The 113459-nt window shown below is 69.2% G+C and carries 104 protein-coding genes and 3 tRNA genes (1 of these 107 running past the window's edge); 62 read left to right on the top strand and 45 right to left on the bottom strand.

All coding sequences use genetic code 11. The features are described 5' to 3' along the window. The 3 genes from rpsR to rpsF form a co-directional block, all read right to left on the bottom strand. Nucleotides 1-58 carry the start of a 30S ribosomal protein S18 gene (gene rpsR, locus ACFYWS_RS34350; protein ID WP_003949403.1) on the bottom strand. It extends 179 nt beyond the left edge of the window, so only the first 58 of its 237 coding nucleotides appear in the window; the start codon lies at nucleotides 56-58; the stop codon falls past the left edge of the window. A 63-nt stretch (nucleotides 59-121) separates the two neighbouring features. Then, nucleotides 122-715: a single-stranded DNA-binding protein gene (locus ACFYWS_RS34345; RefSeq protein WP_389282955.1), complete on the bottom strand. Its 594-nt coding sequence runs from the start codon at nucleotides 713-715 to the stop codon at nucleotides 122-124. Nucleotides 716-790: 75 nt separating this feature from the next. Continuing rightward, the gene (gene rpsF, locus ACFYWS_RS34340; RefSeq protein WP_326018524.1) at nucleotides 791-1081 is read right to left on the bottom strand and encodes a 30S ribosomal protein S6; all 291 of its coding nucleotides are present in this window, start codon (nucleotides 1079-1081) and stop codon (nucleotides 791-793) included. Between the two features lie 287 nt (nucleotides 1082-1368). Here rpsF and ACFYWS_RS34335 point away from each other — a divergent pair, with 287 nt between their 5' ends. The 3 genes from ACFYWS_RS34335 (at nucleotide 1369) to ACFYWS_RS34325 (ending at nucleotide 4049) form a co-directional block, all read left to right on the top strand. Beyond that, a complete protein-coding gene (locus ACFYWS_RS34335) occupies nucleotides 1369-1689 on the top strand; it encodes a hypothetical protein (RefSeq protein WP_389282953.1) in 321 nt (106 codons plus the stop codon). Nucleotides 1690-1839: 150 nt separating this feature from the next. Next, entirely contained in the window at nucleotides 1840-2961 is a 1122-nt protein-coding gene (femX, locus tag ACFYWS_RS34330; RefSeq protein ID WP_326018521.1) for a peptidoglycan bridge formation glycyltransferase FemX, read from the top strand. Nucleotides 2962-3017: 56 nt separating this feature from the next. Then, entirely contained in the window at nucleotides 3018-4049 is a 1032-nt protein-coding gene (locus tag ACFYWS_RS34325; RefSeq protein WP_389282951.1) for an alanine racemase, read from the top strand. Nucleotides 4050-4165: 116 nt separating this feature from the next. On the opposite strand, the gene ACFYWS_RS34320 is transcribed toward ACFYWS_RS34325, so the two are convergent. Continuing rightward, complete coding sequence (locus ACFYWS_RS34320) at nucleotides 4166-5689, bottom strand: glycosyltransferase family 87 protein (protein WP_389282949.1); 1524 nt, start codon at nucleotides 5687-5689, stop codon at nucleotides 4166-4168. 129 nt (nucleotides 5690-5818) lie between these two features. After that, nucleotides 5819-8128: a transglycosylase domain-containing protein gene (locus ACFYWS_RS34315; protein WP_389282947.1), complete on the bottom strand. Its 2310-nt coding sequence runs from the start codon at nucleotides 8126-8128 to the stop codon at nucleotides 5819-5821. Between the two features lie 93 nt (nucleotides 8129-8221). On the opposite strand from ACFYWS_RS34315, the gene ACFYWS_RS34310 reads away from it, so the two are divergent. The 4 genes from ACFYWS_RS34310 (at nucleotide 8222) to ACFYWS_RS34295 (ending at nucleotide 12111) form a co-directional block, all read left to right on the top strand. Beyond that, the gene (locus tag ACFYWS_RS34310; protein ID WP_389282945.1) at nucleotides 8222-8398 is read left to right on the top strand and encodes a hypothetical protein; all 177 of its coding nucleotides are present in this window, start codon (nucleotides 8222-8224) and stop codon (nucleotides 8396-8398) included. Nucleotides 8399-8919: 521 nt separating this feature from the next. Further along, on the top strand, nucleotides 8920-9600 hold the full coding sequence (locus ACFYWS_RS34305) for a helix-turn-helix transcriptional regulator (protein ID WP_389282944.1): 681 nt from the start codon (nucleotides 8920-8922) through the stop codon (nucleotides 9598-9600). Between the two features lie 44 nt (nucleotides 9601-9644). Further along, entirely contained in the window at nucleotides 9645-10727 is a 1083-nt protein-coding gene (locus ACFYWS_RS34300) for an inositol-3-phosphate synthase (protein ID WP_389282942.1), read from the top strand. A 124-nt stretch (nucleotides 10728-10851) separates the two neighbouring features. Continuing rightward, entirely contained in the window at nucleotides 10852-12111 is a 1260-nt protein-coding gene (locus tag ACFYWS_RS34295) for an MFS transporter (protein WP_389282941.1), read from the top strand. A 79-nt stretch (nucleotides 12112-12190) separates the two neighbouring features. Here ACFYWS_RS34295 and ACFYWS_RS34290 read toward each other — a convergent pair whose 3' ends face one another. Next, complete coding sequence (locus tag ACFYWS_RS34290; RefSeq protein ID WP_389282939.1) at nucleotides 12191-13663, bottom strand: CCA tRNA nucleotidyltransferase; 1473 nt, start codon at nucleotides 13661-13663, stop codon at nucleotides 12191-12193. A 196-nt stretch (nucleotides 13664-13859) separates the two neighbouring features. On the opposite strand from ACFYWS_RS34290, the gene ACFYWS_RS34285 reads away from it, so the two are divergent. From ACFYWS_RS34285 to trxA, 7 genes are all read left to right on the top strand, one after another. Further along, nucleotides 13860-16229: a DUF6049 family protein gene (locus tag ACFYWS_RS34285; RefSeq protein WP_389282938.1), complete on the top strand. Its 2370-nt coding sequence runs from the start codon at nucleotides 13860-13862 to the stop codon at nucleotides 16227-16229. Between the two features lie 45 nt (nucleotides 16230-16274). Continuing rightward, complete coding sequence (gene murJ / locus ACFYWS_RS34280) at nucleotides 16275-18521, top strand: murein biosynthesis integral membrane protein MurJ (protein WP_389282936.1); 2247 nt, start codon at nucleotides 16275-16277, stop codon at nucleotides 18519-18521. Nucleotides 18522-18641: 120 nt separating this feature from the next. Further along, a complete protein-coding gene (locus tag ACFYWS_RS34275; RefSeq protein WP_389282935.1) occupies nucleotides 18642-20354 on the top strand; it encodes a protein kinase family protein in 1713 nt (570 codons plus the stop codon). Between the two features lie 34 nt (nucleotides 20355-20388). Further along, nucleotides 20389-21102, top strand: coding sequence for an RNA polymerase sigma factor SigM (gene sigM, locus ACFYWS_RS34270; protein ID WP_389282934.1), 714 nt, complete (start codon nucleotides 20389-20391; stop codon nucleotides 21100-21102). Further along, the gene (locus ACFYWS_RS34265; protein WP_389282933.1) at nucleotides 21099-21938 is read left to right on the top strand and encodes an anti-sigma factor family protein; all 840 of its coding nucleotides are present in this window, start codon (nucleotides 21099-21101) and stop codon (nucleotides 21936-21938) included. The genes sigM and ACFYWS_RS34265 overlap by 4 nt, the downstream gene beginning before the upstream one ends. Nucleotides 21939-22056: 118 nt before the next feature. Beyond that, the gene (gene trxB, locus ACFYWS_RS34260; RefSeq protein ID WP_389282931.1) at nucleotides 22057-23034 is read left to right on the top strand and encodes a thioredoxin-disulfide reductase; all 978 of its coding nucleotides are present in this window, start codon (nucleotides 22057-22059) and stop codon (nucleotides 23032-23034) included. Nucleotides 23035-23079: 45 nt separating this feature from the next. After that, complete coding sequence (gene trxA, locus ACFYWS_RS34255) at nucleotides 23080-23412, top strand: thioredoxin (RefSeq protein WP_389282929.1); 333 nt, start codon at nucleotides 23080-23082, stop codon at nucleotides 23410-23412. Nucleotides 23413-23517: 105 nt separating this feature from the next. On the opposite strand, the gene ACFYWS_RS34250 is transcribed toward trxA, so the two are convergent. The 9 genes from ACFYWS_RS34250 to rpmH all read right to left on the bottom strand — a co-directional run bounded on the left by ACFYWS_RS34250 (nucleotide 23518) and on the right by rpmH (nucleotide 30464). Next, on the bottom strand, nucleotides 23518-24135 hold the full coding sequence (locus ACFYWS_RS34250) for a GNAT family N-acetyltransferase (protein ID WP_389282927.1): 618 nt from the start codon (nucleotides 24133-24135) through the stop codon (nucleotides 23518-23520). A 305-nt stretch (nucleotides 24136-24440) separates the two neighbouring features. Further along, nucleotides 24441-25544: a ParB/RepB/Spo0J family partition protein gene (locus ACFYWS_RS34245; RefSeq protein WP_389282925.1), complete on the bottom strand. Its 1104-nt coding sequence runs from the start codon at nucleotides 25542-25544 to the stop codon at nucleotides 24441-24443. Further along, the gene (locus ACFYWS_RS34240; protein WP_389283138.1) at nucleotides 25541-26617 is read right to left on the bottom strand and encodes an AAA family ATPase; all 1077 of its coding nucleotides are present in this window, start codon (nucleotides 26615-26617) and stop codon (nucleotides 25541-25543) included. Before ACFYWS_RS34240 ends, ACFYWS_RS34245 begins: the two co-directional genes overlap by 4 nt. Nucleotides 26618-26872: 255 nt before the next feature. Then, nucleotides 26873-27589 (bottom strand): 16S rRNA (guanine(527)-N(7))-methyltransferase RsmG, encoded by a 717-nt coding sequence (gene rsmG / locus ACFYWS_RS34235; RefSeq protein WP_389282923.1) that lies wholly within the window; start codon nucleotides 27587-27589, stop codon nucleotides 26873-26875. Between the two features lie 110 nt (nucleotides 27590-27699). Then, nucleotides 27700-28209 (bottom strand): protein jag, encoded by a 510-nt coding sequence (locus tag ACFYWS_RS34230; RefSeq protein WP_389282921.1) that lies wholly within the window; start codon nucleotides 28207-28209, stop codon nucleotides 27700-27702. 53 nt (nucleotides 28210-28262) lie between these two features. Next, on the bottom strand, nucleotides 28263-29579 hold the full coding sequence (gene yidC, locus ACFYWS_RS34225; RefSeq protein WP_389282920.1) for a membrane protein insertase YidC: 1317 nt from the start codon (nucleotides 29577-29579) through the stop codon (nucleotides 28263-28265). 8 nt (nucleotides 29580-29587) lie between these two features. After that, a complete protein-coding gene (gene yidD, locus ACFYWS_RS34220) occupies nucleotides 29588-29938 on the bottom strand; it encodes a membrane protein insertion efficiency factor YidD (protein ID WP_326018488.1) in 351 nt (116 codons plus the stop codon). After that, nucleotides 29935-30306 carry a ribonuclease P protein component gene (rnpA, locus tag ACFYWS_RS34215; RefSeq protein ID WP_385759066.1) on the bottom strand — a complete coding sequence of 124 codons (372 nt, stop codon included), beginning with the start codon at nucleotides 30304-30306 and terminating at the stop codon, nucleotides 29935-29937. Before rnpA ends, yidD begins: the two co-directional genes overlap by 4 nt. 20 nt (nucleotides 30307-30326) lie before the next feature. Beyond that, the gene (rpmH, locus tag ACFYWS_RS34210) at nucleotides 30327-30464 is read right to left on the bottom strand and encodes a 50S ribosomal protein L34 (RefSeq protein WP_006381191.1); all 138 of its coding nucleotides are present in this window, start codon (nucleotides 30462-30464) and stop codon (nucleotides 30327-30329) included. 382 nt (nucleotides 30465-30846) lie between these two features. Between rpmH and dnaA the strand changes: the two genes are divergently transcribed. From dnaA to ACFYWS_RS34165, 9 genes are all read left to right on the top strand, one after another. Continuing rightward, nucleotides 30847-32886, top strand: coding sequence for a chromosomal replication initiator protein DnaA (gene dnaA / locus ACFYWS_RS34205; protein WP_389282917.1), 2040 nt, complete (start codon nucleotides 30847-30849; stop codon nucleotides 32884-32886). A 920-nt stretch (nucleotides 32887-33806) separates the two neighbouring features. Beyond that, nucleotides 33807-34937 (top strand): DNA polymerase III subunit beta, encoded by a 1131-nt coding sequence (gene dnaN / locus ACFYWS_RS34200; protein ID WP_389282916.1) that lies wholly within the window; start codon nucleotides 33807-33809, stop codon nucleotides 34935-34937. A 165-nt stretch (nucleotides 34938-35102) separates the two neighbouring features. Continuing rightward, nucleotides 35103-35978, top strand: coding sequence for a phosphogluconate dehydrogenase (NAD(+)-dependent, decarboxylating) (gene gnd / locus ACFYWS_RS34195; protein ID WP_389282914.1), 876 nt, complete (start codon nucleotides 35103-35105; stop codon nucleotides 35976-35978). 55 nt (nucleotides 35979-36033) lie between these two features. Further along, nucleotides 36034-37158 carry a DNA replication/repair protein RecF gene (recF, locus tag ACFYWS_RS34190; protein WP_389282912.1) on the top strand — a complete coding sequence of 375 codons (1125 nt, stop codon included), beginning with the start codon at nucleotides 36034-36036 and terminating at the stop codon, nucleotides 37156-37158. Next, complete coding sequence (locus ACFYWS_RS34185; RefSeq protein WP_389282910.1) at nucleotides 37155-37715, top strand: DUF721 domain-containing protein; 561 nt, start codon at nucleotides 37155-37157, stop codon at nucleotides 37713-37715. Before recF ends, ACFYWS_RS34185 begins: the two co-directional genes overlap by 4 nt. Before the next feature lie 275 nt (nucleotides 37716-37990). Then, nucleotides 37991-40063: a DNA topoisomerase (ATP-hydrolyzing) subunit B gene (gyrB, locus tag ACFYWS_RS34180; RefSeq protein ID WP_389282908.1), complete on the top strand. Its 2073-nt coding sequence runs from the start codon at nucleotides 37991-37993 to the stop codon at nucleotides 40061-40063. A gap of 41 nt (nucleotides 40064-40104) precedes the next feature. Next, on the top strand, nucleotides 40105-42732 hold the full coding sequence (gyrA, locus tag ACFYWS_RS34175) for a DNA gyrase subunit A (protein WP_389282906.1): 2628 nt from the start codon (nucleotides 40105-40107) through the stop codon (nucleotides 42730-42732). Between the two features lie 18 nt (nucleotides 42733-42750). Then, nucleotides 42751-43440 (top strand): DUF3566 domain-containing protein, encoded by a 690-nt coding sequence (locus ACFYWS_RS34170; RefSeq protein WP_389282905.1) that lies wholly within the window; start codon nucleotides 42751-42753, stop codon nucleotides 43438-43440. Between the two features lie 142 nt (nucleotides 43441-43582). Beyond that, nucleotides 43583-43659: transfer RNA gene (locus tag ACFYWS_RS34165), tRNA-Ile, on the top strand. Between the two features lie 64 nt (nucleotides 43660-43723). On the opposite strand, the gene ACFYWS_RS34160 is transcribed toward ACFYWS_RS34165, so the two are convergent. Genes ACFYWS_RS34160 through repSA form a run of 3 tightly spaced genes read right to left on the bottom strand, consistent with a single transcriptional unit; the run spans nucleotide 43724 to nucleotide 46459 of the window. Further along, on the bottom strand, nucleotides 43724-44884 hold the full coding sequence (locus ACFYWS_RS34160) for a tyrosine-type recombinase/integrase (RefSeq protein ID WP_389282904.1): 1161 nt from the start codon (nucleotides 44882-44884) through the stop codon (nucleotides 43724-43726). After that, on the bottom strand, nucleotides 44884-45069 hold the full coding sequence (locus tag ACFYWS_RS34155; RefSeq protein WP_389282902.1) for a helix-turn-helix domain-containing protein: 186 nt from the start codon (nucleotides 45067-45069) through the stop codon (nucleotides 44884-44886). Before ACFYWS_RS34155 ends, ACFYWS_RS34160 begins: the two co-directional genes overlap by 1 nt. Beyond that, a complete protein-coding gene (gene repSA / locus ACFYWS_RS34150) occupies nucleotides 45062-46459 on the bottom strand; it encodes a replication initiator protein RepSA (RefSeq protein WP_389283137.1) in 1398 nt (465 codons plus the stop codon). Before repSA ends, ACFYWS_RS34155 begins: the two co-directional genes overlap by 8 nt. Before the next feature lie 467 nt (nucleotides 46460-46926). Here repSA and ACFYWS_RS34145 point away from each other — a divergent pair, with 467 nt between their 5' ends. Then, on the top strand, nucleotides 46927-47538 hold the full coding sequence (locus ACFYWS_RS34145) for a helix-turn-helix transcriptional regulator (RefSeq protein ID WP_389282900.1): 612 nt from the start codon (nucleotides 46927-46929) through the stop codon (nucleotides 47536-47538). After that, the gene (gene cutA / locus ACFYWS_RS34140) at nucleotides 47535-47855 is read left to right on the top strand and encodes a divalent-cation tolerance protein CutA (protein ID WP_389282899.1); all 321 of its coding nucleotides are present in this window, start codon (nucleotides 47535-47537) and stop codon (nucleotides 47853-47855) included. The genes ACFYWS_RS34145 and cutA overlap by 4 nt, the downstream gene beginning before the upstream one ends. A gap of 970 nt (nucleotides 47856-48825) precedes the next feature. On the opposite strand, the gene ACFYWS_RS34135 is transcribed toward cutA, so the two are convergent. Next, complete coding sequence (locus tag ACFYWS_RS34135) at nucleotides 48826-49158, bottom strand: DUF6344 domain-containing protein (protein WP_389282897.1); 333 nt, start codon at nucleotides 49156-49158, stop codon at nucleotides 48826-48828. Nucleotides 49159-49409: 251 nt separating this feature from the next. On the opposite strand from ACFYWS_RS34135, the gene ACFYWS_RS34130 reads away from it, so the two are divergent. Continuing rightward, nucleotides 49410-49538 (top strand): DLW-39 family protein, encoded by a 129-nt coding sequence (locus ACFYWS_RS34130; protein WP_003999697.1) that lies wholly within the window; start codon nucleotides 49410-49412, stop codon nucleotides 49536-49538. Nucleotides 49539-49687: 149 nt separating this feature from the next. Continuing rightward, nucleotides 49688-51181 carry a hypothetical protein gene (locus tag ACFYWS_RS34125; protein WP_389282896.1) on the top strand — a complete coding sequence of 498 codons (1494 nt, stop codon included), beginning with the start codon at nucleotides 49688-49690 and terminating at the stop codon, nucleotides 51179-51181. Nucleotides 51182-51234: 53 nt separating this feature from the next. On the opposite strand, the gene ACFYWS_RS34120 is transcribed toward ACFYWS_RS34125, so the two are convergent. Together ACFYWS_RS34120 and ACFYWS_RS34115 are read right to left on the bottom strand one after the other, a co-directional pair. Then, nucleotides 51235-53178: a serine/threonine-protein kinase gene (locus ACFYWS_RS34120; RefSeq protein ID WP_389282894.1), complete on the bottom strand. Its 1944-nt coding sequence runs from the start codon at nucleotides 53176-53178 to the stop codon at nucleotides 51235-51237. A gap of 54 nt (nucleotides 53179-53232) precedes the next feature. Then, nucleotides 53233-53781 carry a helix-turn-helix domain-containing protein gene (locus ACFYWS_RS34115; RefSeq protein ID WP_389282892.1) on the bottom strand — a complete coding sequence of 183 codons (549 nt, stop codon included), beginning with the start codon at nucleotides 53779-53781 and terminating at the stop codon, nucleotides 53233-53235. Between the two features lie 183 nt (nucleotides 53782-53964). Between ACFYWS_RS34115 and ACFYWS_RS34110 the strand changes: the two genes are divergently transcribed. Next, a tRNA-Ala gene (locus ACFYWS_RS34110) sits at nucleotides 53965-54037 on the top strand. Between the two features lie 61 nt (nucleotides 54038-54098). On the opposite strand, the gene ACFYWS_RS34105 is transcribed toward ACFYWS_RS34110, so the two are convergent. Continuing rightward, on the bottom strand, nucleotides 54099-54797 hold the full coding sequence (locus ACFYWS_RS34105; RefSeq protein ID WP_389283135.1) for a DUF5324 family protein: 699 nt from the start codon (nucleotides 54795-54797) through the stop codon (nucleotides 54099-54101). 281 nt (nucleotides 54798-55078) lie between these two features. Between ACFYWS_RS34105 and ACFYWS_RS34100 the strand changes: the two genes are divergently transcribed. Together ACFYWS_RS34100 and ACFYWS_RS34095 are read left to right on the top strand one after the other, a co-directional pair. After that, complete coding sequence (locus tag ACFYWS_RS34100) at nucleotides 55079-55606, top strand: peptidylprolyl isomerase (RefSeq protein ID WP_389282891.1); 528 nt, start codon at nucleotides 55079-55081, stop codon at nucleotides 55604-55606. Nucleotides 55607-55753: 147 nt separating this feature from the next. After that, the gene (locus ACFYWS_RS34095; RefSeq protein ID WP_389282889.1) at nucleotides 55754-56653 is read left to right on the top strand and encodes a rhomboid family intramembrane serine protease; all 900 of its coding nucleotides are present in this window, start codon (nucleotides 55754-55756) and stop codon (nucleotides 56651-56653) included. Between the two features lie 288 nt (nucleotides 56654-56941). Here ACFYWS_RS34095 and crgA read toward each other — a convergent pair whose 3' ends face one another. Beyond that, entirely contained in the window at nucleotides 56942-57199 is a 258-nt protein-coding gene (gene crgA / locus ACFYWS_RS34090; RefSeq protein WP_389282887.1) for a cell division protein CrgA, read from the bottom strand. A gap of 153 nt (nucleotides 57200-57352) precedes the next feature. Here crgA and ACFYWS_RS34085 point away from each other — a divergent pair, with 153 nt between their 5' ends. The 6 genes from ACFYWS_RS34085 to ACFYWS_RS34060 all read left to right on the top strand — a co-directional run bounded on the left by ACFYWS_RS34085 (nucleotide 57353) and on the right by ACFYWS_RS34060 (nucleotide 61769). Further along, nucleotides 57353-58120 (top strand): DUF881 domain-containing protein, encoded by a 768-nt coding sequence (locus tag ACFYWS_RS34085; RefSeq protein ID WP_389282885.1) that lies wholly within the window; start codon nucleotides 57353-57355, stop codon nucleotides 58118-58120. A gap of 30 nt (nucleotides 58121-58150) precedes the next feature. Further along, nucleotides 58151-58846, top strand: coding sequence for a class E sortase (locus ACFYWS_RS34080; protein WP_389282883.1), 696 nt, complete (start codon nucleotides 58151-58153; stop codon nucleotides 58844-58846). A 41-nt stretch (nucleotides 58847-58887) separates the two neighbouring features. Beyond that, nucleotides 58888-59049, top strand: a complete 162-nt coding sequence (locus tag ACFYWS_RS34075) for a hypothetical protein (RefSeq protein WP_326022339.1) — start codon at nucleotides 58888-58890, stop codon at nucleotides 59047-59049. Continuing rightward, nucleotides 59046-59693 (top strand): aminodeoxychorismate/anthranilate synthase component II, encoded by a 648-nt coding sequence (locus tag ACFYWS_RS34070; RefSeq protein ID WP_389282881.1) that lies wholly within the window; start codon nucleotides 59046-59048, stop codon nucleotides 59691-59693. The genes ACFYWS_RS34075 and ACFYWS_RS34070 overlap by 4 nt, the downstream gene beginning before the upstream one ends. Further along, complete coding sequence (locus tag ACFYWS_RS34065) at nucleotides 59690-60967, top strand: class E sortase (protein ID WP_389282879.1); 1278 nt, start codon at nucleotides 59690-59692, stop codon at nucleotides 60965-60967. Before ACFYWS_RS34070 ends, ACFYWS_RS34065 begins: the two co-directional genes overlap by 4 nt. A gap of 61 nt (nucleotides 60968-61028) precedes the next feature. Beyond that, nucleotides 61029-61769 (top strand): class E sortase, encoded by a 741-nt coding sequence (locus ACFYWS_RS34060; protein WP_389282878.1) that lies wholly within the window; start codon nucleotides 61029-61031, stop codon nucleotides 61767-61769. Between the two features lie 99 nt (nucleotides 61770-61868). Here ACFYWS_RS34060 and ACFYWS_RS34055 read toward each other — a convergent pair whose 3' ends face one another. The 7 genes from ACFYWS_RS34055 to ACFYWS_RS34025 all read right to left on the bottom strand — a co-directional run bounded on the left by ACFYWS_RS34055 (nucleotide 61869) and on the right by ACFYWS_RS34025 (nucleotide 71287). Further along, nucleotides 61869-62918, bottom strand: a complete 1050-nt coding sequence (locus ACFYWS_RS34055) for a restriction endonuclease (RefSeq protein ID WP_389282876.1) — start codon at nucleotides 62916-62918, stop codon at nucleotides 61869-61871. Between the two features lie 199 nt (nucleotides 62919-63117). Further along, nucleotides 63118-65115, bottom strand: a complete 1998-nt coding sequence (gene pknB / locus ACFYWS_RS34050; protein ID WP_389282874.1) for a Stk1 family PASTA domain-containing Ser/Thr kinase — start codon at nucleotides 65113-65115, stop codon at nucleotides 63118-63120. Nucleotides 65116-65314: 199 nt separating this feature from the next. Then, a complete protein-coding gene (locus tag ACFYWS_RS34045) occupies nucleotides 65315-66775 on the bottom strand; it encodes a peptidoglycan D,D-transpeptidase FtsI family protein (RefSeq protein WP_389282873.1) in 1461 nt (486 codons plus the stop codon). Beyond that, nucleotides 66772-68199, bottom strand: a complete 1428-nt coding sequence (locus tag ACFYWS_RS34040; RefSeq protein WP_389282871.1) for an FtsW/RodA/SpoVE family cell cycle protein — start codon at nucleotides 68197-68199, stop codon at nucleotides 66772-66774. The genes ACFYWS_RS34045 and ACFYWS_RS34040 overlap by 4 nt, the downstream gene beginning before the upstream one ends. 25 nt (nucleotides 68200-68224) lie before the next feature. Continuing rightward, nucleotides 68225-69745 carry a Stp1/IreP family PP2C-type Ser/Thr phosphatase gene (locus ACFYWS_RS34035; protein ID WP_389282869.1) on the bottom strand — a complete coding sequence of 507 codons (1521 nt, stop codon included), beginning with the start codon at nucleotides 69743-69745 and terminating at the stop codon, nucleotides 68225-68227. Nucleotides 69746-69894: 149 nt separating this feature from the next. Then, nucleotides 69895-70416: an FHA domain-containing protein gene (locus tag ACFYWS_RS34030; RefSeq protein ID WP_266711916.1), complete on the bottom strand. Its 522-nt coding sequence runs from the start codon at nucleotides 70414-70416 to the stop codon at nucleotides 69895-69897. A 10-nt stretch (nucleotides 70417-70426) separates the two neighbouring features. Then, nucleotides 70427-71287 (bottom strand): FhaA domain-containing protein, encoded by an 861-nt coding sequence (locus tag ACFYWS_RS34025; RefSeq protein ID WP_389282867.1) that lies wholly within the window; start codon nucleotides 71285-71287, stop codon nucleotides 70427-70429. A gap of 334 nt (nucleotides 71288-71621) precedes the next feature. Here ACFYWS_RS34025 and ACFYWS_RS34020 point away from each other — a divergent pair. Continuing rightward, a tRNA-Leu gene (locus ACFYWS_RS34020) sits at nucleotides 71622-71704 on the top strand. A gap of 153 nt (nucleotides 71705-71857) precedes the next feature. Here the strand turns inward: ACFYWS_RS34020 and ACFYWS_RS34015 are convergent. Then, nucleotides 71858-72511, bottom strand: coding sequence for an FMN-dependent NADH-azoreductase (locus ACFYWS_RS34015; protein WP_389282866.1), 654 nt, complete (start codon nucleotides 72509-72511; stop codon nucleotides 71858-71860). Between the two features lie 149 nt (nucleotides 72512-72660). Between ACFYWS_RS34015 and ACFYWS_RS34010 the strand changes: the two genes are divergently transcribed. The 4 genes from ACFYWS_RS34010 to ACFYWS_RS33995 all read left to right on the top strand — a co-directional run bounded on the left by ACFYWS_RS34010 (nucleotide 72661) and on the right by ACFYWS_RS33995 (nucleotide 76079). Next, on the top strand, nucleotides 72661-73050 hold the full coding sequence (locus tag ACFYWS_RS34010; protein WP_389283133.1) for a winged helix-turn-helix transcriptional regulator: 390 nt from the start codon (nucleotides 72661-72663) through the stop codon (nucleotides 73048-73050). 175 nt (nucleotides 73051-73225) lie between these two features. Beyond that, nucleotides 73226-74668: a DUF2252 domain-containing protein gene (locus ACFYWS_RS34005; RefSeq protein WP_389283131.1), complete on the top strand. Its 1443-nt coding sequence runs from the start codon at nucleotides 73226-73228 to the stop codon at nucleotides 74666-74668. 185 nt (nucleotides 74669-74853) lie between these two features. Beyond that, the gene (locus ACFYWS_RS34000) at nucleotides 74854-75672 is read left to right on the top strand and encodes a J domain-containing protein (protein WP_389283129.1); all 819 of its coding nucleotides are present in this window, start codon (nucleotides 74854-74856) and stop codon (nucleotides 75670-75672) included. Nucleotides 75673-75731: 59 nt separating this feature from the next. Further along, nucleotides 75732-76079, top strand: coding sequence for a rhodanese-like domain-containing protein (locus tag ACFYWS_RS33995; protein WP_389282865.1), 348 nt, complete (start codon nucleotides 75732-75734; stop codon nucleotides 76077-76079). A 67-nt stretch (nucleotides 76080-76146) separates the two neighbouring features. Here the strand turns inward: ACFYWS_RS33995 and ACFYWS_RS33990 are convergent, their stop codons facing one another. The 6 genes from ACFYWS_RS33990 to paaA form a co-directional block, all read right to left on the bottom strand. Further along, complete coding sequence (locus ACFYWS_RS33990; RefSeq protein WP_389282863.1) at nucleotides 76147-77301, bottom strand: acyl-CoA dehydrogenase family protein; 1155 nt, start codon at nucleotides 77299-77301, stop codon at nucleotides 76147-76149. Nucleotides 77302-77425: 124 nt separating this feature from the next. Then, a complete protein-coding gene (gene paaE, locus ACFYWS_RS33985) occupies nucleotides 77426-78580 on the bottom strand; it encodes a 1,2-phenylacetyl-CoA epoxidase subunit PaaE (protein ID WP_389282862.1) in 1155 nt (384 codons plus the stop codon). Beyond that, entirely contained in the window at nucleotides 78580-79167 is a 588-nt protein-coding gene (gene paaD, locus ACFYWS_RS33980) for a 1,2-phenylacetyl-CoA epoxidase subunit PaaD (protein WP_389282860.1), read from the bottom strand. Before paaD ends, paaE begins: the two co-directional genes overlap by 1 nt. Further along, complete coding sequence (gene paaC, locus ACFYWS_RS33975) at nucleotides 79161-79913, bottom strand: 1,2-phenylacetyl-CoA epoxidase subunit PaaC (RefSeq protein WP_389282858.1); 753 nt, start codon at nucleotides 79911-79913, stop codon at nucleotides 79161-79163. Before paaC ends, paaD begins: the two co-directional genes overlap by 7 nt. After that, nucleotides 79910-80221, bottom strand: a complete 312-nt coding sequence (paaB, locus tag ACFYWS_RS33970) for a 1,2-phenylacetyl-CoA epoxidase subunit PaaB (RefSeq protein ID WP_389282857.1) — start codon at nucleotides 80219-80221, stop codon at nucleotides 79910-79912. Before paaB ends, paaC begins: the two co-directional genes overlap by 4 nt. Beyond that, complete coding sequence (paaA, locus tag ACFYWS_RS33965; RefSeq protein ID WP_389282855.1) at nucleotides 80218-81231, bottom strand: 1,2-phenylacetyl-CoA epoxidase subunit PaaA; 1014 nt, start codon at nucleotides 81229-81231, stop codon at nucleotides 80218-80220. The genes paaB and paaA overlap by 4 nt, the downstream gene beginning before the upstream one ends. Before the next feature lie 290 nt (nucleotides 81232-81521). Here paaA and ACFYWS_RS33960 point away from each other — a divergent pair, with 290 nt between their 5' ends. Genes ACFYWS_RS33960 through ACFYWS_RS33950 form a run of 3 tightly spaced genes read left to right on the top strand, consistent with a single transcriptional unit; the run spans nucleotide 81522 to nucleotide 84398 of the window. Further along, nucleotides 81522-82349: a DUF5819 family protein gene (locus tag ACFYWS_RS33960; protein WP_389282853.1), complete on the top strand. Its 828-nt coding sequence runs from the start codon at nucleotides 81522-81524 to the stop codon at nucleotides 82347-82349. Nucleotides 82350-82372: 23 nt separating this feature from the next. Then, a complete protein-coding gene (locus ACFYWS_RS33955; protein WP_389282851.1) occupies nucleotides 82373-83560 on the top strand; it encodes an HTTM domain-containing protein in 1188 nt (395 codons plus the stop codon). A 46-nt stretch (nucleotides 83561-83606) separates the two neighbouring features. Next, nucleotides 83607-84398: a TrmH family RNA methyltransferase gene (locus ACFYWS_RS33950; RefSeq protein ID WP_389283127.1), complete on the top strand. Its 792-nt coding sequence runs from the start codon at nucleotides 83607-83609 to the stop codon at nucleotides 84396-84398. Here the strand turns inward: ACFYWS_RS33950 and paaN are convergent. Then, nucleotides 84395-86122, bottom strand: a complete 1728-nt coding sequence (paaN, locus tag ACFYWS_RS33945; protein ID WP_389282850.1) for a phenylacetic acid degradation protein PaaN — start codon at nucleotides 86120-86122, stop codon at nucleotides 84395-84397. The genes ACFYWS_RS33950 and paaN overlap by 4 nt on opposite strands. Nucleotides 86123-86351: 229 nt before the next feature. Here paaN and ACFYWS_RS33940 point away from each other — a divergent pair, with 229 nt between their 5' ends. Continuing rightward, nucleotides 86352-87860 (top strand): 3-hydroxyacyl-CoA dehydrogenase, encoded by a 1509-nt coding sequence (locus tag ACFYWS_RS33940; protein WP_389282848.1) that lies wholly within the window; start codon nucleotides 86352-86354, stop codon nucleotides 87858-87860. Further along, nucleotides 87857-88465: a TetR/AcrR family transcriptional regulator gene (locus ACFYWS_RS33935; RefSeq protein WP_389282846.1), complete on the top strand. Its 609-nt coding sequence runs from the start codon at nucleotides 87857-87859 to the stop codon at nucleotides 88463-88465. The genes ACFYWS_RS33940 and ACFYWS_RS33935 overlap by 4 nt, the downstream gene beginning before the upstream one ends. Before the next feature lie 15 nt (nucleotides 88466-88480). On the opposite strand, the gene ACFYWS_RS33930 is transcribed toward ACFYWS_RS33935, so the two are convergent. Beyond that, nucleotides 88481-88990, bottom strand: coding sequence for an Lrp/AsnC family transcriptional regulator (locus ACFYWS_RS33930; protein ID WP_389282845.1), 510 nt, complete (start codon nucleotides 88988-88990; stop codon nucleotides 88481-88483). Between the two features lie 172 nt (nucleotides 88991-89162). Here ACFYWS_RS33930 and pdhA (ACFYWS_RS33925) point away from each other — a divergent pair, with 172 nt between their 5' ends. The 7 genes from pdhA (ACFYWS_RS33925) to ACFYWS_RS33895 all read left to right on the top strand — a co-directional run bounded on the left by pdhA (ACFYWS_RS33925) (nucleotide 89163) and on the right by ACFYWS_RS33895 (nucleotide 97458). Further along, entirely contained in the window at nucleotides 89163-90308 is a 1146-nt protein-coding gene (gene pdhA, locus ACFYWS_RS33925; protein WP_389282843.1) for a pyruvate dehydrogenase (acetyl-transferring) E1 component subunit alpha, read from the top strand. Continuing rightward, the gene (locus ACFYWS_RS33920; protein ID WP_389282841.1) at nucleotides 90305-91327 is read left to right on the top strand and encodes an alpha-ketoacid dehydrogenase subunit beta; all 1023 of its coding nucleotides are present in this window, start codon (nucleotides 90305-90307) and stop codon (nucleotides 91325-91327) included. The genes pdhA (ACFYWS_RS33925) and ACFYWS_RS33920 overlap by 4 nt, the downstream gene beginning before the upstream one ends. Before the next feature lie 14 nt (nucleotides 91328-91341). Continuing rightward, entirely contained in the window at nucleotides 91342-92760 is a 1419-nt protein-coding gene (locus ACFYWS_RS33915) for a dihydrolipoamide acetyltransferase family protein (RefSeq protein WP_389282839.1), read from the top strand. Between the two features lie 72 nt (nucleotides 92761-92832). Beyond that, entirely contained in the window at nucleotides 92833-93780 is a 948-nt protein-coding gene (locus ACFYWS_RS33910; RefSeq protein ID WP_389282837.1) for a DUF6457 domain-containing protein, read from the top strand. Further along, complete coding sequence (locus tag ACFYWS_RS33905; protein ID WP_389282835.1) at nucleotides 93777-95324, top strand: molybdopterin molybdotransferase MoeA; 1548 nt, start codon at nucleotides 93777-93779, stop codon at nucleotides 95322-95324. The genes ACFYWS_RS33910 and ACFYWS_RS33905 overlap by 4 nt, the downstream gene beginning before the upstream one ends. Further along, nucleotides 95321-96418, top strand: coding sequence for a potassium channel family protein (locus tag ACFYWS_RS33900; protein ID WP_389282833.1), 1098 nt, complete (start codon nucleotides 95321-95323; stop codon nucleotides 96416-96418). The genes ACFYWS_RS33905 and ACFYWS_RS33900 overlap by 4 nt, the downstream gene beginning before the upstream one ends. Before the next feature lie 59 nt (nucleotides 96419-96477). Continuing rightward, a complete protein-coding gene (locus ACFYWS_RS33895; protein WP_389282832.1) occupies nucleotides 96478-97458 on the top strand; it encodes an NAD(P)H-quinone oxidoreductase in 981 nt (326 codons plus the stop codon). A gap of 23 nt (nucleotides 97459-97481) precedes the next feature. Here ACFYWS_RS33895 and ACFYWS_RS33890 read toward each other — a convergent pair whose 3' ends face one another. After that, a complete protein-coding gene (locus ACFYWS_RS33890; RefSeq protein ID WP_389282831.1) occupies nucleotides 97482-97946 on the bottom strand; it encodes a hypothetical protein in 465 nt (154 codons plus the stop codon). Between the two features lie 161 nt (nucleotides 97947-98107). On the opposite strand from ACFYWS_RS33890, the gene ACFYWS_RS33885 reads away from it, so the two are divergent. Together ACFYWS_RS33885 and ACFYWS_RS33880 are read left to right on the top strand one after the other, a co-directional pair. Beyond that, complete coding sequence (locus tag ACFYWS_RS33885; RefSeq protein ID WP_389282829.1) at nucleotides 98108-98653, top strand: bacterial proteasome activator family protein; 546 nt, start codon at nucleotides 98108-98110, stop codon at nucleotides 98651-98653. Between the two features lie 325 nt (nucleotides 98654-98978). Next, nucleotides 98979-100571: a protein kinase gene (locus ACFYWS_RS33880; protein ID WP_389282827.1), complete on the top strand. Its 1593-nt coding sequence runs from the start codon at nucleotides 98979-98981 to the stop codon at nucleotides 100569-100571. Between the two features lie 18 nt (nucleotides 100572-100589). On the opposite strand, the gene ACFYWS_RS33875 is transcribed toward ACFYWS_RS33880, so the two are convergent. Both ACFYWS_RS33875 and ACFYWS_RS33870 read right to left on the bottom strand, forming a co-directional pair. After that, on the bottom strand, nucleotides 100590-101042 hold the full coding sequence (locus ACFYWS_RS33875; protein WP_389282825.1) for a pyridoxamine 5'-phosphate oxidase family protein: 453 nt from the start codon (nucleotides 101040-101042) through the stop codon (nucleotides 100590-100592). Nucleotides 101043-101129: 87 nt separating this feature from the next. Beyond that, complete coding sequence (locus tag ACFYWS_RS33870; protein WP_389282823.1) at nucleotides 101130-101786, bottom strand: response regulator; 657 nt, start codon at nucleotides 101784-101786, stop codon at nucleotides 101130-101132. Between the two features lie 382 nt (nucleotides 101787-102168). Here ACFYWS_RS33870 and pdhA (ACFYWS_RS33865) point away from each other — a divergent pair, with 382 nt between their 5' ends. Genes pdhA (ACFYWS_RS33865) through ACFYWS_RS33855 form a run of 3 tightly spaced genes read left to right on the top strand, consistent with a single transcriptional unit; the run spans nucleotide 102169 to nucleotide 105756 of the window. Beyond that, a complete protein-coding gene (pdhA, locus tag ACFYWS_RS33865) occupies nucleotides 102169-103446 on the top strand; it encodes a pyruvate dehydrogenase (acetyl-transferring) E1 component subunit alpha (protein ID WP_389282822.1) in 1278 nt (425 codons plus the stop codon). A gap of 4 nt (nucleotides 103447-103450) precedes the next feature. Beyond that, entirely contained in the window at nucleotides 103451-104431 is a 981-nt protein-coding gene (locus ACFYWS_RS33860; RefSeq protein ID WP_389282820.1) for an alpha-ketoacid dehydrogenase subunit beta, read from the top strand. A 14-nt stretch (nucleotides 104432-104445) separates the two neighbouring features. Next, complete coding sequence (locus tag ACFYWS_RS33855) at nucleotides 104446-105756, top strand: dihydrolipoamide acetyltransferase family protein (RefSeq protein WP_389282818.1); 1311 nt, start codon at nucleotides 104446-104448, stop codon at nucleotides 105754-105756. A 79-nt stretch (nucleotides 105757-105835) separates the two neighbouring features. On the opposite strand, the gene ACFYWS_RS33850 is transcribed toward ACFYWS_RS33855, so the two are convergent. Further along, entirely contained in the window at nucleotides 105836-106714 is an 879-nt protein-coding gene (locus ACFYWS_RS33850; RefSeq protein WP_389282816.1) for a D-alanyl-D-alanine carboxypeptidase family protein, read from the bottom strand. 154 nt (nucleotides 106715-106868) lie between these two features. On the opposite strand from ACFYWS_RS33850, the gene ACFYWS_RS33845 reads away from it, so the two are divergent. Next, nucleotides 106869-107570, top strand: coding sequence for a GntR family transcriptional regulator (locus tag ACFYWS_RS33845; RefSeq protein WP_389282814.1), 702 nt, complete (start codon nucleotides 106869-106871; stop codon nucleotides 107568-107570). Next, nucleotides 107567-108889, top strand: coding sequence for a nitrate/nitrite transporter (locus ACFYWS_RS33840; RefSeq protein WP_389282812.1), 1323 nt, complete (start codon nucleotides 107567-107569; stop codon nucleotides 108887-108889). Before ACFYWS_RS33845 ends, ACFYWS_RS33840 begins: the two co-directional genes overlap by 4 nt. Nucleotides 108890-109096: 207 nt before the next feature. Here the strand turns inward: ACFYWS_RS33840 and ACFYWS_RS33835 are convergent, their stop codons facing one another. Further along, nucleotides 109097-109921, bottom strand: coding sequence for a maleylpyruvate isomerase family mycothiol-dependent enzyme (locus ACFYWS_RS33835; RefSeq protein ID WP_389282810.1), 825 nt, complete (start codon nucleotides 109919-109921; stop codon nucleotides 109097-109099). Nucleotides 109922-110100: 179 nt separating this feature from the next. Between ACFYWS_RS33835 and ACFYWS_RS33830 the strand changes: the two genes are divergently transcribed. Next, nucleotides 110101-110934 (top strand): carbon-nitrogen family hydrolase, encoded by an 834-nt coding sequence (locus ACFYWS_RS33830; protein WP_389282808.1) that lies wholly within the window; start codon nucleotides 110101-110103, stop codon nucleotides 110932-110934. A 206-nt stretch (nucleotides 110935-111140) separates the two neighbouring features. On the opposite strand, the gene ACFYWS_RS33825 is transcribed toward ACFYWS_RS33830, so the two are convergent. Further along, on the bottom strand, nucleotides 111141-111641 hold the full coding sequence (locus tag ACFYWS_RS33825; RefSeq protein WP_389282806.1) for an LURP-one-related/scramblase family protein: 501 nt from the start codon (nucleotides 111639-111641) through the stop codon (nucleotides 111141-111143). A 116-nt stretch (nucleotides 111642-111757) separates the two neighbouring features. Here ACFYWS_RS33825 and ACFYWS_RS33820 point away from each other — a divergent pair, with 116 nt between their 5' ends. Then, nucleotides 111758-113308 (top strand): FG-GAP-like repeat-containing protein, encoded by a 1551-nt coding sequence (locus ACFYWS_RS33820; RefSeq protein ID WP_389282804.1) that lies wholly within the window; start codon nucleotides 111758-111760, stop codon nucleotides 113306-113308. Nucleotides 113309-113459: the final 151 nt, after the last annotated feature.

Below are 113459 nucleotides of genomic sequence, written 5' to 3'. Positions count from 1 at the left end.
TGTCCTTGCAGAAAGCGCAGACCTTCTTCTTAGGCTTGCGCACAGGCGGCTTCGCCATGGTGTTTCTCCTGTGTGATCAAGAAGTGTGGGGTGCGAGCCCAGCCCCGACAGGGACTGATCCCTAGAAGGGGGGCTCGTCCGAGTAGCCGCCGCCGGAGCCGCCGGAGCTTCCGCCCCAGCCGCCACCGCCGCCGCCCTGCTGGCCGCCGCCGGCCGGCGCACCGGTCGCCCAGGGGTCGTTGGCCGGGGCTCCGCCCTGGCCACCTCCCTGGCCGCCCTGCTGACCGCCGGGGCCGCCGCCCCAGCCGCCACCGCCGCCGCCGCCACCACCCTGGCCGCCACCACGGCCGCCAGGGGTCTTGGTGACCTTGGCGGTGGCGTAGCGCAGCGAGGGGCCGATCTCGTCGACCTCGAGCTCCACGACCGTCCGCTTCTCGCCCTGCTGGGTCTCGTACGAACGCTGCCGCAGTCGTCCCTGAGCGACGACGCGCATGCCGCGCGTCAGCGACTCGGCGACGTTCTCCGCGGCCTGACGCCAGATCGACGCGCGGAGGAACAGCGCATCGCCGTCCTTCCACTCGTTGGTCTGGCGGTCGAACGTCCGGGGCGTCGACGCGATCGTGAAGTTCGCGACGGCCGCACCGGACGGGGTGAAGCGCAGCTCGGGGTCGTCGGTCAGGTTTCCGACGACGGTGATAACGGTCTCGCCTGCCATGGGGGAACCTCTCGGCGGGTTTGCTGCTGGCTGCTTGCTGCTACTCGAATCCCGAGTGCCGCTGAACTAGGAAGTTCAGTGGGTCTCGGGACGGAGGACCTTGGTCCGGAGGACCGACTCGTTCAGGTTCATCTGGCGGTCGAGCTCCTTGACGACCGCAGGCTCGGCCTGCAGGTCGATGACCGAGTAGATGCCCTCGGGCTTCTTCTTGATCTCGTACGAGAGCCGACGACGGCCCCAGGTGTCGACCTTCTCCACCTTGCCGTCGCCCTCACGGACAACAGACATGAAGTTCTCGATCAGGGGGGCGACAGCGCGCTCCTCCAGATCGGGGTCGAGGATGACCATCACCTCGTAGTGACGCATGTAGAACCCACCTCCTTTGGACTCAGCGGCCACGGTCGTTCCGTGGCAGGAGGGTTGTTATGCGTGTGCAACGGTATCGGCCACCACTGACAATCGGGTCCCGCCGAGCGGATCCGCGCAGATCAGTGGAGTGAGCCCCTGGTCGGGGGCGTGAACAGACACCGGTGCAGACCGTACAGACTACCCGCACCTCTGCTTCCGGTTGAAATCCGGCAGCCCGGGGCCGCAATCTGTACACATCGGGTGTGTACGGCGCTACGATGCGCCGCTTCCGCAGGAGGTGCCCCATGGCACAAGCAATGCGTCCCAACAGCACCGTTTCCTCATCCCTTTTCGCCACGGACGGCAAGCCCCATGTGCTGCCGGACACCCTGCTCGGGGTGACCGTGGTGCTCGGAGCGATCGCGATCATCTCCTCGCTCTGGACCGATCTCCATCTCCTCAGCTCCTGGGCAGGGCTCGTCGGCATCCTGGCCGGGGCCTACGGCCAGTTCGTCTCCGAGACGACCCGTGAACGATTCGGCCTGATCCTGGGCCTGGGGGCGTCGGCGATCGGCTTCTTCATCGGCATGGCCCATGGAGGTCTCTTCGGCGGGGTCATCGGCTGAGGCGGCCCGCCTCGTAGGCCGCCGAAAGGTCGCCTTCGCCACCGACGTCCCATACGGCCGGTCGGGGCGCTCACAGGGCGCAGTAGGCTTCGGCGCGAGAGCCGGAGCCCCTGTACCCATGGGGACACACCAGCCCGAGGAGCGCCCCGAATGAGCCTGACCCTGAGGACCATCAGCCGAGAGCAGCATCTGGCTTACATCCAGAGCCTGCCCTCGGCCAGCCACATGCAGGTCCCCGCATGGGCAGACGTAAAGGCGGAGTGGCGCTCCGAGCACCTGGGCTGGTTCGACGAGCGCACCAGCGAGATGGTCGGTGCGGGCCTCGTGCTGTACCGCCAGCTCCCCAAGATCAAGCGCTACCTCGCGTACCTGCCCGAGGGCCCGGTCATCAACTGGTACGCCCCGAACCTCGAAGAGTGGCTGCGCCCGATGCTCGCGCATCTGAAGCAGCAGGGCGCCTTCTCCGTGAAGATGGGCCCGCCGGTCATCATTCGCCGCTGGGACGCGCCCTCCATCAAGAAGGGCATCCAGGACGCGGATGTGAAGCGCCTGCGTGACATCGAGGCGGACCACATCGAGCCGCGCGCCTTCGAGGTCGCCGACAAGCTCCGCCGCATGGGCTGGCAGCAGGGCGAGGACGGCGGCGCGGGCTTCGGCGACGTACAGCCGCGCTATGTCTTCCAGGTGCCGCTAGCGAACCGCTCCCTGGAAGAAGTGCACAAGCAGTTCAACCAGCTGTGGCGGCGCAACATCAAGAAGGCCGAGAAGGCCGGCGTCGAGGTCGTCCAGGGCGGCTACCAGGACCTCGCCGAGTGGCAGCGCCTGTACGAGATCACGGCCACGCGCGACCACTTCCGGCCGCGCCCGCTGTCGTACTTCCAGCGCATGTGGACGGCCCTCAACACCGAGGACCCCAACCGGATGCGGCTCTACTTCGCGCGGCACAACGGCGTGAACCTCGCGGCGGCCACGATGCTCGTCGTCGGCGGGCACGTCTGGTACTCCTACGGCGCCTCCGACAACATCGGCCGCGAGGTGCGCCCCTCCAATGCCATGCAGTGGCGGATGCTGCGCGACTCCTACGCGCTCGGCGCCACCGTCTACGACCTGCGCGGCATCTCCGACTCGCTGGACGAGACCGATCACCTCTTCGGCCTGATCCAGTTCAAGGTCGGTACGGGCGGCCAGGCCGCCGAATACCTGGGCGAGTGGGACTTCCCGCTCAACAAGCTGCTGCACAAGGCGCTCGACATCTACATGTCGCGGCGCTGAGCACCCGGCACAATCTGACCTAGCTCCGTACTCCACGAAAGGTTCCGGGACCGGCCATGGCGCTCACGCTCTACGTCGACACCGCGCGCTGGCGGGCACACCACAAGCAGGTGCTCGAGCAGTTTCCGGGGCTCGTCCCCGTCTGCAAGGGCAACGGCTACGGCTTCGGCCACGAACGGCTGGCGGAGGAGGCGACTCGTTTCGGTACCGACGTCCTTGCCGTCGGCACCACGTACGAGGCCGCCCGGATCAAGGACTGGTTCAGCGCTGACCTGCTGGTCCTGACGCCGTTCCGGCGCGGCGAGGAGCCGGTTCCGCTGCCCGACCGCGTCATCCGCTCCGTCTCCTCCGTCGACGGCGTGCACGGCCTCGTCGGCGCCCGCGTCGTCATCGAGGTCATGTCCTCGATGAAGCGGCACGGCGTCACCGAGCAGGACCTGCCGCAGCTCGCGCACGCCATACAGGACGTGCGCCTCGAGGGCTTCGCGATCCACCTGCCGCTCGACCGCACCGACGGCACGGACGCCGTGGACGAGGTCATCGGCTGGATGGACCGGCTGCGCGCGGCCCGCCTGCCGCTGCACACCATGTTCGTCAGCCACCTGAAGGCCGACGAACTGGCGCGCCTGCAGCAGCAGTTCCCGCAGACGCGCTTCCGCGCGCGTATCGGTACGCGGCTGTGGCTGGGCGACCACGAGGCGACCGAGTACCGCGGCGCCGTCCTGGACGTCTCGCGCGTGGCGAAGGGCGACCGGTTCGGATACCGCCAGCAGAAGGCCCCTTCCGACGGCTGGCTGGTGGTCGTGGCGGGCGGTACGTCGCACGGTGTGGGCCTGGAGGCTCCGAAGGCCGTGCACGGCGTCATGCCGCGCGCCAAGGGAGTCGCACGGGCAGGCCTGGCGACGGTGAACCGGAACCTGGCGCCGTTCGTCTGGGCGGGCAAGCAGCGCTGGTTCGCCGAGCCGCCGCACATGCAGGTGTCGATCCTGTTCGTGCCGTCCGACGCCCCCGAGCCGCAGGTCGGCGAGGAACTGGTCGCCCACCTTCGGCACACCACCACACAGTTCGACCGCATCGTGGATCGCTGACCACTGAGCACGCCTCTACGTAGGGCGTGCCTGGTCTACGTAGGACACACGAAAGCGGGTCGGGCTCCCATGAGGCGCCCGACCCGCTTTTCGTTGCCTTCCACGAGCGTGTTCGCTCAGAGTGAACTCTCCGGCGTCCGGCCCCAGTCGACCGCGGTCGGCCCTTCCGCGGCACGAGCGGCGTGCCGGTGCCGCCGCGGACGGGCCGCCTGCCCCAGCACGAAGACGTCCTTGGCGCCGTCCAGAACACCGCCCGTGGGGTCGTCCTCGCCGGATCGACGCACCACGTCCCGCTCGGGCAGCCAGATGTCCCGCACGATGACCGCGCAGATGTAGAGCGTGCCCAGCAGGTGTGCCGCGACGACCAGTTGGTATCCGTCCTCGGGCAGCCCCTGGTGCTTGTCCCCGCTCGTCGTGTACGCGAGGTACAGCCAGATCCCCAGGAAGTACGCGACCTCGCACGCCTGCCAGACCAGGAAGTCCCGCCACTTGGGGCGCGCGAGCGCGGCGAGCGGGATCAGCCACAGGACGTACTGCGGCGAGTAGACCTTGTTGGTGAGGATGAAGGCCGCGACCACCAGGAACGCGAGCTGGGAGAAGCGCGGCCGACGCGGTGCGGTGAGCGTCAGCGCCGCGACACCCAGGCAGGCGAGCACCATCAGCGTCGTGGCCAGGGTGTTGACGACGTTGGTGTCGAGGGGCGTGTCCCGGTGCTGGGAGATGATCAGCCAGAAGGAGCCGAAGTCGACTCCGCGCTCCTGGCTGAACGTGTAGAACTTCGACCAGCCCTCGGGCGCGAGCATCATCACCGGCAGGTTCACGGCCAGCCACGAGACGGCGGCGCCAAGGGCCGCCCTGCCGAACTCCCGCCACCTGCCCGCCCGCCAGCACAGTACGAAGAGCGGTCCGAGCAGCAGCACCGGATACAGCTTGGCGGCTGTCGCGAGTCCGAGCAGAACGCCGAAGGCGAAGGCCCTGCCCCGCGACCACATCAGCATCGCGGCCGCCGTGAGCGCCACCGCGAAGAGGTCCCAGTTGATGGTGGCGGTCAGCGCGAAGGCGGGCGCCAGAGCGACCAGCAGAGCGTCCCAGGGGCGCCTGCGGTGGGTGCGGGTGACGCACACGGCGATCACCGCCGCGCAGATCATCAGTATCCCGGCGTTGACCATCCAGTACACCTGCTCCTGGTGCTGGATGGAGCCGCTGCCCGGCGTCAGCCACGCGGCGACCTCCATGAACACGCCGGTGAGCACCGGGTATTCGAGGTAGTTCATGTCGCCGGAGAGCTTGTCGAAGTACGGCACGAGGCCATCGGCGAAGCCGCGTCCCTGGTAGAGGTGCGGGATGTCCGAGTAACAGGCGTGTGTGTACTGGGAGCTGGTGCCGTAGAACCAGGCGCCGTCGTAGCAGGGGAACTTCTGGACCATGCCGAGCGCGAACATGCCGAGCATGACCAGTGCGATCACCCGCGCGGGAGTCCACCACGAGACCCCGAGCAGGGCCCGTCGCCCGATGGGCCCGCCGATGAACTCGGCTCCGACGGCCGCGACCTTGTCCTCTCTGGTCGGCCGTACCTGCTCCGAAGCCGGATCCGGCTCAGGCTGCTGCGGATTCGCGCTCGTCGTCTCTGCACTGGGCATGCGGCACATCCTGCCGTACGAGGCTGAGAACGGGGCGAGGGCCGCCACACCCGGTGGGTGTGACGGCCCTCGATCGCCGTGGAACACGCAGCGTTTCACGTGAAACACGGTGCGTTGAGGCCAGGTCGGCTAATTGCCCGGGCCTCCGAAGAGGCCGCCGCCGTCTCCATTGCCCGGGCCTCCGGTGTCGTCGGTACTTCCGCCGCTCGGCGTCGACGACGCTCCGCCGTCGGTCGCGCCTCCGGTGTCCGTACCTCCGGGGTCCCCGTCGTTTTCGTTCTTGCAGGCCCAGTCCCAGTCGCTGCACGTCTCCGAGGGCGACGGGGAGGGCGACGTGGTCTCGCTGGTCGACGGGGACGGCGAGGCGGTCTCCGACGGGGTCGCCGTGACCGACGGGGTCGGCGTGGGACTCGGGGTCGCGCCCACGACCTCTCCGATGGGCTCCGGCGTCGGGAACGGCATGTTCGGCTGCCCCCTCAGGGCCTGCGCCATGTAGTCGTGCCAGATCTCGGACGGGAACGACGCACCATGGATCTTCTCCTGACCACCGGTTCCGTACATCTCGAGGAACTTGCGGTTCTGGGACTTCTCGTTGTCGTCCATCCGGTACATCGTGATCGCGGTGGACAGCTGCTTGGTGTAGCCCACGAACCAGGCCGACTTGTTGCCGTCGGTGGTACCGGTCTTGCCGGCGACGTCGCGCCCGGGCAGCCGCGCCGCCGTACCCGTGCCCTTGTCGACGACGGTCTTGAGGACGTCGGTCACGTTGTCGGCGACCTTCGCGTCGAAGGCGCGCTTCGGCTTGGTCTCGTGCCGGAAGACATTCTCGCCCTCACGGTCGACAGACGTCACCGAGTACGGGTCGTTCTGCTGGCCACTGGTCGCGAACGTGCCATAGGCGCCCGCCATGCGGATCGCACTCGGGTCGGACGTACCGAGGGAGAACGAGGGGTAGTTGGAATCGGCGAAGCTGTCGTCCAGGATGCCGGCCCGCTTCGCGGCGCCCCGCACCTTGTCCAGACCCACATCCATGCCCAGCTGCACATAGGCCGAGTTCACGGACTCGCGCATGGCTTCGCGGAGATCGATCTGGTAGCTCGGCCTGTTGTACGACTGCTTACCGTCGTTGGTCTGGTTCCACTGCTTGCCCTTCTCGTTCGTCCAGATGTCCCCCTTCCAGTCCTTGATCTTGAGACCGTTCTTACCGCTGTACAGGCTCTTGGGGGAGGCGATCTTGCGCTGGGTCTCGTCCTGGACCTCGGGCCCCTCCGGGTCCCTGACTCCGTCCTTGAAGGCAGCCGCGAGAACGAAGGGCTTGAAGGTCGAGCCGACCTGGGCGCCGGTGACATCGGCGTTGTTGGTGAAGTGCTTGGTGGCGTCCTCACCGCCGTAGATGGCCTCGATCGCGCCGGTCTTGGGACTGACCGAGGCACCGCCGAACTGGACGTGCCGGTCCACGTACTTCCCGTCGACCTTGCGGTTCTTCTGGAGGTTCTCCTTGCGGACCTTCTTCACGGCGTCCTCGAGCTTCTTCACCTTGTTCTTGTTGAACGTGGTGTGGATCTCGAAGCCGCCCTTCTGCAGGTCGTCCTCGGTGATCTCGCCGTTGCTGTTCTTGACGGCGTTCGCCTTGGCGAGGTCGACGAGATAGCCGGTCTGGCCGCCGAGCTGCGCGTTGGCGCGCGGACTCTGCAGCTTGGGGAAGTCCGTGAACTGGGCTCGCCGGCTCTGGCTCAGGTGCCCGTCCTTGACCTCTTCGCCAAGGATCCACGACCAACGCTTCGTGGCACGCTCGCGGTTCTTCTGCGGCGTCGCGTTGACCGGGTCGATGCCGGGCGAGCCCGCCGGGTCGTAGTACGTCGAGCCCTTCAGCACGGATGCGAGGAAGGCGGTCTGGCTCGCGTTGAGCTTCGTGGCGTCCTCGTCGAAGTAGGTGCGGGCCGCGGCCTGGATGCCGTAGGCACCGCGCCCGTAGTACGCCGAGTTCAGATAGCCGGCCATAACCGCGTCCTTCTCGACCGTCCGACCGACCTTTATGGAGACCAACAGCTCCTTGAGCTTTCGGGTCACCGTCTGGGACTGGTCGTCCAGCATCGCGTTCTTCACGTACTGCTGGGTGATGGTCGAGCCGCCCTGGGTCTCGCCGCCCTTGGCCATGTTGAACACGGCACGGGCGATACCCATCGGGTCGACGCCCTTGTCCGTCTTGAACGTCTTGTTCTCCGCCGACATGACGGCGTAGCGCATGGACTTCGGGATGTCCTCGTACTTGATGATCTGCCGGTTGGTCTCGCCACCGGTGGCGACCATCTGCGATCCGTCGGACCAGTAGTAGACGTTGTTCTGCGCCGTCGCCGTCTTCGCCGGGTCGGGCACACCCACCAGGGCGTACGCGATGCCGGCCGCGACCATCATGCTGCCGAACAGTCCGACACACATGCCGGTCACCAGACGCCAGGACGGGACCCAGCGGCGCCAGCCGTGCTTGTACGCACGCGGGTAGTCGACGACCCTCCTCTTCTCGGGGCCGCCGTGCCCCGCGCCGTACGCGCCGGGTCCACCGGGGCCGCCGCCACCGCGGCGACCGCCGCCACCGCCTCCGGCGCCATCGGCCGACCTGCGTCGGCCGCCGCGCTGGGCGGCCTTACGGGCTTCGGCTCGGCCTCCCCACGGGCGGTCCTCTTCCGGGCTCCCGTGCGGGCCCGTTGAACTCGGGGGGTCATAGGAAGCGGCGGGCGAGGCGGAACTTCCACGCGGTGCCGCGCGGCGGCCCGATGGTGCTCCGGATGCTCCGCGACGGGCCGCGGCGCGCCCACCGCCCTGCGGCTGCGGCGGTTTGCGACGGTGCTCGCTCATCGAACGACTACTCCTCGGGCAGGCGCGAGGTCGCGCGCCTGGAAACGGCGTCGGGTTTCCGGTCCCCCCGGAGTACGGATGCGCCCCTCTCGGCACTCACCCGCACTACACCGGGGACGACGACGCTCACAGGCGTCACTCGGTTCCCGGTGCTCTGCATGGCGGACAGACTACGCACCGTCAAAACCCTCCTAGGGCCGAACTTCACCCCAAATCAGGCAACTCGTTTCCTACGAATCGACGATGTGACGCCGTTCACCGTGATCGCACTTGCCGCAGCCGAGGAGCAGTTCTATCGTCGGGATGTATCGAGTCGATACATCAGCTCGACATAAAGAGTCGATACAAGGGACCGCGGCAGAGAGGGGGCGACGATGAGCCGACGTTCCGGCATCCTCGAGTTCGCCGTTCTCGGACTGCTCCGCGAGTCCCCGATGCACGGCTACGAGCTGCGCAAGCGACTCAACACTTCACTCGGAATCTTCCGAGCCTTCAGCTACGGGACGCTGTACCCCTGCCTCAAGACGCTGGTCGCCAACGGCTGGTTGATCGAGGAACCGGGCTCAACACCCGACGACACTCCTGCGGCTCCACTCACAGGACGTCGCGCCAAGATCGTCTATCGGTTGACGGCGGAAGGTAAGGAGCACTTCGAGGACCTGCTCTCGCAGACCGGCCCCGATGCATACGAGGACGAGCACTTCGCCGCGCGCTTCGCCTTCTTCGGGCAGACGTCGCGGGACGTGCGCATGCGCGTCCTCGAGGGCCGTCGCAGCCGTCTGGAGGAGCGCCTCGAGAAGATGCGCATCTCCTTCGCCCGCACCCGCGAGCGCCTGGACGACTACACGCTCGAGTTGCAGCGGCACGGCATGGAGTCCGTGGAGCGCGAAGTGCGCTGGCTGAACGAGCTCATCGAGAGCGAGCGCGCGGGCCGTGACCAACGAAGCTCCGGCCCGGGGGACGCGGCTCAGCAGGACACAACTGGAGAGACGGGCGGCCTGCCCCGGCACCGGGACAGCACCCGGCCGGATCCGTCCGACGACACCGCCACGTGAAGCCCGGTCAGGGCTTCACCGAGTACACACAGGGAGCAACCGGAATGGGTTCGGTTCGCGTAGCCATCGTCGGCGTGGGCAACTGCGCCGCCTCGCTGGTGCAGGGCGTCGAGTTCTACAAGGACGCCGACCCGGAGACCAAGGTCCCGGGCCTGATGCACGTACAGTTCGGCGACTACCACGTCGGTGACGTCGAGTTCGTCGCCGCGTTCGACGTCGACGCGAAGAAGGTCGGTCTGGACCTCTCGGACGCCATCGGCGCCTCCGAGAACAACACCATCAAGATCGCCGACGTGCCGAACAAGGGCGTCGAGGTCCAGCGTGGCCACACGCTCGACGGCCTGGGCCGCTACTACCGCGAGACGATCGAGGAGTCCCCCGAGGCCCCGGTCGACGTCGTCCAGATCCTCAAGGACAAGCAGGTCGACGTTCTCGTCTGCTACCTGCCCGTCGGTTCCGACGACGCGGCGAAGTTCTACGCCCAGTGCGCCATCGACGCCAAGGTCGCGTTCGTCAACGCCCTCCCGGTCTTCATCGCCGGCACCAAGGAGTGGGCGGACAAGTTCACCGAGGCAGGCGTCCCGATCGTCGGCGACGACATCAAGTCGCAGGTCGGCGCGACCATCACGCACCGCGTGATGGCGAAGCTCTTCGAAGACCGCGGTGTCCGCCTCGAGCGCACGATGCAGCTCAACGTCGGCGGCAACATGGACTTCAAGAACATGCTGGAGCGCGACCGCCTCGAGTCGAAGAAGATCTCGAAGACGCAGGCCGTCACCTCGCAGATCCGCGACCGCGAACTGGGCGAGAGCAACGTCCACATCGGCCCGTCCGACTACGTCGCGTGGCTCGACGACCGCAAGTGGGCGTACGTCCGCCTCGAGGGCCGCGCCTTCGGCGAGGTCCCGCTGAACCTGGAGTACAAGCTCGAGGTCTGGGACTCCCCGAACTCCGCGGGCGTCATCATCGACGCCGTACGCGCCGCGAAGATCGCCAAGGACCGCGGCATCGGCGGCCCGATCCTCTCCGCGTCCTCGTACTTCATGAAGTCCCCGCCGGTGCAGTACTTCGACGACGAGGCCTACGACAACGTCGAGAAGTTCATCAAGGGTGAGGTCGAGCGCTGACCTTGTCCTGAAGGGCGGCCCGGGTGTTCCACGTGAAACACCCACCTCCTGAAGGCTGTTGAGGCCCCCGGCGCACACATGTGGTGCGCGCCGGGGGCCCGCCTCATATGTGAGGCTGTGCTCCATGGCTGTCGTCCGTGACCTGCGCGTACTCCTGCGCCTGCACGATTTTCGGCGTCTGCTGACGCTTCGGCTGCTCTCCCAGGGCGCGGACGGCGTGTATCAGGTGGCGCTCGCCACCTACGTGGTGTTCTCGCCGGAGAAGCAGACCTCACCCGCCGCCATCGCGTCGGCCATGGCCGTACTGCTGCTCCCGTACTCCCTCGTGGGCCCGTTCGCAGGCGTCCTCCTTGACCGTTGGCGACGCCGTCAGGTCTTCCTCTACGGCAACCTGCTGCGGGTACTGCTCGCCTCCGCGACAGCCGCCCTCATGCTGAGCCACGCCCCGGACTGGCTCTTCTACGCGTCCGCGCTGTGCGTCACCGCGGTCAATCGCTTTGTTCTGTCCGGGCTCTCGGCCGCACTGCCCCGTGTCGTGGACGCCGAGCGCCTCGTCATGGCCAACTCCGTCTCACCGACCGCGGGGACGCTCGCGGCAACGCTGGGCGGAGGCCTCGCCTTCGGCGTGCGCCTGATCGCCGACGACTCGGATGCCGCGGTGGTACTCATCGGGGCGTTGCTCTACCTGTGCGCCGCCCTCGCTTCCCTGCGCATGGACGCACAACTCCTCGGCCCCGATCCGGAGTTGATCCAACCGCGCCTAGGGGCCGCGGTGACCGGCACCGCCCGGGATCTCGCCGCCGGCGTCCGGCACCTTGCCGCCCGACCGCCCGCCGCGCGCGCCCTTGCCGCGATGACGGTGATGCGGTTCTGCTACGGCGCCCTGCTCGTCATGGTGCTGATGCTGTGCCGGTACGCGTGGTCATCCACGGAGTCCGAAGGCCTGGCCCTGCTCGGCCTCGCCATGGGTGTCTCGGGGGCCGGCTTCTTCGTCGCGGCAGTCATCACCCCGGCAGCCGTGGGGCGGTTCGGTGTGGCCGGGTGGATCGTCCTCTGCGCCGGCACCGCAGCCGTACTGGAGCTCGCCCTGGGCCTCACCTTCGCACCCGCGCCGATCGTGGTGGCTGCGTTCGTCCTGGGCCTGACCACACAAGCCGCGAAGATCGCCACCGACACGGTGGTGCAGTCCTCCATCGACGACGGCTTCCGCGGCCGGATCTTCTCCGTCTACGACGTGCTGGTCAACGTCTCCTTTGTCGGCGCGGCCGGAGTGGCGGCGCTGATACTGCCGCCGGACGGACGCTCGGTCCCCCTCGTGGTCCTGGTGTCGGTCCTCTACGGAGCGACCACTCTGACGCTGCTGGGGCGGCGCCGTTTCACGTGAAACATTGCCTCCTCAGACTCACCAGATATGCGTAGGGCTCTGTTTCACGTGAAACAGAGCCCTACGCGTTCCGCACGTCTCAGTCCTGAGAGCGGTCGGCCCACCATTCCTTGAGCGCCGACACCGCCGCGTCGTACTCCATCGGCCCATTCTCGAGGCGCAGCTCCAGCAGGAACTTGTACGCCTGCCCGATCACCGGGCCAGGGCTGACGCCGAGTACCTGCATGATCTGGTTCCCGTCGAGGTCGGGCCGGATCGAGTCCAGCTCCTCCTGCTCCTGGAGCCGCTCGATGCGCCCCTCAAGGCCGTCATACGCACGCGAAAGCGCGTTGGCCTTCCGCTTGTTGCGCGTCGTGCAGTCGGAACGGGTCAGCTTGTGCAGCCGCCCAAGGAGCGGCCCCGCGTCCCGTACGTAACGACGCACGGCGGAATCCGTCCAATCGCCGGTGCCGTAGCCGTGGAAGCGCAGATGCAGCTCGACGAGGCGCGAGACGTCCTTCACCAAGTCATTGGAGTACTTGAGCGCGGTCATGCGCTTGTTCGTCATCTTGGCGCCGACCACCTCGTGGTGGTGGAAGGAAACTCGACCGTCCTTCTCGAAGCGGCGAGTGCGCGGCTTCCCGATGTCATGGAGCAGCGCGGCGAGGCGCAGCGTCAGATCGGGGCCTTCGGTCTCCAAGGCCATCGCCTGTTCGAGCACGATCAGCGTGTGGTCGTAGACGTCCTTGTGCCTGTGGTGCTCATCACGCTCCAGGCGCAGAGCGGGCAGTTCGGGCAGTACGTAATCGGCCAGACCCGTCTCGACGAGCAGCGTCAGGCCCTTGCGCGGGTGCGCGGAGAGAACCAGTTTGTTGAGCTCGTCACGTACTCGCTCCGCGGAGACGATCTCGATACGGCCCGCCATGGCCTTCATGGCGGCGACGACCTCGGGAGCGACTTCGAAGTCGAGCTGAGCGGCGAAGCGGGCGGCCCGCATCATCCGCAGCGGGTCGTCCGAGAAGGAGTCCTCCGGTGCGCCGGGCGTGCGCAGCACCCGCTCGGAAAGGTCGCTGATGCCGCCGTGCGGATCGATGAATTCCTTCTCGGGGAGCGCCACAGCCATCGCGTTGACGGTGAAGTCCCGGCGGACCAGGTCCTCTTCGATGGAGTCGCCGTACGACACCTCGGGCTTGCGCGAGGTGCGGTCGTACGCCTCCGAGCGGTAGGTCGTGACCTCCACCTGGAAGCGGTGATCAACGTCTCCGACGCGGGCGTCCTTCTGACAACCGACGGTGCCGAAAGCGATCCCGACCTCCCAGACCGCGTCGGCCCACGGCCGAACGATCTTCAGTACGTCCTCGGGGCGGGCGTCAGTGGTGAAGTCCAGGTCGTTGCCGAGCCGGCCGAGCAGTGCGTCCCGCACCGAACCACCGACCAGGGCGAGGGAGAACCCGGCCTCCTGAAAACGGCGGGCGAGGTCGTCTGCGACAGGCGAGACGCGCAGCAGCTCGCTGACCGCGCGGTGCTGCACCTGGCTCAGGGTGCTGGGGGTGTCTTCATTGGCGTTCGGCACAACAGGACAGGGTACGTGGCCCGAGCCGCCCGAGCCGAACTTGTTTGCCGGGCCCGCAACAGGAGCACCTTGGCGGCCCCCTACTCTTGCCCCCACGATCATGCCGGGCAGACCGTGGCACTCAGCCACAGCGCTCCTCGTTACCATGCGTGGACACATCTGCGACCACCGACGACGACGAGGGACGGACGACCACGTGGCCGAGGCGGCAGACTTCCCAACGGTGAGTCCCTCACCTGCCAGGCGACTGCTGCGGCGCACCGGAGCCCTGCTCGCGGCTGCGCCGCTCCTGGCATCGCTGCCGCTGCTGCCTGCCGCGGCCCCGGCCGGCGCCGCCACCCCGGCCACCGCCGCCTCGAGCGCGACAGGGACCAGCACGGTCGACGTGGCCGTGAACTCCCTCTCGCCCAGCGCGCCGACGGACGGCGACACCGTGACGGTCAGCGGCACGGTGACGAACAAGGGCAAGCAGGCGGTCACCGGCGCCCACGTGGGCCTGCGGGTCGGCACGTCCTACGGCGGCCGCACGGCCGTCGACGAGGCCGCGAAGAACGGCACCGGCGGCGCCGCGGACGGCAGCGAGATCTCCCGCAAGTACGGGAAGAAGTTCGCCAAACTGGCGCCCGGCATCACGCAGGACTTCACGCTGTCCGTACCCGTCAAGGCGCTGCGCCTCGGCGCCGACGGCGTCTACCAGCTCAGCGTCGCCCTGATGGGACAGACCGCCGCACAGCCGTACCAGCAGACGCTCGGTATCCAGCGGACCTTCCTGCCCTGGCAGCCGAGCGACGCCGACACGACCACGAAGACGACGGCCATGTGGCCGCTGATCTCCGATTCCCATCTCACCGCCGAGACGGGCGCGAACGAACAGCAGACGCCGGTCTTCGACGACAACGACCTGGCCAAACAGATCGGTCCGGGCGGCCGCCTCCAGCAGATGCTGGCCCTCGGCAGCGAACTCGACGTGACCTGGGTGATCGACCCCGACCTGCTGGCGTCGGTCGACGCCATGACGGAGCCGTACAAGGTCAAAGGCCCCGACGGAAAGCTCAGGCCGGGCAGGAACCAGGCGGACGCCAAGCAGTGGCTGAGCGACCTGGAAACCGCGGTGCAGGGCCAGAAAGTGGTCACGCTTCCGTTCGCCGACCCGGACCTTGCGTCGCTCGCGCACACGGGCACGAAGGTCACCGGCTCCCTCGGCCACCTCAAGGACGCCACGGACGCCGCCATGCTGACGGTGCAGACGATCCTGCACACCAAGCCGGACACGTCGTACGCATGGCCCGCGGAAGGCGCCGTCGACCGCGACATCGTCAAGGTCGCCACGTCCGCGGGCGCCGACAAGATCATCGCGCGCAGCGACCGCTTCCCGGAGACCAGAGGCCTGACGTACACGCCGTCCGCCGCCCGCCCGATCGGCGGCGGCGCCTCGGCCGTGGTCGCCGACGGCCGGCTGTCGACCGCGTTCCAGGGCGACATGACGCGCGCCGAGAACTCCACGCTCGCCGTGCAGAAGTTCCTCGCGCAGTCCCTGATGCTGAACATGCAGACGCACAAGCAGCGCAGCGTCGTGATGGCCCCTCAGCGCATGCCCACCGCGAGCCAGGCGCAGACCATGGCCAAGGCGCTGCACGCGCTGCAGGACGGCACCTGGTCGCAGCCCCAGACCTTGTCGGCCGCCGCGAAGGCGAAGCCCGACCCCGCCGCCACCACGCGCGTCCCGCACGCGTACCCCTCGTCGCTGCGCAAGCAGGAGCTCCCGCAGTCGGCCTTCGAGCAGATCCAGGCGACCCAGCGCGACCTCGAGAACTTCAGGGTCGTCCTCACCGACCAGTCCCGTGTGGTGACACCGTTCGGTCGTGCGATGGACCGGGAGATGTCCACGTCGTGGCGTGCCGAGTCGGGCACTTCGGAGAACTTCCGCGACGGCGTCTCCTCGTACCTGTCGGGCCTCACCGAACAGGTGGCGCTCATCGACAAGTCCGAGGTGAAGCTCTCCGGGCGCAGCGCGACGATCCCGGTGTCGGTGCAGAACAACCTGTGGCAGGACGTCGACCACCTGACGCTCCGCCTCACCTCGGGCAACGGCACCCGCCTCAAGATCGGCGGCGACACCTTCCAGGAACAGGAAGTGAAGATCGCCAGCGGACACAGCCAGTCCGTGAAGTTCACGACCACGGCCAAGGCGACGGGCCCGATCACGGTGCACGCCCAGCTGTACACCGAGGACGGTGCGCCCTATGGCGAACCGCTCGCCTTCAAGGTCGACGTCACCGAGGTCACCCCGACCGTGATGCTCGTCATCGCCGGCGGTGTCCTGCTGCTCGTCCTGGCCGGTTACCGGATGTACCAGCAGCGCAAGCGGGCGGTCGCCGCACAGCCCGACGAGGACGCCCCTGAGGGCGACTCCGTGGCCGCGGACGACGACAAGGGCGACGAGCCGGACGGCGACCCGGCCGACACGGCACGGGCAGACGTTCCGAAGCAGCCGAGTGACCCGACGGCTGACACCGCTCCGGAAAGCACGGCCCCGTCGGGCCCGGGTGAGAGAGTGGACCGTTGAGCGATGTCGGGGCCGCTGGGCCGGGGACGATGAGGTGGGGTAACCATGAACGCGCCGTACGACGGTGAGCGTGGCCACGGCTCGGGCGGCTCCGCCTCGGGCGATGGCCGGCCGTACGCCGGTTCACCACAGCCCGAGGGGCAGGTGCCGCCGCCGCAGCCTGCTCCCGACACGTATCCGCAGGACGCGTACCTTCAGGACGCGTACGAGCAGGATCCGTACCGGGCGCACGACCTGACCGCCCAGGACCCGGTCACCGAGGCGTTGTACGACCGCGCCGCGCACCCTCCGCCGCCCCCGGGCGCACAGCAGGCGCAGCAGCCCTTGTACGCGCCGCCGTCCGCGCAGCAGTACCAGCCCGACCCCCGCGTGTGGGCCCAGACGCCCGCGCCGGAGCCGGCGGGCCCCACACAGCATCTGCCGTACGGCGACGACGCCCGTACGACGCAGTTCGTGGGCGTCGACGACCTGGTGACGCACTCCGCGGAGGAGAGCCACGAACCGGACGCCTTCGCGCACCTGTACCGCGACCAGCAGCCCGGCCACAGCGGAGGCCGCCCGCCGGTCGAGCCCGTCGACAACCCGACCACGCAGCTCGGCCCTCCGCAGCCCCCGCCGCCACCGGCAGCCACCCCCGCACCGGCCCCCGCGCCGAAGAAGGGCGGCCGCGCCTCCAACATCATGAAGTCGAGCGCGGTGATGGCGGCGGGCACGCTGGTCTCCCGCCTCACCGGCTTCGTCCGCACCATGGTGATCACCGCGGCGCTGGGCGCCGGACTGCTCGGTGACACCTGGACCGTCGCGTACACGCTGCCGACAATGATCTACATCCTGACCGTCGGCGGCGGCCTGAACTCGGTGTTCGTACCGCAGCTGGTCCGCGCCATGAAGGAGGACGAGGACGGCGGCGAGGCCTTCGCCAACCGCCTGCTCACCCTCGTCATGGTGGCGCTCGCGGCCATCACCGCGGTCGTCGTCTTCGCGGCACCACTGCTGATCCACCTGATGTCGAACACAGTGGCCGGCGACGCGGACGCCAACAGCGTGGGCGTCGCCTTCGCCCGCTACTGCCTGCCCACGATCTTCTTCATGGGCATCCACGTGGTGATGGGCCAGATCCTGAACGCGCGCGGGAAGTTCGGCGCGATGATGTGGACTCCGGTCCTCAACAACATCGTCATGATCATCACGTTCGGCCTGTTCATCTGGGTCTACGGGACCGCGGCCGAGTCGCAGATGGGCGTCACGACCATCCCGGACGAGGGCATCCGCCTCCTTGGCATCGGCACGCTGCTCGGCCTTGTCGTGCAGTCCCTCGCGATGATCCCGTACCTGCGCGAGACCGGCTTCCGGTTCCGCCTGCGCTTCGACTGGAAGGGCCACGGCCTGGGCAAGGCCGTGAAGCTCGCCAAGTGGACCGTCCTGTTCGTCCTCGCCAACCAGGCAGGCGTCCTGGTCGTCACCCAGCTCGCCACGGCGGCCGGCAAGGCGTCCGGCCAGGCCGGCTCGGGCATCATGGGCTACTCGAACGCCCAGCTGATCTGGGGCATGCCGCAGGCGATCATCACCGTCTCCGTCATGGCCGCCCTGCTGCCGCGCATCTCGCGCTCCGCCCACGACGGCGACCCGGGCGCGGTCCGCGACGACATCTCCTCCGGCCTGCGCACCTCGGCCGTGGCGATCGTCCCGATCTCGTTCATGTTCGTCGCGCTCGGCGTCCCGATGTGCACCCTGCTCTTCGGCTCCAGCGGCATCGAGTCCGCCCAGTCCATGGGCTACATCCTCATGGCGTTCGGCCTCGGCCTCATCCCGTACTCCGTGCAGTACGTCGTGCTGCGCGGCTTCTACGCCTACGAGGACACCCGCACACCCTTCTACAACACGGTCATCGTCGCCGCGGTCAACGCCGCCGCAGCAGGCATCTGCTTCCTGATCCTGCCCGCTCAGTGGGCCGTCGTCGGCATGGCACTCTCCTACGGCATCGCGTACGCGATCGGCGTCGGTGTGGCATGGCGGCGGCTGCGCAACCGGCTCGGCGGCGACCTGGACGGCGCGCACGTCGTCCGTACCTACGCCCGGCTCTGCCTCGCGTCGCTGCCGGCGACGGTCGTCGGCGGTGGCATCGGGTACGCGGTCACGCGAGCACTGGGCCACGGTGTGCTCGGCTCGATCGCGGCGCTGGTCGTGGGCAGTGCGGCGCTGCTCGGAGTCTTCTACGTGGCAGCCCGCAAAATGAGGATCGAAGAACTGAATTCGCTGGTCGGCATGGTCCGCGGTCGTCTCGGCCGCTGAGTCGGCCGGAACGGTGTGCAACCATCGGCGGCCATCGCGTGTCGTGCATAGCGCCGGACTGTGGGCACAATTGGCTTTGGCGTCGGAGTGAGTGCAACGGATGGGGAGGCAGGAACGACGGTGGCGGAACGGAGCACGGCTGCCGTCGACGTGGCCGACAACAGCGGTGATGAGCCGCTGGCCGCCAAGGCGGACAAGGCCACGGCCGACGGGGTGGCCAATACCGGGGAGCAGGACGCGCCGGAGCGCGAGGAGGCCGTGGACACCGCGGAGACCGGGACTCATCTGAGCCCCGGCGCCGCGTCGCCGCCCGAGTTGCACAGCGGCCACAAGCTCGCCAGACGCTACCGGCTGGAGGAGTGCGTCACCCGTCTGGACGGTTTCAGCAGCTGGCGTGCGATGGACGAGAAACTCCGCCGCGCCGTCGGCGTGCACATCCTCCCCGCCGACCACCCCAGAGGCCGCTCGGTGCTCGCCGCCGCCCGCTCGTCGGCCCTCCTGGGCGACCCCCGCTTCGTGCAGGTGCTGGACGCGGTCGAGGAGAACGATCTCGTCTACGTCGTCCACGAGTGGCTGCCCGACGCCACGGAACTGACCACCCTGCTCGCCCTCGGCCCCCTCGAAGCGCACGACGCGTACCAGATGGTCAGCCAGGTCTCCCACGCCATGACGGCCGCCCACCGTGAGGGCCTCGCCCACCTGCGCCTCACGCCGAGCGCCGTACTGCGCACCTCCACCGGGCAGTGGCGCATCCGCGGCCTCGCTGTGAACGCGGCGCTGCGCGGCATCACTTGCGAGACTCCGCAGCGCGCCGACGCCGAGGCGATCGGCGCGCTCCTGTACGCCTGCCTGACCCAGCGCTGGCCGTACGAGGACGACGCCTACGGTCTCTCCGGGCTGCCCAAGGGCGTCGGCCTCATCGCCCCCGACCAGGTGCGCGCCGGAGTCCACCGCGGTCTGGCAGAGCTCTCCATGCGTGCGCTCGCGAACGACGGCGCGACCGCGTCCCGCCAGGACCCGCCGTGCACCACGCCGGAGGACCTGGTGAAGGCCATCGGCGAGATGCCCAAGATCCGGCCACCGGAGCCCGCCTTCACCGCGCCCCCGGACTACCAGCGGACCACGTACCAGCAGGGGAGCTACGGCCGTTCCGCCCCGCGCGCCACCCAGCCCGTCCCCACGCCGCCGCCCCCGCTGCACAGCCGTACCGGCAAGGCCCTCAAGTGGGCCGTCTCCGCGCTGCTCATCGCGGCCCTCGGCCTGGGCAGCTGGCAGCTCGCCGACGCCCTCATGGACCGTGGCAACACGGGCAGCTCCGGGTCCACGGACACCTCGCACGACAGCGGCAAGGGTGGCAAGCAGCACACGAAGCCGATCTCCATCGAGGGCGCCAAGGAGTTCGTCGCCGAAGGTGGCGCCCAGGCTCCGGGCGACGTCGACAAGACGTACGACGCCAGCACGTCGACGTACTGGCGGACCAAGTCCTTCGTCGACGGCCCGAAGATGGTCATCAAGCCCGGCGTCGGCATCGTCTACGACCTCGGCTCCGCCAAGGACGTGTCGGCCGCATCGATAGGGCTCCGATACGGCGGCGACCACACCACGGTCTCTCTGTACGCCTCGCCGTCCCTCGATCCGGGCTCGGTGTCCGGCCTGAAGCAGATCGGGTCCACCACGGATTCGAAGACCACCTCCGCCAAGATCACGGCCGATGACCCGGTCAAGACGCGCTATCTGCTCGTCTGGCTGACCGCCCTGCCCCGCGCAGGCCAGGATGGCTACAGCAGCGCGGGCTTCAAGCAGGGCATCACCGATGTGGAGTTCACCGGCTGACGGGCACGGCTCACCACGGGGAGGGGGTTCGACAGTGGACGACGCCTACGGCGAAGCGAACGATCAGGACCTCCTCGCCCGTCATGTCGCCGGCGACAAGGACGCCTTCGGTGAACTCGTCCGACGCCACCGCGACCGCCTGTGGGCCGTGGCCCTGCGGACCCTGGGGGACCGGGAGGAAGCGGCGGACGCGGTGCAGGACGCACTGGTCTCGGCCTATCGCGCCGCCCACACCTTCCGCGGCCAGTCCGCGGTGACTACCTGGCTGCACCGCATCACCGTCAACGCGTGCCTGGACCGGGCCCGCAAGATGGCCTCGCGCAGGACCGCGCCCGTGGACGATGCCGACCGTCTGGACCAGCTCCTGGAACCGCACGAGTCCGCGGACGCCCCCGTCGAGCGGGGCGATCTGCATCGTCAGCTCCTGGAAGCGCTCTCGGTCCTGCCCGGCGATCAGCGCGCGGCCCTCGTCCTCGTCGACATGCAGGGGTACCCGGTCGCCGAGGCCGCACGGATCCTCGACGTGCCCACCGGCACGGTCAAGAGCCGCTGCGCGCGCGGCCGCGCCAAACTGCTTCCGCTGCTGAAACACCTCCGCACGGAGGGCGGGAGCCAGGAAGGTGGCGAGAACCCGCCCCCTCAAAGGAACCGGGCGCAGGGGACATCCGTCCCACCCGCAGCGGGACCTCGTGACGCGACGGGACCTGACGATTCGGCTGCGGTGAAGGGCGGAGGTGGGCGAGCGTGACATCCACGACCGACACTGCAGAGCACCCGGAGGTCACCGAGATCTCCGAACTCGCCGAGGGCCTGTTGCCTCCCTCCCGTACGACCGACGTCCAGCAGCACCTCGACGGCTGCGCGCTCTGCGCCGATGTCCTCGCGTCCTTGGAAGAGATTCGAGGCACGCTCGGTGCCGTGTCGGCCCCGCCGCGCATGCCTGAGGAGATCGCGAGCCGGATCGATGCCGCCCTGGCCTTCGAAGGGTCACGTGAACCGGGTCCCGTTTCACGTGAAACACCGACCGCCGCCGGCCGCCCTGCCGGGCATCCGCACGGAGCCACCGGCCCGGGGCGCAAGGCACGCGGCAGCCGGAGGCGCGCTGGTGCCGTGCTCGGGGCCGTCCTGACGGTCACCGCGATCGGCGTGGGCGCCCTGCTCATCCAGAACGACGAGGGCGGCTCACCGGTCGCGGGGAAGAGCCACGGCCCGTCCACCTTCGCCAAGGACACGCTGGAGACGAAGGTCACGTCACTGATCGGCCCCTCGACACTCAGCACGGAAAAGGCAGGGCCCAGCACGCAGGGCACGAAGGCGCCCATGCAGAAACGCGCCGTCTCGGTGCCCCCGTGCGTCCAGCTCGGGACCCACCGGAACGAAGATCCCCTCGGCGCGGAGACAGGCACGTACGAGGGGAAGAACGCCTACCTCGTCGTGCTGCCCCACAAGACCGACCCGGCCCACCAGGTCACGGCCTTCGTCATCGATTCCTCCTGCGTCGGCTCGTCCTCCTCCACGGCCGGCACGCTGCTGTACAAGCACGATTACGACCACGGCTCCGCGGTGCCCAAGAACACTCGCTAGGTGTGGCCGGGCACGTCGGGAATGCATGCCCCGTAGGATCCGTTGGGTGGGGTGAGAGTCCTCCCAATGGCCTCCCCTGGCAGTACGCAGCAGTCCCGCAGAGACGAGGAATCAAGCCGTGAGCGACGTCCGTAACGTGATCATCATCGGCTCCGGGCCCGCCGGCTACACGGCGGCGCTCTACACCGCGCGCGCGTCGCTGAAGCCGCTCGTGTTCGAGGGTGCCGTCACCGCTGGTGGCGCGCTGATGAACACGACCGAGGTGGAGAACTTCCCCGGTTTCCAGGACGGCATCATGGGCCCCGAGCTCATGGACAACATGCGCGGCCAGGCCGAGCGCTTCGGCGCCGAGCTCGTGCCCGACGACATCGTGTCCGTCGACCTGAGCGGCGAGATCAAGACCGTGACGGACACCGCGGGCACCGTGCACCGCGCGAAGGCCGTCATCGTCACCACCGGCTCCCAGCACCGCAAGCTCGGCCTCCCGAACGAGGACGCACTCTCCGGCCGCGGCGTCTCCTGGTGCGCGACCTGTGACGGCTTCTTCTTCAAGGACCAGGACATCGCCGTGATCGGCGGCGGCGACACCGCGATGGAGGAGGCCACCTTCCTTTCGCGCTTCGCCAAGTCCGTGACGATCGTGCACCGCCGCGACACCCTGCGCGCCTCGAAGGCGATGCAGGAGCGTGCCTTCGCCGACCCGAAGATCAAGTTCATCTGGGACAGCGAGATCGCCGAGGTCAAGGGCGAGCAGAAGCTCTCCGGTCTGACCCTGCGCAACCTCAAGACGGGCGAGACGTCCGAGCTGCCGGTCACCGGCCTGTTCATCGCGATCGGCCACGACCCGCGCACGGAACTGTTCAAGGGGCAGCTCGAGCTCGACGACGAGGGCTACCTGAAGGTCGAGGCACCCTCGACGCGCACGAACCTCACCGGTGTCTTCGGCGCCGGCGATGTCGTGGACCACACCTACCGGCAGGCGATCACGGCGGCCGGCACCGGCTGCTCCGCCGCTCTCGACGCCGAGCGCTTCCTGGCCTCGCTCGCCGACGGCGAGGCCGCCGAGCCCGAGAAGACCCAGACCGCCAGCGTCTGACCCGAACTCCCACTCACGTACCCCCCTAGAAATGAGGAGCCTGCTGTGGCCGGCAACCTGAAGAACGTCACGGACGCCACCTTCGACGAGGACGTCCTGAAGAGCGACAAGCCCGTCCTGGTCGACTTCTGGGCCGCTTGGTGTGGCCCGTGCCGCCAGATCGCGCCGTCGCTCGAGGCCATCGCCGCCGAGCACGGTGACAAGATCGAGGTCGTCAAGCTCAACATCGACGAGAACCCGGGCACGGCCGCCAAGTACGGCGTCATGTCGATCCCGACCCTGAACGTGTACCAGGGTGGCGAGGTCGCCAAGACCATCGTCGGTGCCAAGCCCAAGGCCGCCATCGTGCGCGACCTCGAGGACTTCATCGCCGAGTAATCAGGCGCCGCCGATTCACAGACGGCGGTCGTTGTTTCACGTGAAACACGAACGGGCCGACCCTTCCCGGGTCGGCCCGTTTCCGTTGTAAGAGCCCGTCGCTTGTCACAGCGGGCGGAGTGCCGGTTCCTTCTGTACAGCTCCCAGAAGCCTGTCCAGGGCCATCTCGACGTCTTCCTTCCAGGACAGCGTCGTCCGCAGTTCCAGGCGCAGCCGCGGATACGAGGGGTGGGGCCGTACGGTCTTGAACCCGACCGCCAACAGATGGTCCGCGGGAAGCAGACAGGCGGGCCCCTTCCACCGGGCGTCCCCGAAGGCCTCGATCGCCTTGAAGCCCCGGCGCAGCAGATCCTTCGCGACAGTCTGCACGATGACCCGGCCCAGGCCCTGCCCCTGATAGTCGGGCGAGATCCAGGCCGTCATGAGCTGAACGGCGTCGGGGGACACCGGGCTCGTCGGGAAGGCAGTCGCCCGTGGGACGTACGCGGGTGGTGCGTAGAGCACAAAGCCGACCGGAACGTCATCCACGTAGACGACGCGTCCGCAGGAGCCCCACTCCAGCAGGACAGCGGAGATCCACGCTTCCTTCTCCAGTTGGGGCGTGCCCGCCTTTACCGCGGCCTGGCCGCTGACCGGGTCCAGCTCCCAGAAGACACACGAACGGCAGCGCTCGGGAAGGTCCGGGAGGTTGTCCAGCGTGAGCGGTACGAGCCGACGCCCCATGAAGGCAGTTCCTCGCTTCCTTCGCCCGCCGCTGCGCGGGCGGCCGTCAGAGCGCTCCGTTCCCTGAGCAGGCTGCCGACGAATCCGCCGACCGCCCCAAGGCCGAGACCTGCGGTCATCAGTCCGGTGCGACTCACCGATCGCATGACCCGCCTCCTGTATGAGGTGCCGCCGGGTGGATGCGCTCTTCCCGTCGCATCGTAACCACGATGGGATTAGCTCGATACCGTAGACAAGCAAAGAGCGGGCCGTGTTCCGGTACACACCGGAACACGGCCCGCTCTCTGGTCGCAACAGGGCGGTGGTCAGTCCTGTTCGTCGCCGTCGGTCTCCTCCGGGAGACCGTTCTGGAGTACCGGCCCCTCGCCAGGAGCGAGGGAGCCAAGGATGCGCGACAGGTCGTCCATCGAAGCGAATTCGACGACGATCTTGCCCTTCTTCTGCCCCAGGTCGACCTTCACCCGCGTCTCGAAGCGGTCCGAGAGCCGCGTGGCGAGATCGCTGAGCGCCGGCGAGACCAGGGCACCGGCCCGCGGACCCTTGGCCCGTGCGTTGCTCTTGGGCCCCGACCCCATGAGGGTCACGATCTCCTCGACGGCCCGCACCGAGAGCCCTTCGGCGACGATGCGGTGGGCCAGCCGGTCCTGCTCCTCGGAGTCCTCGACGGAGAGCAGCGCACGCGCATGCCCAGCCGACAGCACGCCTGCGGCCACCCGGCGCTGGACGGCCGGAGAAAGCTTCAGCAGCCGCAGCGTGTTGGACACCTGCGGGCGGGACCGGCCGATCCGGTCGGCCAGCTGATCGTGCGTGCAGTTGAAGTCCTTGAGCAGCTGGTCGTAGGCAGCAGCCTCTTCCAGCGGATTCAGCTGTGCGCGGTGCAGGTTCTCAAGGAGCGCGTCGAGGAGGAGCTTCTCGTCGTCCGTGGCACGCACGATGGCCGGGATGCGCTCGAGCCCTGCCTCTCGGCAGGCCCTCCAGCGACGCTCGCCCATGATGAGCTCGTAGTTGCCGGCCGCTACCTGTCGTACGACGACAGGCTGCAGCAGGCCGACTTCCTTGATGGACGTGACGAGCTCGGCGAGCGCGTCCTCATCGAACACCTCACGCGGCTGGCGCGGGTTGGGCGTGATGGCGTCGATCGGCAGCTCGGCGAAATGTGCTCCCGCCGGACCCTCGAAGGTCTCGGCTGTCGTGGTCGCCGGCTCCTCGGTCTCCCGTGAAACAGGCGGCTGTGGCAGCGCGGCCACCTTCGCGGCCGCCACCCCACGCTCGGTTGTCAGCACCGGCACTGAGGCGGGAGACGTCGACGCTCCTCCCGCCTGGGTGGCCGGGCCCGTCCTCTCGGGGGTTGGGGCAGCCGGGATCAGCGCGCCGAGCCCTCGGCCAAGTCCCCTCCGTCGATCGCTCACTGAATCCCCTCCGACGTACTCTGCTGATCAAGTTGAGTGCCCGTGTGGGCGTTCTGGGGGTCGTAGTGAATCCCGACTCCGCGCAGCGCCATCTCTCGTGCCGCTTCGAAGTAGGAGAGTGCCCCGCTCGACCCTGGATCGTAGGTCAACACGGTCTGCCCATAACTGGGGGCCTCCGAGATACGCACCGAGCGCGGAATGCTCGTTCGGAGGACCTCATCAGCGAAGTGATTGCGTACTTCGTCTGCGACCTGGGACGCCAGCCGAGTACGCCCGTCGTACATCGTGAGGAGGATCGTGGAGACGTGCAGGGCAGGGTTGAGGTGCCCGCGCACGAGGTCCACGTTCCGCAGAAGCTGTCCGAGGCCTTCCAGTGCGTAGTACTCGCACTGGATCGGGATCAGCACCTCCGCCCCAGCGACCATGGCGTTGATCGTCAGGAGCCCGAGCGACGGTGGGCAGTCGATGAGGATGTAGTCCAGCGGCTGCTCGTACGCCTGGATGGCGCGCTGCAGCCGGCTCTCCCGCGCGACCAGAGAGACCAGCTCGATCTCCGCACCGGCGAGATCGATGGTGGCCGGGGCACAGAAGAGGCCTTCCACGTCAGGGACAGGTTGGACGACTTCGGAGAGCGGCCTACTGTCGACCAACACGTCGTAAACGGAGGGCACTTCCGAATGATGGTCGACGCCCAGAGCCGTGGAGGCGTTGCCCTGTGGGTCCAGGTCCACCACCAGGACGCGTGCGCCGTGCAGCGCAAGTGACGCGGCAAGATTGACCGTTGTCGTGGTTTTACCGACCCCGCCCTTCTGGTTGGCCACCACCATGACGCGGGTCCGCTCAGGACGTGGCAGGCCCTCGCCCGCACGACCGAGAGCTTCTACTGCCAGTTGGGCAGCGCGACCGATGGGTGTGTCGTCCATCGGGGGCGGTGTTTCACGTGAAACATCCTCCCCCACCGACTCGGTACGGGGACCGGGGACCGGATCGGTCATCGGTCCCGCGATGTTGGCGTCGGACCGCAAGGATTCACTCTCCTCGACTTCAGGCTCGCAATGAACAGAGCCTCCCATGCCTTCGGGGTCGAGAACCAGCGAGGCCCGTGCTTCTGTGGACGAATCCCCCTCTGTGGACAACTCCGTGCCCGTATCGAGGGATCCGAGAGGTTTTCGGTCGCGGGGAGAAGCGGCCGCGCGGCCGCGACTGATGATGCCCTGCAGCAGTGAGCGACGTTTCACGTGAAACACGATGCACCGCAGCGGGATGCGCTCCCGCGCGACACCCCGAGATGCGTACGTTTGACAGCTTTTGTGGAGTACTGCTGGTTGTCAGCGCCTGCGCCGAGCACGCCCCGTGCGGGCCGCCTTGGCGCGCTTCGCCGCGAAACGCACGCCGCCGGGGCTCTCTCCGACCTCTACACGCACGACGGTGGACAGGGGATCCACGACGCCCTCGCCGACATGCAGGACCGACGTCTCCACCGCACCGAGCTTGCTCAGGGCGGTGGCCGCACTCTTGAGCTCTTCCTCGGCCGTGTCGCCCTTGAGCGCGAGCATTTCCCCGTACGGCCTGAGCAACGGGACGCCCCACGCGGCCAGCCGGTCCAGCGGGGCCACGGCGCGAGCGGTGACGACATGGACGGGCTGCAACGTGCCGAGGACCTCCTCGGCCCGCCCTCGCACCACGGTCACATGGTCAAGACCGAGCAGTTCGACGACCTCGGTCAGGAAGGTCGTACGACGGAGCAACGGCTCCAGCAGGGTGATCTTGAGGTCCGGGCGGACCAGGGCGAGCGGAATGCCCGGCAAGCCCGCACCCGAACCGACGTCGCACACCGTGAGGCCTTCGGGGACCACCTCGGAGAGCACGGCGCAGTTCAGGATGTGCCGCTCCCACAGACGCGGCACCTCGCGAGGGCCGATGAGGCCGCGCTGCACTCCCGCGTCAGCGAGAAGCTCCGCGTACCGGACCGCGTCCGCGAAGCGCTCGCCGAATACCACCCGGGCCTGCTCCGGGGCCGGGGGGAGTTCTGCTGCCTCCGTCACGGGGACCGTCCTTCCGTACCGCTCTACCGCAGTAAGTGGCTGACTAACAGGCTGACAAAGATCGGCCCCGCCTGCGAAACAGACGGGGCCGGAAGGCGACGTGCTGCCGCTCAGGCAGGAAGCACGACGACGAAGCGCTGCGGCTCCTCGCCCTCGGACTCACTGCGCAGGCCGGCCGCCTTGATGGCGTCGTGCACGACCTTGCGCTCGAAGGGCGTCATCGGATCCATCTTGACCGGCTCACCGGTGTTCTTCACCTCGGCCGCGGCCTTGGCGCCCTGCTCGGTGAGCTCGGCGCGCTTCTTTGCGCGGTAGCCGGCGATGTCGAGCATCAGGCGGCTGCGGTCCCCGGTCTCGCGGTGCACCGCGAGGCGGGTCAGCTCCTGGAGCGCCTCGAGGACCTCTCCGTCGCGACCGACCAGCTTCTGCATATCGCGGCTGCTCCCATCGCTGACGATGGACACGGCGGCCCGGTCGGCCTCGACGTCCATGTCGATGTCGCCGTCGAGGTCGGCGATGTCCAGCAGACCCTCGAGGTAATCCGCGGCGATCTCACCCTCCTGCTCGAGGCGGGTCAGAGTGTCGCCAGCCTCAGCAGCGGCGGTGGTGCCTTCCGTCACGGGATGGGCTCCTTCTTGCGTCAAGGCTTGCGCCAACGTCTTACGTCGAGGTCTTACTTCTTGGACGGGGACTTCGGCCGCTGCGGGCCACCCTTGCGCTGCCCGGACTTGGCCTTGCTGCGCTGCTGTGAACTGCCCGCGGCCTTGGCGCCACCGGACTGCTTGGCCTTGGACTGCGGCTTCGCGTCCCGCGGCTCGTCCTCCTTCTCCAGCGAGGTCTTCTCAGAGGAGGGGGAGTCGTCCTTTTCCGATCCCTGGGCCGTCGAGCCACCGGTCTGGCGCTGCGACTTGGACTGGCGCTTGGGCTGCTGGCGCTTCGGGGCGCCCTTCGGCGTGCCGTCCTCGTCCAACTCCTCCGCGGCCGCGGAGCCCTTGGCCACGGTGCCATCGGTCTGAGCCGCGAGACCGGCCTTGCTCAGCCCGTTGATGAACTTGCGCTCGTACTCGTTGCGGTCACGGCCCTTGGCGACGATCGCCTTGACGATGTTCCGCTCGCGCTTGTTCCGCGTGGCGCTGTGCTCGACGACGTGCTTCTGCAGACCCTCGAGCATCTTGGACTGGGCCTTGGAGCCCGGAGTGGGATTCCGGCTGATCACGTACATCTGCTGACACATGGTCCACACGTTGGTGGTCAGCCAGTAGACGAGGACACCGACGGGGAAGTTGATGCCCATGAAGAGGAAGATCAGCGGGAAGACGTACATCAGCATCTTCTGCTGCTGCATGAACGGCGTCTTCACCGTGAGGTCGACGTTCTTCGTCATGAGCTGGCGCTGCGTGTAGAACTGCGACGCCGACATCATGATGATCATGATCGCGGTGACCACGCGGACGTCGGTCAGCGAGGCGCCCATGGCCTCGATCTCAGACGCGCTGTCCGTGAACTTGGCGGCCAGCGGAGCGCCGAAGATGTGCGCCTTCTGGGCACTGTCCAGGAGCGACTGGTTGATCACGCCGATGGTCTTGCCCTCGGCGATGGCCGCGAGCACGTGGTACAGGGCGAAGAAGAACGGCGACTGCACGAGGATCGGAAGGCACGAGGAGAGCGGGTTGGTACCCGTCTCCTTGTACAGCTTCATCATCTCTTCGGACTGACGCTGCTTGTCGTTCTTGTAGCGCTCCTGGATCGCCTTCATCTGAGGCTGGAGCACCTGCATGTTCCGGGTCGACTTGATCTGCTTCACGAAAAGCGGGATCAGGCAGATCCGGATCAGGACCACCAGGGACACGATCGACAGGCCCCAGGCCCAGCCGGTATCAGGGCCGAAGATCGCCCCATAGACCGTGTGGAACTGGACGATGACCCACGACACCGGGGTCGTGAGGAACGCGAAAACGCCTGAAACGGCGTTGACGATATCGGAAATCATGTCCCTGATCAGGCTCCTTGGGCGTTGGGCGAAGTCGCTCCGGACTTATTGTCCTGTGCAGAGGGGCTGTCGCCCTCAACGGCGGGGGCCGTCTTTTTGTCCCCGCGCCATGCCTCGCGCAGCATCTCGTGCCAGCGCGGACGCTTGCGTGGCGGAACATAGTCGACGCCGCCCAGCGACCACGGATTGCACCGAAGGATCCGCCAGGCGGTGAGCGCTGTTCCCTTGATTGCCCCGTGCCGGTCGATGGCCGTGAAGCCATAGTGGGAGCACGACGGGTAGTACTTGCACACCGGACCCAGCAATGGACTGATGGTCCACTGATAGATCTTGATCAAGGCGAGCAGTGGGTACTTCATCGCGCGCCCCCTCCCAGCAGCCGCTGCAGGGCGGCATCCAGGTCTCGGGCCAGCTGTGCGTGGGTAGCGTCGCCCGCTCCGGGCAACGCGCGTACGACTACCAGGCTACCTGGGGGCAACGAAGCCACTCGGTCGCGCATGAGGTGCCGAAGCCTGCGCTTCACCGCGTTCCGTACGACGGCGCCACCCACAGCCTTGCTCACGACGAAACCCGCACGCGGCGGGGAGAGAGTCTCCCTGGGCGCGTGCGGGTCCGTTGAACCGCTACGTAGGTGAACGACGAGAAGCGGGCGTCCGGCCCGACGTCCCCGGCGTACCGCGGTCGCGAAGTCTTCGCGCCGCCTCAGCCGATACTCGGTAGGCAGCACGTCATGACCTGATTACGAGATCAGGCGGACAGGCTGGCGCGACCCTTGCCACGACGGTTGGCGAGAATCGCACGACCGGCGCGGGTCCGCATGCGAAGGCGGAAGCCGTGGGTCTTTGCACGACGACGGTTGTTCGGCTGGAAGGTGCGCTTGCTCACTCGGGGGCTCCTGAAAAACGTGTGGTGGCGGGACATCGCCTGGCTGTCACCGTGCGCCCACGAGTAGCTCGCGAATACGCCCGAGTGCACCGCTACACGGTCCGCAAGAACTGTGGATCGTGACCTTGCCCATCGGAGGCAGGCGGCAGCAGCCATCGACAACTCGACCTGGTCACGGTACGCGCGGCTACGCCATCCGGTCAAACCGACGTCATGCGGGGGACACTGTCCACAGGCTGGGGACAACAACTTGAACCGCAGCGGTCGCGCTGACTACCGTGGCTGAACTCCGATTCGTTCCCTTCTCACCGCACCACCCGATTTTCTTCCCGATCCGTCCCAGGAATCACACGTTCGTGGGACCAGCGAGAGAGCGTGCCCTGTGGCTGACGTACCTGCCGATCTTGCCGCAGTGTGGCCACGAGTTCTGGAGCAACTCCTCGGGGAAGGCCGTGGGCAAGGGGTCGAGACGAAGGACGAGCACTGGATCCGGCGCTGTCAGCCGTTGGCGCTCGTCGCCGACACCGCGCTGCTCGCCGTTCCGAACGAATTCGCCAAGGGCGTACTCGAGGGCCGGCTGGCCCCGGTCGTCAGCGAGACCCTCAGCCGCGAGTGCGGCCGCCCCATCCGGATCGCGATCACCGTCGACGACTCCGTGGGCGAGCCGCCCGCCCCCACACCCCCACCGGCCCCGCAGCACCGCTACGAGGCCCCCGAGCCGCAGCCGTCTCCCGGCCAGCCGCGCGACGCGTTCGACAACCGGGAGACGTACGAGAACCGCGAGACCTACGAGGGCTACGAGCGCCGCGGCGCCGACGAGCACGGCCAGGGCCCCCGCCCCGACCAGCTCCCGACCGCCCGCCCCGCCTACCCGGACTACCAGCGCCCCGAGCCGGGCGCCTGGCCTCGCCCGCAGCAGGACGAATACAACTGGCAGCAGCCCCGGCTCGGTTTCCCGGAGCGCGACCCGTACGCGACGCCCACACAGCAGCCGCAGCACGACTACCGGCAGCAGGAACGGTCGCCCTACGAGCAGGAGCGCGGTCGCTACGACCAGCAGGAGCGCCCCCCGTACGAGCAGAAGGGGGACGGTCGCCCCTCCTATGAGGACCGTTCCTCCTACGAAGGCCGTTCCTCTTATGAAGAGCGACCTTACGAAGACCGCTCCTACGAGGACCGCTCTTCTTATGAAGAGCGGTCGTCCTATGAGGAGCGCGGTTCCTACGAGCCTGCGCGCGAGCGGCCGCAGCGGCGAGAGCCCGGCAAGCCCGCGATGGGCGGCCGTCCGAACCAGGACGGCGGGCACGGCCACGGCAATCGTGGCGTACCCAGTGGGGCACCCGGCCCCCTGGCAGCCCAGCCCGCGCCGGCCACCGGCCCCGGCGAGCCGACGGCCCGCCTGAACCCCAAGTACCTCTTCGACACGTTCGTCATCGGCGCGTCGAACCGCTTCGCGCACGCGGCCGCGGTCGCCGTCGCCGAGGCACCGGCCAAGGCGTACAACCCCCTGTTCATCTATGGGGAGTCGGGCCTCGGCAAGACGCACCTGCTGCACGCCATCGGGCACTACGCGCGCAGCCTCTATCCGGGCACGCGCGTGCGGTACGTGAGCTCCGAGGAGTTCACCAATGAGTTCATCAACTCGATCCGTGACGGCAAGGGCGACTCCTTCCGTAAGCGGTACCGCGAGATGGACATCCTTCTGGTCGACGACATCCAGTTCCTCGCGGACAAGGAGTCGACGCAGGAGGAGTTCTTCCACACCTTCAACACGCTCCACAACGCGAACAAGCAGATCGTGCTGTCCAGTGACCGGCCGCCCAAGCAGCTGGTGACCCTGGAGGACCGGCTGCGCAACCGGTTCGAGTGGGGGCTGATCACGGACGTCCAGCCGCCGGAGCTGGAGACCCGTATCGCCATCCTTCGTAAGAAGGCAGTGCAGGAGCAGCTCAACGCGCCTCCGGAAGTGCTCGAGTTCATCGCGTCCCGCATCTCGCGCAACATCCGTGAGCTGGAAGGGGCGCTGATCCGCGTCACGGCGTTCGCGTCGCTCAATCGACAGCCTGTGGACCTGGGGCTGGCGGAGATCGTCCTCAAGGACCTGATCCCCGGCGGCGAGGACGCGGCTCCCGAGATCACCGCCCCGGCCATCATGGCGGCGACCGCGGACTACTTCGGGCTCACCGTGGAGGACCTCTGCGGATCCTCGCGCAGCCGCGTCCTGGTGACTGCCCGGCAGATCGCAATGTACCTCTGCCGTGAGCTGACCGACCTCTCGCTGCCGAAGATCGGTGCTCAGTTCGGCGGCCGCGACCACACGACCGTGATGCACGCGGACCGCAAGATTCGCGCGCTGATGGCCGAGCGGCGCTCCATCTACAACCAGGTCACCGAGCTCACCAACCGCATCAAGAACGGCTGACAGCAGGCCGGTTACGACCCGCAGGGCGCTTCGGGAAGGACTCCCGGGGCGCCCTTTTTCGTGCCTGCGGGCGGGCCCGCCGTCGTGTCGGCCACCGGTCCGAGGACTCCGCACACTCGGCCGGTGTTCGATTCCCAGCCGCGTTACGGGTGTTCTCCACAGATCTGCCAAGTTTTTGCGGTCCACACCCTGGGGACTGAGAAGTTGTCCAGATGCCATCCACAGTGCACCCGGGTGACAGGGCATCAAGCCAGGTCAGACGGCTGTGGATTCGTGGAAAAGTTCTCTCCACAGCCTGTGGAGAGAACTTTTCTCCACAGGCTGTGCATGAAGTTGTCCACTGGCAACCCACAGGCCGGCTCATGTTGTGCACAGCGATCAAGAGCTTCTCCACACGGCTGTCCACTGTTCGGCAACGCAACGCGCCATCTCACCTCCGCGAGTGAAAGGCGTCACACCAAGGTGGTCGGTTGGGCTGGGGAGAACAGGGGTAAAGCTGGGGACGGCGCTGGGGAGAAGTCGCCCAAGCCTGTGCATCGAGTGTGCAGAACTTTTCGCCATCCACAGCGAGAGGCGGTTGTCCACCGCCTCCACCCACAGGCTCGGTGGACAAAAAACAGCCCCTGACCTGCGCTTTAGCGGTTATCCACGGTTTCCACAGCCCCTACTACTAAGACCAACTAGTAAGAGCTGGGAATCCGTTTCGAAGTGGGGGCTGTGCACAACTCGCTCCCGGCACCTCGACCTCGGTTCGCCGCGACTTGACCGAGGCAGGCAACGACTGTCAGTGCCGTGCGTCAGACTGGTCCCCGGTGTTCTCCCCAGCAGTGGGCCGAGCGACATCCCGTCTGCCGATGCAGACGGCTGACCGAAGACCAAGCAGGGCGAGAGCAGCCAGCAACAGCAGGAGGCGGCTTACGGTGAAGATCCGGGTGGAACGCGACGTACTCGCGGAGGCAGTGGCCTGGGCGGCGCGCAGCCTCCCGGCACGACCGCCTGCGCCTGTCCTCGCGGGCCTTCTCCTGAAGGCCGAGGAGGGCGCACTCAGCCTGTCGAGCTTCGACTACGAGGTCTCGGCACGCGTATCGGTGGACGCGGAAGTCGACGAGGAAGGCACGGTGCTCGTCTCCGGTCGCCTGCTCGCCGACATCTGCCGCGCTCTGCCCAACCGTCCGGTGGAGATCTCCACAGACGGTGTACGAGCGACCGTTGTCTGCGGTTCCTCGCGATTCACACTCCACACGCTTCCTGTGGAGGAGTACCCGGCGCTGCCGCAGATGCCGACCGCCACGGGCACCGTCCCGGGTGAGGTCTTCGCGTCGGCTGCCCAGCAGGTGGCCATCGCCGCCGGCCGTGACGACACGTTGCCCGTCCTCACCGGTGTGCGCATCGAGATCGAGGGCGACACGGTGACGCTGGCGTCCACCGACCGCTACCGCTTCGCGGTCCGCGAGTTCCTGTGGAAGCCGGAGGACCCGGAGGCCTCCGCGGTCGCCCTGGTGCCCGCCAAGACGCTCCTGGACACCGCCAAGGCGCTCACGAGCGGCGACACGGTCACCCTGGCGCTCTCGGGCTCCGGCGCGGGCGAGGGCCTCATCGGCTTCGAGGGTGCCGGTCGACGCACGACCACCCGTCTCCTCGAGGGCGACCTGCCGAAGTACCGGACGCTGTTCCCGACGGAGTTCAACTCCGTGGCCGTCATCGAGACCGCGCCCTTCGTGGAGGCCGTCAAGCGTGTGGCTCTCGTCGCCGAGCGCAACACCCCGGTGCGGCTCAGCTTCGAGCAGGGCGTGCTCATCCTGGAGGCCGGCTCCAGCGACGACGCACAGGCTGTGGAAAGGGTTGACGCCAACCTGGACGGCGACGACATCTCGATCGCCTTCAACCCGACCTTCCTGCTCGACGGCCTGAGCGCGATCGACTCCCCGGTCGCCCAGCTGTCGTTCACGACGTCCACCAAGCCCGCGCTGCTCTCCGGCAGGCCGGCCGTGGACGCCGAGGCGGACGACGCGTACAAGTACCTGATCATGCCGGTGCGGCTCTCCGGCTGAGGAGCTTGAGGGGCTGGCCGCTCGGGTTCGCCTGAGCGGCTATGCCCACAGGTGTGCGGGAGCGTCCGGGTTTAGGCTCGGACGCAGGTACGAGACGCCACGCGTGCGTGCTCTCGTACTTCCCCCGCAGCACCTCACGCCTCGTCGCAACGTAAGGAACCACTGATGGAGATCGGTCTCGTCGGCCTCGGCAAGATGGGCGGCAACATGCGCGAGCGCATGCGCCGCGCGGGCCACACCGTCTTCGGCTACGACCGCAACCCGGACCTCGCGGACGTCCACAGCCTTGAGGAGCTTGTGGGCAAGCTCAAGGGCCCGCGTGTGGTGTGGGTGATGGTTCCAGCGGGCGCCGCGACCCAGTCGACCGTCGACGAGCTCGGCGGCCTGCTCTCCGAGGGTGACATCGTCGTGGACGGTGGCAATTCGCGCTGGACGGACGACGAGAAGCACGCGCAGGAGCTGGCGGCCAAGGGCATCGGCTTCGTCGACGCCGGTGTCTCCGGTGGTGTGTGGGGCCTGGAGAACGGCTACGCGCTGATGGTCGGCGGCTCCGAGGAGAACGTCGCGAAGGTCAAGCCGGTCTTCGACGCGCTCAAGCCCGAGGGCGACTTCGGCTACGTGCACGCGGGCAAGGTCGGTGCGGGTCACTTCTCCAAGATGGTCCACAACGGCATCGAGTACGCCATGATGCAGGCCTACGCCGAGGGCTGGGAGCTCCTGGAGAAGGTCGACTCCGTGGACAACGTCCGTGAGGTGTTCCGTTCCTGGCAGGAGGGCACGGTCATCCGCTCCTGGCTGCTCGACCTCGCCGTCAACGCCCTCGACGAGGACACGCACCTGGACAAGCTGCGCGGCTTCGCCGCCGACTCCGGTGAGGGCCGCTGGACCGTCGAGGCCGCGATCGACAACTCGGTGCCGCTGCCGGCGATCACCGCGTCGCTCTTCGCGCGCTTCTCCTCCCGCCAGGAGGACTCGCCGCAGATGAAGATGATCGCGGCGCTGCGCAACCAGTTCGGCGGCCACGCCGTCGAGAAGAAGTAATCCACACCTGTAGAAAACCGCTGTTCAGAACTCTGGGGGAGGTCGGCCCACGACCATGCACGTCACGCATCTGTCGCTGGCCGACTTCCGCTCGTACGCCCGGGCCGAGGTCTCTCTCGACCCGGGCGTCACCGCGTTCGTGGGTCCGAACGGGCAGGGCAAGACGAACATCGTCGAGGCCGTCGGCTATCTCGCCACGCTCGGCAGTCACCGGGTCTCCTCGGACGCTCCGCTGGTGCGCATGGGTGCCGAGCGCGCCGTGATCCGGGCGCAGGTACGGCAGGGCGAGCGCCAGCAGCTCGTCGAGCTGGAGCTGAACCCGGGCAAGGCGAACCGCGCCAGGATCAACAGGTCCTCGCAGGTCAAGCCGCGTGACGTCCTGGGGATCGTCCGGACGGTGCTGTTCGCGCCGGAGGACCTGGCCCTGGTGAAGGGCGACCCCGGCGAGCGCCGGCGTTTCCTCGACGAGCTGGTCACCGCGCGCTCGCCGCGGATGGCGGGCGTGCGCTCCGATTACGACCGTGTCCTGAAGCAGCGCAACACGCTCCTGAAGACCGCGGCGCTCGCGCGGCGGCACGGCGGGCGCTCCATGGACCTGTCCACGCTCGACGTGTGGGACCAGCACATCGCGCGCGCGGGCGCGGAACTCCTCGCGCAGCGGCTCGACCTGATCGCGACGTTGCAGCCGCTGGCCGACAAGGCGTACGAGCAGCTGGCGCCGGGCGGTGGGCCGATCGCCCTGGAATACAAGCCCTCGTCCCCCGAAATCGTCGGGCACGCGCGCGAGGAGCTCTACGAGCAACTTCTTGCCGCTCTCGAAGGGGCGCGCAAGCAGGAGATCGAGCGGGGCGTCACGCTGGTCGGCCCGCACCGCGACGAACTGGTCCTCAGGCTCGGCCAGCTGCCCGCCAAGGGCTACGCGAGCCACGGTGAGTCCTGGTCGTACGCGCTGGCGCTGCGCCTGGCCTCGTACGACCTGTTGCGGGCCGAGGGGAACGAGCCGGTGCTCGTCCTCGACGACGTCTTCGCCGAGCTGGACGCGCGCCGCAGGGAGCGCCTGGCGGAGCTCGTGGCGCCCGGTGAGCAGGTTCTCGTCACGGCGGCCGTCGAGGACGACGTACCGGGCGTGCTGGCGGGTACCCGCTACGCGGTGTCGGACGGAACGGTGGAGCGACTGTGAGCGCCGGCGAACCCCCCGAAAGTGCGAAGGGCAAGCGGGAACCAAAAGGCGAACCCGAGCCTTCTGGTGTGGACCTGGCCCGTGTAGCCCTACGTGCGGCGAAAGAAGCCGCACGCGCGCGTGGTGACTCCGTGCAGCAGAAGAAGCAGGCACGGCGCGGTGGCGGACTGAGGTCCGGGGCGCGCTCCGACGGGCGGGATCCGATGGGGCTCGGCCCCGCCATCAACCGGTTGATCACCGAGCGAGGCTGGGAGACACCGGCCGCGGTCGGCGGTGTCATGGGGCGTTGGCCGCAGATCGTCGGCGAGGACCTCGCCAAGCACTGTGTTCCGCAGACGTACGACGAGGTTGAGCGGGTCCTGGTCGTGCAGTGTGATTCGACGGCTTGGGCGACGCAGGTGCGGATGCTGGCTCCGCAGCTGGTCAGGCGGTTGAACGAGGATCTCGGGCACGGCGCCGTGCGGCGCATCGACATCAAGAATCCCGGTGGCGGCCCGCGCCGCTACGGCCCCTTGCGAGCCCCCGGAAGCACGGGTCCCGGCGACACCTACGGGTGAACGATCGGCCACCGTAGCTGGTGGTTCACACCCCGAAGCGCTGAGTGCCGCTGTGAGCCTCCCGGAGCCCCGCACCGCATAGGGGGAGTCGGCCGAGACCGGTTGAGGGCGGCACATGAGGACTCAGGCACCGCCAAACCCCCATCTATGTCCGAGCTACCGGTACACTGGGAGGCGATCCCGCCCCACTTGTGGGACGCACCGAGCAACGCTGATCAGGGCTTACCGAACAAACACGCCGCAGCCGCTCCGGCCACCAACCGGGAGCTTGGCTTGTGCTGTGCCAGAAAGGGCGCTTCGTGGCCGATTCCGGCAACCCCAACGAGAACATCCCGTCCACCGACGCCGAAGAGCACGTCGAGGCCCCAGAGGCCTCGTACGACGCCAGTGCGATCACCGTCCTCGAAGGGCTGGACGCGGTCCGCAAGCGACCCGGCATGTACATCGGCTCGACCGGTGAGCGTGGCCTTCACCACATGGTGCAGGAGGTCGTGGACAACTCCGTCGACGAGGCCTTGGCCGGCCACGCGGACACGATCGACGTCACGATCCTGCCCGACGGCGGCGTCCGCGTCGTCGACAACGGCCGTGGCATCCCCGTGGGCATCATCCCCTCCGAGGGCAAGCCCGCCGTAGAGGTCGTCCTCACCATCCTGCACGCGGGCGGCAAGTTCGGAGGCGGCGGATACGCCGTCTCCGGTGGTCTGCACGGCGTGGGCGTCTCCGTCGTGAACGCGTTGTCCACGAAGGTCGCCGTCGACATCAAGACCGAGGGCTACCGCTGGACGCAGGAGTACAAGGCCGGCGTTCCGACGGCGCCGCTGGCGAAGCACGAGGCCACACAGGAGACCGGCACCTCGGTCACCTTCTGGGCCGACGGCGACATCTTCGAGACCACCGAGTACTCCTTCGAGACGCTGTCGCGGCGCTTCCAGGAGATGGCCTTCCTCAACAAGGGCCTGAGGATCAACCTCACGGACGAGCGCGACACGGCGAAGGCCACGGCCGGCGCGGACACGAACGAGGCGGGCGACGACACCGCCTTCGAGCCGCGTTCGGTGTCGTACCACTACGAAGGCGGCATCGTCGACTTCGTGAAGTACCTCAACTCCCGCAAGGGAGATGCCGTTCACCCCTCCGTGATCGACATCGAGGCCGAGGACAAGGAGAAGCTCCTTTCCATCGAGGTCGCGATGCAGTGGAACACCAGCTACAGCGAGGGCGTCTACTCCTTCGCCAACGTGATCCACACGCATGAGGGCGGCACTCACGAAGAGGGCTTCCGCGCCGCGCTGACCGGACTCATCAACCGGTACGCGCGCGACAAGAAGCTGCTGCGCGAGAAGGACGACAACCTCACGGGTGACGACATCCGCGAGGGTCTGACCGCGATCATCTCGATCAAGCTGAGCGAGCCGCAGTTCGAGGGCCAGACCAAGACCAAGCTGGGCAACACCGAGGCGAAGACCTTCGTCCAGAAGGTCGTCTACGAGCACCTCCAGGACTGGCTCGACCGGAACCCCGTCGAGGCCACGGACATCATCCGCAAGTCCATCCAGGCGGCCACCGCGCGCGTGGCGGCCCGTAAGGCGCGTGACCTGACCCGTCGTAAGGGCCTCCTGGAGACCGCGTCCCTGCCGGGCAAGCTCTCCGACTGCCAGTCGAACGACCCCGTCAAGTGCGAGATCTTCATCGTTGAGGGTGACTCCGCCGGCGGCTCGGCCAAGTCCGGCCGTGACCCGATGTACCAGGCCATCCTGCCGATCCGCGGCAAGATCCTGAACGTCGAGAAGGCGCGCATCGACAAGATCCTGCACAACCAGGAGATCCAGGCGCTGATCTCGGCCTTCGGCACCGGAGTCCACGAGGACTTCGACATCGAGAAGCTCCGCTATCACAAGATCATCCTGATGGCGGACGCCGACGTCGACGGCCAGCACATCAACACGCTGCTGCTGACCTTCCTGTTCCGCTTCATGCGCCCGCTCGTCGAAGCCGGTCACGTGTTCCTGTCGCGCCCGCCGCTCTACAAGATCAAGTGGGGCCGTGAGGACTTCGAGTACGCGTACTCGGACCGCGAGCGCGACGCCCTGATCGAGCTGGGCAGGCAGGCAGGCAAGCGGATCCGTGACGACTCGGTCCAGCGCTTCAAGGGTCTCGGTGAGATGAACGCCGAGGAGCTGCGCGTCACGACCATGGACCAGGAGCACCGCGTGCTCGGTCAGGTCACCCTGGACGACGCCGCCCAGGCCGACGATCTGTTCTCGGTCCTCATGGGCGAGGACGTCGAGGCCCGCCGCTCGTTCATCCAGCGCAACGCCAAGGACGTCCGCTTCCTCGACATCTGAGTCGGTCTCAGCTGACCGCACAGAAAGGATCTTGACCAGCAATGGCCGACGAGAACACCCCCACGCCGCCTCCTTCGGAGAACGAGGACGGCAGCGCCATCGCGATGCGCATCGAGCCCGTCGGGCTCGAGACGGAGATGCAGCGCTCCTACCTGGACTACGCGATGTCCGTCATCGTGTCCCGCGCGCTGCCCGACGTACGCGACGGCCTCAAGCCCGTCCACCGCCGCGTCCTGTACGCCATGTACGACGGCGGCTACCGGCCCGAGAAGGGCTTCTACAAGTGTGCCCGTGTCGTCGGTGACGTCATGGGTAACTACCACCCGCACGGCGACTCCTCGATCTACGACGCCCTGGTCCGCCTGGCCCAGCCGTGGTCGATGCGCATGCCGCTGGTGGACTCCAACGGAAACTTCGGCTCTCCGGGCAACGACCCCGCGGCCGCCATGCGCTACACCGAGTGCAAGATGGCGCCGCTGTCCATGGAGATGGTCCGGGACATCGACGAGGACACCGTCGACTTCACGGACAACTACGACGGCCGCTCGCAGGAGCCGACCGTCCTGCCGGCCCGATTCCCGAACCTGTTGGTCAACGGTTCGGCGGGCATCGCGGTCGGCATGGCCACCAACATCCCGCCGCACAACCTGCGCGAGGTGGCGTCCGGCGCCCAGTGGTACCTGGAGAACCCGGAGGCCTCGCACGAGGAGCTCCTTGACGCCCTCATCGAGCGCATCAAGGGCCCCGACTTCCCGAGCGGCGCCCTTGTGGTGGGCCGTAAGGGCATCGAAGAGGCGTACCGCACGGGCCGTGGCTCCATCACGATGCGCGCGGTCGTCGCGGTCGAGGAGATCCAGAACCGCCAGTGCCTGGTGGTCACGGAGCTGCCCTACCAGGTGAACCCCGACAACCTGGCGCAGAAGATCGCCGACCTCGTGAAGGACGGCAGGGTCGGCGGTATCGCGGACGTCCGCGACGAGACCTCGTCGCGTACCGGCCAGCGCCTCGTCATCGTGCTCAAGCGGGACGCCGTCGCCAAGGTCGTGCTGAACAACCTCTACAAGCACACCGACCTTCAGACGAACTTCGGCGCCAACATGCTGGCGCTGGTGGACGGCGTGCCGCGCACGCTGTCGCTCGACGCGTTCATCCGCCACTGGGTGACGCACCAGATCGAGGTCATCGTCCGCCGGACGAAGTTCCGCCTGCGCAAGGCTGAGGAGCGCGCGCACATCCTGCGTGGCCTCCTGAAGGCCCTGGACGCCATCGACGAGGTCATCGCGCTCATCCGGCGCAGTGACACCGTCGAGATCGCGCGCGGGGGCCTCATGGAGCTCCTGGAGATCGACGAGATCCAGGCGAACGCCATCCTCGAGATGCAGCTGCGCCGACTGGCCGCCCTGGAGCGCCAGAAGATCGTCCAGGAGCACGACGAGCTCCAGCAGAAGATCAACGAGTACAACGCGATCCTGGCCTCGCCCGAGCGGCAGCGGCAGATCGTCAGCTCGGAGCTGCAGCACATCGTCGACAAGTTCGGCGACGACCGCCGCACCAAGCTGGTGCCCTTCGAAGGCGACATGTCCGTCGAGGACCTCATCGCCGAAGAGGACATCGTCGTCACCATTTCGCGTGGCGGTTACGTCAAGCGCACCAAGACCGTCGACTACCGCTCCCAGAAGCGCGGCGGCAAGGGCGTGCGCGGCACGAAGCTCAAGGAAGACGACATCGTCGACCACTTCTTCGTGTCGACGACGCACCACTGGTTGCTCTTCTTCACCAACAAGGGGCGCGTCTACCGCGCGAAGGCGTACGAACTCCCGGACGCCGGGCGGGACGCGCGCGGCCAGCACGTCGCGAATCTGCTCGCCTTCCAGCCGGACGAGTCGATCGCCGAGATTCTCGCGATCCGCGACTACGAAGCGGTGCCCTACCTGGTCCTCGCCACGAAGGCCGGCCTCGTAAAGAAGACGCCTCTGAAGGACTACGACTCGCCGCGCTCCGGTGGTGTCATCGCCATCAACCTCCGCGAGGCGGCGGACGGTTCGGACGACGAGCTGATCGGTGCCGAGCTGGTCTCCTCCGAGGACGACCTGCTGCTCATCAGTAAGAAGGCGCAGTCCATCCGGTTCACCGCCACGGACGACGCACTGCGTCCCATGGGGCGTGCCACGTCCGGCGTCAAGGGCATGAGCTTCCGCGAGGGTGACGAACTGCTCTCGATGAATGTCGTGCGTGCCGGTACGTTCGTGTTCACCGCCACCGACGGTGGGTACGCAAAGCGGACCAACGTCGACGAGTACCGCGTCCAGGGCCGCGGCGGCCTCGGTATCAAGGCCGCCAGGATCGTGGAGGACCGCGGAGAGCTCGTCGGCGCCCTGGTGGTCGAGGAGACCGACGAGATCCTCGCCATCACGCTGTCCGGCGGTGTGATTCGTACGCGAGTCAACGAGGTCAGGGAGACGGGCCGTGACACCATGGGCGTCCAACTGATCAACCTGGGCAAGCGCGATGCCGTCGTCGGCATCGCTCGTAACGCCGAGGCCGGCCGTGAGGCGGAGGAAGTCGAGGGTGCCGTCCCGCAGGACGCGGACGACACCGAGATCGACGATTCCACCGCAGGCGAGACGGCCGTCGGAACGGACGAGGGCGGACCGTCCTCGGCCGAGTAGCGCGAGGAGTGAGTCATCGTGAGCGGAGCCACGGGCGCAGGCTCTACCGGGACATCCACCGGTACGGATACAGAGAGCGGCCGTGGCTCCGCTCACGACGTCGATGACGTCAAAGGCTCAACCGACTCGACCGACTCGAACGAGTCTCATGGATCCCAGGGGGGAACTGTGACGGACACCCGAGGTCCGCAGACCCAGCAGTACGCGGCCGGTGGCAGCGGTGCTCTGCCGGGCGAGAGGCCGCAGCAGCCGGCCCAGCCGTATCACCCGCCGGAGGCGTACCAGAACGCCCCGGACGCGGTCCGCAGGCCGCGCACGGGGGCGCGCACCACCCCGCGTACCCGCAAGGCCCGTCTGCGGGTCGCCAAGGCGGATCCGTGGTCAGTGATGAAGGTCAGCTTCCTGCTCTCCATCGCGCTCGGCATCTGCACGATCATCGCGGCCGCCGTGCTGTGGATGGTCATGGACGCCATGGGGGTCTTCTCCACGGTCGGCGGCACGATCTCCGAGGCCACGGGCTCGAACGAGTCCAACGGCTTCGACCTTCAGTCGTTCCTGTCGCTGCCGCGCGTCCTGATGTTCACGACGGTCATCGCCGTCATCGACGTCGTGCTGGCCACGGCCCTGGCGACGCTCGGCGCGTTCATCTACAACCTCTCCGCGGGCTTCGTCGGCGGCGTCGAGCTCACGCTCGCCGAGGACGAGTGACCGTTCCCCCGGCTTGCTGAGTCCTTGCTGAGGCCTGAAAGACCCGCTGGTGGGCGGGCCAGGACTATCGATTTTGGGACTGGCCCCCCAGTGCGCTAATCTTCAGGAGTCAGCGCGCGGGACACACACCGCAGAGCGCGGCGGGGCTATAGCTCAGTTGGTTAGAGCGCATCCCTGATAAGGATGAGGCCACAGGTTCAAATCCTGTTAGCCCCACCAGCTTAAAGACCCCCAACCGATCATGGTTGGGGGTCTTTGACATCTACGGCTGACATCAGCCGCTTCACTCACCGATGAGTGGATCTTCCAGCAGCTCCGCGAGCATCGCGACCGCTTCCCGTTCGTCCGAGCCGACCACGTGCGTATAGACGTCCATGGTCATGCTGATCTGGCTGTGCCGCAGGATCGCTTGGGCCACCTTGGGATGGACCTTGAGGAAGGCGAGCAGGGTCCCGCAGGTGTGCCGAGCAAGCCGGACCGTGATCCGGCGGACATCGGCCCGCTTCACGAGGCGCCCGAAGCTCCGAGAGAAGCCCACCGGATCGAGCAGCCCGCCATGCTCGGACGAGAAGATCAGGTCTTGGCCCGGAGCCTGCTTCCACTGGTCGCCAGCGATCTTCCGTTCCAGCTCTTGAAGCTCCCGCCGTTCTTCGAGGGCGCGAGCGCAGAACTCCGGCAGGGGAAGCACCGCCTGTGAGGACTCGGTCTTGAGGTCCTTAAGGATCAGTCCCTTCCCTTTCTCGCGCTGCACCTGCTTGACCGGCTCGAACTGCCGAGTCTCGAAGTCGATGTCCTGCCAGCGCAGGCCCAGCACCTCACTGCGGCGAAGGCCGAGGACGAGCACCAGGACGCAGGCCGCGTATAGCCGATGAGCCCGAGCCGTCCGCAGGAACGTGATCGCTTCCCGTGCGCTCCAGGCCCGCCCCTTGTCCTTGCTGACCTTGGGCATGTCGACGAGCAGGGCGACGTTCCGGGTCAGCAGCTCCTCACGGACAGCGCGGTTGAGCGCGTTCCGGAGCGTCCGCAGCACCTCGAAGCGGGTAGCCGCGCCGACCTTTTCGCGGGTGAGCGCGGCCATGAACGCCCGGAGCTGTGCCGGGGTGAGCTTGGTCAACGGCTTCTTGCCGAGGTGCGGCAGGATGTACAGCCGGACCTTGGACTCGTACTTCATGTACGTGTTGTGCTCGCGCTCCGGCTTGATGATGTGCTCAAGCCAGTAGGCCAGCCACTCGCCCAGGTTCCAGGTCTTGGCGGGCACGGGCACGCCGTTGCGCTCTTGATCCTGGAGTTTGGCCAGCTTCTCTGACGTCTCGTCATACGTGGCGCCGTAGACGTATTTCCGGACGCGGTTGCCGTCCGTGTCGGTTACGTAGGCGGCCCCGTGATACCGACCGTCCTTCCGCTTGGTGATCGTTCCCCCACCATTGGGGCGACGCTTGGCCATCAGGCAGCCCTCTCGTATTCGAGTCGCGAAGCCAGGTACGCGCGCACGCTGTCAGCCGGGATGCGACGGTTCCGGCCGATCGTGAGTGAGGTCAGGCGATGCGTGCGGATCAGGTCGTAGACGGTCGTTCGGCCGACCTTGAGCCAGGTCATGACCTCGGGGACGGTCAGGAGCTCCTCAGTCATTCCAGTTCTCCGTGTCGTCGAGGTCGGGCAGGTCTGCGAGCGCTTCGCGGGCGATCTCGCGGTTCTCTCGGATCTCGCGGGCGATCGAGGCGGCGAGCCAGGATTCGCCGGGGGTGTGTCCGTGTCCGGCGTAGGTCCAGTGGGCGAGCACCAATGTGGAGCCCTCCGAGTCGTCGAGGTCTTCGGAGTAGCCGCGTTCTTGGCGTTCCTGGCGTGCGCGGTAGTCGGCGCGGACCTGGCGCAGGGCCCCGAGGGTGGTCGAGTAGCGGCGGGATTTGGTGGAGAAGTGCCCGCGGAAGCCGAGCATGTGAGCCCAGCGCGCCAGCATCCGATCCGGGTACGCGTGATCGAGGTCCCAGCAGGCTTCGATGAGTCGCCGGGTGTGCGCGGGCAGGCCCGGCAGCCCGTCCAGCTCGGACAGTTCCCCGATGCGGCGGTCCACGGTGCCCGTGGTCTCAGCCGCCTTGGTGGCGTACTTGGCCACGTAGGAGGCCACCGCCTGTTCGGTCAGTTCCTCGTGCCCGAGGGCGCCGATCGGCTGTACGTCGATCTGCGTTCCCCACCGCAGAGTGCGGGCCGGGAAAGTGCCGGCGGGGGCGACCGGAACCGCGACGCGAGCGGCGGCCGAGCGGATCGCATCGTCCAGGAGCGCGAGCGTGGCCCACGCGGGCGGAGCCGAGTCGGGACCGTCCGGGCCGTCGAAGCGGATCACGGCATGGAAGTGGATCGCACCGCGCTTCTGGAACTCAGCGACCTTGCCGAAGGAGACCCGGCAGGCTTCGCTCATCGCGGCTTGGGTCAGGCCCGCGTGGGAAGCGATCTCGCGCCGCAGGTAGATCGTGAACCGGCGCCACAGGTCGCCCGCGTGGTTGTTCCACAGCACTGCGCCCGCGTAGTCGTACGAGGCGGGATCGAGCGCCGTGCCCAGCGCCGGGGCGTGCTCGTCGTGGGAGCTCCCGCAGCGGCAGCGGCCGGAGTCAGGCCGGTTGTGAACCGGGCCGAAGGAAGGCGCGGTCAGGGTCGCGAAGACGCGCGGGTGATCGCGGACCGTGCCGGGCACCGTCTTGCCGCCTGTGATCCCGGAGCGGATCAGGTGGTAGGTGTCGCCCGCGTAGGTCCAGGCGCACGAGGGGCACTGCGAGGCACGGCGGTTGCCGCAGGCCACCCGGAGCCGTCCGCCCGGTTCAGCGTCGGTGCTGTAGGCGTAGAGCACCTGCCCGGACTCGGCGTCACGGGTGACGGTCGAGCCGACCAGGTGGATCGGGTTGGAGCAGCCGCCGGTACGGCGTACCTGGTCCTGCCAGCGGTCGAAGCCCGGAGTGTTCGCCACCCGAAGCAGGTCCGCGAGGGTCAGGGGGTCGGTGCCCATGGAGGCCGCAGCACCGGCCACGGCCTCCGGGGCGACGGGGAAGGCCGTCACGCGGCAACCTCCGCAGGCAGCGGAGCGCCAGTGGCCCAGTCGAAGGGGCGAGCGGCAGGGCACACGGTGTCGTCACCGTGGATCAGCAGGCCACGGCCGCCGACGTTCTCCCAGCGCCAGCCGTCAACATCAGCCGGGGCACCGCACGCCATGCAGGGCGAGGGGATCACCGTGGCGTCATCAGTGCGGGAGAGCGGGGCACCCAGCGGCTTGGATACCGGAACGACAGAGGGGACCAGGGACAGCGAGTGCGAGGCGGTTGTCGTGGCAGGCATCATGAAGGCACCCCTTCACGGGTTAGGGGAGCGGCTGACTGCTTGGCGGTAGGGAGCCGCTCCCTGCTCATTAGTCCTCCGGAGAGGACCAATCCGTCCCCCTCATGGTGAGGACGGATCCGTCCGCTTGTCAAGGACTAAGTCGTCCCCGACAATGGGGGCATGGAGCTGGATGAGGTACTCCGCAAGCGGCGCGGCGAGCTGGGTATGTCCCAAGCCGAACTCGCAGCAGCGGCAGGTGTCGATCGACGTCAGATCCGGCGGTACGAGGCAGGCGAACAGCAGCCGGTACTAACCGTCGCCGTCGCCATCGCGAGCGCCCTAGGGATCACTGTCAATGAACTCGCAGGTCAGCCCCGGCATCGAATTGACCTGTCGGGCACCTGGTGGATGACGTGGCAGACCTCTAGAGATGGTGAGATGAAGGTCGCCGCACAGCAGGTCAACTTCGCCCAGCAGGAGGAGTTGATCCACCTCGACACCGTTGCCCGAGGTCTCAGCGTCGAGGCGGGCGGGTTCCACTGGCGCGGAGAGCTTCGCCTGTGGGACCAAGAAGTCCTTATGGGGTGGTACGTAGCCACCGACGGGCCCGTGCGCTCGAAAGGGACGCTGTACTTCGTGCTGCACCCGCACGGGATCAGCATGACCGGCCGATGGGTTGGTCTTGGCTACGACGGCAAGATCATGACGGGGTGGGGTACCGCCGCGCGGACCAAGGATGAAGCGGTGGAGCTGAATGAGAGGCTCCAGGCGGAACATGGGACGACGCCGTGACGAGTGTGTGCGCCGTACTGATCACAGCACCGGATGCTGAGTGGCTGACCTCATTCGTACGTGGGCTGGTGTCCGACCGGCTGTGTGCTGTGGCGCATGTTTCCCCGATCCAGTCCATCTACAGATGGAACGGCGAAGTGCACGACACCAGCGAGGCCCTTGCCACCCTGCGTACGGTGAAGGATCGCGTCCCCGAGATCATCGCCCGAACGCGAAGCGAGCACCCGTATGAAGTGCCCAGCATCATCGCCATTCCGATCTACGACGCAACCGACGCCTATCGTGCATGGATCATCGAGCAGGTAAGCCCGGAGTAGGCAGCCGTTACAGGTTTCTCTACCTCATCAAGTCCGGCTGCGCTCCGCTCCGCCGGGCGGGCTTCCCGGCTCCGCTGCCCTTCGCGCTCATGCCTTCGGCCCGCGCTACGGGCGCTACGCCGACACCCGCCCACGCGTGGATAGGCCGAGGTGATGAGTCGAGCACCGCGACGCACGTACGCGGCCCCAGGCAAAGACGATGCCTCCGGCGGGGGATCGGCCGGCACCGGGGGCCGGGGGCAGCACTGCCGGGTGCGGATCCGTGGGTGGTTGCGAGGAGCTCCCATCCCGTCCACCGTCGACCCAGGCGAAGCCGAGCAGACATGGCCCCTGGTGTCCAGGTCGTTCGTACAGTGGCGCGCTCCACCTGGACACCAGGGGCCATGCCCGCTCCACTGCGTGTGGGTCGACGGCGGACGGGATGGGAGCTGGAGTTGGGTGGTGGGCTGGGTGTGGTGGGTAGGTGCGGCAGATGTCAAGGGCGCCTAGGTCGCCTGACATCAGCGGCTGACACCAACAAGCGCGAACGACGCCGATCAACGCCGAACCTCAGCGGCAGGCGAACCGGGGTGCAGGGGACGTTCGTTGAGGTCGAGAGAGTGCCTCGATCGACCTGATAAGGATGAGGCCACAGGTTCAAATCCTGTTAGCCCCACATCACGAGGACCCTCAAGCGGAAACGCTTGGGGGTCTTTTGCTGTGCGCAGTGGCGGCGAGCGGACATGCCGATGGGCCCGCACAGCCGTAGGAAATGGCTGGGGCCTCGTTCGACAGTCCTGCTGTTCTGTTGGGCGTCGCTGTTGTGCGTCTCTGCTGCGCTTCTCTGTTGTGCGTCTTTGCTGTGTGGCTCTGCTGTGTGGCTCTGTCGTGCGGTCTTGCCTTGTCCGGGCGTTGGACGCCCGGCTGTTCCGTCTCTGCTGCTGGTTCAGCCGGTTCTGCTGTTCCGGCTTCTTCTACTGCGTGGTGCGGGCTACAGCTGCGTGGCGAGGGTCTCGGCCGCCAGGTGGCTGTCGGCGTTGCGCTGCTCGGTGTCGGCCGGCGGGCGGTGGCGGACGCTCGGGGAGGAACCGTGGGCCTCGGCGCGGATGCGCTGCTTCATCGTTGGTGGCAGGGACCGCTTGAGCGACCAGTAGGGGCGGGCCTCCGCCGGAGCGGGAGCGCTGACCGCCGCGGTCTGGGTCTTCTCCGTCTGCTGGACCGGAGTGGCCGCGGTGGCCGGGGAGGTGAGTCCGAGCGCCGAGAACAGCGCGATGAACGTGGAGATGATGACGGTCCACAGCGTCATGACCTTCTGCTTGGTCATGGCCCCTCGCTTTCAGGTTGGGCGATTTGCTTACTTTCCTCATGATGTGGATGGGGGTCCGCTCGTGGGGGACCGACGCTCGCGGGGCGTCGATATTCAGATGAACACCACCCGGATGGGCGCAAGCGGCCGTTTCTACTGCGTTCTTCAGGGGCCGAGTTGAGGTGCATCCAGGTCACCGATCGGTATCGATCGGTGTGTATAGTCGGGCGCCAGAAGTCCCCTACGCCAAGGAAAGACGAGGTCGCGCGGTGAAGAAGCTTCTCCTGGTCGCACTGGCCGCCATCGGCGGGCTCCTCGTGTACCGCCAGATCCAGGCGGATCGCGCCGAGCAGGATCTGTGGACGGAGGCGACTGACTCCGTGCCCACGGGTTCGTGAGTATCGACAACAGTCTCTTCATAGGGCCCCGGTCGCAGCAGCGGCCGGGGCTTTGTGCTGTCCGGGGGCGCCTTTACGTATGCGATTGCGTGGCGGGAAACCGTCGCACGCCGGACACCGTGCGGAGTGGAACGGCAGGATGACCGTCCATGGGGAGACTCCTGAGGCGGCTGAGGCAGGGGCGGCGCGGCCAGGGCCCGGCGAGGGGCGCTGCCGGGGCGGGACTGTGCGCGGCCCTGGTGCTGACGCTGCCGGGGGCGGCGACAGCGGCCGGAAGCGGCAATCCGTACGACTTCGCCGAGGGCGCCCGGACCGTCGACGGGGCGCGCAGTGGCGCGACGGCGGCTCAGCTCAAGACGGGTGAGACGTACCGGAGTTCGCTCGCGGCGGGGGACGGCGTCACCTCCTACTTCCGCGTCGAGCTGGACGGGGCCGCCACCGCGTACGCCTCGGTCGTGGCCGTCCCGCCGCTCGGCTCGGGGGTGAAGGCGGCGGCCGCGGACGGCATCGCGGTGTCGCTGCGGGACCGCCAGGGAAATCAGTGCGATGCGGAGCGTGCGGCCTTCCGCTCCGGTCCCTATCCGCGGCCGATCGCGGTGGCGGTCGAGCGTCCCGTACGTCCGGGAGAGCTGCGGTGCCAGTCGGCGGGGACGTACTACGTGGCCGTGGAGCGGACGGCGGCGGCCGGGTCGAGCGATCGTGACTGGGGGCTCGAACTGCGGGTGGCTACCGAGCCGGGGCTGGTGTCCGCCGCGCCCGGTGCGGGGGTGCGGTCCTGGCCGTCGAAGCCGGCGGCGCTGCCGTCGGGGGCGGGCGCGCGGCGCAGCGGGGGCACCGGGTTCAACGATGCGAGGGCGCTGACGTCCGGCGTCTGGAAGGACCGGATCGGGCCGGGGCAGAGCCACTTCTACCGGGTTCCGGTGGATTGGGGGCAACAGCTGTCCCTCGGCGCCGAGTTGGACGGTTCGGCGGGTGGTGGCGCCCGGCGGGAAGCGGTGCCGGGGGCGCTCGACATGGAGCTGTACAACCCCGCGCGGGCGCCGGTGGCGGCGAAGGGCGCAACGTACTCGGGCGGCACGACGTCGGCCGCGTTCGACCCGCTGCCGCCCGTGGCGTACGGGAACCGTCTGCTGTCGCGCGAGGACGAGGCGGCGATGGGGCTCGCCGGTTGGTACTGGCTCAAGGTCACGCTCAACCCGGTGATGGCGGAGGAGGCCGGTGGGCTCGGGATGACCTTGCGGGTGGCCGTCGACGGGTCGGCGAAGCAGGCGCCCGACTATGTGCGCGATCCGGGGGAGTTCCAGGTGACGGCCGAGGATCGAGCGGCCGCCGAGCGGGGGGAAGGCGGTGCGGAGTGGGCCTTCGGGGCCGGCTCGGGTTCTGGCTCCACGTCCGGTTCGGGTTCGGGGGCGGGCTCTGGTCCGGGCTCTGGTGACGGCTCGGGTTCTGGTGATGGTTCTGGTTCTGCGAGTGGGCGTGGTGGGGCTTCCGGTGGTGCGGCGGCTTCGTCCGCTACGTCGCTGGGGGGCGGCCTCAGGACGGTGGTGGGGGTGGTCGGGGTCGGGACCGGGAGCGCGCTGGTGCTGTGGCTGGGGGTGTGGCGGGTGGTAGCCGTGCGGAAGGTGCGGCAGGTGCAGGGCTGAAGGGGGCGGGCTCCGGGCGGACTTGGGTCGGTCAGGGATGGGGCAGGGGCGGTTCAGGGGTGGGTCAGTGCCCAGATGCCCACCGCGAAACAGGCCAGGGCCAGGAGCAAAACGGGGATCGTCACCCTCGCGGGTGGTCCTGGCCGGAGCCGGGGAACTTCTCCGTCATCCGATGCGTACAGAGAGTGACGGACCTGGGGAGGGTCGAGCGGGGAGGGGGCGGACGGGTGAGGGGCGAGAAGCGGTGGTTCGGCGGCCGGTTCCGGAGCGGGATCCTGTACGGGTACGGGTACGGGTACGGCGGCGGGCGTCGGCTCCGGGGGAAGCGGTGGCGGCGTGGGCTCGGCCGGCGGCGGGGTGTGCGTGGCTGGTGGCGTGGTGCGGCTGAGCGGGAGCGGGGTGAGGTCGATTGGTGGCGCCGGGGGCATCTCGGGCACGGGAGGCATTCGGGGGGCCGGGGGCACCGCTGGAGCCGGAGGTGCCGAGGGCGTGGGGGACGCCAAGGCCTCGGGGGGCGCCGAAGGCCGTGGTGGGAGTGGGGTGTTGGTGGGAGGTGGCGGAATGTGCGGCACCGATGTGCCCGTACCGGCCTCCTGGCTCACGGAGCCCGCTCCCTGCCCGGCCGCGCCCACGCCATGAGCCAGGGAGTCGGCACCTCGCCCTGCCGCCAACTGCTCGTGCGCCGGCGTGCCCGCGGCGTGCTGCTGCGAAGGGCCGGTTCCGTGCTCCGCGGCGCCGCGTTGCGGAGGGCCGGCTTCGTGTCCCGCCGTCCCGTGCTGCGGAGCGCTGCCCTCATGCCTCGCCGTCCCGTGCTGCGCAGGGCCAGCTCCAGCTTCATGGTTCCCTGCGGCGTGCTGCGGAGGGCCGAGCTCACGCCCCGCCGCGCTGTGCTGCGATGGGCCGGATTCACGCCCCGCAACCCCGTGCTGCGAAGCGCCGCCCTCACGCCCCGCGACCCCGCGCTGCGAAGCGCCGCCCTCACCCCCCGCCGCCCCGCGCTGCGAAACGCCGGCCCCAAGCCCCGCCTGTCCCGACCCGTCGGTCCCGCCCGCCGGAGAGGCTGCCTTGTGTGGTGGCGTCTCCGGACCGCTCACCGGGCGGGCCCGGCGGCCGCGGACCGGGGGGCCGCCGGGGCCGAAGCCCGGAGGGAGGGGGCCGAGTTGGTCGAAGACTTCGATCAGCTCGGCGTCGGGGCCCGGCTCCGGGAGGAGTTCGGCGGCGGCGAGGAGCGCCTTGCGGGCACCGGTCGCGGTGCGGAACCGCGTATCGGGATCCGGCTGCAGCAGCCCGGCGAGGACCCCCCACAGCGGGCCGGGCACGCCCTGCGGCGCCCGCGGAGTGCCGTGTTCCTCGAAGTGTTCGATCAGGGCCTTGGAGTCGGGCCTGGCGCCCTCGAGGAGATAGAGCGCGACGAGCCCCGCGGCGAACAGGTCCGCGGGGAAGTCGGGCTCCGCGCCCAACTCCTGCTCGGGTGCGAAGTATCCCGGCGTGCCCACTACATAGTCCGCCTCCGTCAGGCGCGGCTCGCCCTTGCGCATCGAGATACCGAAGTCGGACACGCGCAGATGCGGCAGCCCGGTGCCGGTGGACTCGAGCAGGAGGTTGGCGGGCTTGATGTCACGGTGCACCACGCCTTCGGCGTGCACGGCGGTGAGTCCGGAAAGGAGCTGGTCGAGCAGGACGCAGGCGAACTGGGGCGGCAGCGGCCCGTAGTCCGCGACGAGATGAACGAGCGAACCACCGGCGACCAGATCCATGGTGAACAGGACCTTGTCGTCGTCCGCGGCCCAGCTGGCCGGGGCCAGGACATGCGGATGATCGATGCGCAGCGCCTGCTCCCGCACGAAGCGCAGCAAGGTGTGGGCGTCGGACTGCTGCAGCACCTTCGCCGCCACATAGCGGCGCCGCCGGTGGTCCCAGGCGCGCCAGACCGCGCCCACTCCCCCGCGGCCGATCGGATCGGCCAGTTCGTACCGGCCGGCGAAGACCTCACCCATGGTCGTGCGTCGCTCCCCTCCCGGAGCCGGACCCGGTGCCGCGCCAGGCCGGGGTCAGCTCTGGTGCGACTGGTAGTGGGCGACCGCGTCGGAGGTGCGCCCCGCTCCGTACACCCGCAGGAACTCTGCCAGTTCGGGGTGGCTGGGGGCGAGCGAGTCCGCCGCCTCGATGATGTCGCTCGCGGCCGAGACGGAGCGCAGCAGCGACTGGATCTCACGCACCACGCGCTTCACCGTCGGCGCACCCGAACTGTTCGACGCCTGCCCGGTGTTGGTGAGCACAGACCCGCCCTGCGACTTCTTGATCTCATCCATCCGCTCGGTGGCCTCGGCCGCGCTGACGCTGCCGTCGGCCACCTGTCCCGCGAGCGACTGCAACAGCTGGACGCGCTGCACCACAGCAGGGTTACCGATCTTCGCGCGCTGACCGCTCATCAGCTGCGACAGCATGGGGGCGGAAAGCCCGAGCACTCCCGCGAGGCGGGCCTGATTGAGCCCCAGGTCCTCGATCAGCCGACGGAAGAGCGCCCCCAGCGGCTCCCCGTACCAGTTCCGCTGGAGCTCCCTGGCTCTTGCGGTGGCTTCCTGCTGTGCGGCGTCCATTGCGTCTCCCCATCGCTTCCCCAAGTACGGTCCTTCGCTGCCGCGAAGCACGTGGGGCATCTTACGGAGCGTGGTCGCCCGCCGGGACCCCCAATCTTTTTGCAGGATTCAGGGGGAGACCCGGTACTCTGGTCTGCGACGGTGCACCGGGACATGAACCCTCCGGTGGGACGCGTCGTTTTCGGGGCCTTAGCTCAGTTGGTAGAGCGCTGCCTTTGCAAGGCAGATGTCAGGAGTTCGAATCTCCTAGGCTCCACAGCAGAAAGCCCCTCCGACCAGGTTCTCCCTGGTCGGAGGGGCTTTCGTCGTATCGGGCGTCAGCGCTCGTCCTCCACGGACGTGTCCGCCTCGGCCTGCTTCGCCTCTACCTCCGGGTCGAGAACGTCCCGGCCGCTGCCGTCGACGGAGGTCAACGGAGCGCTGTCGCGGACCTCCGTGGCGGCCGGCGGCTCCACCAACCAGTCCGGGTTGGCCTGCTTGTCCCACCACTTCCACGCGGCGAACGCGCCGCCCGCGACGATGCCGAGCACGACGAGCCGCTTGGCGATACGGCCGGAGCGGGCCCGGCGCTCGTGCTTGCGCACCAGCTTGCGGATCTGCTTCGGGGAGACCTCACCGCGCAGCCCGGAGTACGCCGCACTGCCGCGCGCCGCTGCCTCCTTGCGGGCCGGCTCGGCCGCCGCCACCGCCTGCTCGATGCGAGGCTTCGAGTACGCCGCCGCCTGCCGGGCGGCTTCACGGGTGCGGGCGGCCGCTTCATGCGCGGCCTGGTCGAGCTTCGGCGGGACATGCGTCCGCGCCTGCTCGAGACGCGGTGCGAGATGCGTGTCGTACTGGGCACGCGCCTGGTGCGCGGCCTGCGAAACCTTCGGCCCGAGCGAGACGCGCGCCTCCTGTGCGTACGTCGTGGCCCGGTCCTTGGCCGACTCGGCGTAGGGCGCCACCACTTCCGCGGCATGCAGCACGCTGTCCTTGGCCGAGCCGGTCGCGGCACGCACGCTGTCGATGCGGGTCACGGGATCCTCCTCCTCGGTGGCGTACAGGTTTTTCACCTTTCCACCTTTTTACGGATCATGCCTGCCTGGAGCATCAATGCGGTGGTAAGGCTTGGTACGGCTTGATAAAGGGACTTGGCGACGACAATGCCACGGATCGTGGCGGGGCGCGCCTCTTCGACTGCGAGTAGACCGGTTTTCGGCGGCTGAAACCCCCGCACAACCCTGACAAGTCCGTCCGGGGCCACCGAGAGTGCGCCGTGCGAGGATCGGGGGGCACAAATGTCAACGGAAGGCAGATCGTGGCCGAGCAGCTGTACGCCACTCTCAGGACCAACCAGGGCGACATCGAGGTCCGGCTGCTGCCGAACCACACCCCCAAGACGGTCAAGAACTTCGTGGAGCTCGCCAAGGGCGAGCGTGAATGGACCAACCCGGAGACCGGGGAGAAGTCCAAGGCGCCCCTCTACGACGGCACGATCTTCCACCGCGTCATCGGCGGCTTCATGATCCAGGGCGGCGACCCGCTGAGCAACGGCACGGGCGGCCCCGGCTACCAGTTCGAGGACGAGTTCCACCCCGACCTGGCCTTCACCAAGCCGTACCTGCTGGCGATGGCCAACGCGGGACCCGGAACGAACGGCTCGCAGTTCTTCATCACCGTCTCCTCCACCGCCTGGCTGACCCGCAAACACACCATCTTCGGTGAGGTCGTCGACGAGGCCAGCCAGAAGATCGTCGACGCGATCGCCGGTACGCAGACCAACCCGCGCACCGACCGGCCGGTCAACGACGTGGTCATCGAGACCGTCTCCGTAGAGACCCGGTAGTCCCGCAGGGAACCAATACGCCCCGCCGTCCGTCGCCTGTTCGTAGGCACGGGGGCGGGGCGGCGCGTTGCGCGCAACCGCGCGGCGCCGACATCACCACACCCGACCACCCAACCACTCGACCCGAGACCCGAGGGGACCGCCGCCATGGACCAGCCGCCCGGCAGCCCGCAGGAACCGAAGGACGCCCAGGGCACGCCCGGCTGCTACCGGCACCCGGACCGCCCCACCGGCATCAGCTGCACCCGCTGCGAGCGGCCCATCTGCCCCGAGTGCATGGTCAGCGCGTCCGTCGGTTTCCAGTGCCCGGAGTGTGTGCGCGGCGGCTCGGGGACCGGGCACGCACCGAGCGCCAACCAGCCGAGGACCATGGCCGGAGGCACGATCACCTCCGATCCGCGCCTGGTCACCAAAGTGCTGCTCGGGCTCTGCGTAGCCGTGTTCGTGGTGCAGATGGCGGTCGGCGAGCGGTTCACCGAGCGGTTCGAGATGCTCGGCCTCGCCTGGGTGCCCGACCTCGGCGGCCTCGAAGGCGTGGCCGAGGGGCAGTGGTACCGGCTGCTCACCGCGATGTTCCTGCACGGCTCCTACGTCCACATCGCCTTCAACATGCTCAGCCTGTGGTGGATCGGCGGCCCGCTGGAAGCGGCCCTCGGCCGCGCCCGCTACATCGCGCTGTATCTGGTCTCGGGCCTGGCAGGCAGCGCCCTGACCTACCTGCTCGCCGCCCAGAACCAGCCCTCGCTCGGCGCCTCCGGCGCGATCTTCGGTCTGTTCGGTGCGACGGCGGTCCTGATGCGGCGGCTCAACTACGATCTGCGGCCGGTCATCGCGCTGCTCGTGATCAACCTGATCTTCACGTTCAGCCCGGGCTTCAACATCGCCTGGCAGGCGCACATCGGCGGCCTCGCCGGCGGTCTGATCGTCGGCTACGCCATGGTCCACGCCCCGCGGGAGCGTCGCGCGCTCGTGCAGTACGGGACCTGTGCGCTGGTTCTGGTCGCCGTGCTGGTCACCGTCGTCGTCAGGTCGGCGCAGCTCACCTGAGCCCGGTTTTCCACGGATGATGAGCAAGGTTGTCCACAGCGAGTGGCGGATCTTGTGCATCCTGTGGGGAACAGCTGTGCCCCTTGTCATCAACCCGGGTTTGACCAGGAGGGACAAGGGGCGAACAGGTGGTCGAGTGAGGTTGATCCAGTCACACCGGTGTCAACGCTCAGTGGGTTATCCACAGATCATGCGACCTTTTCCACCTGCTGTGGAAAATCAACCGGATCCTGTGGATAACTCAGTGGATAGCTCAGGGCAGAGCTACTTCCACAGCTACTTCAACAGCTACTTCCACTGGGTGGAGACGCCGAAGCCTCCGGCGATGAAGCCGAAGCCCACGACGATGTTCCAGTTGCCGAGCGCCTTGATCGGAAGCGTGCCGTCGGCCACGTAGAAGACGACGATCCAGACGAGTCCGATGAGGAACAGCGCCAGCATTACTGGTGCTACCCAGCCGCGGTTGGTCAGCTTGATATTGGCTGCCTGCTTCGACCCCGTCGGGGGCGTGTAGTCGGCCTTCTTGCGGATACGTGACTTCGGCACGAGGGTCTCTCCTGTCGATGCGCTGCGTGGCCGCGCAGAGTACGTGGGCTGGCTCCGGAGCAGCGTACAAGGGGAAGTTGTGGGGATTCACCGTGCTCCTCCGGGCGTCCGTTAGCGTAGTGCTTCCGTGGCGTCGAAGGAGATAAGGGTACGTTGAGCAATTCCGTCGACTCTGCCAAGAGTTCCGCCCGAGGTCGCCTGCGGCCCGTGCGGTTGCTCACCGTTGGTGTTTTCGCGCTCGCCGGCCTCATCTTTTTCACCAGTTTCAATACGGCCAAGGGCACCAATATCCGGACGGACGGGTCCCTGCTGAAGCTCTCCGACCTCATCCAGGAGCGCAGCCGGAAGAACAAGGACCTGGAAGCGGTCAACGGCGGGGTCCGTGGCGATGTCGAGCGCCTCGCCGAGCGTGACAACGGCTCCACTCAGGCCGACGACGACAAGTTGTCCGCCCTGGAGAAGGCGTCCGGGACGAAGAGGCTGAAGGGCGAGGCGATCTCCGTCACACTCGACGACGCTCCGCCGAACGCCGCCCCCAAGCTCCCCGGCTACCCCGAACCTCAGCCCAACGACCTGGTCATCCACCAGCAGGACCTGCAGGCCGTGGTGAACGCCTTGTGGCAGGGCGGCGCCAAGGGCATCAAGGTCATGGACCAGCGCCTCATCTCCACGTCCGCCGTCCGCTGTGTCGGCAACACCCTGATCCTCCAGGGGCGGGTCTACTCACCCCCGTACAAGATCACCGCGGTCGGGGACCCGGAGAAGCTGAAGCAGGCGGTGGCGGCCTCGCCGGAGATTCAGAACTACATGCTGTACGTCAACGCGTACGGGCTCGGCTGGAAAGTCGAGGACGACGGGGCGATGACTCTTCCCGGTTACTCGGGCACAGTGGATCTCCACTACGCGAAGCCCGTGAACTAGCCATGGAGTAGCCGCCGTACTGGGGGGCCTGTGTCGGTACGTGTCGCCATCAGGACATTCAGCGAACTCTGCATCACCGTCGGCGCCTTGATCGTGCTGTTCGTCGCGTACGTGCTGTTCTGGACCGGTGTGAAGGCGGACAGTGCGATGGGCAGCCGGATCGATGACCTCCAGGACCAGTGGGCGAAGCGGCCGGTGGCCAGTGCGGCGCCCGATGGCGGGGCCAGTGCGGCGCCGCCGAAGCAGGGTCCGTACAAGGACGGCGAGCCCTTCGGTGTGATGTACATCCCGCGGCTTGGTTTCACGTGGAACAAGCCGGTGCTCCAGAACACGAAGGTCGACACTCTCAAGCAGGGGCTCGGGCATTACGCCGGCACGGCGCAGCTCGGTGAGAAGGGGAACTTCGCGGTCGCCGGGCACCGGCGCACGTACGGCGACCCGTTTAAGGACTTTCCGAAGCTCAGGCCCGGTGACCCGGTGGTGCTCACCGACGGGACCACCTGGTTCACGTATGTCATCGACACCAAGCCGTACAAGACGCTGCCCAGCGATGTCGGAGTGATCGATCCGGTGCCGCGGGAGTCCGGTTACCAGGAGCCGGGACGGTATCTGACGCTGACGACGTGTGAGCCGGAGTGGGGCCACAGTCATCGGCTGATCGTCTGGGCGCATCTCGATGCCACTCAGCCTGTGGAGGCAGGCAAACCGAAAGCGCTGCGCCGTTAGTCTGGTGCCGTAATCGCAGAACGGTGGAAGGGGAGCCCGGCATGTACGGCTGGATCTGGCGGCATCTGCCGGGGAACACCTGGGTGAGGGCGGGGATCTCGGTCTTGCTGGCCCTGGCGGTCGTGTACGTCCTCTTCCAGTACATCTTCCCGTGGGCCGAGCCGCTGCTGCCCTTCAACGATGTGACGGTGAACGGCCAGTGAGCACCCGAAAGACTCGCATTCTCGTCGTCGACAACTACGACAGCTTCGTCTTCAACCTCGTCCAGTACCTGTACCAGTTGGGTGCCGAGTGCGAGGTGGTGCGCAATGACGAGGTGACGATCGCGCACGCGCAGGACGGGTTCGACGGGGTGCTGCTCAGCCCGGGGCCTGGCGCTCCCGAGCAGGCCGGTGTCTGCATCGAGATGGTGCGGCACTGCGCGGCGACCGGTGTGCCCGTCTTCGGTGTCTGTCTCGGCATGCAGTCGATGCAGGTGGCGTACGGCGGCGTCGTGGACCGGGCCCCCGAGTTGCTGCACGGCAAGACCTCGCTCGTCGGCCACGAGGGCAAGGGCGTCTTCGCGGGCCTCCCCGACCCGTTCACGGCCACCCGCTACCACTCGCTGGCGGCGGAGCCCGGCACCGTACCGGAGGAGCTGGAGGTCACGGCGCGCACCGAGGACGGCATCATCATGGGTCTGCGGCACCGTGAACTGGCCGTCGAGGGTGTGCAGTTCCACCCCGAGTCGGTGCTCACCGAGCATGGGCATCTGATGCTCGCGAACTGGCTCGTCGTGTGTGGGGACACGGGCGCCGTGGCCAGATCGGCGGGGCTCGCGCCGGTCGTGGGCAGGGCCTCGGCGTGACCGCATTGCGCCCCGAGCAGGACGGCGAGGCCGGCGGGTTCGAGGATGCCGTGCGTCGCCTCGACGACCCGCTGAACGACCCGTTGCCGGGGCAGCACCCGTCGCCGTGGTTCCGGCCGCAGGGTGCGCAGGAGCAGGAACCACAGCCGGAGCCACAGGCGGAGCTCCGGCAGGAGCAGCCGCGGGCCGAGGGGCCGAAGCGCCGCCTTGACCCGGAGCCCGAGTGGTACGACCCGCAGGGGTACGCCCAGGACTGGTATGGGGGCGCAGGGCAGCAGGCCACGGAAGCGGCGCCCGCAGCGCCCGCGGGCGTACAGCAGTCCCCGGAGCGGGCCTCTGAGCCTGCCCACACGCCCGTACAGGACGATCCCGCGCCCCGGCCGGTGCGGGACGACGAGACCGTCGCTCTGCGGACCGCGGACACTCGGCGAATAGTCGAGACCCCGCCGCCCACCGGTGGGCGGGCAGCGCGCAGGAAGGCCGCCAAGCGGGGCGGCGGACGGCACTCGGCGGCGCCCGCGATCGAGCAGGAGTCGGAGACGGGGGCGGACGGCAAACCGCTGAGCCGGGTCGAGGCGCGTGCCGCGGCGCGTGCGGCGAAGCCGGGTGCCGGGGTGATCGCGAGCCGGGCGGTCGGCGAAGTCTTCATCAGCATCGGGGTGTTGATGCTGCTGTTCGTCACCTACCAGCTGTGGTGGTCGAACATAAGGGCTCACGACATCGCCGGCAGCGCCCGGCACAGCCTTGAGGACGACTGGGCCAACGGCAAGCGCAAGCCGGGCGCGTTCGAGCCGGGGCAGGGTTTCGCGATCCTGTACATCCCGAAGCTGGATGTCGTCGTGCCGATCGCGGAGGGCATCAGCAAGCCGCAGGTGCTCGACAAGGGCATGGTCGGGCACTACGACAAGGACAGCATTCCGACCGCGATGCCGGATGCGAAGAAGGGGAACTTCGCGGTCGCGGGACACCGGAACACCCATGGTGAGCCGTTCCGCTTCGTGAACCGTCTCGAGCCGGGCGACCCGATCGTGGTCGAGACGCAGGACAAGTACTACGTGTACAAAATGGCGAGCATCCTTCCGCAGACGATGCCGTCGAACACGGCTGTGCTCGACCCGATCCCGGCGGGCTCCGGATTCACCAAGCCGGGGCGCTACCTCACTCTGACGACGTGCACTCCGGAATTCACCAGTACGTATCGAATGATCGTCTGGGGCAAGATGGTCGAGGAGCGTCCGCGGAGCAAGGGCAAGCCGGACGCGCTCGTCGAATAACCGGGGACCACCGGGCACCAGGCATCGGGCAGTACGGCGCACAGAGACGGGGCATGACGCAGTGGCAGCGACGACCGACCATGGGGAAGAAGCCGCACCAGAGGGCCCCTCGCGTCCGCCCTCGCCCCGGCGCGGTCGGATCGCGACCGCCGTCAGTGTCTTCGGTGAACTGCTCATCACCGCGGGCGTGATCCTCGGTCTGTTCGTCGCTTATTCACTGTGGTGGACGAACGTCGTCGCCGATCGTGCGGCGGGCAAGCAGGGCGACAAGATCCGCGACCAGTGGCAGGGCAGCAGTGGACCCGGCGCGCTGGACACCAAGAACGGCATCGGGTTCCTGCACGTGCCCGCGATGAGCGGGGGCGAGGTGCTGGTCGAGAAGAGCACCGACCCCAAGGTCCTCAACGATGGTGTCGCCGGCTACTACACGGATCCTGTGAAGGCGGCGCTGCCGACGAACGGGAAGAACGGCAACTTCTCGCTGGCCGCGCACCGGGACGGGCACGGCGCCAAGTTCCACAACATCGACAAGATCGAGAAGGGCGACCCGATCGTCTTCGAGACGAAGGACGACTGGTACGTCTACAAGGTCTACGACGTCCTCCCGGAGACCTCGAAGTACAACGTGGACGTCCTCGATCCGGTGCCCAAGGAGTCGGGGAAGAAGAAGGCCGGGAAGTACATCACGCTGACGACCTGCACGCCGGTCTACACGTCCACGTACCGGTACGTGGTGTGGGGCGAGCTGGAGCGGGTCGACAAGGTGGACGGTGACCGGACGCCGCCGAAGGAGCTGAGGTAGGGCGGACCGGGACCGCCTACGATGAGCTAGGCCCGAAGCCGCAACTTCGTCTTGCGGCTTCGGGCCTTTTGTCTTTGGTGGTGTCGGCGTTCGGTGAGGTCACTTCAGGATGCTGAGTGGCGCTCCTGTGCTCCATTCCTGCAGCAGGCCTCGGGGGACGACCGTGACACCGGTCTCTGTGGCGATGTCGACTGCCTCTGTGGTGAACGGGCATGTGGCGACGAAGAGTGCGACGTCGGAGATGCGGAGGACCTTGGCGCCGCCGATGAACTTCTGCATGTCTGCGCTGGTGATCGAGAGGTAGGGGGCGAACCTCTTGCACTGGACTGCGACACGTCGGCCATCGGGAGTGAGGGCGGTGATGTCGACGCCGCGGTCTCCGCGGCCGCCTCGGACGACGACGTCGGTGCAGCCGTCGCGGCGGAGCAGGACGGCGACGTGGTCCTCGAACTCCGAGCCGTTCATGGTGTCCATGGCCGCCATGGTGACGGCGTGGGTACTGCTCGGCCCGGTTGCTTCCAGCCTCTGGAGCCGGACGTGGTGGCGGCGCATTCGGTGCTCTACGTGCTGGATGCCTGCGCGTAGGGCGAGCAGTTCGCGGCGGTGTTCACCGGAGGTTTCGATCAGGGCGTTGAACATGGGGACGACGGTCTTGCCGAGGGTGTCGGCGATGCGTTGATCGATGCGGGCGTCGAGGGCGGCGATGTCTGCCGTGTTCTGAGTGCCGGCGGGTTGGGTGCGCGCCAGGTACTCCATGTCGAGGAGGTAGGCGCGGACTTGGCGGGCCACGTCGCTGTCGCGCAGGAGCATGGCGACGTTGAGGATGGCTCGGCGGGAGTAGACGGTGAGGCTGCGACGGGCCTGTGGATTGCTTTCCAGGGAGAGTGACATGTTGTCACTCTCGAATTTGCGCAGGTCAGTACCACGGAGCACGACCATGCCGTTGGTGGTCAGCTCTTCCCGGTGGCGCTTGGCGAGCTGCCGGATGGCTTCGGCGGTGACACCGAAGTAGGCGGCGGCCATCGCCGTCGTCACATGCATTCCGTCCGGCAGGAGCGACAAGGCCTTCACCTTGTCGAGAATGTCCGTGCGTTCGAGCACGCTGTCACGGAGGGTCTTCGACTCGATCAGAGCCGTCTCGTTGATCACCTCAAGTGTCCTTTCGCTCCGGGGAGTTCGGATACTCCACCGCACCTCGATCAACGAGTCAGGACATATGAAGATACGAGCGAATCTCGTAGCTGTGTGTGAATGAGGGCTCAGGAGCTGTTGAGACGTCTACAGACGGAGCCCCGGCCTCCTCACATCGAGGGGGCCGGGGCTCCGTGCGTACGCGGGTGGTGAGGCGTCAGCCTCCGAGGTTGCCTCCGAAGATGCCGCCGTTGTCGTTGCCGCCGTTGCCGTTTCCTCCGCCGCCGACCGTGGTCAGGGTGACCGTGGTGTTGGCGGGGTCGGACGCGGTGTTGGCCGCCGGGTCCTGGGTGATGACCCGGGCCTCGTCGCCCTGGTCGGCGCCGTCGGCGAACTGGACGTTCTTGAAGCCGGCGTCGTTCAGGATCTTCTTGGCGTCCTTCACCTTCTGGCCGACCACGTTCGGGACCGGGGTCTGCGCGCCCTCCTTGGCGACCTTCAGCGTGACCGTGGAGCCGGGCTCGGCCTGGCTGTCCGCGGGGAGGCTCTGGGCGAAGACCTTGCCGGGCTCGGCCGCGGTGCTCTCCTCTTCGGCGCAGCTCGCTTCGAGGTTGCTGTCCTTGAGCTGCTGGGTGGCCTCGTCGCAGGAGAGGTTGCCGCCGGCCACGTTCGGGACGGTGACGAGGGCCTTCTTCTTGGCGACGGTCAGGGTGATCTCGGTGCCCTTTTCGACCTTGCCGCTCGAGGGGTCCTGCTTGGTCACCGTGCCGGGTGTCCGCTCGGACTCCTCGGTCGTCCTGGTGACGTTGTCGAAGCCCTTGCTCTTCAGCTCGGAGACGGCTTCGTCGTACGAGAGGCCCGTGACGTCCGGGATGGAGATCTTGGGAGCGCCTGTCGAGACGGACACCGTGACCGTGTCGTTCTTGTCGACCTGCGTTCCTGACTCCGGGGTCTGCGAGCAGATCTGGCCCTTGGGGTAGTCCTCGCAGGGGCCCGACTTGCTGGAGTCCAGCTTGAGGTCGCGGTTCTCGGCCATCTTCTCGGCTTCGCCGACCGTCTTGCCGACGAAGTTCGGGGCCTTGAACGACTCGTCGCTGACGCCGCCGCTGCCGAAGATCTCCCTGCCGATCAGGATGGCGCCGACGAGCACCAGGATGCCCGCGAGGACCAGGAAGATCGTCGACATGCGGTTCTTGCTCTGCCGGCGCCGGTCGGCCCGTTCGTCGTAGCCGAAGCCGCCGTCGTCCGGGTTGGTCGGCGGCAGCATCGACGTCTGGCCCGCGCCGTTCTGCGGGCGCAGCATCGCGGTCTGCTGGTCGTCGGGGTGGCCCCCGCCGTAGCCGACCGCGCCCATGGCGGCGGTGGCGGCGACCGGCCGGCCGTCGAGGCAGGCCTCGATGTCGATGCGCATGTCGTCGGCCGACTGGTAGCGGTAGTCCGGGTCCTTGGTCAGCGCCTTGAGGACGATCGCGTCCATCTCGGGCGTGATCTCGGAGTCGAAGACCGATGGGGCCTGGGCCTCTTCGCGCACGTGCTGGTACGCGACGGCGACCGGGGAGTCGCCGACGAACGGCGGCCGCACGGTCAGCAGTTCGTAGAGCAGGCAGCCCGTGGAGTACAGGTCGGAGCGCGCGTCGACCTGTTCGCCCTTGGCCTGTTCCGGCGACAGGTACTGCGCGGTGCCGATGACCGCCGCGGTCTGCGTCATGGTCATGCCGGCGTCGCCCATCGCGCGGGCGATGCCGAAGTCCATGACCTTCACCTGACCGTTGCGGGTCAGCATGACGTTGGCCGGTTTGATGTCGCGGTGCACGATGCCCGCGCGGTGCGAGTACTCGAGGGCCTGGAGGATGCCGACGGTCATCTCCATGGCGCGCTCGGGCAGCAGTTTGCGGCCGGAGTGCAGCAGCTCTCTGAGCGTGGATCCGTCGACGTACTCCATCACGATGTACGGGATGGAGATCTGGTCGACGTAGTCCTCGCCCGTGTCGTACACCGCCACGATCGCGGGATGGTTGAGCGAGGCGGCGGACTGGGCCTCCCGGCGGAACCGGGCCTGGAACGACGGGTCGCGCGCGAGGTCCACCCGCAGCGTCTTCACCGCCACGGTGCGGCCGAGCCGGGTGTCATGGGCGAGGTAGACCTCCGCCATGCCACCACGGCCGAGCACCTGGCCCAGCTCGTACCGGCCGCCGAGGCGACGCGGCTCTTCCATTACCTACCAGCCCTCTCCGTCGGTCCCGACCGTCCCGTGCGGGCGCTGCCGGTGTGCTGTCCGGGCATACCGTACCCGGCCTGCCCAGCGTGACCTGGCCACCACCGTGACCCGTGACAGGACCGGTATCGCCACGTGCGTCTATGTGAACGAGGGGTGACCGGGCTCACAAGGGGTGGTGAAGCCGGGTTCCATCCGGTCACTTCTTGCTGTCCACGACCGCCTTCATCACGTCCCGCGCGATGGGGGCGGCGAGACCGCCACCGGAGATGTCCTGGCGGCTGGCGGCGCTGTCCTCGACGACGACGGCCACCGCGACCGGCGAGCCCGAGGACGTCCTCGCGTAGCTGACGAACCAGGCGTACGGCTTCTCGCTGTTGTCGACACCGTGCTGGGCGGTTCCGGTCTTGCCGCCGACGGTGACGCCGTCGATCTTCGCGTTGGAGCCGGTGCCGTCGTTGACGACCGTCTCCATCATCGACTGGAGCTTCTGCGCGTTCTCCTCGGAGAGCGGCCGGCTGAGCTCCTTCGGGTCCGTCTTCTCGATGGTGTCGAGGTTCGGGGCCTTCAGTTCGTCGACCATGTACGGGTCCATGAGCTTGCCGTCGTTGGCGATCGCCGAGGCGACCATCGCCATCTGCAGCGGCGTCGTGGCGGTGTTGAACTGGCCGATCGAGGAGAGCGCGGTCTCCGACTTGTTCATGTCGTCGTCGAAGTTCGACGCGTTCGAGCGGACCGGGATGAACTGCTCCTTGTTGAAGCCGAACTTGTCGGCTTCCTCACGCATCGCGTCGACGCCGAGGTCCGAGCCGATCTTGCCGAAGACGGTGTTGCAGGAGACCTTCAGGGCGTTGCGCAGCGTCGCGTTCTCACAAGGGATGTCGCCCTCGTTCGGCAGCGGCGTCGTGGTGCCCGGCATGATCCACGGCAGCGGGGTGTCGGTCTTCTGGTCGGGGGCGTACTTGCCGCTCTCCAGCGCGGCCGCGGCCGTCACCAGCTTGAACGTCGAACCCGGCGGGTACGTCTCGCGCAGCGCGCGGTTCAGGAGCGGCTTGTCCTTCTCCTTGTCGAGCCGCGAGAACGTCTTGCCGTCGTCGGTGGAGTTCCCGGCGAAGGACGACGGGTCGTACGACGGCGTGGAGGCGAGCGCGAGGATCTTGCCGGTGGACGGCTCGATGGCGGCGACCGCGCCCTTGCCGCGGTTCTTCAGGCCGTCGTAGGCGGCCTTCTGGGCGGCGCCGTTGAGGGTGGTGACGACGTTGCCGCCCTCCTTCTGCTTGCCCGTGATCATGTCGAGGGTGTTGCGGAAGAAGAGGCGGTCGTCGTTGCCGCTGAGGATGCCGTCCTCGAGGTTCTCGATCTGGCTGGCGCCGACGACCTGCGAGGCGTATCCGGTGACGGGCGACCACATGGGCCCGTCCTTCCAGGTGCGCTTGTACTTCAGGTCGGTGCCGGTGGTCGCCTTGGAGCCGGTGATGGACTTGCCGTCGACGATGATGTCGCCGCGGGGCGTCGAGTACCGCTCGATGGCGACGCGGCGGTTCTCCTTGTCGGAGGCGAGCGAGTCGGCCTTCACGTACTGGAGCCAGTTGTCGCGGATCAGGAGGCCCAGGACCAGGAGTCCGCAGAAGATCGCGATGCGGCGCAGGGGCTTGTTCACGGTCGGACCACCTGGGTCATCTCGGCGTCGGGACTTGGCGTGGGGCTGGGGGCGGGCCGCCGCGCGGTGTCGCTGATGCGGATCAGGATGCCGATGAGCGCCCAGTTGGCGATGACGGATGAACCGCCGTACGCGAGGAACGGCATCGTCATACCGGTCAGCGGGATGAGCCCCATGACACCGCCGGCGACGACGAAGACCTGCAGCGCGAAGGCGCCGGACAGGCCGACAGCGAGCAGCTTGCCGAAGGGGTCGCGGGCCGCGAGTGCGGTGCGTACGCCGCGCTCCACGATCAGTGCGTAGATCAGCAGCAGTGCCATCAGGCCCGCCAGGCCCAGCTCCTCACCGAAGGTGGCGAGGATGAAGTCGGAGTTGGCGGCGAAGCGGATCAGCTCGGAGTGGCCCTGGCCCCAGCCGGTGCCGAGGGTGCCGCCGGAGCCGAAGGCCCACAGTGCCTGCATCGCCTGCTCGGAGTGGCCGGGCACGCCCTGCCGGCTGAGCATGTACTCCTTCATCGGGTCGAGCCAGGCGTCGACGCGCTGCTGGATGTGCGGCTCGAACGTGGCCACGCCGACGGCGCCGACCGCGGACATCATCAGACCGAAGACGATCCAGCTGGTCCGCTCGGTGGCGACGTACAGCATGATGACGAACATTCCGAAGAACAGCAGCGACGTACCGAGGTCGGTCTCGAAGACAAGGATGAGGATCGAGATTCCCCAGACGACGAGGATCGGTCCGAGGTCGCGGCCGCGTGGCAGGTACAGGCCCATGAAGCGGCGTGAGGCGAGCGCCAGGGCGTCCCGCTTCACCATCAGGTAGCCGGCGAAGAAGATCGCGAGGACGATCTTCGCGAACTCACCGGGCTGGATGGAGAAGCCGCCGATGTTGATCCAGATCCGCGCGCCGAAGATGTTCTGGCCGAGGCCGGGAACCAGCGGGAGCAGCAGCAGGATCACGGCGCCGAGCATGGAGATGTACGTGTAGCGCTGCAGGGCGCGGTGGTCCTTGAGGAAGATCAGGACCACGATGAACAGCGCGATGCCCATGGCGGTGTACATCAGCTGCTTGGGTGCGGCGCTGCCCGCCTGGTCGATCGACTGGAGCAGCTTCGACTGGTCGAGCCGCCAGATGACCACCAGGCCGAGGCCGTTGAGCAGTGTGGCCAGCGGCAGCATCAGGGGGTCGGAGTACGCCGCGAACTTCCGTACGACGATGTGGGCGACGCCTGCGAGCAGGCAGAGGCCGAGCCCGTAGCCGAGCAGGCCCGTGGGGACCTCGCCGTCGAGGGCGAGGCCGACATTGGCGTACGCGAACACCGGGATGATCACGGCGAACACCAGGAGCGCGAGCTCGGTGTTGCGCCGGCTGGGTGCTCCGATCGCTCCAATGGTCGACGTATGGGTCGTGGAGTTACTACTCATGGCGTGCTGAGGCCCCCAACGGCTTCTACTGCTGTGCGCACGCCTTGGCCAGCTGCTGCTCTTCCTCGGAAAGAGTGGGGCCGGGGCTGGGCGTGGGTGAGGTCTTGGACTTGCCGGACGACGACGATGCGGACGGGTTCGGCGTGGGTGTGACGGTGCGGTACGACGCCTTGGACGCCGTGCCTCCCGTGGAGGTTCCGCCTGCCTCGCCCTCGCCGGTCTTCGCGTTCTTCTCGTTCTCGGCCTTGTCCCGGGCTGCCTGCTTCTCGCATGCGGTGGCCTGCGCGGACAGTTCCTGGATCTTGTCCTGGGCGGCGGCCAGGTCACCTTCGGCGATGGTCGCGTCGACCTGCTTGCGCTGGTAGGGCGGCAGGTACTTGAGCGCGATCTCCGGGTGGTCCTTCTCGACGTCGGACAGGCTGACCCAGGCGAGGTCCTGGCTGATGCCGCGGTACAGCGCCACGTGCTCCTCGTTGGTGCCGACGTAGTACTGCGTCTGCGTCCAGCGATAGCCGCCGTAGAGCCCGCCGCCGATGACGGCCAGCGCGAGCACCGTGTAGAGGGATCTCTTGAGCCACCTCCGGCGGGGCCGGGGCTTCACGAAGTCCTCGTCCGTGTAGGAGAAGCTCTCCACGGCGCCGCTGTCGGGCGGGCCGAACTCGCCGCCGCCGGGGGGCCCGGCGGGGGCCTGGCGGCCCAGTCCGGCGGCGCGGCCCGCGGGGGTCTCCATCGCGTTGCCTTCGTGCAGCGCCTGCTGGTTCTCGGCGACCGCGCCGACGACCACGGGTGCGTCCGAGAGGTGACCGGCGAGGGTGTCCCCGCTGTCGATGTCGAGGACGTCCGCGACGATCACGGTGATGTTGTCGGGTCCGCCGCCGCGCAGCGCCAGCTGGATCAGGTCCTGGACCGTCTCCTGCGGGCCCTGGTAGCTGGCGAGGGTCTCCTCCATCGTCTGGTGGGAGACGACGCCGGACAGGCCGTCGGAGCAGATCAGGTACCGGTCGCCGGCGCGGACCTCACGGATGGAGAGGTCGGGCTCGACGTGGTCGCCGCTGCCCAGCGCGCGCATGAGCAGCGAGCGCTGCGGGTGCGTGGTGGCTTCCTCTTCCGTGATGCGGCCCTCGTCGACGAGGCGCTGCACCCATGTGTGGTCCTGGGTGATCTGCGTGAGCACGCCGTCGCGCAGCAGGTACGCGCGCGAGTCGCCGACGTGTACGAGGCCGAGCCGCTGGCCCGTCCACAGCAGTGCGGTCAGGGTGGTCCCCATGCCCTCGAGCTGGGGGTCCTCCTCGACCATCATCCGGAGCTGGTCGTTGGCCCGCTGCACGGCGGTGCCGAGCGAGGTCAGGATGTCCGAGCCGGGCACGTCGTCGTCGAGCGCGACGATGGTGGAGATCACCTCGGACGAGGCGACCTCACCGGCGGCCTGGCCGCCCATGCCGTCGGCGATCGCGAGCAGCCGGGGGCCGGCGTAGCCGGAGTCCTCGTTGCCCTCGCGGATCATGCCTTTGTGTGATCCGGCGGCGAAGCGAAGGGACAGACTCATGCGCACCTGCCCAGCTGGCTCAGACTCCGGGTACAGCCGGTCGTGTCGAACCACACTGCCCACCCTCCGGTCGGGAGCGCGCCGGGGCCCGGGCCGCCTTGGGCCCGGACGTCCGCGTCGGCCCGATCGCGCTCATTCATGACGTAGCACTACTTCCGCAGCTCGATGACGGTCTTGCCGATGCGGATCGGCGCACCCAGCGGAATGGGCTGGGGCGTCGTGAGGCGGGTCCGGTCGAGATATGTGCCGTTGGTGGACCCGAGATCCTCGACGATCCACTGACCGTCCCGGTCCGGGTAGATCCTGGCATGCCGGCTCGACGCGTAGTCGTCGTCGAGCACGATGGTGCTGTCGTGCGCACGGCCGAGCGTGATCGTCTGCCCTTGCAGCGCCACCGTCGTACCGGTGAGCGTGCCTTCGGAGACGACCAGCTTGGTGGGGGCGCCGCGCCGCTGGCGGCCACCGCCCCCTTGCTGCTGTTGCCGCTGTTGCGGAGGCGCGGCGGCCTGTCGTGCGGCCTGCTGCGTGCGTCCGCTCTCACGGCGCGAGCCGCGTGCGGTGACGCGCGTACCGAACAGGTCGCTGCGGATGACCTGGACGGCCACGATCACGAACAGCCACAGAACAGCTAGGAAACCCAGCCGCATGACCGTCAGGGTCAGCTCTGACATTGCCCCCGCTTCACCCTTCGGCTTGCCGGTAAACGATGGTGGTTTGGCCCACGACGATCCGCGAGCCGTCGCGGAGCGTAGCGCGGGTGGTGTGCTGCCCGTCCACCACGATGCCGTTGGTGGATCCAAGATCCTGGATCGTCGAGGGCGTTCCGGTCCGGATCTCGCAGTGCCGGCGCGATACGCCGGGGTCGTCGATCCGCACGTCGGCCTCGGTGGACCTGCCCATCACGAGGGTGGGGCGGGAGATCTGGTGGCGGGTGCCATTGATCTCGATCCAGTGGCGCACGCGGGCGCCGGGCAGCGGGCCCGAGCCGGGCTGCTGCCCCTGCGCCGCCGGTGCTGGCTGCGGGGCCTGCGCCGGAGGACCCGGCGGCGGTGCCGAGGGCATCGGCGGGGCCGCGGTGGGCTGCGGGTATCCGTAGCCACCGGGCGCCTGGTTCGGCCGGGCGGCCGGGGCGGGGCGCTGCTGTTGCTGGGGCCTGTCCTGGCTGGTGGACGACGCGAGGGTGCGGCTGCGTACCCGGTACAGACCCGTGTCCAGGTCGTCCGCCTTCTCCAGGTGCACCTTGATGGGGCCCATGAAGCTGTAGCGCTGCTGCTTCGCGTAGTCGCGCACCATGCCGGACAGCTCGTCACCGAGCTGGCCCGAGTAGGGGCTCAGCCGCTCGTAGTCGGGCGCGCTGAGCTCCACGATGAAGTCATTGGGGACGACGGTCCGGTCGCGGTTCCAGATCGTGGCGTTGTTGTCGCACTCGCGCTGCAGTGCTCCGGCGATCTCGACGGGCTGCACCTCGGACTTGAAGACCTTGGCGAAGGTGCCGTTGACCAGCCCCTCGAGGCGCTGTTCAAACTTCTTCAGGACTCCCATGGGGCACCTCCTCCTTCTTTGCCGTCCTGCCTGCTTGGTACTGCTTACTGATCGTATCCACGCGTCGGGAAATCGGCTGGTTCCCCCTGTCCGCCTGCTCGATGAGTGTCGACGCTCACAGCCCCTCAACCGGGCCCCTTGTCTGGGGATCGTAGAGGTGGCCTCCACACAGTGTCCCGTACGCGGCTGTGGGCCGTGGGCGATCCGGGCCCCGGGTGCCCGTCGGGAGCCCGCCAGAACGGATGTGAATCCACCCTGTGCAGCGTGCTAATGTTTTGTTCGTCGGAAGGCACAGGGCCCGCAAGGGCGCAGGGTTCGGAAGACACACTCGATTGCGCGAGTGGCGGAACGGCAGACGCGCTGGCTTCAGGTGCCAGTGTCCTTCGGGACGTGGGGGTTCAAATCCCCCCTCGCGCACAGCGAAAAGCCTCGCAGATCTTTGGATCTGCGGGGCTTTTGCGTTGCCTGCCGGAGGCGGGTGCGCATGCCCACAGGGCCCCACTACCGGTCGGTCGTGGGGCCCTGTGGGTTATGTCACGTCACTACGCGCGCGTGCTCGCGCAGGTGTACTCAGGCGGCGAAGCGGGAGGCGAGCGCCTTGCCCTTCTCCTCGGCGTCGGCGAGGGCCTTGGTGCGGGAGGCCTCGTAGAGCGGGACGAGCTCGGCCATCGCCGGGTTCTGCGGGGCCATGGTCAGCTCCGGGACGATGAAGTCCAGGTCGAGACCGAGGCCGTCGCGCAGGGCCGCGCCGAGGAAGTTCTGTACGTACTCGAAGCCCTCGCGCGGGGTGCCCGGCGCGTAGGAGCCGCCGCGGCTGGCGACGACGGTGACCGGGGTGCCCTTGGCGGACTGGGTCTCGGGGCCCGAGGTGCGGCCCATGAGGATCACGTTGTCCAGCCATGCCTTCAGCGTGGAGGGGATCGAGAAGTTGTACATCGGGGCGCCGATCAGGACGGCGTCCGCCTGCTCCAGCTCCTCGATGAGCTTGACGCGCTCGGCGAAGGCGGCGGCCTGCTCCGGCGTGTGGGCGTCGGCGGGGACGAAGCCGGCCAGGTGGGCGTCGGCGGTGATGTGCGGCACCGGGGTCGCGGCCAGGTCGCGGTAGACGACGGTGCCCTCCGGGTGCTGCTCCTGCCAGGCCTTGCGGAAGGCGTCCGTGACGGCGCGGGACGCGGAGGCCTGGCCGTCGAAGACAGAGGAGTCGATGTGGAGCAGGGTGGCCATGGTTCTCTCCCGTGAGGGTTGAGGGCGCCCTGCGAAGATTGAGGGCGCGCTAATTGAGTATGTAACTAGTAATAGCACAGGAGCTTACTTTTTTTCATCCACATACGAGAACGCAGTACGCTGGAGGCATGGTGGGCAGCGGGGAAGACATGAGCGAGGCGTGCGCGGGCGGCGCGGTCACCCACGAACCGCAGAGGTGTTCGACGGTCGACATCGGCATGACGCGCGTCTTCGGACTGCTGGGCAAGCGCTGGACGGGGCTGATCGTGTCCGTCCTGATGAGCGGTCCCAGGCACTTCGCGGATCTGCGCAGGGCCATCCCCGGCATCAGCGAGCGCATGCTCTCGGACCGGCTGACCGAGCTCGGCGCGGCCGGCCTCGTCGTGCGGCAGGTCGACGAGGGGCCGCCGCTGCGCGTCTCCTACCGGCTCTCGGCGGCGGGCGCCGCGCTGCAGCCCGCGCTGCGGGAGCTGGGGGACTGGGCCGGGACGTATCTGGGGGCCGAGGGCGGGACCTGCCCGGAGGAGTTCCGGAAGTAACGGGCCCGGGGAGTGAGCGAGTTGTGCACGTGCTGAGGGTTTTCCACAGGCCCTGACGGGTCTTCCGGACCGGCGGTACGGTCGTGACCGATGGCATGCGACGTGCGGGGACGGCCTCGTGCGCGATGTTCGTACGGGGCGGGGGAGGCGGTCGGTCGTGGGCGGATCGGAACACGTGGCGGTGCCGCGGCAGGGCGGGGCGCCGGAGTCCGCGGAGGCCGGGGCGCGGCGGCTGCCGTGGGTGCCGGGGTTCGCGGTGGCGGACGCAGAGGATTCGGGCGGCACGCCCAAGGAGGCGGGCAAGGCGCTGCGCGAGAAGGTGCCGCGGAGCGCGCACCGGGACTTCGCGGCGGACCCGGACCGGCCCGACGGACCGGCCGCCGTCGAGGAGTCCAACCGCGGCAGGATCCCCGGGCTCATGCCGATCCGGGTCGGACGGATGGCCGCCACCCCCTTCGCCTTCCTGCGCGGCTCCGCGGGCCTGATGGCGTACGACCTCGCGCGCACCCCGGTGACCGGCATCGGCGCCCAGATATGCGGCGACGCGCACGCGGCCAACTTCGGCCTCTACGCGGACGCGCGCGGCGGCCTCGTCATCGACCTCAACGACTTCGACGAGACGGTGCACGGCCCCTGGGAATGGGACCTGAAGCGGCTCGCCACGTCGCTTGTGCTCGCGGGCCGGGAGGCGGGAGCCGACGAGGACACCTGCGAGGAAGCGGCGCACGACGCCGTCGGCTCCTACCGGCGCACTATGCGGCTCCTCGCGAAACTCCCCGCCCTGGAGGCGTGGAACGCGATCGCCGACGAGGAACTCGTCTCCCACGCAGGCGCCCGTGACCTGCTCGGCACCCTGGAGCGGGTCTCCGAGAAGGCCAGCAAGAACACCAGCGGGCGGTTCGCGGCGAAGTCCACGGTCGCGGTGGAAGGCGGCGGACGGCGGTTCGTGGACGCGCCGCCGGTGCTGCGCTCGGTGCCCGAAGGGGAGGCGGCGGCCGTCGCGAGGGCGCTGGGCCCCTATCTGGACACCCTGTCCGCGGACCGGCTGCCGCTGCTCGGGCGGTACGCGATCCATGACGTGGCCTTCCGCGTCGTCGGCACCGGCAGCGTCGGCACCCGCTCCTACGTGGTGCTGCTCCTCGACCACCTGGGCGAGCCGCTCGTGCTGCAGGTGAAGGAGGCGCGGTCCTCGGTGCTGCTTCCGCACCTGCCGGCGGCCGGGTTCGCGGCGGAGCCGGTCGGGCACGAGGGCCGGCGGGTGGTGCTCGGGCAGAAGCGGATGCAGGTCGTCAGCGACATCCTGCTGGGATGGACCACGGTCGACGAACGGCCGTTCCAGGTACGGCAGTTCAGGAACCGCAAGGGAAGCGTCGATCCGGCGGCCCTCGCCGCCGACCAGATAGACGACTACGCCCGGATGACCGGCGCCCTGCTCGCCCGCGCCCACGCGCACAGCGCCGACCCGCGGCTCGTCGCCGGGTACTGCGGCAAGAACGAGGAGCTGGACGAGGCGGTGGCCGCGTTCGCCGTCACCTACGCGGACCGGACCGAGGCCGACCACGGGGAGCTGGTGCGGGCCGTGCGCGAGGGGCGGGTGGCGGCCGAGACTGGCGTCTGAGGAGCGGGCGGCCGGGCTGGGGCGGCTGCGTCGAGGAAGTCGGGGCGGCCGCGTCGAGGAAGGGGTCGCTCCGCCATGCCGGTGCGGTCAACACCGTGCCCTACGCTGGTCGTGTGACGACCCCGGAGACCGACGATGCGGCAGGGCGACCGGAGGGGCAACCTCGGGAGCGCCTCAAGGACCGCCTGAAGGAACGCCTCAACGAGCGGGCCCAAGAGCGGAGCGCGGAGCGGCCAGAGGCGCGCCTCGAGCGGGCCGTGCGCGCCGCCGAGCAGGCGTTGATCGAGTTCGAGATCGCCGTGGAGACCTTCCGGGTCGAAGTGGAGAACTTCTCGCGTCTGCACCACCAGAAGCTCGGGCCGATGTACACGCGGCTCGACGAGCTGGAGGCGCTGATCGCGGAGGCGACGGCGGCCCGCACCGGTGATCCGGAGGATCACCGCAAGGCCGACGAGGCGCGGGCGCGGGTGATGCCGATGCCGGGCGTCGAGGAGCTGTTCCACGGGTGGATGGACGGGGACGGGCTGTTCCCGGAAGCCGCCGCGATGCTGACCGATCAGCCGGTGCGGCCGCCGCAGCGGGTGCGGCCCAGCGAGGAGGCGCGCAAGCTCTACCGCGAGCTGGCCCGCAAGGCCCACCCGGACCTGGCGCAGGACGACCAGGAGCGGGAGCGGCGCGACGAGTTCATCTCCCGGGTGAACGCGGCGTACGGCCGGGGTGACGCGGCGTTGCTGCGTGAGCTGGCCGAGGAGTGGGCCGCGGGTCCGGTGCCGCCCGAGCAGCAGCCGACTGAGAGCGAGGAGCTGTACGCCCGCCTCGAATGGCTGGCGCAGCGCAAGGAGCTGCTCACGGCGGTGGCGCAGGAGCTGGAGGAGGGCGCGATCGGCTCGATGCTGCGGATGGCTCCCGATGACCCGGACACCTTGCTCGACGAGATCGCGGAGAAGCTGCTGGCGCAGGTCGCCGAGCGGGAGACCGAGCTGGCGCGGCTGACCGCGTCCTGAGGTCCGAGGTGCGAGGTCCGAGGTGCGGGGGCCGAGGTCCGAGAGGGTAGCGTCGGGGCATGGTTTTCGGTTCTGGTGTTCCCACGGTCGCTGTCGACGAGCTCAAGGAAGCGGACTTCCTCCTCGATGTCCGTGAGGACGACGAGTGGCAGGCGGGTCACGCGGCGGGCGCTCTGCACATTCCGATGAGCGAATTCGTCGCCCGCTACGGCGAGTTGACCGAGGCGGCGCCGCAGGACGGTCGCGTCAACGTGATCTGCCGCTCCGGCGGACGCTCCGCCCAGGTGACGATGTATCTGGCGCAGCAGGGGGTCGACGCGGTGAACGTCGACGGGGGCATGCAGGCCTGGGAGGCGGCCGGCCGCGCCGTCGTGGACGACAACGGGCAGCCGGGCGCCGTGGCCTGAGATCATCTGGTTTCTGGGCTGATCGCCCCAGGACTGATCGTCCCAGGACTGATCACTCCAGGACTGATCACCCCAGTGGATGCGCCGCCAGCAGGTCGCCGAGTGCCTCCTCGTGGGCGGCGGCCGGGCCGAGCGAGAGCTCCAGGTACTTGGCCCACGCGTGATAGCGGTGCAGAGAGTAGTCCGTGTCCGCGCCGAAGCCGCCGTGCAGGTGCTGGGCGGTCTGCACGACGCGTCGTACGCCGTCGGACGCCCAGGTCTTGGCGACCGCCACGTCCCCCGCGACCGGTAGCGGGCCGCTCGCCCCGCTGCTGATGCGCCAGGCCGCCTGCCACAGGGTGGCTTCCATGGCGCGCAGGTCGATATAGCGGTCGGCGGCCTGCACGGCCACGGCCTGGAACGTGGCGATGGGGTGGCCGAACTGCTCGCGCTTGCCCGCGTAGTCACTGGTCATCTTGAGCACGCCTTCACCGAGGCCGAGCGCGAGCGCGCACGTGCCGGTGGCGAGCAGGTCGTGCAGGCGGGACCAGGCCGTGGCGTCCTCGATGACGTGCGACGCCTCGACGCGCACTCCGTCAAGGCGCAGCTCGGCCTGGCGCTCGCCGGTCGTCACTATCTGCTCGGCGAGCGTGAGCCCCGGTACGTCGGCGAACGGCCCGGGGAGCACCGCGAGCACCGCTTCGCCCTCGCCGGTGTGCGCCGGGACGAGGATCCGGTCGGCGCCGAAGGCCCAGGGCACAGCCGTCTGCACGCCGTCGAGCACCCAGGCGTCCGATCCCGCGTCGCCCTCCTTGCGTGCGGTGACGGCCAGTTCGGCCGGGTCGTGCCCGGTGTGGCCCGCGGAGGCGACCGTCAGGACGAGCTCGCCGCGCGCGGCACGGGGGAGGATCTCCTGCCGCAACCGGGCGCCGCCACAGTCCTGTACGACCGTCGCGGCCGCGCTGTGTTCGAGCAGCGGGATCCGGGCGAGGACCTTGGCCGATTCGCGCAGCACCAGGCAGAGCGCGATGGCGTCGAGTCCCGCTCCGCCGTGTTCCGGCCCGATCAACAGGCTGAGCAGATCGGCGTCGGCGGCCTTCGCCCACAGCGCCCGGTCGAAGTCCTCGGCGACCGCGCCCGAGGTGAGTGAGGGGCTGGGCACACCGTCAGGCGCGACCGGCCCGAACACCGCTTGCGCCGCCTCGACGGCCGCCTGTTGCTCCTCGGAGAAGGTGAAGTCCACTGGCCTTTCCTCCCGTTACTGCCATTCCTGCCGTATCGCCCGTACCGCGCCCGTGATCTGACGGGCCGTCAAGATAGAACAGGTTCTACGAGAAGGGAACAGTGGGCCCACGCGTTCGCCGGGCTCAGCGGTCGAAGTCCAACTCCACCTTCTCCGTGGTCGGATGCGACTGGCAGGCCAGCACATAGCCCGCCTCGGTCTCCTCGGCCTCCAGCGCGAAGTTCCGGTCCATGTGGATGGACCCGGTGACCAGGAACGCGCGGCAGGTCCCGCAGACGCCGCCCTTGCAGGCGTACGGCGCGTCCGGCCGGTTGCGCAGCACGGTCTCCAGGAGCGACTCGCCGTCCTGGACGGGCCAGCTGCCCGACCGGCCGTCGAGCTGCGCGGTCACCGTGCTGTGCGCGGGCGCCGTCGCGTGGGGAGCCGACGCGGCCGGCCGGCCGCGGGCCGGGCCTTCGTCGACGTGGAATATCTCCTCGTGGACGCGCTCGCGTCGCACGCCGAGTGCGCGCAGCGCCCGCTCGGCGCCCTGCACGAGCCCGTACGGTCCGCACAGGTACCAGCCCGCCACACGCTCCACCGGCAACAGCGCGGGCAGCAGCGCGGTGAGCCGCTCCTGGTCGAGCCGGCCGGACGCGAGGCCCGCCTGCTGTTCCTCCCGGGAGAGCACGGTGACCAGCTGGAACCGGTCCGGGTACCGGTCCTTCAGGTCGGCGACCTCCTCCAGGAACATCGTCGACGCGGTGCTGCGGTCGCTGCGTATCAGGCAGAACCGGGCCTGCGGCGCCCGCTCCAGGAGGGTGCCTGCGATGGACAGGACGGGCGTGATGCCGCTACCGCCGACCACCGCGGCGTAGTGGCCGGAGGTGAGGGCGGGGGCAGCGTCGGTGTCGGCGTCGGTGTCGGTGGCGCTGTCGGTTGTGGGGCTCGGGTCGAGGGTGAAGCGGCCGGCCGGGGTCATCACCTCCAGCTCGTCACCGACGGCGATCTCCTTGTGCGCGTACGTGGAGAAGGCGCCGTCGTCGACCAGACGCACGCCGACCCGCAGGCTGCTCGGTGCCTCGTGCGCCGGGGCGGTCGAGCAGATCGAGTACGTGCGCCGGATCTCCGCTCCGTCCACGGTGCGGCGCAGGGCGAGGTGCTGTCCCGGAGTGAAGCGGTATGCCTCGCGCAGTGGGGGCGGCACGGCGAGGGTCAGTGCCACGGAGTCATCGGTGAGCCGGTCGACCGCCGCGACGCGGAGCCGGTGGAAGCGGGTCCGTCCCCCTTCGTGCGCCATCACAACTCCTTGAAGTGGTCGAAGGGTTCGCGGCAGGACAGGCAGCGGCGCAGCGCCTTGCAGGCGGTGGAGGAGAACCGGCTCAGCAGTTCGGTGTCCGTCGACCCGCAGTGCGGACAGGCGATGAGCTCCGCGGTGGCCGGGGCGGCAGGGGTGGCGGCGTGCCGGGTGGGGCCGAGGGAGACGGTGACCGGGGCCGCCGGCGCCCGGGTGGTGCGCGGCGGCGCTATGCCGAACTCCTGGAGCTTGCGGCGGCCTTCGGGCGTGATGTCGTCCGTCGACCAGGCCGGGGCGAGCACCGGGCGGACGGTGACCTCGGGGATGCCGTGCTCGTGCAGCACCCGCTCGATGTCGGCCGACATCGTCTCGATCGCGGGGCACCCGGTGTACGTCGGGCTCAGCTCGACCTCCACGCGGCCGGGCCCGCGCGTGTGCACGGCGCGCAGCACGCCCAGCTCCTCCAGGTTCAGGACGGGCAGCTCGGGGTCCGGCACAGACCCGGCCAGCCTGCGCAGTTCTGCTTCGAGCGGGGTCTCCTGCTGGGCCCGTGTCTGCCGGCCCTGGTGGGCGTGGGCCGTGGTCACCATGACGCCCCCGGGTGGCTGCGGTGCAGATGCTGCATCTCGGCGAGCATCGGGCCGAAGGGTTCGGTGTGCACGCCCTGCCGACCGGCTCCGGCGCTCCATGCGCCGATCTGCGGTCCTTCGGGAACGGTCAGCGTCGCCTCTTGCAGCGTGTCGGCGACGGTCGTGGTCCACCTCGCCTGGAGGCCCTGCGGGTTGATGTCCAGGCCCGGGACCGGCTGGAACATCTCGCCGGTGTACCGCCACAGCGCGTCGACCGCGCGCTGCATCCGCGTGTGGCTCTCCTCCGTGCCGTCACCGAGGCGCAGCGTCCACTGCCGGGCGTGGTCCTGGTGGTAGGTGACCTCCTTGACCGCCTTGGCGGCCAGGGGAGCGAACTCGGACTCGGTCTCGGCCAGTTGGGCGTAGAGGAGCTGCTGGTAGGTCGAGAAGTAGAGCTGCCGGGCGATGGTGTGGGCGAAGTCCCCGTTCGGCTGCTCGACCAGCTGCACGTTGCGAAAGGCGCGCTCCTCGCGCAGGTACGCGAGCTCGTCCTCGTCGCCCACCAGGCTCAGCAGGACGCGGGCCTGGCCGAGCAGGTCGAGTGCGATGTTGGCGAGAGCCACCTCCTCTTCGAGTACCGGTGCGTGGCCCGCCCACTCCCCCAGGCGGTGCGAGAGCACCAGGGCGTCGTCGCCCAGGGCCAGGGCGGCGGACGAGGTGTCCGTCGTGTCGTGCGGGCGAGGCTGCGTCGTACCGGGCTGCGTCACAGGTGCTTCACCCCTTCCGGGATCTCGTAGAACGTCGGGTGCCGGTAGGGCTTGTCGGCGGAGGGCTCGAAGAACGGGTCCTTCTCGTCCGGTGAGGAGGCGGTGATCGCCGCGGACGGCACGACCCACAGGGAGATGCCCTCGCCGCGGCGGGTGTAGAGGTCGCGCGCGTTGCGCAGTGCCAGCTCCGCGTCCGGGGCGTGCAGGCTGCCGGCGTGCGTGTGGGAGAGGCCGCGGCGGGAGCGCACGAAGACCTCCCACAGGGGCCAGTCCGCGGTGCCGGATGCGCTGGTCGGGGTGTCGCTCATGCCGCCCTGCCTTCTCGCGTCGCCGTGGTGGAGCGCTTGGCCGCGTGGGCCGCGGCGGCCTCGCGCACCCACGCGCCCTCGTCGTGGGCCCGCCTGCGCTGGGTGATGCGCTGTTCGTTGCACGGCCCGTTGCCCTTGAGGACCGCCTTGAACTCGGACCAGTCGATCGGTCCGAAGTCGTGCTGCCCCCGCTCCTCGTTCCAGCTCAGCTCCGGGTCGGGAAGCGTGAGTCCGAGGGACTCGGCCTGGGGGACGCAGATGTCCACGAAGCGCTGGCGCAGTTCGTCGTTCGAGTGGCGCTTGATCTTCCACTCCATGGACTGCGCGGAGTGCGCGGACTCGTCGTCGGGAGGGCCGAACATCATCAGGGAGGGCCACCACCAGCGGTCCACGGCGTCCTGAGCCATCGCGTGCTGGGCCTCGGTGCCGCGGCTGAGCGCGAGCAGCAGCTCGTACCCCTGGCGCTGGTGGAAGGACTCCTCCTTGCAGATCCGCACCATCGCCCGCGCGTAGGGACCGTAGGAGCAGCGGCACAGCGGTACCTGGTTGGTGATCGCCGCGCCGTCCACGAGCCAGCCGATCGCTCCGACGTCGGCCCAGGTCAGCGTCGGGTAGTTGAAGATCGAGGAGTATTTCTGGCGGCCGCTGTGCAGCTTGTCGAGCAGTTCGTCCCGACCGGTGCCGAGGGTTTCCGCGGCGCTGTAGAGATAGAGGCCGTGCCCCGCCTCGTCCTGGACCTTCGCCATCAGGATCGCCTTGCGGCGCAGCGAAGGGGCGCGCGTGATCCAGTTCGCCTCCGGCTGCATGCCGATGATCTCGGAGTGGGCGTGCTGGGCGATCTGGCGCACGAGCGTCGCGCGGTAGGCGTCGGGCATCCAGTCGCGGGGTTCGATGCGCTCGTCCGCCGCCACCGCCGCGTCGAACACGGCCTGGAACGCGGCGTCGCCCAGCTCGGCGGTGCCGTCCGCCCGTGCTTCGGCTGCGCGGTGCTGCGGGGTTGCTGTCGCCATGCCCGGTCCCCCTCGACCTTGGGTGCCCGACCTCGGGTCGGGGGCCTCAACAGCTCCCGACCGATCGTTCGGTTCGTCGGATTCAATGGTGGGTCTCGGCGCCGTAAGGTGTCAACCCTGCGCGGTCGGCCTGTGGATAACCTCGGACGACTGTGCCGTGCGGGCGCTCCCCAGTACGGTTCCGGTGCGTCGTCCCGCGGGGCGACGGCCGGGAATCGGTTCGTCGTGGGGGCGCCGATCGGCGGATGGGCCGGGGACCGGCAGAACCGGATCGGGATCGGGGAGCACCGATGGAGACAGAAGCAGGCGCCGCGGACGAGGGCGTCCGGCTCACGACGGAGCCATCGGCTCCGCCGCGACCCCGCCTGCCCGAGCCGTCGGGTCCGGAGCCGGGCGGGGGGCCGTCCGGGGCTCCCGAGCGACGCGGGCTCGCGGCGCTCTCCCCCGGTCATCAGCTGACCGCCGTCCTCGCACTCATCGGCGTCGCGCTCGTCACCTGCGTGCACATCCTGATGGTCTTCCTGCACGTCGCGCCGTCGAACACGATCAGCAAGCAGCACGGTGAGCTCGTCGGCGCCTGGGTCTATCCCGAGTTCGAGCAGAACTGGAAGCTGTTCGCGCCCAACCCGCTGCAGCAGAACATCGCCGTGGAGGCCCGCGCCGAAGTGCGCACGCCCGACGGCGAACTGCGCGCGACCCGCTGGTACGGCCTGTCCGCGCAGGACGGCGCCGCCATCGACGGGAACCTGCTGCCCAGCCACACACAACAGAACGAGCTGCGCCGCGCCTGGGACGTCTACACGGGCACCCACGACGCGAAGAACCGGCCGAACGGTCTGCGCGGCGCCCTGTCCGAGCAGTACCTGCGCCGCATCCTCGTGCTGCGCCTCGACCGGCTCGGGGCGGCGGGCAAGGGCGAGGCCGTCGAGCGCGTCCAGATCCGCTCGAAGACGACCATGGTCGAGCCCCCGAAGTGGAGTGACGAGAAGGTGAACCAGAAGCCGGTGTACCGGCAGGTGCCGTGGTGGACGGTCACCTCCAGCGACGCACCGCTCGACAGCGGCACGCGCGTGCGGGTGCAGTCACCGGCGCAGGCCTCGGCAGGCGGTGACCGATGAACGGCGCACCTCCCGTGGGGCTCATGGACCGTATGCAGCGCAGGCTGGGCGACGGCCTCCAGTGGATCACCGCGTCCGCGCTCGTCCCCTACCAGAGCGCCGTGATCCGCATCGGGTTCTCCGCGACCTGGCTGCTCTTCCTGCTGCGCGAGTTCCCGCACCGCCAGGAGATGTACGGCCCCGACGGGCCGTGGAGCTGGGGCATGGCGCAGCAGCTCACCGAGGACAACCACGCGTTCAGCGCGCTCATGTGGTCCGACGGGCAGGGCTGGTTCGAGCTGGTCTACATAGTGGCGGTGGTGTCGTCCGCGCTGCTGATGCTGGGCTGGCGCACCCGCACCATGTCGGTCGTCTTCATGATCGGTGTGCTGTCACTGCAGAACCGCAGCGTCTTCATGGGGGACGGCGGCGACAACGTCATCCACCTCATGTCGATCTACCTCGTCTTCACGCGGTGCGGGCAGGTCTGGTCGCTGGACGCCCGCAGGGCCCGGCGAGGGGCCGAGGACCGGTTCGGCATCGTGCTGTGGTGGGTCATGGGGCTCGTCCTCGCCGCGATGACGTTCACGGGGAAGGTCGGCGGCGGCTGGCTGCTCTTCTTCTGGGGAATGTGGGCGGCCCAAGCGGTGTGGTGGTTCGTGAACCGCCGCGATCCGCAGGGCGATTCGCGCCTCCTGTGCGACGTCGTCGCCAACCTGTTGCACAACGCCGGACTGCTCGTGGTGATGGTCGAGGCGTGTCTGATCTACGCGACGGCCGGCTGGTACAAGATCCAGGGCAGCCGATGGCAGGACGGCACCGCGGTCTACTACCCGCTCCACCTGGACTACTTCTCGCCCTGGCCCGCCCTGGGCGAGCTGCTGACCACGTTCGGCCCGATGGTGCTGCTCGTGACGTACGGGACCGTGGCCGTCCAGGTCGCCTTTCCGTTCACCGTCTTCAACCGGCGCCTCAAGAACGTCCTGTTGGTGTTCATGATCCTGGAGCACGCGGTCATCGCCGTCGTCCTCGGGCTGCCCTTCTTCTCGCTCGCGATGATCGCCGCGGACGCGGTGTTCCTGCCGACGTCCTTCTTGGTGCGCGTCGGCGGCTGGGTGGCACGCGCGCGTAGTCGCGTTTTCTCCTCTACGAAGGCGACGGCCGAGCCCGACCGTCTCGCGAAGACCGACGGCGAACCAGTGGCGGCGGAGCAGCCGGCCGTGCGCACGTAGGCTTCCTGCCGTGAACGGGACGAGTACGGCGGACGGCGCGGGCGGCATGCGGGACGAGCGGCCCGGGGACCCACGGAGCGCGGGGACCGCCGAGGACGCCGTGCGGGCCTGGCGGCGGCTCGCGGACTCCGCGGTGCTGCTCGACGGGTTCCACGCCCTCAAGCACGCCGTACGCTTCGGCGCCGACGTCCCGGTCGCGCTCGCCGTCGACCGTGCGTCCACGCTCGCCCTGGCCGACGAGCTCGCCCCCGATGTCGTACGCGACCTGGCAGGGCTCCTCGTGGAGGTCCCGGACGAGGTGCTGCGGGGGCTCGTGCCGCGGCTGCACCCCACCGGGGTCGCCGCGCTCGCCGGGCGCCCCGCGCGGGCCGACAACCTGGCCGCCCTCGGGCGCCACGCGCGCACCACCCCCGTCGTCGTGCTCGACAACCCGCGCAACCTCGGCAACGCGGGCGCCGTGATCCGCCTCGCCGCCGGCTACGGCGCCACCGGGGTCGTCACCACCGGCGACCTCGACCCCTGGCACCCCACCGTCGTACGGGGCGGGGCAGGGCTGCACTTCGCGACCGCGGTGGAGCGGCTCACGGTCGAGGAGCTGCCGAGCGGGCCGCTGTACGCGCTCGACCCCGAAGGCGCGGACATCCGCGGCCTGAAGCTGCCCGACGACGCCCTGCTCGCCTTCGGGTCCGAGCGCAGCGGCCTCTCCGCCGAACTACGCGCGCGTGCCGACCACTTGGTGTCGCTACCGATGCGGCCCCAGGTCTCCAGCTACAACCTGGCCACCAGCGTCGGCATGACGCTCTTCCACTGGAGCGCGCACAGCACGAACGCGCCTTAGGCGGACACGGCCTGTGCGGCCTCCCGGCGCACCTCCACCACCCGGAAGCGGTTCGCCACGAAGGCGCCGTCGCACAGGGCCGCGTTCGCCGCCGGGTTGCCGCCCGAGCCGTGGAAGTCGGAGAACGCCGCCGTCTGGTTCACGTACACCCCGCCCGTCAGGTTGAGCGAGAGCTGCGCGCACTCCTCCAGGCAGACCTCCTCGACGGACCGCGCCACCTCTTCGGAGGTCGTGTACGCGCCGACCGTCATGGCGCCCTTCTCGCGCACCGTGCGGCGCAGGAGGTCCACCGCGTCGCCGGTCGACTCGACGCAGACCGCGAAGGAGACCGGGCCGAAGCACTCGCTCATGTAGGCGGCCTCCGCGTCGGTCCCTTCCCAGTACTTCCGTGCGCCGTCCAGCTTCACGATCACCGGCGTACGGACCACGGCGTCCGGGAAGTCCGGGTTGCTGATCTCCCGTGAGGGCAGGGCGACTTCGCCGATGCCGGGGGCCGCGTCGAGCCGGGCCTTCACGTCCGGGTTGACCAGCGCGCCCAGCAGCCCGTTCGCCCGGGCGTCGTCGCCGAGCAGGCCGCCGACCGACCTCGCGAGGTCGGCCACGACCTCTTCGTACGCCTTGGGGCCCTCGTCCGTGGCGATGCCCTCGCGCGGCACCAGGAGGTTCTGCGGAGTGGTGCACATCTGGCCGCTGTACAGGGACAGCGAGAACGCCAGGTTCGCCAGCATGCCCTTGTAGTTGTCCGTCGAGTCGATGACGACGGTGTTGACGCCGGCCTTCTCGGTGTAGACCTGCGCCTGCCGGGCGTTCGTCTCCAGCCAGTCGCCGAAGGCCGTGGATCCCGTGTAGTCGATGATCCTGATCTCGGGGCGTACGGCCAGGGTCTTGGCGATGCCCTCTCCGGGCCGCTCGGCAGCCAGTGCCACCAGGTTCGGGTCGAAGCCCGCCTCGGCGAGGACCTCGCGGGCCACCTGCACGGTGAGCGCGAGGGGCAGCACCGCGCGCGGGTGCGGCTTCACCAGGACCGGGTTGCCGGTGGCCAGGGAGGCGAAGAGGCCCGGATACCCGTTCCACGTAGGGAACGTGTTGCAGCCGACCAGCAGGGAGATGCCGCGCGCCACCGGCGTGAACTCCTTGGCCAGGACCAGGGGGTCGCGCTTGCCCTGGGGCTTGGACCACTCCGCGGTGTCCGGGGTCCGCACCTGCTCCACGTACGCGTACGCCACCGCCTCCAGGCCGCGGTCCTGCGCGTGCGGGCCGCCCGCCTGGAACGCCATCATGAAGGCCTGGCCGCTGGTGTGCATGACCGCGTGCGCGAACTCGTGCGTCCGCGCGCTGATCCGGGCCAGGATCTCCAGGCACGTCACCGCGCGCACCTCGGCGCCCGCCTCGCGCCACGCGCGCATGCCGGCGCGCATGGCCGGAAGCAGTACGTCGATGTCGGCGTGCGGGTACGTGACGCCCAACTCGATCCCGTACGGCGACACTTCACCGCCCACGAACTCGTCCGTGCCGGGCTGGCCGAGGTCGAGGCGGGTGCCGAGCAGGGCGTCGAAGGCGGCCTTGCCCTCGGGCATGCTCAGGCTCCCGCTCTCCCCGTAGGCCTTGGGGTGCTCCGGGTGCGGGGACCAGTACGCGCGCGTGCGGATCGCTTCCAGCGTCTGGTCGAGCGTCGGCCGGTGCTTGGCGATCAGGTCGTGCGTGGTGAGTTCGGCGGCGGCCATGGGGGACCAACTCCTCCTGGGCTGCGGCTCCTCGTCGAGCCGGCGAGCTGGGCGGGACCGGACGGGTCTGGGCAGGCTGGGCTGGGCAGGAACGAACCAACAGAGCTAGAGTAACCGAACGATCGGTCGGGACAAGGGGGTGCGGAAAAGCTGTGGAAAACCCGCGCCGGGGCCGTCCCGATGAGCCCCGGAACCCTGGGGCAGGACGAGGTACGGGAGGATCACGTGCATGACAGCACATGACCGCCTCGTCGGCGTGGTGGGCACCGGCACCATGGGGCAGGGCATCGCCCAGGTCGCCCTCGTCGCCGGGCATCCTGTCCGGCTGTACGACGCCGAGCCGGGGCGTGCGAGGAGTGCCGCCGAGTCGATCGCCGCGCGCCTCGACCGGCTCGTCGAGAAGGGCCGCATGGACGCCACCGAGCGGGCGGCCGCGGTCGCCCGGCTCGAACCCGCGCAGACGCTTGGCGAGTTGGCGCCCGCGACGCTCGTCGTCGAGGCCGTCCTGGAGCGACTCGACGTCAAACAGGACCTGTTCCGCGAGCTGGAGGACATCGTCGCGGAGGACTGTCTGCTCGCGACCAACACCTCGTCCCTGTCCGTGACGGCGATCGCCGGGGCGCTGCGCGGGCCGGGCCGTTTCGTGGGGCTGCACTTCTTCAACCCGGCGCCCCTGATGCCGCTGGTGGAGGTCGTCTCCGGCGCGGCCACCGACGTCACCGCGGCCACGCGCGCGTACGAGACCGCCCGAGCCTGGGGCAAGACCCCGGTGGCCTGCGCGGACACCCCCGGCTTCCTGGTCAACCGGATCGCGCGGCCCTTCTACGCGGAGGCGTTCGCGGTGTACGAGGAGCAGGGCGCCGACCCCGCCACCATCGACGCCGTGCTGCGGGAGAGCGGCGGCTTCAGGATGGGTCCCTTCGAGCTCACCGACCTGATCGGGCAGGACGTCAACGAGGCCGTGACGCGCTCCGTGTGGGAGGGCTTCTTCCAGGACGCGAAGTTCCGGCCCTCGCTGGCCCAGCGCCGACTGGTGGAGGCCGGTCGCCTGGGCCGCAAGTCGGGCCAGGGCTGGTACGCGTACGGAGAGGACGCCGAGCGTCCCGAGCCGCACACCGCGGGTCCTGCCGGGCCGCCCGCGCGCGTGAGTGTCGAGGGCGACCTGGAGTCCGCGGGCGCGCTGATCCCGATGATGCGGGAGGCGGGCATCGAGGTCGTCCAGGAGGACGAGGACAAGGGCACGCGCATCGTGCTGCCCAGCGGCGGCCAGCTCGTGCAGGCGGACGGCCAGACGTCCATCGAGTTCCGCGACGTCGTCTACTTCGACCTCGCCGTCGACTACCGCAGGGCCACCCGCATCGCCCTGGCCACCTGCCAGGAAGGCAACCCGCGCACCCTCGGCGAGGCCGTCGGCCTCTTCCAGGCGCTCGGCAAGGACGTCAGCGTCATCGGCGACGTGCCCGGCATGATCGTGGCCCGCACCGTGGCACGGATCATCGACCTGGCGCACGACGCCCTCGCGCGCGGGGTGGCCACCGAGGGCGACATCGACACCGCGATGCGCCTGGGCGTCAACTACCCGCTGGGGCCCCTGGAGTGGGGTCGCAGGCTCGGCCGGGGCTGGGCCTGCGGGATCCTCGAGGAACTGCACGAACGCGACCCCTCGGGGCGGCACGCGCCGTCCCTGGCCCTCTTCCGGCACTCGTACACCCCCAAGAAGTGGGAGGGCTCCGCATGACCACCGCACGACGGGACGCGGGCACGCGCCGCGACACCTACACGCCCGACAGCCTGCTCGCGGTCGCGGTCACCGTCTTCAACGAGCGCGGCTACGACGGCACGTCCATGGAGCACCTCTCCAAGGCGGCCGGCATCTCCAAGTCGTCGATCTACCACCATGTGGCGGGCAAGGAGGAGCTGCTGCGCCGCGCTGTCAGCCGTGCGCTCGACGGCCTCTTCGGGATCCTCGACGAGCAACCCGCGCGCGCGGGACGCTCGATCGAGCGTCTGGAGTACGTCACGCGGCGCATGGTCGAGGTGCTCACCGGTGAACTGCCCTACGTGACGCTTCTGTTGCGGGTCCGCGGCAACACCGACACCGAGCGGTGGGCCATGGAGCGGCGCAGGGAGTTCGACCACCAGGTCGCCGCGCTGCTCAAGGCGGCCGCGGCCGACGGGGACGTACGCGGTGACATCGAGGTGCGGCTCGCCACGCGGCTCGTCTTCGGGATGATCAACTCGCTGGTGGAGTGGTACCGGCCGGACGGCGGCGGGCTCGGCGACCGTGAGGTGGCGGACGCCGTGGTCGAGCTGGTCTTCCAGGGGCTGCGCAAGGCCGGCTGAGCCGCCGAGGCTCGGCTACGAGTCCGGCGCGCTCGCTTCGAGGTCTTCCTCCTCGAAGACCAGCAGCGTGCGCGTGCTCAGCACTTCGGGGATGGACTGGAGCTTGGTGAGGACCAGTTCGCGCAGGGCCCTGTTGTCCTCCGTGTGCACCAGGATCAGGACGTCGAAATCGCCGCTGACCAGTGCGATGTGCGAGGCCTCCGGAAGTCGGCGCAGCTGCTCGCGCACGGTCCGCCAGGTGTTCTGGACGATCTTGAGCGTGATGTAGGCGGAGGCGCCCTGGCCGGCCCGCTCGTGGTTGACGCGGGCGCCGAAACCGCGGATCACGCGGTCCTCGATGAGGCGGTTGATCCGCGCGTAGGCGTTCGCCCGGGACACATGGACCTGCTCGGCGACGGAGCGTATCGACGCGCGCCCGTCCTTCAGCAGCAGCTGCAGGATGTCCCGGTCGATGGCGTCCAGCGGGCGGGCCGCGGGGTCCGGGACCGGCCCCCCGGAGCCGTCGGCCATTTGTTCAGATGCCATCCGCCCCCGCCTCCTTACCATGGACGTACTGCGTTCATCTCAGGCTGTGGAGAACCGATTGTCCACAGCCTGGAGGTGCCTGTAGCCAAAATGTGCCGTCGACCGAACAATCGGTAGGTGAGGCGCATCACACGACGCGCCGTCCGAGCCGCTCCCACGAGGAGGTGCCGTCATGACGCTCATGGACCAGCGGGCCACGCGAGAGGGCAGGCCCGTCCTGCCGCCGCCCGCCTGGCAGCCCCGCACGGACCCCGCGCCGCTGCTGCCCGACGCCGAGCCCCACCGGGTCCTGGGCACCGACGCCGCCGCCCGCGTCGACCCCGAGCTGCTGCGCCGCCTGTACACCGAGGTGGTGCGCGGCCGCAGGTACAACGCGCAGGCGACCGCACTGACCAAGCAGGGCCGCCTCGCCGTGTACCCCTCGACGACCGGCCAGGAGGCCGCCGAGGTCGCCGCCGCGCTGGTCCTCGAGGAGCGGGACTGGCTCTTCCCCAGCTACCGCGACACCCTCGCCGCCGTCGCCCGCGGCCTCGACCCCGTACAGGCCCTGACCCTGCTGCGGGGCGACCGGCACACCGGATACGACCCGCGCGAACACCACATCGCGCCGTTGTGCACCCCGCTCGCGACACAGCTCCCGCACGCCGTGGGCCTCGCACATGCCGCGCAGCTCAAGGGCGACGATGTGGTGGCGCTCGCCATGGTCGGCGACGGCGGCACCAGTGAGGGCGACTTCCACGAGGCGCTGAACTTCGCCGCCGTGTGGCAGGCGCCGGTCGTCTTCCTCGTGCAGAACAACGGGTTCGCCATCTCCGTGCCGCTGGCCAAGCAGACCGCGGCGCCGTCCCTGGCCCACAAGGCCGTCGGATACGGGATGCCGGGCCGCCTGGTCGACGGGAACGACGCGGCGGCGCTGCACGAGGTGCTCACCGACGCCATCGCCCGCGCGCGCGGGGGCGGTGGTCCGACGCTGGTCGAGGCCGTCACGTACCGGATGGACGCGCACACGAACGCCGACGACGCGACCCGCTACCGCAGCGCCGCCGAGGTCGAGATGTGGCGCGCGCACGACCCGGTCCTGCTCCTGGAGCGGGAGCTCACCGGACGCGGCCTCATCGACGAGGACGGCATCCAGGCCGTGCGCGACGGCGCGGAGGAACAGGCGGCCGAGCTGCGCGCGCGCATGAACCAGGACCCCGTCCTCGACCCGATGGACCTGTTCGGCGACGTGTACGCCGAGCAGACCCCTCAACTGAGAGAGCAGGCGGCACTGTTGCGTGCCGAACTGGACGCCGAGGCGGAAGGGGAGCAGGCATGACCACTGTGGCCCGTCCGCCCAAGAGCAAGCCCGTGGCCAAGCCCGCCACCATGGCGCAGGCGCTCGGCCGCGCGCTGCGCGACTCCATGGCCGAGGACCCGGCCGTGCACGTCATGGGCGAGGACGTGGGCACCCTGGGCGGCGTCTTCCGGATCACCGACGGGCTCGCGAAGGAGTTCGGTGAGGACCGCTGCACGGACACCCCGCTCGCCGAGGCGGGCATCCTCGGCGCCGCCGTGGGTATGGCGATGTACGGCCTCAGGCCGGTCGTGGAGATGCAGTTCGACGCGTTCGCGTATCCCGCCTTCGAGCAGCTGATCTCGCACGTCGCGCGGATGCGCAACCGCACGCGCGGTGCCATGCCGCTGCCCATCACCGTGCGGGTGCCGTACGGCGGCGGGATCGGCGGCGTGGAACACCACAGTGACTCCTCCGAGGCGTACTACATGGCGACGCCGGGCCTGACCGTCGTCACGCCGGCCACGGTCCCGGACGCGTACGGGCTGCTGCGGCAGTCCATCGCCTCCGACGACCCGGTCATCTTCCTTGAGCCCAAGCGCCTCTACTGGACGAAGGATTCCTGGAACGCCGAGGCACCGGAGGACGTTCTTCCGATAGGTACGGCAGTGGTCCGCCGCCCCGGCACCAGTGCCACGCTGCTCACATACGGACCGTCCGTCCCTGTCTGCCTTGAGGCGGCCGAGGCGGCCCGAGGGGAGGGGTGGGATCTTGAAGTGGTCGACCTGCGCTCGCTGGTGCCGTTCGACGACGCGACGGTCACCGAGTCCGTCCGGCGCACGGGCCGCGCGGTCGTCGTGCACGAGTCGGGTGGTTTCGGCGGGCCCGGCGGGGAGATCGCCGCGCGCGTGACCGAGCGTTGCTTCCACCACTTGGAGGCGCCGGTACTGCGGGTGGCCGGTTTCGATATTCCGTATCCGCCGCCCATGCTGGAGCGGCACCATCTGCCCGGTGTGGACCGGGTGCTGGACGCGGTGGCCCGGCTGCAATGGGATCAGTGAGGGACGGTGGGGTAATGGCGCAGGTGCTCGAGTTCAAACTGCCCGACCTCGGGGAGGGGCTCACCGAGGCGGAGATCGTGCAGTGGCTGGTGGGAGTCGGTGACGTCGTCGCCGTCGACCAGCCCGTCGTCGAGGTGGAGACCGCCAAGGCGATGGTCGAGGTGCCGTGCCCGTACGGCGGTGTGGTCACGGCCCGCTTCGGCGACGAGGGCAGCGAACTGCCGGTCGGGGCGCCGCTGTTGATGGTGGCCGTGGGCGCGCGGTCGTCGTCGGACGTGCCGCTGTCGGACGTTCCCGCACCGACCTCGACCGCGGCCGAGGAGCCCGCGAAGGCGCGCCAGGGGGCGCCTGAGAAGGCCGGTACGGCAGAGAAGGCCGAGGGCTCGGGGAACGTGCTGGTGGGCTACGGAACCACCACCGCGCCGACCCGGCGCAGGCGCGTGCGGCCCGCGCCGCTGAACAGCGTGCCCGTCGCACCGGAGAGCGCACCGCGCGCCCAGCGGCCGGTCCCCGTGATCTCCCCGCTCGTCCGCAAGCTCGCCCGCGACCGCGGCGTGGACCTCAGAGAGCTGACCGGGTCCGGGCCCGACGGGCTCATCCTCAGGGGAGACGTGGAAAACGCGGCGAACGCAGCGGGCACGGGCAGCGCGGCGAGCACAGCCACCGCGGCGAACGTCGCCACCGTGGCGCCCGCCGCCGCTGAGCGCGCCCCCGCCCCGGCCGCCACCCGGCAGGAGCACCGCACCCCCTTGCGCGGCATTCGCGGCGCCGTGGCCGACAAGATGTCCCGCAGCCGGCGTGAGATACCCGACGCGACCTGCTGGGTGGATGCCGACGCCACGGAACTCATGCACGCGCGCGTGGCGATGAATTCCGCGACCGGCCCCTCCGCGGGCCCCAAGATCTCCGTGCTCGCGCTCCTGGCCCGCATCTGCACCGCGGCCCTGGCCCGCTACCCGGAGCTGAACGCCACGGTCGACACCGAGCGGCGCGAGCTCGTCCGGCTCGACGAGGTGCACCTCGGGTTCGCCGCGCAGACCGACCGCGGCCTGGTCGTGCCCGTCGTACGGGACGCCCACGCGCGCGGGGCCGAATCGCTGAGCGCCGAGTTCGCCCGGCTCACCGAGGCGGCACGGGCCGGGAAGCTGTCGCCCGCGGAACTCACCGGCGGCACCTTCACGTTGAACAACTACGGGGTGTTCGGCGTCGACGGCTCCACGCCGATCATCAACCACCCCGAGGCGGCCATGCTCGGCGTCGGCCGCATAGCCGCCAAGCCCTGGGTGCACGAAGGGGAGTTGGCGGTCCGCCAGGTCGTCCAGCTCTCGCTCACCTTCGACCACCGGGTGTGCGACGGCGGCACGGCGGGCGGCTTCCTGCGGTACGTCGCGGACTGCGTGGAACAACCGGCGGTGCTGCTGCGCACCCTGTGACCCACTGGCCCGGTGTCAGAGATCGCCCGCCCGGCTGGTGGCAATGATCGCCCGTAAGCCCATACTCGGGGGATGAACGCGTACGACGCCATCGTCCTCGCCGGGGGTGCCGCACGGCGGCTCGGCGGCGCGGACAAGCCCGGTGTGCGGGTCGGCGGCCGCGCGCTGCTCGACCGGGTCCTTCAGGCGTGCGCCGGAGCCCGCGCCACCGTGGTGGTCGCCGAGCCGCGCCGCACCGCGCGCCCTGTCGTCTGGGCCCGCGAGGAGCCGCCGGGCGGGGGGCCGCTCGCCGCGCTGGAGGCGGGGATCCGAGGACTTGAGGCCGCGCCGGTCCCGGTGGCGGAGAGCATTCTCGTGCTCTCCGCCGATCTGCCGTTCCTGGGCGACCACACCGTACGAGGGCTTCTCGGCGCGCTCGACGGCACGGGCGACGACGCGCTCGACGGCACGAGCGACGGCGCGCTCGATGACATGCTCGACGGCGTGCTGCTGGCCGACGGTGATGGCCGCGACCAGCCGCTCGTCGCCGTGTACCGGTACGCGGCGCTGCGCCGGGTACTCGGCGAACTCGCGGCCGAGCACGACGCCCTCAATGGACTGCCGTTGCGCCTGCTCACCCGTAACCTCAGCCTCACCCGCATCACCGACCCCGTCGCGTCGTTCGACTGCGACACCTGGGACGACATCGCCGCCGCCCGGTCACGTATCAGGGAGCATGGACGAGTGCTTGACGAATGGATCACCGCAGCCAAGAACGAACTGGGCATCGACCTGGACGTCGACACGGACGTCCTGCTCGACCTCGCCCGTGACGCCGCGCACGGCGTCGCGCGCCCCGCGGCGCCGCTGACGACGTTCCTCGTGGGATACGCGGCGGCGCAGGCGGGAGGCGGCCCCGAAGCCGTGGCATCGGCCGCGGCGAAGGCGGCCGAACTCGCCAACCGCTGGGCTCAAGAGGCCGATTCCAAGCCGGACAGCGATGCCGAGCCGAAGACCGATGCCAAGCCGGACGCGGGATGAACGCCCCCCGCGGGCGGTCCGCGCAGACCGCCCCGGTGGGCGTCGACCCGATGGACGTCGACGTGGACGAGGCCCTCGCCCTGGCGAACGACAACCGGCCCCACCACAACCGGCCCGACGCCACCCGGCCCGGCGGCCGACGCCCCGACCCGGCCGACTCAGAGGCCCCCACGGCCCCCACAGCCGCCGCCCCCGGCCCCAACACCGCCTCGTCGCCCCGCCACACCTCCCGCCACACCGCGACCTCCTGGGCCATGGCCCGCCGCACCGCCGCCCGCGCCGAACGCGGCCCCCGCGGAGCGACCGGCGTCCCGCTCGATCAGGCGCTCGGCCTGGTCCTCGCCGCCCCGCTGACCGCCCTGACGGACCTGCCCTCCTTCGACACGTCGGCGATGGACGGCTGGGTCGTGGCGGGCCCGGGGCCCTGGGCCGTGGGCGGCGAAGGGCTGCTCGCCGGGCACGAACCGCCCGCCCCGCTGGCCGACGGCGAGGCCGCGGCGATCGCGACCGGCGCCCGCGTGCCCTCGGACGCCACGGCCGTCATCCGCAGCGAGCACGGCCACATCGACGCGGGCGGCCAGCTGCACCCGCTGCGCGAGGTCGCCCACGGCCAGGACATCCGGCCGCGCGGTCAGGAGTGCCGCAGCGGCGATCTGTTGCTGCCCGCGGGCGCCCTCGTCACCCCGGCCGTCCTCGGTCTCGCCGCCGCCGCGGGCTACGACACTCTGACCGTCGTCCCACGCCCGACGGTCGAAGTCCTGATCCTCGGCGACGAGTTGCTCACCACGGGCCTCCCCCGCGAGGGCCTCATCCGGGACGCGCTCGGCCCGATGCTCCCGCACTGGCTGCGCGCGCTCGGCGTCGAGGTGACCGCCGTACGCAGGCTCGGCGATGACGCGAAGGCGCTGCTCAAGGCGGTACGGGAGGCCGACACCGACCTGGTGGTGACCACCGGAGGCACCGCGTTCGGGCCCGTCGACCACGTCCACCCCACTCTGCGCGCCCTCGACGCGGAACTTCTCGTCGACGGGGTCGCCGTCCGTCCCGGCCACCCGATGCTGCTTGCCCGGCTCAAGGAGGGGCAGCACCTGGTCGGCCTCCCCGGCAACCCCCTGGCCGCCGTCTCCGGCCTGCTCACGCTCGCCGAGCCGCTCCTGCGGGTGCTCTCGGGCCGGGCGCAGGACCAGACGCACAGCTCCGCTCAGCGCCAAGCCCACGACGGACGGCGGCAGTTGGACGGGGGCCGGAACCCGGAGGCGTACACCGCGCCCCTGCACGCCCCCGCCCCCGGCCACCCTCACGACACCCGCCTCATCCCCATCGTGCTGCGGCAGGACGACGGCAGTGGGCACGAATGGGCGGTGCCTCTGCACTACAACGGTCCGGCGATGCTGCGCGGCATCGCAGCCGCTGATGGGCTCGCCGTCATCCCGCCCGGCGGCGCCAAGGAGGGCCAGGAGGTGGAGATCCTCGACCTGCCGTGGTCGTGGAACCCCGGCCTGCCCGGCCTCAACCCGGCGGGAAACGAAGGGTGTTTCACGTGAAACTGGCCGGCGATGACGCCATCGCACGCCAAGAGGAAGAGCGGACCGCGACCTACCGGGTGAAACTCCCCCGGCAGGTCGTCGAGCGTCCGCTCCTCCAAGTGGCCCGGCGCGTGCTGATAGCGCTCACCGTGCTCGTCGTCACCGCACTGATCGTGTGGATCGACAGAGACGGCTACAACGACAACTCAGATGGCCGTGTCGACCTGCTCGACTCGTTCTACTACGCGACCGTCACGCTCTCCACCACGGGATACGGCGACATCACGCCGGTCAGCGACGCGGCGCGGCTCACCAATATCTTCGTCATCACGCCGCTGCGTGTGCTCTTCCTGATCATCCTGGTCGGCACCACGCTCGAAGTCCTCACCGAACGGACGCGGGAGGAATGGCGCCTGAAACGCTGGAGGTCCACCTTGCGTGACCACACTGTCGTCGTCGGCTTCGGAACCAAGGGCCGCAGCGCCGTGGAGACGGTCTGCGCGAGCGGCCTGAAGCCCGAGCAGGTCGTCGTGGTCGACCCCAGCCCCAAGGTCGTCGAGAGCGCCAACGCCCATGGATACGCGGGTGTGACGGGCGATGCCACCCGCAGCTCGGTCCTGTTGCAGGCCGAGGTGCAGAGGGCGCGGAAGATCATCATTGCTACGCAGCGCGATGACACGGCCGTCCTGGTGACGCTCACCGCACGGCAGTTGAACCGCGGGGCGAAGATCGTCGCGGCGGTCCGCGAGGAGGAGAACGCTCCGCTGCTGCGCCAGTCCGGCGCCGACGCCGTCATCACCAGCGCCAGCGCGGCGGGCCGGCTGCTCGGCCTGTCGGTGCTCAGCCCGCACGCGGGCATGGTCATGGAGGACCTCATCCAGAAGGGCTCCGGCCTGGACCTGGTCGAACGCCCGGTCACCAAGGCCGAGGTCGGTCTGCAGCCGAAGGAGACGGAGGACCTGGTCGTCAGCGTCATCCGCGGGCACCGGGTACTCGGTTACGACGATTCGGCCGTCGGCTCGCTCAAGCTGACGGACCGCCTCATCACGATCACCCGCGTCACGCCCAGGACGCAGCTGGCACCGGACATGAAGCCCTCGCCCCGCGGCTGATCCACGCCCCGTGGTTGATCCTCGCCACGTGGCTGATCCACGGGAGTAGCCTCGCGGCCATGTATGCGATCACGATCCCGGAACCCGGCGGACCCGAGGCACTCGTCTGGACGGAGGTCCCCGACCCCGTACCCGGCGAGGGCGAGGTCCTGGTCGAGGTGGTCTCCAGCGCCGTCAACCGCGCCGATCTGCTCCAGCGGCAGGGCTTCTACAACCCGCCGCCCGGCACCTCCCCCTATCCCGGCCTGGAGTGCGCCGGCCGGATCGTCGCGCTCGGCGCCGGCGTCTCCGGCTGGTCGGTCGGCGACGAGGTGTGCGCGCTGCTCGTGGGTGGTGGCTACGCCGAGAAGGTCGTCGTCCCCGCAGGGCAGCTCCTCCCGGTGCCGCAGGGCCTCGACCTGGCCACGGCCGCCGCGCTGCCTGAGGTGACCTGCACCGTCTGGTCCAACGTCTTCATGATCGCCCACCTGCGGCCCGGTGAGACCTTCCTCGTGCACGGCGGCTCCAGCGGCATCGGCACCATGGCGATCCAGCTCGCGAAGGCCGTCGGCGCCAAGGTCGCGGTCACGGCCGGCACCAAGGAGAAGCTCGACTTCTGCGCGGAGCTCGGTGCGGACATCCTCATCAACTACCGCGAGCAGGACTTCGTAGAAGAGATCAAGAACGCCACGGACGGGGCGGGCGCCGACGTCATCCTCGACAACATGGGCGCCAAGTACCTGAACCGCAACGTCGACGCCCTCGCCACCAACGGGCGGCTCGCCATCATCGGCATGCAGGGCGGGGTGAAGGGCGAGCTCAACATCGCCACGTTGCTCGGCAAGCGCGGCGCCATCACCGCGACCACGCTGCGGGCCCGCCCGCTGGCCGAGAAGACGGCGGTCGTCGCGGCCGTGCGCGAGCACGTGTGGCCGCTGGTCGAGGGCGGCCATGTGCGGCCGATCGTGGACCGCACGCTGCCGATGAGCGACGCCGCGCAGGGCCACCGGGTCCTGGAGGAGTCGGGTCACATCGGCAAGGTCCTGCTCACCAACGCGTAGCGCCCTCGGGGAGCGCGCGTGGGTCAGCGGCGCAGCCGCAGCGCCAGGAGCCCGAAGCCGAGCCCGGTGAGCAGCAGCCCGGCCCCCAGCGGCAGCACGTTCACCAGGGGCAGCCTGTTTCCGGGCTCGCCGACGGCCTGCCGCTCTCCGGCGCCCTGCTGCTCGGGGGTTGCCGAAGCCGACCGCTCGGGGCGCGGCTCCTGCGATCTGGTCGGCACGGCCGGCGCGGGCTCGGTGGGTGCCGGGGGCAGTACGGCCCCGGTGGCGGCCGGTGAGGGCAGCTCCCGCCCCGGCGGGGTCCGGCCCACGCCCGCCCGGCTCCCGGCGAGGGACCCGTGCGGCGAGGGCTCGGCGACGTACGAGGCCATGTACGAGGCCAAGTACGAAGGGGGCTCGGCGGCGTACGACAGGGGCACGGACACCACCGGCACCGCCAGGAACAGCAGCATGGAGGACAGAAGCCCGGCCACCCACCGAAGCCGCCGCATCCCCAGCCCCTTTCGCTCCCGGTTCGTCCAGATGCTTGTGCTAAGCCTCACATAGCGGGATAAAACAGGCACGCCGGATTTTTGGCCCGCCCGGCATGGTGGATCAGCTCCGAACGGGGGCACCACCGAGATGTGACAGCGACGTACGAGAGAATGGCGGCATGGAGATGCCGAGGAACGAACAGTCGCCGGAGAACCCGCAGGTCCTGGTCGTGGGCCAGGACGGCATGGCGCTTGGCGGCGGTGGCGGCGACGAGTCCCACGAGATCCCGGTGACCGACATGGTGGAACAGCCCGCCAAGGTGATGCGCATCGGCAGCATGATCAAGCAGCTGCTCGAAGAAGTGCGCGTGGCTCCCCTCGATGAAGCGAGCCGACAGCGCCTCAAGGAGATCCACTCCAGCTCGGTCAAGGAGCTCGAGGACGGTCTCGCCCCTGAACTTGTCGAGGAACTGGAGCGGCTCTCCCTGCCCTTCACGGAGGAGGCGACCCCGAGCGACGCCGAGCTGCGCATCGCGCAGGCCCAGCTGGTGGGCTGGCTCGAGGGGCTCTTCCACGGGATCCAGACGACGTTGTTCGCCCAGCAGATGGCGGCGCGCGCCCAGCTGGAGCAGATGCGCCGAGCCCTGCCGCCCGGCGTCGGTGGCGGCGAGGAAGAGGGCGAGGACCCGCGCTCGGGCGGCCGCTCGGGCGGCCCGTACCTCTAGGTCGGCGAACAGGCCGGCGAACAACTCGGCGAACAGCTCGGCGGACAGGTCAACAACTAGGTCAACAGGCACATACGTAGGGGCCCGTCACAAGACGGGCCCCTACGTATGCGTGAACTTGGACACCGAGTGGCTGGCGCCGATCGCCCCAAGTGATCACGAAATCGTCATCGGGCGCCTACAAATATCCTGCTCACGATTTGCAGGGCCCGCATGACAAGGGGTTGGATGTCCGGTCCATCTCGGAACGGCCGCATGGCCGATGCCTGTAGCGTGGCCCGACGTATGGATCCGGCAGCACGGACAGAAACGACGGCGAGGACTGATGGCACAGCAGCAGCGCGCTCAGGGCCCGTCCGACCCCGAGGCGACTGGCGGCGGTATGTCAGATGCGCCGGAAATGTGGGGTAACGGCGGGCTCGTCGGGGACGGTCGGTATCGACTGACCGGCAGACTCGGCCGGGGTGGCATGGCGGAGGTCTTCGCGGCCGAGGACGTACGCCTCGGGCGCACGGTCGCCGTCAAGCTGCTCCGTTCCGACCTTGCCGAGGACCCGGTCTCCAAGGCCCGCTTCACGCGCGAGGCACAGTCGGTCGCGGGGCTCAACCACCACGCGGTCGTGGCGGTCTACGACTCCGGCGAGGACGTCGTCGCCGGGAGCACCGTCCCGTACATCGTGATGGAGCTGGTCGAGGGCCGCACCATCCGTGACCTCCTGCTCAGCGCGGAGCCGCCGGGCAGCGAACAGGCTCTGATCATCGTCTCCGGCGTCCTCGAGGCGCTCGCGTACTCGCACCAGCACGGCATCGTGCACCGCGACATCAAGCCCGCGAACGTGATCATCACCAACACCGGCGCGGTGAAGGTGATGGACTTCGGCATCGCGCGCGCCCTGCACGGCGTGCAGTCGACCATGACGCAGACCGGCATGGTCATGGGCACCCCGCAGTACCTCTCGCCCGAGCAGGCCCTCGGCAAGGCCGTCGACCACCGCTCCGACCTGTACGCCGTCGGCTGCCTGCTCTACGAACTTCTCGCGCTGCGCCCGCCGTTCACCGGTGAGACCCCGCTGTCCGTGGTCTACCAGCATGTCCAGGACACCCCCGTGCTGCCGTCCGAGGTCCTGGACGACGTGCCGCCGGAGCTGAACGGCCTTGTCATGCGCTCGCTCGCCAAGGACCCGGACGACCGGTTCCAGACGGCCGAGGAGATGCGCGGGCTCGTCCAGTACAGCCTGCAGATGCTGTACGAGCAGGGTGGCCACACCGGCACCTGGAACACCGGACCGGTCGACTCGCACGAGGGCGGCTCGACGCCCGCGATGGGTGTCGCCGCCACCACGGCGATGCAGCACCCCGGCGAATCCGGCACGGCCCAGCAGCCGATGCTGCGCCCGCCGGGCGGCGACGACGGCGGCTTCGACGGGCACGGGTCCGGGGGCAAGGGAGGCGGCCGCGGCAAGCTGTGGATCGTCGCCGTGCTCGCGGTGATCGCGATCGCGGTGGGCGTCGCCTGGGCGCTCACCAGCGGCGATGACGGCGACAAGGACCCCGGCAACAAGAAGTCGCCGAGCGCCACCAAGTCCGAGAAGACCTCGGAGCCCAGCAAGTCGGCCGACGACGACGAGTCGCAGGGCACGACGGAGGAGCCGGGCACGAGCACGGGCGGCGACACCGGCTACACGCCGACGCAGGAGCCCACGACCACGAACCCGTCGCCGACGCAGTCCGAGGAGCCGACGGACGATCCGACCGATCCGACTCCGACGGACACGGGCGATCCGACCGACGACCCGACCGGCGAGCCGACCAACACGACGGAGCCGACCGACGACACGAGCGGCGGCGGCGGCACCGGCGAGCCCGCCACGGACGGTGGCACCGGCATCGTCGGCGGTGGCGGCGAGAACGGCGAATAGCCCGCACCGCCCCGCTGATCAACCCCGCTGAGCGGAACCGCCCCGCAGTTCGTGCACCGTCACGAACTGCGGGGCGACGCACAGGTGGACCGGGTCGTAGGGCTCGCCGTCCGCGTAGTGCGGGGCGGGCCCGAAGAGTTCGAGCTCGGCCGTGGTCGGCTCGACCTGCTCGCAGGTGCCGACGCACTGCACCGACCACAGTCCGTCGTCCTCGGGGCGCTCCTGACCCAGGTTGTCCGCCCCGTAGGCGACGACGGAGCCGATGCACGCCTCGTGGTAGCCGGGGCCGCGGTGCATGCGCAGCAGAAGGCGTCCGTCGGCCACGATGTGGCGGGCGGAGGCGAGGAAGGGCAGGGCGCGCATGCTGGTCGCCACGCGGCCGTAGGGCACGCGGGCGAGCAGTTCGAAGGCGCGGTCCCGGTCCTGCCGTGCAGTCGCCTTCTGCGGGTCCTTCTGCGCGTCGGAGGGCATGTCACCACTCTGCGCCGCGCACGCCCCGGCAAACCAGAGGAGCCCGCCCTCAGGGACACGTGACCTAGGTCCCGCGCGGCGGAGCCGTCAGTGCTTCTCGGCCTGCATGCGGGCCACGTACGCGGCCGCCTGCGAGCGGCGCTCCATGCCGAGCTTCGACAGCAGGCTGGACACGTAGTTCTTGATCGTCTTCTCGGCGAGGTGCAGGCGCTCGCCGATGACCCGGTTCGTCAGGCCCTCACCGATCAGATCGAGGATCTTGCGCTCCTGGTCGGTGAGGCCGGAGAGCTTGTCGTCACCCTTACGGCCGCCGTCGCGCAGCCGCTCCAGGACGCGGGCCGTGGCGACCGGGTCGAGCAGCGACTTGCCGGAGGCGACGTCCCGTACGGCGGTGAGCAGCTCATTGCCGCGGATCGCCTTCAGTACGTATCCGGAGGCGCCGGCCATGATCGCGTCGAACAGCGCCTCGTCGTCCGCGAACGATGTCAGCATCAGACACTTGACCGACTCGTCCTGGGAGCGGATCTCCCGGCACACCTCGACCCCGCTGCCGTCCGGCAGGCGTACGTCGAGCACCGCCACGTCGGGCCTGGTCGCGGGGATGCGCACCAGGGCGTCGGCGGCCGTCCCGGCCTCTCCGACCACCTCGATGTCGTCCTCGACCGACAGCAGCTCATGGACGCCGCGGCGGACCACTTCGTGGTCGTCGAGCAGAAATACGTGGATTTTTCCGTCTTCGCGCACGGCATCAGTCTCACACACGAACCTTGGCCGCGCCCTAGATGATGGTGGGGTGACCGGGATAACGTGCCGGTGTTCCGGCCCCCTGCCAGGCTGTGATCCAGGACCCGTCGCACAGCTGTGACCTGCGACGCTTCGTCTTCCCTCGCGATACTAGGAAATCCAACCAACGACTTACTTGGAAATCCAAGCAAAATCGCAGGTCAGATGGGGTTTCGCAGATGTGTGACCCACTGGGTAACGTGCTGGGTGAAGGGTGCTTGCCGGAGCACTTGTCACGCCTGCACCCGGCACCTCGCACCCACCCCGTGCGTGGACGGATCAGGCGAGCCGAGCCGACTGGCCATCCGGCAATCCCGGGGGCCGGACCGACGGAGGAGCACACGTGACCGTAGACAGTGCGGACAGCACTGCCGCAGCGCAGAAGGCACAGCCGGCGCGGGGGCGGGCCGCTGCGAAGAAGTCTGCGAAGAAATCTCCCGGCAAGACCACCGCCGCGAAGACCACCGCCGCGAAGACCACGGCAGCCAAGACCACGGCAGCCAAAACCACCGCCGCCAAGGCCGCAGCGCCGCAGAGCGATCTGGTGCAGCTGCTGACCCCTGAGGGCAAGCGGGTCAAGAACCCCGAATACGACCGCTACGTCGCCGACATCACCGACGACGAGCTGCGCGGCCTGTACCGCGACATGGTGCTCACGCGCCGCTTCGACGCCGAGGCCACCGCGCTTCAGCGCCAGGGCGAGCTGGGCCTGTGGGCGTCGCTGCTGGGCCAGGAGGCGGCCCAGATCGGTTCGGGGCGCGCCACCCGCGAGGACGACTACGTCTTCCCGACCTACCGCGAGCACGGCGTCGCCTGGTGCCGCGGGGTCGACCCGACGAACCTGCTCGGCATGTTCCGCGGCGTCAACCACGGCGGCTGGGACCCGAACAGCAACAACTTCCACCTGTACACGATCGTCATCGGCTCGCAGACCCTGCACGCCACCGGCTACGCGATGGGCGTCGCCAAGGACGGCGCGGACAGCGCGGTGATCGCGTACTTCGGTGACGGCGCGAGCAGCCAGGGCGACGTCCTGGAGGCCTTCAACTTCGGGGCCGTCTACAACGCCCCCGTGGTGTTCTTCTGCCAGAACAACCAGTGGGCGATCTCCGAGCCCACCGAGCGCCAGATGCGCGTGCCGCTGTACCAGCGCGCACAGGGCTTCGGCTTCCCGGGCGTGCGCGTGGACGGCAACGACGTGCTGGCCTGCCTCGCCGTGACGCGCTGGGCCCTCGACCGGGCCCGGCAGGGCGAGGGCCCCGCGCTGATCGAGGCGTTCACGTACCGGATGGGCGCGCACACCACGTCCGACGACCCGTCGAAGTACCGGTCCGACGACGAGCGCGTGTCGTGGGAGGCGAAGGACCCGATCCTGCGCCTGCGCGCGTACCTGGAGTCCCAAACCGACACGGATGAGGGATTTTTCGCGGAACTCGACGCCGAGAGCGAGACGTTGGGCAAGCGAGTACGCGATGTCGTACGGGCGATGCCGGACCCGGACCACATGGCGATCTTCGAGAACGTGTACGCGGACGGGCACGCGCTCGTCGACGAGGAGCGCGCGCAATTCGCCGCCTACCAGGCGTCATTCGCCGATGAAGCCGCCGGGGAAGGGGCCTGAGGACATGGCTGTACAGAAGCTTCCGATCGCCAAGGCGATCAACGAGTCGCTGCGCACGGCGCTCGACAACGACCCGAAGGTCCTCGTCATGGGCGAGGACGTCGGCAAGCTCGGCGGCGTCTTCCGGGTCACGGACGGGCTGTACAAGGACTTCGGCGAGGACCGGGTCATCGACACCCCGCTCGCCGAGTCCGGCATCGTCGGCACCGCGATCGGCCTCGCGCTGCGCGGCTACCGGCCCGTCGTGGAGATCCAGTTCGACGGTTTCGTCTTCCCCGCGTACGACCAGATCGTCACGCAGCTCGCGAAGATGCACGCCCGCGCGCTCGGCAAGATCAAGACGCCCGTCGTCATCCGCATCCCGTACGGCGGCGGCATCGGCGCGGTCGAGCACCACAGTGAGTCGCCCGAGGTGCTGTTCGCGCACGTGCCGGGCCTGAAGGTGGTCAGTCCCTCCAACGCGAGCGACGCCTACTGGATGCTCCAGCAGGCGATCCAGAGCGACGACCCGGTGATCTTCTTCGAGCCCAAGCGCCGCTACTGGGACAAGGGCGAGGTCGACACGGAGGCCGTGCCCGGCGATCTGCACAAGGCCGCCGTCGCGCGCGAGGGCACCGACCTGACGCTCGCCGCGTACGGGCCCATGGTGAAGGTCTGCCTGGAGGCGGCCGCGGCCGCCGAGGAGGAGGGCAAGTCCCTGGAGGTCCTCGATCTGCGCTCCATCTCGCCGATGGACTTCGACGCCGTACAGAAGTCGGTGGAGAAGACGCGCCGCCTCGTCATCGTGCACGAGGCGCCCGTCTTCCTCGGCTCCGGCGCCGAGCTGGCGGCCCGGGTCACCGAGCGGTCCTTCTACCACCTGGAGGCGCCCGTGCTGCGGGTCGGCGGGTACCACGCGCCGTATCCGCCGGCGCGCCTGGAGGACGAGTACTTGCCGGGGCTCGACCGGGTGCTCGATGCCGTCGACCGTTCGCTGGCGTACTGAGAGGGGGCTGAATCATGGCTCGTGAGTTCAAGATGCCCGACGTGGGCGAAGGCCTGACCGAGGCCGAGATCCTCAAGTGGTACGTCCAGCCGGGCGACTCCGTCGCGGACGGGCAGGTCGTGTGCGAGGTCGAGACCGCGAAGGCGGCCGTCGAGCTGCCGATCCCGTACGACGGTGTGGTGCGGGAGCTGCTCTTCCCGGAGGGGACGACGGTCGATGTCGGCCAGGTGATCATTTCGGTGGACGTGGCCGGGGAAGCGCCGGCGCCCGCGGCGGCTGAGCCGGAGGCCGAGGCCGCCGAGCCGCAGGGTCGGCAGCCCGTGCTCGTCGGGTACGGCGTCGCCGAGTCCTCCACGAAGCGGCGGGCCCGCAAGGGAGCCGAGGCCGAGGCGGTGCCCGCCACGAACGGCACGGCCACCCTGACCCGGCCGCTTGCCAAGCCCCCCGTGCGCAAGCTCGCCAAGGACCTTGGTGTGGACCTCGCCGTCGTGATCCCGTCCGGGTCCGACGGGGTCATCACGCGCGAGGACGTGCACGCGGCGGTCGCGCCCGCGCCCGAGGCCCCCGCACAGGCGCCCGCGCCCGCGCCGGTGGCGGCCCCCGCTCCCGCCTCGTACGACTCCGTCCGCGAGACCCGGATCCCGGTCAAGGGGGTGCGGAAGGCGACCGCGCAGGCGATGGTGCACTCGAAGTTCACGGCGCCGCACGTCACGGAGTTCGTGACCATCGACGTGACGCGCACGATGAAGCTCGTCGAGGAGCTCAAGGGCGACAAGGACATGGCGGGCCTTCGGGTCAACCCGCTGCTGCTCATCTCCAAGGCGCTGCTCGTCGCGATCAAGCGCAACCCCGAGGTCAACGCGGCCTGGGACGAGGCGAATCAGGAGATCGTCCAGAAGCACTACGTGAACCTGGGCATCGCCGCGGCCACCCCGCGCGGCCTGATCGTGCCGAACATCAAGGACGCGCAGGCCAAGACCCTGCCCGAACTGGCGTCCGCGCTGGGAGAGTTGGTGTCCACCGCGCGCGAGGGCAAGACGTCCCCGGCCGCGATGCAGGGCGGGACCGTCACCATCACCAATGTGGGTGTGTTCGGCGTCGACACCGGTACGCCGATCCTGAACCCCGGTGAGTCGGCGATCCTCGCCGTCGGAGCGATCAAGCTTCAGCCGTGGGTCCACAAGGGCAAGGTCAAGCCGCGGCAGGTGACGACGCTGGCGCTCTCCTTCGATCACCGGTTGGTGGACGGGGAGTTGGGGTCCAAGGTGCTTGCCGACGTCGCGGCGATCCTGGAGCGCCCGAAGCGGCTCATGACCTGGGCTTAGTAAGCCCCGCCGGCGTTTGAGGCGCGGGGTCTGGGGCAGAGCCCCAGGCCCCAGCCCCGGCTCAGCGAACGATGACGGGCTACCTCTTGAACCCGTAGTCCATGAGCTTCTTGGCGTCGGACGTCCGCGCGCTGACGGACGTCGACTTCAGCACCGTCCCGATCACCGTCTTCCCGCTCCGCGTCGCCGCGAAGACCAGGCAGTACCCGGCCTGCGGACCGGAGCCGGTCTTGAGGCCGATGGTGCCGGAGTACGTACCGAGCAGGCTGTTCGTGTTGGACCACGACATGTTGCGGTAGCCACCGCTCTTCGTCGTGACCTTCTGCTTCGTCGACTTCGTCTTCACGACGGACCGGAACGTCGAGTTCTTCATCGCCGAGGACGCGATCTTCGTAAGGTCCCTCGGCGTCGAGTAGTTGGCGCCCTTGCCGATGCCGTCGAACGAGTCGAAGTGGGTGTTCTTCAGGCCCATGTCGGTGGCGGACTTGTTCATCTTGCCGATGAAGGACTTCACGCGCGCCGAACGGGTCGAGCCCGAGCCGAACTTGTCCGCGAGCGCGTACGCCGCGTCGCAGCCCGAAGGCAGCATCAGGCCGTACAGCAGCTGGCGGACGGTGACCTTGTCGCCGACGATCAGGCGGGCCGACGACGCGGTGTTCTTGACGATGTAGTCGCTGTACGCCTTCTGGATCGTGACCTTGGAGTCCAGGTTCAGATTCTTCTGGGCCAGCACCACCTTGGCGGTCATGATCTTGGTGGTGGAGCCGGTGGACCTACGGGTGTCCGCGGCCTTCGTGTAGAGGCTCGAACCCGTCCCGTTGTTCATCACGTAGCCACCGACCGCGGCGACGGTCGGCTTGGCCGGCGCCGTCGCGGCCTGCGCGGTGGCGGTCAGCGCGCCGCTGGTGATCACGGTTCCCGCGACGAGGACGGCAATGCCCGCTTTGCCAGTTTTCAAGTTGAGTGCTCCAAATGTGCCTGAAGTGGCGCCCCTTGAGGACGGGGGTGCGCTGTGTCAGACACGTGGAGGGGGCTGGTGGTTGCGTGGGGGCGGGCGTCCCGCATCGCGGACACGGTTCAGCTTGCGTACGTGATGTATCTATGATGTGCGCATGCCTTCGACCGTCACCGAAAAGGCCGCTGCCGAAAAGGCCGCCGCCGGGAAGCCCGCCACCGAGAAGCGGCCACCCGCCGCCGAGCGCGTCTACGACCACGTAAAGCGAGGCGTTCTCGAGCGCCGCTACGAGGGCGGGACGCTGCTCACCGAGGGCGAGCTCGCCGAGGCCGTGGGGGTCTCGCGCACGCCCGTGCGCGAGGCGCTGCTCAAGCTGGAGGTCGAGGGGCTGCTCAAGCTCTACCCGAAGAAGGGCGCCCTGGTCCTGCCGGTCTCCGCGCAGGAGATCGCGGACGTCGTGGAGACCCGGCTGCTCGTCGAAGAGCACGCGGTGCGCAAGGCCGTGCCGGCGCAGCCGCAGCTCATCACGCGGCTGGAGGAACTCCTGGAGGAGCAGCGGACGCAGGCCGCCGCCGGACAGTTCACGGAGGCCGCCACCACCGACCGCTGCTTCCACGCGGAGATCGTCCGCAGCGGGGGCAACGAGATCCTGTCCCGCATCTACGACCAGCTGCGCGACCGGCAGCTGAGGATGGGCGTCGCCGTGATGCGCTCGCACCCCGACCGCATCGCGAAGACGCTCTCCGAGCACAGCGAGATCCTCGACGCCCTGCGGGCCGGTGACGAGGAGGCCGCCGTCGCCGTCGTGCGCCGGCACGTGAGCTGGGTGCGGGGCCTGGCGCGGGGTGACGAGCGATGAGTTCAGCCGCCTCCGCGTCCTCCCCTTCGATGTCCCTGCCCGGCGATCCGCCCGGCGGGCGGCGGGCCGTCGCCGTCTGGTCGATCGGCGTCGCCGTCTACTTCGTCGCCGTCATCTTCCGTACGTCGCTGGGTGTCGCGGGCCTCGATGCCGTCGAACGCTTCCACATCAACGCCTCCGCGCTGTCGACGTTCTCGATCCTCCAGCTGCTCGTGTACGCGGGCATGCAGATACCCGTCGGCCTGATGGTCGACCGGCTCGGCACCAAGAAGGTGCTGACGCTCGGCGTGATCCTGTTCACCATCGGGCAGCTGGGCTTCGCGTTCTCGTCCTCGTACTCGATGGCGCTCGTGTCGCGCGCGCTGCTCGGCTGCGGCGACGCCATGACCTTCATCAGCGTGCTGCGGCTCGGTACGCGGTGGTTCCCGGCGCGGCGCGGTCCGCTGGTCGCGCAGCTGGCCGGGCTCGTCGGCATGGCGGGAAATCTGGTCTCTACGTTGGTCCTTGCGCGGCTGCTGCACGGCATCGGCTGGACGGCCGCCTTCGCGGGCAGCGCCGTCGCCGGTGTCGTGGTGCTCGTGCTGATGCTGCTGTTCCTCAAGGACCACCCCGAGGGGTACGAACCCGCTCCGCTGTCCGGCGCGCACAAGGGCGCCGCGTATCTGCGCGGACAGATCGCGGCGACCTGGCGGGAGCCGGGGACGCGGCTCGGGCTGTGGGTGCACTTCTCGACGCAGTTCCCGGCGATGGTGTTCCTGCTGCTGTGGGGGCTGCCGTTCCTGGTGGAGGCGCAGGGGCTCTCGCGGGGGACGGCCGGTGAGCTGCTGACACTCGTGGTGCTGTCCAACATGATGTTCGGGCTCGTCTACGGGCAGATCGTGGCGCGGCACCACGCGGCGCGGTTGCCGCTCGCGCTCGGGACCGTGGCGGCGACCGCGGTGATGTGGGCGATGCCCGTGGCGTGGCCGGGGCAGGCGCCCATGTGGCTGCTCGTGGTGATGTGTGTGGTGCTGGGGGCGTGCGGGCCCGCGTCGATGCTCGGGTTCGACTTCGCGCGCCCCGCGAATCCGCCGGAGCGGCAGGGGACGGCGTCCGGGATCGTCAACATGGGAGGCTTCGTCGCCTCGATGACGACGCTGCTCGCGGTGGGGGTACTGCTCGATGCGACCGGGGACAACTACCGGGTGGCGTTCTCGGCGGTGTTCGTCCTTGAGGCGCTCGGCGTGAGCCAGATCCTCCGGTTGCGGGGGCGGGCGGCCCGAGCCGAGCGGGAGCGCCTTGTGGCGTCACGGGTGGCGTCGGTGCACGTGCCGGTGTGACCGCACCGTGGCCGGAGCCGCCGTGAGCGTTGCGCGGCACCGGGGGCCGCCTTGCCCACCCTGCCGCCCAAGGCGGCAGATTGCCCAAGGCTCGGTGGACCAATCAAGCCCCAGCGGCGGGTGGGCAAAATCAAGCCCCGCCGGCGTTTGAGGCGCGGGGTCCGGGGTGGAGCCCCGAGGCCGGGGGACGGTCGGGCGTGCCAGGCGTCAGGGCGTAACCGCCAGCGCCGCCAGGATCGCGTGCGCGAGATCCGCGTCGCCGTCGATCTTCACCCGGTCCGACACAGCGTCCAGCGCCACGCGGCCACAGGACAGCCGTACGTACGTCTCCCAGTCCAGGGAGATCGTCACCGCCGGGCCGAGCGACGGGGAGCCGTCGATCGTGCCCTTGCCGTCGGCGTCCACGCGTACCGTGCGCAGGAACTCCACGGGGCCGTGCACGTCGAACACGACGGCCGAGTCCGCCGGGGCGCCCGCGTCCTTCGTGACGATCTTCGGCAGGATCGACAGAAGCAGGTCACGGGTGACGTACGCGCCCGGGGAGTCGAGGTTGCCGGGCCTGCCGAGGGACAGGCGCAGGTCCTGCTCGTGCGCCCAGATGTCGAACGCCCGCCTGCGCATGGCGAATTCGAGGGTCTCCTCGATGCCGCGCGGGCCGCGCACGATGGTGGAGGGGTCGCGGGAATCGTTGCGCAGGTGCCGATTGCGGCGGATGACCGTGTACTCGAGCTCGGAGACCATTTCGGGTGCCGTGTGGTGCCGGCGGATGTCGACCTGGACCTCCTGGTACCGCTGCGACTCGGTCTGCACGTGGTAGAGGTCGCGGGGCAGCGTGTGGATGGGCCGCGGGTCGCCGAGCATCTCGCAGTCGACGCCGATCACGTGCGAGACGAGGTCGCGTACCGACCAGCCGGGGCACGGCGTGGCTCGGTTCCACTCACCCTCGGCGAGCGGGGTGACCAGCTCGGATATCGCTTCCACGGAGTGGGTCCAGGCGTCGGCGTAGGTCTGAAGGCTGGGGTGGAGACTCACGGAAGGGGACCCCTCGAGCGGTGGTACACGGGCGTATAGACAGTCGTCGGGCACGGGCGTAGGCGTCTTGAGAGGCTAAGTTACGCTGCCCGTAGGCACCCCGGCAGTGCTTTGGTGTGACGAACGCAGGGCTGTTGTTGACGTAGAGCCGACGGCTCGAATGCCAGGACGGTGGTAGTGTGCGCGCCTCGCTCATCCAGATCGCGGTAAATGACGACAAAATGGTCGAGTCCGTCAACTCCCGTCGGGAGCGCGTGAGTTCACTGGTACGGGCAGAGGCGGGGGTCGCCGACCTCGTCGTGCTCCCCGAGCTGTGGACGACCGGGGCCTTCGCCTACGAGCTGTTTTCCGAGGAGGCCGAGCCGCTTCAGGGCCCGACCTTCGAAGCGATGGCCAAGGCCGCGCGGGACGCGGGCGTGTGGCTGCACGCGGGTTCGATCCCGGAGCGGACAGCGTCCGACAGTGGCTTCGCCACGGGCGAGGGCTCGCTCTACAACACGTCGCTGGTCTTCTCTCCGGACGGTGAACTCGCCGCCTCCTACCGGAAGATCCACCGGTTCGGCTTCGACAAGGGCGAGGCCGTGCTGATGGGGGCCGGCGAGGAACTGGTGACGGTGCGGCTGCCGGAGACCGTGGCGGGCGTGACGACCTGTTACGACCTGCGGTTCCCCGAGCTGTACCGGGGGTTGGTCGACCGGGGCGCGCAGACGCTGATCGTGTCGGCGGGGTGGCCGGAGCGGCGGCGCTCGCACTGGACGCTGCTCGCGCGGGCGCGGGCCGTGGAGAACCAGGCGTTCGTGCTGGCGTGCGGAAGTGCCGGTACGCATGCGGGAGTTGTGCAGGCCGGGCACAGCGTCGTGGTCGACCCGTGGGGCGAGGTGCTCGCGGAGGCGGGGGCCGGGGAAGAGGTGCTGCGGGTGGAGTTCGACCCGGCGAAGGTCGGGGTCACCCGGGAGAAGTTCCCGGCGCTGAAGGACCGCCGACTGGGGCTTGCGGCGCCGACCGGTCGGTAGCCGGCTGGGCCGTTCCTTTTTGAGCTGCGCCGTGGCGGGGGTCGTCCGTATCGGTGCGCGGCACCGGGGTGCCGCCTTGCCCACCCTGCCGCCCGATGGGGTCTCCCCTGCTCGAGCTTGTTCGAGAGCTTGGGGAAGGCAGATTGCCCAAGGCGGGGCGGGGCGGGGCTGGGCTGGGCGGCCACCCGTATGCCCCGGCGGCGGGGTCAGTCGACCGCCCCCCGTTCCTTCTCTGCCAGGTGGATCACGCAGACCGCCACCGCGATCAGGAGTGCCGGGTCGGCGTCCTCGCGGACCACGTTGACGCCGTAGGCGTCCCGCACCCGCAGCCAGCGCCGCGAGATCTCGGCGAGCAGTTCCCCCTCGTACTCGACGGCGAACTCCCGGTCCAGGATCTTGCCGCTGACGTCGAGTTCCGTGCTGCCGTCGGCGAGCTGGACCCGGTAGTGATTGCGCAGCAGGGAGAGCCGCTTGCGCTTGATCCGGGCCAACTCCTCGTCGCCGCGCTCGATGACCATCGTGTCGCGCAGCGCGAACACCTTCTTGTGGATGTCGATGAGGACCTGCCCGTCGGGCCCCTTGATCTCGAAGGTGTCCCGCAGCCGCATCGCCTTGCCGTCGACGAGGAACGCCTTGTGGCCGTTCTCGTCCTCGATCCAGTAGTCCTCGCCGATCCCGAAGATCCGCTCTCTCACTTCGTAGCGCATACCTCGAACAGTGCCCGAAAGCCGCACGTCGAAAGCGAGTTCAGTGGTGCGTGCAACCATTCGAGGGATTATTGGGTCGTATGAGGTGGACGTGACCTTACGACCAAAGGAACCGTATGTTGCGCGCACGACCCCACAGTGTCCGCAGAACCCGGATCGGCCTGCTGTCCGCGGCTCTCGTCGCGGGCGGTCTGACCGCCGTGTCACTGACCCCGGCCCAGGCGGCCACGGGGGCACTCTCCACCGGAACCACGGCCTCCGAAAAGGCGGCCGCCAAGGCCGCCGGAGAGGCCGACCCCGCCGAGGACTTCAACGGCGACGGCTACGCCGACCTCGTCACCGCCGCACCCGGAGGCACGATCTCCGGCAAGGCGCAGGCCGGCTACGTCGCGGTGACGTACGGCTCGGCGAACGGGATCGACCCCGCGAACAAGAAGCTGATCTCCCGTTCCACCAGCGGGATCCCGGGCTCCGCCGCGGCCAAGGAGGCGTTCGGCCAGTACCTCACCAAGGGCGACCTGGACGGCGACGGCTACAGCGACCTCGTCATCGGCTCCAAGAGCGAGACCGCCGGAAGCGTCATCGTCTGGGGCTCGGCCTCGGGCCTGACCGGCGGCACGAACATCGCCACGTACGGAAGGTCGCCGCAGATCGGCGACTTCGACGGCGACGGCAAGGCCGACCTGGCCCTGCTCGCCGACATGGGCAGCTACGGCGACGACCCCGAGACCGAGGCCGCCGCCCTGTGGAAGGGGCCCGTCTCGAAGGCAGGCGCCCCGGCCGCGAAGCTGAACTTCATGGACAAGTCCGAGTGGTGGGGCTACGGGCAGGACGACGCCACCTGCGCCGACGACCAGTACGGCTGCGTGGACGGTCCTGACTCGACCACGGGGCCCGTGTTCTTCAACGCCGTCGGCGACTTCAACGGCGACGGCCGCGACGACCTGGCCCTGCGCTCGTACAACGGCGACGGCATGTGGAACAACACCGTGCTGTACGGCAGCGGTTCGGGCTTCAAGCGCGCCTGGGCACCGGAGACCCAGGGGGAACTGGCCGCCGGTGACGTCAACGGCGACGGGATCGACGACCTGGTCGTCGGCTCCGACCCCGAGGACTCCGACATCGGCGAGTCGATGCAGAAGGTCACCCTCGCGTTCGGCACGAAGGACGGCCTCCAGGGCGACCGCACCCAGGAGTTCGACCAGTCCCTGCCCGGCTTCTACGGCGCCCAGGAGGACGGTGACCACCTCGGCACCTGCGTCTCCGTCGCCGACGTCACCGGCGACGGCAAGGCCGAGGTCGCCCTCGGCATCGCGGGCGAGGACTTCAGCGGCCTGACCGACGCCGGCTCCGTCGCGCTGCTGCACGGCACCGCGGACGGCGTGACCGGCGAGGGCTCCCAGGTGCTCAACCAGAACTCGGCGGACGTGCCGGGTGTCGCCGAGTCGGGCGACGAGTTCGGCTCGGGCTGCCAGCTGCTCGACACCAACGGCGACGGCAACCGCGACCTCGCGGTCTCCGCGACCGGGGAGAACGCGTCGGCCGGCGCGCTCTGGTCCTTCCCCGGCACGAGCACGGGCATCACGGCGACCGGCTCGACCGCCGTCAACCCGAAGGACCTCGGCGCCCCGGACGCCAAGGCCCTGTTCGGCAACCCGGTGCGCTGACACCAGGTGCGCTGACACCCTGTCGGCGGGCCCCCGCCGCGACGCGCCGGGGGCCGCCGCCGCGGCCGGACCAGCCCCGAATGCAGGAAAGCTTGTGCCGCGCGTCCGCGAACACCGTCGTGCCGCCCGGCGGGCCCTTGCGCCAGGCCCC

It is taken from the genome of Streptomyces sp. NPDC002795, assembly GCF_042888725.1.
In the GTDB taxonomy this organism is placed as follows: Bacteria; Actinomycetota; Actinomycetes; order Streptomycetales; family Streptomycetaceae; genus Streptomyces.
The sequence above is the reverse complement of the archived record's forward strand: the minus strand, read 5'-3'. Positions and strand labels throughout refer to the sequence as shown.

Excerpts from the sequence above, each read along its gene's own strand:
- ACFYWS_RS34345 (WP_389282955.1), bottom strand. The coding sequence starts at position 715 with ATGGCAGGCGAGACCGTTATCACCGTCGTCGGAAACCTGACCGACGAC.
- rpsF (WP_326018524.1), bottom strand. The coding sequence starts at position 1,081 with ATGCGTCACTACGAGGTGATGGTCATCCTCGACCCCGATCTGGAGGAG.
- ACFYWS_RS34335 (WP_389282953.1), top strand. The coding sequence starts at position 1,369 with ATGGCACAAGCAATGCGTCCCAACAGCACCGTTTCCTCATCCCTTTTC.
- femX (WP_326018521.1), top strand. The coding sequence starts at position 1,840 with ATGAGCCTGACCCTGAGGACCATCAGCCGAGAGCAGCATCTGGCTTAC.
- ACFYWS_RS34325 (WP_389282951.1), top strand. The coding sequence starts at position 3,018 with ATGGCGCTCACGCTCTACGTCGACACCGCGCGCTGGCGGGCACACCAC.
- ACFYWS_RS34320 (WP_389282949.1), bottom strand. The coding sequence starts at position 5,689 with ATGCCCAGTGCAGAGACGACGAGCGCGAATCCGCAGCAGCCTGAGCCG.
- ACFYWS_RS34315 (WP_389282947.1), bottom strand. The coding sequence starts at position 8,128 with ATGTGTGTCGGACTGTTCGGCAGCATGATGGTCGCGGCCGGCATCGCG.
- ACFYWS_RS34305 (WP_389282944.1), top strand. The coding sequence starts at position 8,920 with ATGAGCCGACGTTCCGGCATCCTCGAGTTCGCCGTTCTCGGACTGCTC.
- ACFYWS_RS34300 (WP_389282942.1), top strand. The coding sequence starts at position 9,645 with ATGGGTTCGGTTCGCGTAGCCATCGTCGGCGTGGGCAACTGCGCCGCC.
- ACFYWS_RS34295 (WP_389282941.1), top strand. The coding sequence starts at position 10,852 with ATGGCTGTCGTCCGTGACCTGCGCGTACTCCTGCGCCTGCACGATTTT.
- murJ (WP_389282936.1), top strand. The coding sequence starts at position 16,275 with ATGAACGCGCCGTACGACGGTGAGCGTGGCCACGGCTCGGGCGGCTCC.
- ACFYWS_RS34250 (WP_389282927.1), bottom strand. The coding sequence starts at position 24,135 with ATGGGGCGTCGGCTCGTACCGCTCACGCTGGACAACCTCCCGGACCTT.
- ACFYWS_RS34240 (WP_389283138.1), bottom strand. The coding sequence starts at position 26,617 with ATGGGAGGCTCTGTTCATTGCGAGCCTGAAGTCGAGGAGAGTGAATCC.
- yidC (WP_389282920.1), bottom strand. The coding sequence starts at position 29,579 with ATGATTTCCGATATCGTCAACGCCGTTTCAGGCGTTTTCGCGTTCCTC.
- yidD (WP_326018488.1), bottom strand. The coding sequence starts at position 29,938 with ATGAAGTACCCACTGCTCGCCTTGATCAAGATCTATCAGTGGACCATC.
- gnd (WP_389282914.1), top strand. The coding sequence starts at position 35,103 with ATGGAGATCGGTCTCGTCGGCCTCGGCAAGATGGGCGGCAACATGCGC.
- recF (WP_389282912.1), top strand. The coding sequence starts at position 36,034 with ATGCACGTCACGCATCTGTCGCTGGCCGACTTCCGCTCGTACGCCCGG.
- gyrA (WP_389282906.1), top strand. The coding sequence starts at position 40,105 with ATGGCCGACGAGAACACCCCCACGCCGCCTCCTTCGGAGAACGAGGAC.
- ACFYWS_RS34160 (WP_389282904.1), bottom strand. The coding sequence starts at position 44,884 with ATGGCCAAGCGTCGCCCCAATGGTGGGGGAACGATCACCAAGCGGAAG.
- ACFYWS_RS34155 (WP_389282902.1), bottom strand. The coding sequence starts at position 45,069 with ATGACTGAGGAGCTCCTGACCGTCCCCGAGGTCATGACCTGGCTCAAG.
- ACFYWS_RS34145 (WP_389282900.1), top strand. The coding sequence starts at position 46,927 with ATGGAGCTGGATGAGGTACTCCGCAAGCGGCGCGGCGAGCTGGGTATG.
- ACFYWS_RS34135 (WP_389282897.1), bottom strand. The coding sequence starts at position 49,158 with ATGACCAAGCAGAAGGTCATGACGCTGTGGACCGTCATCATCTCCACG.
- ACFYWS_RS34125 (WP_389282896.1), top strand. The coding sequence starts at position 49,688 with ATGGGGAGACTCCTGAGGCGGCTGAGGCAGGGGCGGCGCGGCCAGGGC.
- ACFYWS_RS34120 (WP_389282894.1), bottom strand. The coding sequence starts at position 53,178 with ATGGGTGAGGTCTTCGCCGGCCGGTACGAACTGGCCGATCCGATCGGC.
- ACFYWS_RS34115 (WP_389282892.1), bottom strand. The coding sequence starts at position 53,781 with ATGGACGCCGCACAGCAGGAAGCCACCGCAAGAGCCAGGGAGCTCCAG.
- ACFYWS_RS34095 (WP_389282889.1), top strand. The coding sequence starts at position 55,754 with ATGGACCAGCCGCCCGGCAGCCCGCAGGAACCGAAGGACGCCCAGGGC.
- ACFYWS_RS34075 (WP_326022339.1), top strand. The coding sequence starts at position 58,888 with ATGTACGGCTGGATCTGGCGGCATCTGCCGGGGAACACCTGGGTGAGG.
- pknB (WP_389282874.1), bottom strand. The coding sequence starts at position 65,115 with ATGGAAGAGCCGCGTCGCCTCGGCGGCCGGTACGAGCTGGGCCAGGTG.
- ACFYWS_RS34040 (WP_389282871.1), bottom strand. The coding sequence starts at position 68,199 with ATGAGTAGTAACTCCACGACCCATACGTCGACCATTGGAGCGATCGGA.
- ACFYWS_RS34035 (WP_389282869.1), bottom strand. The coding sequence starts at position 69,745 with ATGAGTCTGTCCCTTCGCTTCGCCGCCGGATCACACAAAGGCATGATC.
- ACFYWS_RS34030 (WP_266711916.1), bottom strand. The coding sequence starts at position 70,416 with ATGTCAGAGCTGACCCTGACGGTCATGCGGCTGGGTTTCCTAGCTGTT.
- ACFYWS_RS34025 (WP_389282867.1), bottom strand. The coding sequence starts at position 71,287 with ATGGGAGTCCTGAAGAAGTTTGAACAGCGCCTCGAGGGGCTGGTCAAC.
- ACFYWS_RS34015 (WP_389282866.1), bottom strand. The coding sequence starts at position 72,511 with ATGGCCACCCTGCTCCACATCGACTCCTCTGTCTTCGACGGCCAGGCC.
- ACFYWS_RS34010 (WP_389283133.1), top strand. The coding sequence starts at position 72,661 with ATGAGCGAGGCGTGCGCGGGCGGCGCGGTCACCCACGAACCGCAGAGG.
- ACFYWS_RS33995 (WP_389282865.1), top strand. The coding sequence starts at position 75,732 with ATGGTTTTCGGTTCTGGTGTTCCCACGGTCGCTGTCGACGAGCTCAAG.
- paaE (WP_389282862.1), bottom strand. The coding sequence starts at position 78,580 with ATGGCGCACGAAGGGGGACGGACCCGCTTCCACCGGCTCCGCGTCGCG.
- paaD (WP_389282860.1), bottom strand. The coding sequence starts at position 79,167 with ATGGTGACCACGGCCCACGCCCACCAGGGCCGGCAGACACGGGCCCAG.
- paaB (WP_389282857.1), bottom strand. The coding sequence starts at position 80,221 with ATGAGCGACACCCCGACCAGCGCATCCGGCACCGCGGACTGGCCCCTG.
- paaA (WP_389282855.1), bottom strand. The coding sequence starts at position 81,231 with ATGGCGACAGCAACCCCGCAGCACCGCGCAGCCGAAGCACGGGCGGAC.
- ACFYWS_RS33960 (WP_389282853.1), top strand. The coding sequence starts at position 81,522 with ATGGAGACAGAAGCAGGCGCCGCGGACGAGGGCGTCCGGCTCACGACG.
- ACFYWS_RS33955 (WP_389282851.1), top strand. The coding sequence starts at position 82,373 with ATGGACCGTATGCAGCGCAGGCTGGGCGACGGCCTCCAGTGGATCACC.
- ACFYWS_RS33950 (WP_389283127.1), top strand. The coding sequence starts at position 83,607 with ATGCGGGACGAGCGGCCCGGGGACCCACGGAGCGCGGGGACCGCCGAG.
- paaN (WP_389282850.1), bottom strand. The coding sequence starts at position 86,122 with ATGGCCGCCGCCGAACTCACCACGCACGACCTGATCGCCAAGCACCGG.
- ACFYWS_RS33940 (WP_389282848.1), top strand. The coding sequence starts at position 86,352 with ATGACAGCACATGACCGCCTCGTCGGCGTGGTGGGCACCGGCACCATG.
- ACFYWS_RS33935 (WP_389282846.1), top strand. The coding sequence starts at position 87,857 with ATGACCACCGCACGACGGGACGCGGGCACGCGCCGCGACACCTACACG.
- ACFYWS_RS33930 (WP_389282845.1), bottom strand. The coding sequence starts at position 88,990 with ATGGCATCTGAACAAATGGCCGACGGCTCCGGGGGGCCGGTCCCGGAC.
- pdhA (WP_389282843.1), top strand. The coding sequence starts at position 89,163 with ATGACGCTCATGGACCAGCGGGCCACGCGAGAGGGCAGGCCCGTCCTG.
- ACFYWS_RS33920 (WP_389282841.1), top strand. The coding sequence starts at position 90,305 with ATGACCACTGTGGCCCGTCCGCCCAAGAGCAAGCCCGTGGCCAAGCCC.
- ACFYWS_RS33915 (WP_389282839.1), top strand. The coding sequence starts at position 91,342 with ATGGCGCAGGTGCTCGAGTTCAAACTGCCCGACCTCGGGGAGGGGCTC.
- ACFYWS_RS33910 (WP_389282837.1), top strand. The coding sequence starts at position 92,833 with ATGAACGCGTACGACGCCATCGTCCTCGCCGGGGGTGCCGCACGGCGG.
- ACFYWS_RS33905 (WP_389282835.1), top strand. The coding sequence starts at position 93,777 with ATGAACGCCCCCCGCGGGCGGTCCGCGCAGACCGCCCCGGTGGGCGTC.
- ACFYWS_RS33895 (WP_389282832.1), top strand. The coding sequence starts at position 96,478 with ATGTATGCGATCACGATCCCGGAACCCGGCGGACCCGAGGCACTCGTC.
- ACFYWS_RS33890 (WP_389282831.1), bottom strand. The coding sequence starts at position 97,946 with ATGCGGCGGCTTCGGTGGGTGGCCGGGCTTCTGTCCTCCATGCTGCTG.
- ACFYWS_RS33885 (WP_389282829.1), top strand. The coding sequence starts at position 98,108 with ATGGAGATGCCGAGGAACGAACAGTCGCCGGAGAACCCGCAGGTCCTG.
- ACFYWS_RS33880 (WP_389282827.1), top strand. The coding sequence starts at position 98,979 with ATGGCACAGCAGCAGCGCGCTCAGGGCCCGTCCGACCCCGAGGCGACT.
- ACFYWS_RS33875 (WP_389282825.1), bottom strand. The coding sequence starts at position 101,042 with ATGCCCTCCGACGCGCAGAAGGACCCGCAGAAGGCGACTGCACGGCAG.
- ACFYWS_RS33860 (WP_389282820.1), top strand. The coding sequence starts at position 103,451 with ATGGCTGTACAGAAGCTTCCGATCGCCAAGGCGATCAACGAGTCGCTG.
- ACFYWS_RS33855 (WP_389282818.1), top strand. The coding sequence starts at position 104,446 with ATGGCTCGTGAGTTCAAGATGCCCGACGTGGGCGAAGGCCTGACCGAG.
- ACFYWS_RS33845 (WP_389282814.1), top strand. The coding sequence starts at position 106,869 with ATGCCTTCGACCGTCACCGAAAAGGCCGCTGCCGAAAAGGCCGCCGCC.
- ACFYWS_RS33840 (WP_389282812.1), top strand. The coding sequence starts at position 107,567 with ATGAGTTCAGCCGCCTCCGCGTCCTCCCCTTCGATGTCCCTGCCCGGC.
- ACFYWS_RS33825 (WP_389282806.1), bottom strand. The coding sequence starts at position 111,641 with ATGCGCTACGAAGTGAGAGAGCGGATCTTCGGGATCGGCGAGGACTAC.
- ACFYWS_RS33820 (WP_389282804.1), top strand. The coding sequence starts at position 111,758 with ATGTTGCGCGCACGACCCCACAGTGTCCGCAGAACCCGGATCGGCCTG.